We start from the raw sequence: 104,995 nt of genomic DNA on the forward strand, positions 1-104,995 counted from the left end.
CTGATTCTGTATTAGCCTACGCACCTGCCGGTGTACTGGATACGATAACCATTGCCTATACGCAGAAGGTGAAATTTGAAGATGTCTCTGATACATTAAAAAGGCAAATTCCTTTGCTTGCCCAGAAGGGAGTTAAATTTGTGCCGGCTTCTGTGGAGATGATTTTTCCTGTGGACATTTATACGGAGAAAACTGTGGAAGTTCCTTTGCGGGGTGTTAATTTTCCGGCAGGTAAGGTGTTACGTGCATTTCCATCAAAAGTGAATGTAACTTTCCAGGTTGGTTTGAGTCATTTTCGCCAAATAACAGCGAGTGATTTTCATATCAATGTTTCTTACGAAGAGCTTCTGAAATTAGGTTCGGATAAGTACACGGTGAAATTAAGATCAGTACCGAAAGGCGTAAACCAGATACGTGTCAGTCCGGAGCAGGTAGATTTCCTTATCGAGCAAGTATCTCCTGATTATGGCAATTAAGATAGGTATAACTGGTGGAATCGGTAGTGGAAAAAGTGTAGTTTCCCGACTGCTGGAAGTGATGGGTATCCCTGTTTATATCTCGGATATTGAATCTAAGCGCCTGACTGTTTCGGACTCTTTGATTCGCCGGGAACTGATAGCTTTACTGGGAGAAGATATTTATACCGATGGAGAGTTGAATAAAACCTTGCTTGCTTCCTATATATTTGGTAACCCCGAACATATCCGTACTGTAAACGGTATTATTCATCCACGGGTGCGGGATGATTTTCATCAATGGGTAAAGCGATACGATGCATATCCGATAGTAGGGATGGAGTCTGCAATTCTGATTGAAGCCGGATTTGCAGGTGAAGTAGATGCTGTAATTATGGTATATGCACCCGAGGAAATCCGTATAGCCCGTGCCATGCAGCGTGATACTGCTCCGCGGGAATTGGTGGAACGTCGTGTTCGTAGCCAGATGAGTGATGAAGATAAGCGTATCCAGGCTGATTTTGTAATTGTAAACGACGGTGAAACTCCGTTAATTCCGCAGGTTTTAGAACTAATAACTTCTCTATCTAAAAATATTGCTTACCTTTGCCCACCGAAAAAATAAAATATTACTAATAAAAAATAGAACATACTATGTTGAAGACTATTTTGTCTATCTCCGGTAAACCGGGATTGTATAAACTCATTTCACAAGGTAGAAATATGTTGATTGTAGAATCACTTACAGACAAGAAACGTTTCCCTGCTTATGGTAACGAGAAAATAATATCTTTGGGCGATATTGCCATGTATACGGATACGGACGATGTGCCTTTGAAAGATGTATTACTTGCCATGAAAGAGAAAGAAAACGGTGCAGCTGTAGTGATGGATCTGAAAAAAGCCACTGCTGATGACCTTCGCGCTTATTTGGGAGAGGTTCTGCCTACTTTCGATCGCGACCGTGTATATGTGACGGATATCAAAAAACTTATTTCCTGGTACAACCTGTTAGTTGCTTGCGGAATGACTGATTTCGAAGAGGCTGCAGAAGTTGAAGCTGCGGAAGAAAAAACAGAAGAATAAATTTAAAAATAAGCTATTCTTTTCATAGAAAAGCGGATTATGCGGGACATCCCGGATAATTCGCTTTTTTTTATGCTGTAGTTTTAATTTTGACTACTTTTTTTATACCTTTGTTGCCATCCTGAAATGCAGGGTAGGTAGTGGCCTCCCTTTACAATAATTGAAGGATAATTATAGATAAAAGCGTTTAATATTATCTTGTACTTGAAATCTGGACAATTTCACGCTATTCAAGGATAATAGACAACAAACGTTCATGCTCTGTTGTATATGCACATGTATATATAGTTCGGAGCGTGGGTTGTTGTATATTATTTGAATAGTGGCAGTCCAGAGCCCCAGGTACAATAATAACAACAGTTCCCACGCTTTTTTATTATGAATTTACTGCCTTGAGGGGGAACTTGAGGTTGGCAATGATAAGATGGAAGAGCATAAGAGCGTAACAGTACAGGTAGATAAAACTGCTGGTAAGATATATGTAGGTGGAGTGTTGCCTAACGCTACGCTTTGTTTATACCATATCCGGGGAAAGGTGATCGATGTAAAGCAGGCGAAAGAAGAAAATATTTCTTTCGATTTGCCATGCGCAGGAGATTATGTGTTGGTTGTGACGCATCCCTTATCTACACCAGTTGTTAAGCAGCTCGCTATAAAATAAGAAAAGGCTGTCTTGTTAGTTCTGAAGTACATTTCATCCAGAAACAAGACAGCCTTTTTTATCTCCGTTTTTTAGGTTTAATTTCTAAATACCAACTCTTCACCACTGGCATCTACTGTAATCGGCTTGCTACGATCTACTTCTTGAGATAATAGTTTCTTCGACAAGTCATTCAGCAAGTAATGTTGGATAGCCCGTTTTACGGGACGAGCACCAAACTCCGGATCATATCCTACCTTCGTCAGGAATTCTATGGCTCCTTCCGTCAATATCAATTCCACGCCATTTTGGGCAAGCATCTTTTGTACACCTTTTATCTGGAGTACCACAATCTGCTTGATTTCGCTTTCAGTCAGCGGCAGGAACATGATTGTTTCATCGATACGGTTCAGGAATTCCGGGCGAATAGTTTTCTTCAACATATTCATCACTTCCTTCTTTGTTTCCTCAATTACCTGTTCCTTGTTGGCACCATTCAGCTTTTCCATCTGACTTTGGATATAAGCACTACCCATGTTAGATGTCATGATAATGATGGTATTCTTGAAATTTACCATACGTCCTTTGTTATCCGTCAGGCGTCCGTCGTCCAATACTTGAAGTAAGATATTGAATACATCCGGATGTGCTTTCTCTATTTCGTCGAACAGTACGACTGAATAGGGCTTACGGCGGATAGCTTCGGTCAACTGGCCACCTTCATCGTAACCTACATATCCCGGAGGCGCTCCGACCAGACGAGAAACACTATGCTTTTCCTGATATTCACTCATATCGATACGCGTCATCATGGACTCATCATCGAAGAGGAACTCGGCAAGAGCCTTGGCAAGTTCCGTCTTACCAACACCGGTAGTACCGAGGAAGATAAATGAACCAATCGGGCGTTTCGGATCTTGCAGACCGGCACGGCTACGGCGTACAGCATCAGCGACAGCTTCGATAGCTTCGTCCTGCCCAATCACACGTTGGTGGAGTTCATCTTCCAGATGCAACAATTTGTCTTTTTCACTTTGCAACATCTTGCTGACCGGAATACCTGTCCAACGGGATACAACATCTGCAATATCCTCAGCGTCTACTTCTTCCTTAATCATGGCTTTATCGCCTTGCATCATGTGAAGTTCTTTTTGAGTATCTTCGATTTCCTTGTTCAAAGCTTGTAGCTTACCGTAACGGATTTCGGCTACTTTGCCGTAGTCACCTTCACGTTCCGCCTTATCAGCTTCAAATTTCAGGTTTTCGATTTCAACCTTATTCTGTTGTATCCTGTTGACCAATGTCTTTTCACTTTGCCATTTCGCTTTGTGCGATTTTTCCTGTTCTTTCAGTTCGGCAAGTTCCTTGCCGATTTGTTCCAGTTTCGGTTTATCGTTTTCACGTTTAATGGCTTCGCGCTCAATCTCCAGCTGTTTGATCTTGCGGGAAATTTCATCCAACTCTTCCGGTACGGAATCTACTTCCATACGCAACTTAGCAGCGGCTTCGTCCATCAGGTCGATAGCCTTATCCGGTAAGAAACGATCTGTGATATAGCGGTTACTCAACTCCACGGCGGCAATGATGGCATCGTCTTTAATCCGTACATGGTGGTGATTTTCATAACGCTCCTTCAGACCACGCAGGATGGAGATGGTACTCAGCGTATCCGGCTCATTAACATACACTATCTGAAAGCGGCGTTCCAATGCTTTGTCCTTTTCAAAGTACTTCTGATACTCATCGAGGGTAGTTGCACCGATACTTCTCAGTTCGCCACGAGCCAGTGCAGGTTTCAGGATGTTGGCGGCATCCATAGCACCTTCACCTTTTCCGGCACCAACCAAAGTGTGGATTTCATCAATAAAGAGAATTATGTCTCCTTCTGATTTCTTCACCTCATTAATAACAGCTTTTAAACGTTCCTCGAACTCACCTTTATATTTAGCACCGGCAACCAATGCTCCCATATCCAGTGAATAAACTTGTTTATTCTTCAGGTTTTCAGGTACATCGCCGCGCAGAATACGGTGGGCAAGTCCTTCTACAATGGCAGTCTTACCGGTACCCGGTTCACCTATTAATATAGGGTTGTTTTTGGTACGACGGCTCAGAATCTGCAATACACGCCGGATTTCTTCATCACGACCGATAACAGGGTCGAGCTTACCGCTTCGGGCGGCTTCGTTCAGGTTGATAGCATACTTTTCAAGTGACTGATAGGTGTCTTCGCTGGATTGTGAAGTCACTTTTTCTCCTTTACGCAACTCGGTGATGGCATTACGAAGTTCACGTTCCGTCATTCCTGCATCTTTCAGGATGGTGGAAACGGTACTTTTTACAGTGAGCAATGCCAGCAGCAGATGCTCCAGTGAAACAAACTCGTCACCCATTTCTTTGGAATATTGGGTCGCTTTCTGGAATACCTCATTTGTTTCGCGACTCAAGTAAGGTTCTCCGCCCGAAACTTTGGGTAAAGAGTCAGTTTGTTTGTCAAGTACAAGTGCAATCTGTTGACCATTCATGCCCAGCTTCTGGAAGATGAAGTTAGTGACGTTTTCGCCTACCTTCATTACTCCCTGCATTACATGAACCGGTTCGATGGCTTGCTGTCCACGGCTTTTGGCCAGGTTCAGTGCTTCTTGCACAGCCTCTTGCGATTTAATGGTAAAATTGTTAAAGTTCATATCTTATATCTCCTTTCTATTTTTCATTTTCAATAACACCTAAACGGGCGCAAAAGATTTGCCAATAGCCTATTTATGACAAAATTACAGTTAATAGGTGAATAATAGTGACAAAATGTCTACGTGTGTTGTCTATATAACTTTTGCCGAAACTAAGATGATATAGTGGCAAGGTTACTTCAAAATTGTACAGAAAGGAAATAATTTATTATTTTAAACAACTTATTTGTCTTAATTTCTTGATACTGAAAGGGTGTTTGCTAAACAACTGATTATCAGATGTATTATAATGATGATATCTCAGTATACGACTGAGGTAGTCTCAGTATCATACTGAAGTACCCTAAGTATCATACTGAGATACCCTAAGTATGCGACTGATCTCACAAATATATTGTTGTGTAAATATTTATCATCCGTATGTGGTGCCAATGTACAAGATCATCGTCTTGCCCATGCTGGGAAAGAAAGGAAGTTAACTTGCCGACTTCTCCTCGTATCGTTTAATTTTTGAATAAATTTTATGCAGGGCTAAAAGGATTATCGTATCTTTATCCCTCAAAAAATAGAATAGAATATATTATGGCAGAAGATGTAAAGTTCGCAGAGAATGTGATACTGGTGGATGTAGCATATTTCAATGATGTGGTTAAGGACTTAAAGAGATACTTTGAATTACAGTTGGGACGCCCCTTGCAGAATATCTATGTGGAAGAATGGGCTTCTTATCTGGCACTCGATTCTGGTGTTCGTGATAAAGAAAACAATATCGGAGTACTTTTTGTACATGATGGGCAGACTGATAAATTGCTTCATTGTGATCCTGCAGATTTGAATAAAGATCTAAATGGGGTAGGGTTTACAAATCAGTTAGGTGAGTTTTCATTCACTTCTGTATCTTCTGAGGGACTTGTTTCCCGGGCGAACCTCTATCTTGATCTGCTGAATATTGCACTTGATTCTGCTGATGTGAAGCGTCTTATGCTGGTTCCGTTTATAGATGATTACGGTGCTAAACTTATGGAGGTTCTTGAGGAGCATCTAAGGGAAGCTGATCCGGAAAAATCAAAAGAAGTTTTCCTTTTCAATATGGATGAACCTACTCGTCCTCTTGGTTGTAAATGGGATTTATTGGGTTATTCCATGATGCGTGCGTTAGGCATTAAAGCCGAAGAATTGGAATAGTCCTGTTATTAATCACCTATTATTAATCCTTAATCACTAACTCCGTGTCTGATTTTCGATTAAAAGTATTTCAATCTGTGGCGAAGAATCTGAGTTTCACGAAGGCTTCGCAAGAGTTGTTTGTCAGTCAGCCTGCCATTACAAAGCATATACAAGAGTTGGAGAGTACCTATCAGGCGCGTCTGTTTGATAGGCAAGGTAGTAAAATCAGCTTGACGGAAGCTGGTAAGTTGCTGCTGGAGCATTGTGGGCGTATCCTGGAAGATTATAAGCGACTGGAATATGAAATGCATCTGCTGCATAACGAATATACGGGAGAACTGCGTTTGGGGGCCAGTACTACAATTGCTCAATACGTCTTGCCGCCATTACTTGCCAGTTTCATTAAGAAATTCCCCCAAGTAAACCTTTCGCTGATGAATGGTAATTCACGCGAGATAGAAGCTGCTTTACAGGAGCACCGCATTGATCTGGGACTGGTGGAAGGCGTTTTTCGCTTACCCAATTTGAAATACACAACTTTTCTTGAAGATGAACTGGTGGCTGTGATACGCACGGGAAGTAAACTGCAGGTCGGCGAAGAAATTACTCCCGAAGAACTGCTTCATATTCCTTTGGTGCTTCGTGAAAGGGGATCGGGTACATTGGATGTTTTTGAGAGGGCATTATTGCAACATAATATAAAGTTATCGTCTCTTCAGGTTTTAATGTATCTGGGCAGTACGGAAAGTATTAAACTTTTTTTGGAACATACTGATTGTATGGGGATTGTTTCCATTCGCTCCATTACCCGTGAACTCTATGCCGGACAGTTGCGTGTTGTCGAAATAAGAGATATGGCTATGCTTCGTGAATTTAGTTTTGCACAACCCCAGGGACAGGAGAGTGGGCTCTCCCAAGTCTTTATGCAGTTTGCTACACACCATAACAACAAGTTATAGCACATAAATAGATACAATTGGTGTATATAGGTAAAGAAGCCTACCTTTGCACCCGAAAACAGAAATAATATAAATATTGATATACAAGAAAAATTATGGCTTCAATTCAAACTGCGAGTGTAAGTACTCTGGCGTATCTTCAACGGAAGAACAAAATTACTTATGTGTCTTTAGTAGTGCTTTTATCAGCTTTCTTATTATTGGATTATATTCCCGGTTATTCTACTTGGGTGACACCTCCTGTCGCCTTGTTTCTGGGATTAATTTTTGCTTTGTCGAGTGGGCAGGCACATCCAAAGTTCAATAAGAAAGTATCTAAATATCTTTTGCAATATTCAGTGGTAGGACTGGGTTTCGGAATGAATCTCCAGGCATCTCTGGCTTCCGGCAAAGAAGGAATGGAGTTCACTATTATTTCAGTAGTGGGTACCATGCTGATCGGTTGGTTTATCGGTCGTAAATTTTTAAAAGTAGATCGTGATACTTCCTATCTTATCAGTTCCGGTACGGCTATTTGTGGCGGTAGTGCCATTGCCGCAGTAGGCCCTGTGCTGAGAGCGAAAGATACAGAGATGTCCGTAGCATTAGGAACTATCTTTATTCTGAATGCTATTGCACTGTTTATCTTTCCGGTTATTGGCCATGCCCTGGATATGAGCCAGCAGGAATTTGGAACATGGGCAGCAATTGCTATACATGATACGAGTTCTGTAGTGGGTGCCGGTGCTGCTTATGGCGAAGAAGCGCTGCAAATAGCTACTACTATTAAATTGACACGTGCTTTGTGGATTATTCCTCTGGCATTGATTACTTCTTTCGTCTTTAAGAGTAAGGGACAGAAAATCAGTATTCCCTGGTTTATTTTCTTCTTCATTCTGGCTATGGTATTCAATACGTATGTGCTGAGTTCCTCGGAAGCCGGAATTATGATAGGAGAGGGGATCAACAGTTTGGCCAGAAAGACATTGACCATTACTCTGTTCTTTATCGGAGCTTCCCTTTCACGTGATGTATTAAAGGCAGTGGGCATCAAACCGCTTATTCAGGGTGTGTTGCTGTGGATTACAATCAGCGTAAGTACTCTGGCATATATTTATTGGTTCTAAAGAAACCACTTGTTAATAAGGTGTGCGGCAAAAGTTTTTTTCTTTTGCCGCATTTTTTTTATAAAATTCATTTCCTTTGTAACAAAGTTCCGTTCCTTTACGTCTAACAAATAGATACAAAAAATAACAGGATTGAGATACAGAAAAAGCCCATGGATGCTGAAAGTTTTAAAAATGAGTTTCTGCCTTACCACCGCAAGCTGTACTGTGTAGCCTATCGGCTACTGGAGAATGCGGCCGATGCGGAGGATCTGGTTCAGGAAGCCTATCTGAAGCTATGGGACAAGCGAGAAGGATTGACGGTTATCAGCAATCCGGAAGCGTTCAGTGTCACTTTGGTAAAGAATATGTGCTTTGATTTGCTTCGTTCAGGAAAATATGTCTTATCCAGGCAAACGGTAGAATTGACTGCTGCGCAGGATGTTTCTCAAAGTGATAACCTGGAAGTGCGCGATGAAGTACGGCAAGTAAAAGATATCATTGCCCACTTGCCCGAACAGCAGCAACGGATTGTGAACCTGCGTGACGTCAAAGGATGCTCTTACGAAGAGATAGAACAAGTGACCGGGTTGAATTCTACAAATGTCCGTGTACTGCTGTCCCGGGCAAGGAAAAGAATACGTGAGGAATTTAATAAATGGAATAACTATGAAAGTCGAGGAAATTGAAAGGCTGCTCGCCGAGTTTTACGAGGGGAACACTACCGAGAGCCAGGAAGAGGCGTTGAGAGATTATTTCAGAACAACGGAAGTACCTGAACATCTGCAGAAGGATAAAGAAATTTTTCTTAGCCTTTACCAGGATGCAAATAGAGATGTGGAAGTTCCTGAGGGGCTGGGGGATAAACTAAGCCTGCTGATTGATGAAAAGGCTGAGGAGGAGCAACGGTTCTTCAGTCCTAACAAGTCCAAACGCAACTGGCGCTGGATTGGAAGTGTTGCAGCTACCATATTGGTGATTATAGGTATAGGGTATGGGGTCGAAAATCTCGGAAGAGGGGTGTGTCCGCCTACACCGCAAGATACATTCTCTGATCCGGAAGAAGCTTATCAGGTGCTGCAAGCTACTTTGATGGAAGTTTCTACCAATTTGAACCAAGGCATTGCTCAGGTGAAGGAGACGCAGGTTGATATGAAGAAAGTAAATCAGGAAATAAAAAAAGAAATACAAAGATAAATGATTATGAAACTCAACAAGATTTTATTGGCAGGTGTGTTGCTGATGTTACCCCTGCTCTGCCAGGCGCAGAAAAATATATTCAACACCTACAATGATATGAAGGGCGTCTCCTCCGTTTATATCTCAAAGGCGATGATTGAAATGAATCCTAACCTGTTTACGAAAGATATCTATATAGGAAAGGTATCCGGTAAATTGGATTGTGTGCAGATTCTTTCTACGATGGATAGCAATATCAAGAAAGACATGCGTAAGGATTTGCGTGCATTGGTGCAGTCCTCTAAATATGAGTTGCTGATGAAGCAGAAAGGCACCGTATCCAGTTCCGAATTTTATATCAATAGGAAAGGGGATAAAGTAAAAGAGCTGATTATGATTATTGATGGTGCTGCCAACTTGAAGTTTGTTTATCTGGAAGGCGAAATGACTTTAAAGGATATTCAGAATATCATGATGTATCAGAATACAAGTATGAATGAGGGAGGGAATGTATATCGTATCGTAGATGGTACTCTTGATTTGGCCGATTTGGGCGTTTTGGATGGTCTGCAAGGATTAGAAAGCTTGCAAGGATTAGAGGGTTTACAAGGCTTGGAAGGTTTAAAGAGTCTGGAAAGCTTAAAAAGTCTGGAAAGCCTGAAAGGATTGAAAAGTTTGAAAGACTTAGGTAAGTTGAAAGATAGCGAATATTTAAAGAAACAGATGGATGCTGATACTTGGAAACGATTTGAGGAAAGCATGGAGATGCTTGAAAAGCGTTTGGAAGACCTGGAATGAGGCCATCTGCTGATAGGTGTAAATAGTTTGTTGAAAAGGGGGAGCCGATTCCGGTTCCCCCTTTATTGTGAGATTACTTGTCCTTTCTAAGTGCCTCGAAAATCAATCCTTCCAGTTCTTCTGCCAGTTCCGGATTATCGGCAACCACTTGTTTGGCTGCATCACGTCCCTGTGCCAGTTTCGTTTCATTATAGCTGAACCAGGAACCGCTTTTCTTGATGATACCCAAATCTGCACCCAGATCAATGATTTCACCGGCGCGGGAAATACCTTCACCGAACATGATATCAAATTCTGCTCTACGGAAAGGAGGTGCCACTTTATTCTTCACTACTTTTACTTTAGTTTGCTTACCTAATACTTCGTCACCATTCTTGATAGCTTGGCTTCCGCGAATATCCAGACGTACTGAAGCGTAGAACTTCAAGGCATTACCACCGGTAGTTGTTTCAGGATTACCAAACATAACACCAATCTTTTCACGCAACTGATTGATGAAGATACATGTGGTACGTGTCTTGCTTACGGCTGCTGTCAGTTTACGCAATGCCTGAGACATCAGACGTGCCTGCAAACCAACCTTATTGTCACCCATGTCACCTTCGATTTCTGCTTTTGGAGTCAGAGCAGCTACAGAGTCCACGACGATAATATCGATTGCAGAAGAACGGATCAGTTGTTCTGCGATTTCCAGAGCTTGTTCTCCATTGTCCGGTTGAGAAATCAATAGATTGTCTACATCTACACCCAACTTGGCAGCATAAAAACGGTCGAATGCATGTTCTGCATCAATAAATGCGGCAATGCCACCTGCTTTTTGTGCTTCGGCAATGGCATGGATAGCCAGAGTCGTTTTACCGGAAGATTCCGGACCGTAAATTTCAATGATACGTCCGCGGGGATAGCCGCCAACGCCAAGTGCTACATTCAGTCCGATAGAGCCCGAGGGGATTACTTCTACTTGTTCGACGCTTTCGTCTCCCATTTTCATGATAGAACCCTTGCCGAAGCTCTTTTCTATCTTGTCCATAGCTGCCTGCAAAGCTTTCAGCTTTTCGCTTGGTGCTATTTTATTTTCGTTCTCAAAATTAAGTTCGTCTTTCTTTGCCATCTTTATGTTTACGATTTTACGAATTACGATTCAAATTAGTTTATTTACAATTCTACTATTTTACGGTATTTATTTAGCGATTTACGATTTTAGTTTACCTCACAATATCTAACTTCAATCGTAAATCTTCAAATCGTACCTTACAGGATTTGTGCGGCGTGGTCTTTGGTTTTTACTTCCTTCGGCGTGATAATTCGCTCTATCACCCCTTCTTCATTAATAATGAAGGTGGTGCGGAAAGTACCCATATACTTACGTCCATACATACTTTTTTCTCCCCATACTCCGAATTGCTCTACGAGTTTCTTGTCCGTATCTGCAATCAGTGGAAAGGGTAGATTGTTTTTCTCTATAAATTTCTGGTGCGACTTTTCATTATCCACGCTTACACCAATTACCTCGTAACCGGCTTTGCGTAGTTCAGAATAGTTATCACGCAGGTTGCAGGCCTGTGCCGTACATCCCGAAGTCATATCTTTAGGATAGAAATAAAGAACTATCTTTTTTCCTTTATAGTCGCTGAGGCGGATTTCTTCGCCTTTTTCATTGATGCCCAGTACTTCGGGCGCTTTATCTCCGACTTGCATAGTGCATTTAAATTAAAAATAAAAAAATAAGAATGAAGATTTATACTTCCAAATCTTTATCAAACACCTCATGCCACGGCAATCCTTGTTTGTTTAATTGTTCCATGAACGGGTCCGGATTAAACTCTTCCACGTTCCATACTCCCGGTTTTTTCCATAATCCTTTGAGGAACATCATGGCACCTATCATGGCAGGAACACCTGTTGTATAGCTTACCCCTTGCATACCGGTTTCCTTATAGGCTTCCTGGTGGCTGCAATTATTATAAACGTAGTAAGTACGTTCTTTACCATCTTTCAGACCACGGATACGGCAACCGATGGAAGTTTCCCCTTCGTAATTTTCACCCAGGTCTTGCGGGTTGGGCAATACGGCTTTCAGGAATTGCAACGGAACAATCTTCACTCCGTTATAATCCACTTCGTCGATGCGTGCCATACCAATATTTTGGATTACTCGCAGGTGGGTCAGATATTCCTGACCGAAAGTCATCCAGAAACGTGCACGTTTAATGGTTGGGAAGTTTTTCACCAAAGATTCCAGTTCTTCGTGATATAAAAGATAAGAGTCACGTGGTCCGATATTCGGGTACGTCAGATCTTTATGGATTTCCAGAGGTTGAGTAGTTACCCATTCTCCATTTTCGTAATAACGTCCGTTCTGTGTGATCTCACGGATGTTGATTTCCGGATTGAAATTCGTGGCAAATGCCTTGTGATGATTGCCCGCATTACAGTCTACAATATCCAGATACTGCATTTCATCAAAATAATGCTTGGCGGCATAGGCAGTATAAATGCCACTTACACCCGGGTCGAAACCGCAACCCAGGATAGCGGTCAGTCCGGCATCCTCAAAACGTTTCTTGTATGCCCATTGCCAACTGTATTCAAAGTGAGCCACATCTTTCGGTTCATAGTTGGCAGTGTCCAGGTAATTGACTCCGCTTTTGAGGCATGCTTCCATAATGGTAAGATCCTGATAAGGGAGTGCTACGTTTATGACGATTTCGGGTTTGAAGCTATTAAAGAGAGCTACCAGTTCATCCACATTGTCGGCATCCACCTGTGCGGTCCGGATGTTAGGGTTACCGATTGCTTTTACGATAGCGTCGCATTTGGACTTTGTGCGGCTGGCAATCATAATCTCAGTGAATACATCCGGATTTTGAGCCACCTTGTGCGCAACGACGGTACCTACACCGCCTGCACCGATAATAAGAACTTTACCCATTTCTTTTAATAACAAATTACGAGTTACAAATTATAAACTAAAGGACGGAATCTTTCCGTCTCCATTTCATTATAAAAAGTACGTTTCCCTCATCAGGGAACCTCTTTTTTATTGGTGAGCAAATATAGGATTTAATTCGCAGATAAACATTAAAATCCCACTAAATACTTTTCAGAAAAAGCTTCTATTTCTAAACAAATGGCTTGTATTTGGGTTATTTTACATATATTTTCTTACTACGAATATAGGCTATACCCCGGCATCCTGCAAATAAATTTGCTTATACGCCCGGTTTGCACTATATTTGCCCCGTAAAATTAACTTAAACAACGAATAACAATGAAGAAAGTTTTAGTTTCTCTCTGTATGGCAGGGGTTTTGGTAGCTCTGTCATCTTGTCGCTCGTCCAAGGATGCTGCGACATTATCTTCCATCAGTGGTGAATGGAATATTATTGAAATAAATGGTGCTGCTGTAGTGCCTGCTCCTAATCAGGAATTCCCTTTTATCGGTTTTGATACAACTACCGGAAAAGTATTCGGTAACAGTGGTTGCAACCGTATGATGGGTTCGTTTGATGTGAATGCTAAACCCGGTACGATTGATCTCGGTGCCATGGCAAGTACACGCATGGCTTGTCCGGATATGACTCTGGAACAAAATGTATTGTCAGCTTTAGGACAAGTGAAGAAATATAAAAAGTTGGGCAAGGAGAACATAGCCTTGTGCGGTTCGTCCAATCGTCCTATTATTGTATTACAAAAGAAAGCCCCTACAGTGAAATTATCAGATTTGAGTGGTAAGTGGATGATTTCTGAAGCCGGTGGCCAGGCCATTCCCGAAGGTATGGAGAAGCAACCGTTCATTGAATTTAATCTTTCGGAGAAGAGAATACACGGTAATGCCGGTTGTAATCTTATTAACGGTGGATTTGTTGCAGATAATGAGAATTCCTCTGCTATCTCTTTCCCGCAGCTTATCAGTACGATGATGGCTTGTCCGGATATGGAAGTAGAAGGCCGCGTGATGAAAGCGCTGAATGAAGTAAAGTCTTTCGGTAAACTGGCAGGCGGTGGTATCGGGCTTTATGATGCAGACAATACGCTGGTGATGGTGTTGGTGAAGAAGTAATCCGTAAAAACTGAATATAGAAAAACGGGATGTCAATATCTAATTGACATCCCGTTTTTTAGTTTTAATGAGAAACAACTTTTAAACCGATGATCGAACCGATCAACGTTACAATGAAAAGTAATCTCCATACGGTAGCAGGCTCTTTGAATATCAGTATGCCTGCTAATACAGTTCCCACTGCACCTATTCCTGTCCATACGGCATAAGCCGTACCAATAGGCAGGGCTTGGGTTGCTTTTATCAGTAAAAACATACTGATACTCATAGATATTAAGAAACCGGTGAACCACCAGTACATTTCACTGCCTGTTGTTTCTTTTACCTTGCCCATGCACGATGTAAATGCTACTTCGAACAACCCGGCTACAATCAAATATATCCAACTCATAACTTTTATTTTTTGTGTGCAAAGTTCATGAATTGTTTTGATTTGTTATTTAACAAATGATAAAAAGTGATTTACCTGAATTTGGCCCGGATACGGCTTAAGCTGACTTGGGTGATGCCGAGATAAGAAGCTATATAGCCTAATTGTACTCTTTGCAGCAGATCAGGAGTGTGATTCATCAGGTCCCTATAACGTTCCAGAGATGTTTTGAATTGTCTGCCGATAAATCTTTCCTCTGTTTTTAGCAGTTCCTGTTCTGCAAATTCTCTTCCCCAATTAGCAATGTGTATGTCTTTGCCGAATAGTTCATGCAAGGATTGTTTCTTCATCTCGTATAGTTCACATTCCTCCAGAAGCTCTATATTCTCATAGCCTCTTTGGTTGGATACATAACTTTTCATTGAAACTACTGTGTCGCCTTCGCGTCCGAACCAGAATGTAATCTCGTTGTCAGCTAACTCAGTATAGGCGCGGACAATTCCTTTCTTGATGAAGTACACCTTGGTTTCCACTTTATCTGCTTTAAATAAAATGTGTCCTTTGGGATAAGTAACCTCAGAAATAATCTCTTTCAACGTATTCTTTGACGCTTCCGGGAGTTTGCCTATATGATCAATAATCTGATTTATATCCATATGAGTACTGTTTTATATCTTTTTTTTATGGTGTCCGATTCATACCTGAAACATATCAAGTCCGTACCCGAGCCGTGTCAAGTCCGTACCTGCTCCGTATCTTCTCCGTATAAAGGTACCTCTGAGTGGAGAATGTACGGAGCAGGTACGGACTTGACACGGTTCAGGTATGGAGTTGGTAGGGTGAAGAAGTGGTTAAACCTATAATGGTTTTATGGGTTTATCTTCTTCTTTTTAACCCTGCCCGTATTCTACTCAATGACTGTGGAGTAATGTATAGATACGATGCCAGATGTTTCAGCGGAACATATTGCAATAATTCCGGGTTCTCTTCCATCAAGGTTAGATAACGCTCTGTGGCACTTGGAGTACCATATGCCAATGTATAGCTGTCAATGAATAGAATTTCCTGTTCAAAGATTTTTCGACCTAAGTTGGATAACTCTATGGAACTATTGAAGAGCTCTTCTAAATCCGGTTTGGCAATACAGTAAGCAGTACTTTCATTCACAGATTCGATGTTTACCTGTGAAATTTCATTATTGACATATCCCCAGGATGAAAAGGCTATTTCACCTGTTCCGGCAAACCAGAGAGAACTTTCTGTTCCGTCTATCATATAATAAGCACGCCAAATACCTTTCTTGAGAATGTAGAAGTTGGTATTTCGTTCTCCATCTTTCACTATTAATTCTCCTTTACCGAAATGATATTCTGTCATGTGTGACAAAAGTTCATGCAGGCTTTTTTCCGGAAGTCTGTATCTTTGGCAGAATTTCTTTATCATCGTTTCCATGTGGCAAAGATACTATATTTTTTTTGCGCTCCCTTTTCGCTTTTATATAAATAATAAGAATGAAAAGGGTAGTTAGTAACTCTGCCAAGGGAGTTGCCAGCCAAATGCCCGGGTTACCAAAGAGCAGGGGAAGTCCAAAGAAGCAAGCCGTTAGTAGAACGAACCCACGTAATAAGGTAATGATAGTGGCATAACGTGCCCGCTCCACACTTTGAAAATATCCGATAGATACGATATTGATGGCAAAGAAAATGAAGCCGGTAGCATACAAAGGAAGTCCTTTGCTGGCTATCTCATAAGCCGGGTAACTGCGGTCGATGAACATGGAAACAATCTCTGAACTGAACAGGGCGGTTATGAATGCAAAAATAGCACCGCAACCGATGGCTGTTTTTAGTGCCAGCAAATAGGCACGGCGGACGCGGGCTGTTTGATGTAGTCCGTGGTTATAGCTGATAATGGGTTGGGCGGATTGTGCAATGGCATTATACACCATAAATATAATAGGAAAGAAGTAACACGCGATACTGAACGCTGCTACGCCTTCTTCTTGCAAATAATGGATAAATACTATATTTCCGACGAACATCATGCAGGCAATAGCTACTTCGCACAGGAATGCAGAAGATCCCAGACGGCACATGTATCCTATGTTACGGCGGGTCAGCTGCATGCTTTTACGAGTGAGTTTCACAGGGTAAAAGCGCAAGGCACATTTACGACGGGAGAGGTAGATGATTATCATCAATGCACCCACCGTAGTACCAATAGCACTGGCAATAGCTGCACCGAACATACCCCATCCAAAAGGGAAGATGAAGAGGTAATCAAGAATGATGTTCAGAACGGCAGCCACTACGTTGCACATCATGGCAAAGTTGGGTGACCCATCGAGGCGCAGGAAAAACATTCCCGAATTAAGCAGAGCGGTAAACACCGAGAATGGAACAAACCACAACATATACTCTACAGCCAGTGGAGTCAGACGCTCGGAACCACCTAAAAGGTGCACTACTTGTGGAGCAAATGAGCAAAATAGTGTAGAGGTACATATCAGTAATAGTGAAGATACTGCTATGGACTGCGTGATGTTGATGCGGGCAGCTTTTACTTTTCCGTGTGATAAATGAATAGATGCCACAACGGATGCCCCTACACCAAACATTAATCCGACGCCGGTGGAGAATAACCAGAGTGGAGCTACTATATTTACTGCTGCCAGGGCATCACTGCCAATACCTTTTCCAACGAATATCCCGTCCGTAATGACAAATAATGCAGAAAAGATCATCCCCAGTACGGTAGGGAGTAATAGTTTGCGGAACAGTGCCGCGATGTCTGTGTTTTTAAAATCAATGCTATCTCTTTCCATTCTATTTTAACTTTTTTCGCCGACAAAAGTAGTGCTTTTACCTGAAGGAGCGATTAACAAATGGTAATTTTCGACAGAAAAAAGGATATATATTCTGCCAAACTGACAGCCTTTCTGCCAACCTGTAAAATTACAACCTCTCTGAACATTTTGGCACGACGTTTGTCTTTTTATTGGCGTCTGCTGCTGAGGCAGGCGACTGAAACTTGAATAATAACAAATAAAATATTAAAGATCATGGGAAAAATTATTGGTATTGACTTAGGAACTACAAACTCTTGCGTTTCTGTATTCGAAGGAAACGAACCTGTAGTAATTGCAAATAGTGAAGGAAAACGTACTACTCCGTCTATCGTAGCATTCGTTGACGGTGGTGAGCGTAAAGTGGGTGACCCTGCAAAACGTCAGGCTATCACGAACCCGACAAGAACCGTATCCTCAATCAAACGTTTCATGGGTGAAAGTTGGGATCAGGTTCAGAAAGAAATTGCCCGTATGCCTTATAAGGTTGTTAAGGGTGACAACAACATGCCGCGTGTAGATATTGACGGACGTCTTTATACTCCGCAAGAAATTTCAGCTATGATTCTTCAGAAAATGAAGAAAACTGCTGAAGATTATTTGGGACAAGAAGTTACGGAAGCTGTAATTACCGTTCCGGCTTACTTCTCCGATTCTCAGCGTCAGGCAACAAAAGAAGCCGGTCAGATTGCCGGTCTGGAAGTGAAACGTATCGTGAACGAACCGACAGCTGCTGCTTTGGCTTACGGTATCGATAAAGCGAACAAAGATATGAAGGTTGCCGTATTCGACCTTGGTGGTGGTACATTCGATATCTCTATCCTTGAATTCGGTGGCGGTGTATTCGAAGTATTGTCAACAAACGGTGATACTCACTTGGGTGGTGACGACTTTGATCAGGTAATTATCACTTGGTTGGTAGATGAATTCAAGAATGACGAAGGTGCCGACCTGACTCAGGACCCGATGGCTATGCAACGTCTGAAAGAAGCTGCTGAAAAGGCTAAGATTGAATTGTCTTCTTCTACAAGTACTGAAATTAACTTGCCGTACATTATGCCGGTAGGTGGTGTACCTAAGCACTTGGTTAAGACTTTAACTCGTGCTAAGTTCGAAGCTTTGGCTCACACTTTGATTCAGGCTTGTCTGGAACCGTGTAAGAAGGCTATGTCTGATGCTGGTTTGAGCAACTCTGATATTGACGAAGTAATTCTTGTGGGTGGTTCTTCACGTATACCGGCTGTACAGAAGTTGGTTGAAGATTTCTTCGGTAAAGCTCCTTCTAAAGGTGTAAATCCGGATGAAGTAGTAGCCGTAGGTGCTGCTGTACAGGGTGCTGTGCTGACGGACGAAATCAAGGGTGTGGTATTGCTGGATGTTACTCCGCTGTCTATGGGTATCGAAACTCTGGGTGGTGTAATGACCAAGTTGATCGATGCAAACACTACTATTCCGTGCAAGAAGAGTGAAACATTCTCTACTGCTGCTGATAACCAGAGCGAAGTAACGATCCATGTATTGCAAGGAGAGCGTCCGATGGCTGCTCAGAATAAGTCAATCGGTCAGTTTAACCTGTCAGGTATTGCTCCGGCTCGTCGTGGTGTTCCTCAGATTGAGGTAACGTTCGATATCGATGCTAACGGTATCTTGAAGGTATCTGCTAAGGATAAGGCTACAGGTAAAGAGCAAGCTATCCGTATCGAAGCTTCCAGCGGTTTGAGCAAAGAAGAAATTGAAAAGATGAAGGCTGAAGCTGAAGCTAATGCAGAAGCTGATAAGAAAGAACGTGAAAAGATTGACAAGCTGAATCAGGCTGACTCAATGATCTTCACTACTGAAAATCAGTTGAAAGAATTGGGTGACAAGCTGCCGGCTGACAAGAAAGCTCCGATTGAAGCTGCTTTGCAGAAACTGAAAGATGCTCATAAGGCACAGGATCTGGCTGCTGTTGATACTGCTATGGCAGAGCTGAATACTGCATTCCAGGCTGCAAGTGCTGAAATGTATGCACAGAGCGGTGCTCAAGGTGGTGCTCAGACCGGTCCTGATATGAATGCCGGACAAGCTGGTGGTGCTCAGGATAGTGCTAAGCATGGTGACAACGTGCAAGATGCAGACTTCGAGGAAGTTAAGTAAGTTCGGTAGATAAACGAATAATATATAATAAGAAAAGAGTTGTAAGTTAACTACTTACAGCTCTTTTTTTTGTCTGTGTGCGATTGAAGGGTTGTGAGTGGTTTATTGGAGTTTGGTATTTGTTATATTTTCAAAGTATACGCGATATTTTAAGCCTACAATTTCGGATAGCTTTAAAAACTAAGTATCTTTGCAAAGTGCGTTCGGAAAGATAACCTTATAAAGAAAAAAACATGAAGAAATCACTCAATCACTCTGGGAAGTTGACGGCATTGGTATTTGCTTCCTTCCTATGTTTTATGCGACCCTGTCTATCTGCATATGCAGTGGAAGAAAACTACACCGGAATAACGCAACAAGAAGCTTTAATTGTAGACGTTGTGAAAATCAATCCAACTACAGTTGACATCTTGTTTTCCAATCACCAGCGTATGACGCTCGACTTTTATGGAGAAAATATTTTCAGAGTGTTCCAGGATAATTCAGGTGGGATGCTCCGTGATCCGAAAGCAAAGCCTGAAGCTAAAATTCTCGTGGACCAACCACGTAGAGGTGTATCTCAATTGGATATTAAAAATAATGGTGACATTTTCTCGATTACCAGCGGAAAAATAAAAGTAGAGTTTGATAAGAGCACCGCATTGATGAAAGTCATAAACCTCAAAACTGGAGCTACTGTGCTGGAAGAGGCTGAGCCTGTTCTTTTTGATAAAGAAAGAGTTACCTTGAAACTGAAAGAAGACCTTCAGGAATATTTTTATGGGGGTGGTGTACAAAACGGCCGTTTCTCACACAAAGGCAGGACCATTTCTATTGAAAACCAAAATAGCTGGACAGATGGGGGAGTAGCATCTCCCAATCCATATTATTGGTCAACAAATGGTTACGGCCTGATGTGGTACACTTTTAAAAGAGGGGTTTACGATTTTGGTAGAGAAGAAAAGGGTATTGTGAAATTGTTCCATCAAACAAACTATCTCGATATCTTCATTATGGTTAATGATGGTGCCGTATCTTTGCTGAACGATTATTACCAGTTGACAGGTAACCCCGTACTAATGCCGAAATTTGGTTTCTATCAAGGGCACCTGAATGCCTATAATCGTGACTATTGGAAAGAGGACGAAAATGGCATTCTGTTTGAGGATGGGAAGCGTTACAAAGAAAGTCAAAAAGATAATAGTGGCATTAAAGAATCGTTGAATGGAGAGAAAGATAATTATCAGTTTTCGGCGCGTGCTGTAATAGACCGCTACAAGAATCATGATATGCCGCTGGGGTGGCTGTTGCCTAATGATGGTTATGGAGCCGGTTATGGTCAGACGGAAACGCTGGACGGTAACATTCAAAACCTAAAGAACCTGACAGACTATGCTCGTAAGAATGGTGTGGAAATCGGTTTATGGACACAGTCCGATCTCCATCCAAAAGAAGGTATCAGTGCTTTGTTGCAGCGTGACATTGTAAAGGAAGTGAGGGATGCAGGCGTGCGTGTACTGAAAACCGATGTTGCCTGGGTAGGTGCCGGATATTCCTTTGGATTGAATGGTATCACAGACGTGGCACAGATTATGACTTACTATGGTAATGATGCCCGTCCCTTTATTATTTCCCTTGATGGCTGGGCGGGTACGCAGCGTTATGCCGGTATATGGTCGGGCGACCAGACAGGAGGAGTCTGGGAATATATTCGTTTCCACATTCCTACTTATATAGGTTCAGGTTTGTCGGGTAATCCTAATATCTGTTCTGATATGGACGGTATCTTCGGAGGAAAGAATCCGGTAGTCAATACCAGAGACTTCCAGTGGAAAACCTTCACGCCCATGCAGTTGAATATGGACGGGTGGGGAGCCAATGAAAAGTATCCTCATGCTTTGGGCGAACCGGTCACTTCTATCAATCGATGGTATTTGAAACTGAAATCAGAGATCATGCCTTATGCTTACAGTATTGCCAAAGAATCGGTGGATGGCCTGCCTATGATACGGGCTATGTTTTTGCAATATCCCAATCCCTACACATTGGGTAAGGCTACGCAATATCAGTTCCTCTATGGACCCTATTTCCTGGTGGCACCTATTTATCAGGCTACCAAGGCGGATGAGCAAGGCAATGATATTCGTAATGGTATTTATCTCCCTGAAGGAGAATGGGTAGATTACTTCTCCGGTGAAGTATATCAGGGAGGACGTGTTATTAATAATTATGCTTCACCACTCTGGAAATTACCTGTATTTGTGAAGAATGGAGCCATTATTCCTATGACACTCCCTAATAATAATGTCAGCGAAGTAGACAAAAAACTGCGTATATATGAACTCTACCCCTATGGGCAGAGCGCATTCACTGAGTATGACGATGATGGAGTAACTGAAGAATACCGCTTAGGTAAGGGGGTAAGTACATTGATCGAATCTAATGTCAACGCTAAAGGTGAGGCTATAGTTACTATTCATCCGGCTCAGGGTGATTTTAATGGTTTTATAAAAGAAAAGGCTACCGAGTTCAGGATCAATGTTACTGAAAAGCCTCAGAAGATTTCGGCAACTATTGGCAAGAACAAGATTAAACTTACAGAAACAAGTAGTATGGATGAGTATTTTCAGAAAGAAAATGTTTACTTCTACAATGCCCAGCCCAATCTGAATAAGTTTGCCACCAAGGGCAGCGAGTTTGAGAAAGAAGTTATCACAAAGAATCCACAGCTTCTCGTCAAGTTGGCTGCTTCTGATATTACGGTAGCTCCGACACTATTGAAAATAGACGGGTTTGTATTTAAACCGGCGAATAACGATCTGGTAACCTCGGGTTCGCTGGTTGCTCCAAAGGCACAGGTAACTGATGAAAATACGGCTGCCTACACCTTGAAGCCTACTTGGGATACAGTACAAAATGCAGACTATTACGAAATAGAACTTAATGGTACGGCCTATAGCACTATTAAAGATACAGAACTGTTATTTGATGGCCTGAATGTGGAGACTACTTATGATTTTAAGATACGCGCTGTGAATAAAGATGGATATTCCGATTGGTCAACATTCAGTGCTACCACCCAAAAAGATCCATTGGAGTTTGCCATACATGGTATTGTGGGTGAGACTACTGCTGATAACCAGGGCCGTTCGCTTCGCCGTCTGTTCGATTTTGAAGAAGGAGAGTTATGGCATACCAAATACAATGAAAAAGCAGTTCCCTTCGACTTGGTTATGGACTTGAAGTCTATCAATCAGGTTGAAAAGTTCCACTACCTGCCTCGTGAGAATGCAGGAAACGGAACGTTGCTGAAAGGTACCGTTTATTGTAGTATGGATAAGGAGAATTGGACTGAAGCAGGAACCTTCGACTGGAAGCGTGATAATGAAGTGAAAGTATTCACCTTCGCTGAAGCTCCTACCGCTCGTTATATCAAGATGAGTATTACCGAAGCTGTAGGCAATTATGGTTCGGGACAAGAGATTTATGTCTTCCGGGTACCTGAAACGGAAAGTTACCTGCCCGGCGACATCAACAATGATAAGTTGGTTGATGAAAACGACTTGACCTCTTACATCAACTATACAGGGTTGAGGCGTGGCGATGCCGACTTTGAAGGATATATCAGCAATGGCGACCTGAATCGTAACGGTCTGATAGATGCCTACGATATCTCTGTTGTTGCTACGCAACTGGATGGTGGTGCTGACGCCGTAAGAGGCGAGAAGGTGGAAGGAAAGCTTGATATTAGCACACCGAAACAAACTTATGCCAAGGATGAACTCGTTGAGGTATTGGTGAAAGGTACTGGTCTACGTTTTGTAAATGCCCTTAGTTTTGCATTAGCTTACGATCCTGCCGACTATGAATTTGTAGGTATACAACCATTGGGTATGAAAAACATGGAAAACCTGACAAATGACAGGCTTCATACCAATGGCACCAAGTCATTGTACCCCACGTTTGTAAACATCGGGGAACATGAGCCGCTTGAAGGTGACAGCGACCTGTTTGTCATTAAGCTTAAGGCCAAACGGAGAGTCACCTTCAAACTGACAGCAACAGATGGATACCTGGTAGACAAGTTGCTGAACGTACATACGTTTTAAGAAGAAACGAATGATAGGATAGAAGAAGGTGTATCAAGGAGTGCTTGGTACACCTTCTCTCAAATAACCATATTCTCTTGCTGCATCAAAACAGGGACATTCTTCCAGCCACGACTCAGGTTCTATCAGTGAATTATCATCAAGTATTTGGGGTAAATCACGGTGTCCACAAATATGGCACATGGGAAAGTCGGTGAGCAGCGTCCTTATCAGGACGATCATGGAGTGTTTTTGCCATTCAGTACGTGTATCTTTAGGGACTCCACGTTGATTAAGTCCACCTTCGTAACATATAGCAATGCTATCAAGATTGTGCCCTCGGGCGTGAGCTCCGGGTTTTCGGACTGGACGTGTGCTTTTAATATTTCCATCCCTTCGGATGTAATAATGATAACCAATACCATTGAGCCCACGTTGCCGATGTGATTTCTCTAACTCCATTTCCGTAAAAGTTTCATTCTCCTTTGTTGCGGAACAATGAATAACTATCAGATGAACTGTTCTCATAGCTGTTAAATGTTTTGTAAGGTGAATAATCTACTTATTGATCGCATGTGAACAATAGTAGAGGATCAAAGTTCATGTTAGCAGTCACTTATTTCTTCTTTTTGTGTTCTTTTATAATAAAACGGATTCGTGTGATACTGTCAGAAATATTTTGTATTGGAAATATTTTCCTTCTTTTTTTCTTCCAAAATCTATAGGGTTTTTCTTTGCTGAACGATCTTATAAGTAGAAAACAAGAATTGTTCACCTTTAAAATCATACGAAGATGAAAAAGTTAGTTGGAATTACAGTTGGGTGGTTGATGGCATTTTTGCTATTGGGTATTTCACCTTTGTGGGCACAAGAAGAGGCCGAGAGCTATTTCACTATCACAGGAGTGGTGAAAAATAAGGATAATAAGAGAAAACTGGAAAATGTGAATGTATCTGTTCCCGGTACGAACATCGGAACCGTTACGAATGCAGATGGGGTATTCTCTTTGAAGATAAAGGATACGGAGACTATTCAGGGATTGGAAGTTTCACATATCGGATACTTGAATTCCCAGGTTTCCCTGAAAGATAACAAAGATATATCTGACCTTACCATTTGGATGCTGCCGGCTCCTAATCTGCTGAGTGAGATTGTAATCTTTGGTAATAATGCCCGTGCACTTGTGGAAGAAGCCATAAAGAAGATTCCGGTGAACTATTCGCCCGATAAGAGTTTACTGACCGCATTTTATCGGGAGACAGTGCAGAAAAGACGCCGTTACATTAGTGTATCGGAAGCGGTGATAGATGTTGCTAAAACAGCATATAGTGACCGTGAACCCTCCAATGACAAAGTACAGATACAGAAAGGACGTCGTTTGCTAAGTCAAAAGACAAGTGATACGCTGGCTGTCAAAGTAGTGGGCGGACCTACTCTCTCCGTATATCTGGATGTTGTGAAGAATGGGGATGCACTGCTGAGTCAGGAGAATCTGAATTACTATGATTTCCATATTGAGGAACCTGTGAATCTGGATAACCGTATGCAATATGTAGTTAGTTTCCGTCCCAGAGTCAGTTTAATGTATGCCTTGTTCTATGGGAAGCTCTATATCGATTTTGAGAACTTGGCATTCACCCGTGCAGAGTTCTCTTTGGATATGCAGAACAGAGTGAAGGCGGTAGAAGCTATTCTCCATAAGAAACCCCTTGGGTTACGATTCAGGCCACAGGAAGTCTCCTATCTGGTGACATATAAAGAGCAGAATGGAAAAACCTATCTGAATTATATACGGAATGAAATCCGCTTTAAGTGCGATTGGAAAAAGCGTTTATTCTCTTCCGGCTATACAGTATTCTCCGAAATGGTGGTGACGGATAGAAAGAATGATTTCGCAGCTATTCCATACAAGAAGGCTTTTAAAGAAAAACAGGTGTTCTATGATATGGTAGACGTATATTGGAACGAGGACTTCTGGAAGGCATACAATATTATTGAACCCACAGAGTCTCTGGAACATGCAGTGAGCAAATTGAAAAAACAATCCCGTTAGATTTCAGATAGTTTTTCTTATATTTGGAGATCAACAATAATTCCCGGATATGCTGAATGAACTCTTCATACTGACAAAAATAAAAGAGGGCGATATAAAGGCGTTCGAGGAGATCTTCCGCCGTTACTATTCCCCTCTTTGCTGGTATGCCGTAGGCATTACGGGGGAGATGGAAGCTGCCGAGGAAATAGTGGAGGAACTGTTCTACGTGTTTTGGAAGGACCGGGAACATTTACAGATTTTCCAGTCTGTAAAGAGCTATCTGTATAAAGCTGTTCGCAACGAAGCTCTACAATATTGCCAGCATAAGGAAGTCAAAGAGCGGTATCGCGAGTATGTATTGGCAGGTAATGTCCTGGAACAGGATTCTGATCCCCACAGGCAATTGGAATATGAAGAGTTGCAGGGACTGATTCGCCATACTCTTGATAAACTGCCGGTGCGCAGGCTGCAGATATTCGAAATGCATCGTATGGAAGGAAAAAAATATGCGGAGATTGCTTCTTCATTATCTCTGTCCATTAAGACAGTAGAGGCCGAAATGACGAAAGCGCTCCGTACCTTACGAAACGAAATAGATAATTATATTTTTACGAAATGACTGAAGTGAATAAAAATAGGACAAAGACGGATGAGGCATGGGAACGGTTGTATGCCCGTTTGGATAAAGACCGCCTGCTCGTAGAGGTAGGGCAGGGACGGGTAGTGCGTCGCAAACTACTTTTGAAATGGGGAACACTGGCGGCTGCCGTAATTGCCGGTTTTGTCTATCTGGCATCTTTTTTATGGTTCGCGCCGGGAGGTGAGGTGGAAAATCTTAATCTGGTGACGCAGGAAAACCGTGAAGCATCCATGCTGGTTACTACGCTCGAAGATGGCTCTGTGGTATATCTGGCGCAAGAGAGTACCTTGCAGTATCCCGAACATTTTGCTACGGACAAGCGGGAAGTGAATTTGCAGGGAGAAGCGTTCTTTGATGTAGCGAAGAATCACGAACAAACCTTTCTGATCGAGACGGGGAAGGTACGGATAGAAGTGCTGGGTACGGCTTTCAATGTACGCAGCCATGAGGATGACTCTTTCCAGCTATCCGTGCAGCGGGGCAGGGTGAAGGTCTCGTTGAAGCAGGGAGGACAGAGTGTGCTGGTAAATGCCGGGGAAACCGTAACCTTGCAGGCCCGGCAATTACAATTGAGTGAAACAGGAGATTCCGATGAGTTCAGACAGTATACAAAGAATATACGCTTCAAAGATGAATGTCTGGAAGATATTCTGCGGGTGGTGAATGCTGAAGCTCCTACTTTGCAGATACAGGCGGCATCGTCGGTCTTGAATAAACGAAAACTGACTATTGAATTTGAAAACAACTCCCCCGAAACAGTGGCAGAGCTCATTTGCTGGGCGTTGAGCCTGAAATGTTCACGCGAAGGCGATAAACTGATTTTATCCGAATGATAACTTAATAATATAAATCATGAAACTTCATCGTTTCTTCATTCTCCTCTTTGGGCTACTCTTCATAACCTGTGGTATGAGAGCGGATGGGGGAGATGTGCTGGAACGTATAATCCGACTGCCCGGAATGAAAGGAACCGTATATTCCTTGTTGGGTAAAGTTTCGGAGCAATCCGGTTACCTTTTCGTTTACGACAGTAAGGTGGTGAATAATGATATTGAGGTAAAGACAAAAAGGAAAAACTGCACGGTCCGGCAAGCTATTTATGAAATTATAGGCGATAGGTCATTAGAACTTAAAGTGATAGGGCATCACATCCTAATTCTGCCTCCTGCGGAGAAGATTGTGAGGAAGAAAACTGTTTCGGAAGAACTACCTCCACCACTGGCTTATTTTACCATAACCGGTACTTTGCGGGATAAAGAAACGGGAGACCCTGTTGTAAATGCATCGGTCATTCTTCAAGGAACTTCAATAGGTAATATTACAAATAAGAATGGGGAGTTCAGGCTACATTTGCCTGACTCCCTGAAAAGTGGCAATCTTTCTTTTTCCCATTTAGGGTATGTTGCACAAAATATTGAAGCAACTATGCTGATTGGACGGGATAATGTACTGAGTCTGGAACCCAAAATAGTTCCTTTACAAGAAGTGTTGATTCGGTTGGTAGAACCCAGGAAGTTATTGCGGGAAATGGTGGGGCGACGTAAAGAAAACTATTCGTTGGCTCCCGTTTATTTGACTACCTTCTATCGGGAAGGCGTCCAGTTGAAGAACAAATTCCAAAGTCTGACAGAAGCTGTTTTCAAGGTTTATAAAGCTCCTTTGCAGGAGATTAATACATCCGATCAGGTAAAACTATTAAAGATGAGTCGGATTGATAACCGGGAGAGTACGGACAGTCTGGTAGCTAAGATGAGAGCCGGTATTCAGGCTTGTCTGCAATTGGATTTTATTAAAGACTTGCCGGATTTTCTGTCGGTTGATGCAAGAGATAATCAGTACGTATATACTTCGGGTGACATAACCTTTATTGACGACCGATGTGTCAATGTGGTTTATTTTGAGCAAAAGCCGGATGTCAAGGGGCCTCTCTATTGTGGAGCGTTGTATATTGATTCGGAGAATGGGGCTTTGGTACAGGCTCGCATTGAGATACAGCCCAAGTACATCAAAGATGCTACGCGGATCTTTGTTGTACGGCAGGCGCAGAAGGTGAACCTGACTACACAGAAGGTGGTATATACCATTTCGTATAAACCGTGGAATGGTACTTACTATATCCATCACATTCGTGGTGACTTGTATTTCAAAATGAAGAGAAAACGTGTTTTTTTCAGTAATCCGACTTTGCATACTTGGTTTGAAATGGTGACTTGCCTGGTGGATAAAGAGAATGTGACCCGTTTTCCTCGTGCTGAAAGACTGCCTACACGTACTGTACTTGCAGATGAAGAATTCAGGTATGACGAACATTTCTGGGAAGATTTCAATATCATTCCACTGGAAGAAGAACTCAGTAAAATTATAGAGAAGGTTGCGTTAAAGATAGAAAAAATAGGTCCTCAGGAGGAATAGGATAAGCCGGATAATTGTAATTTTGCAGCCGGAATCAATAAGTATTAGTAGAAAGATGGAATTGCCTAAAGACCCGATGATGCTTTTCAGCTTCATCAATATGAAATTGCGTGACTGTTATTCTTCATTGGATGAACTCTGCGATGATATGAATGTAAATAAGGAGATGATTGTAGGAAAATTGCAGTCTGCAGGATTTGAATATAGTGTCGAGCATAATAAGTTCTGGTAATTTTATAGCCATTATTTCTTTTTCCGGTGTTCCTTTTTCAGATAGAAATTGAAGCCGGCATATATTTGCAACGTACCGAATCCGTTGTTTAAGGAGAAGTTATCCCGATAATAGTCGTATGTCCTGCCCAGGAAAGAAGCGCCTGCAAAGTACTTACTATTATTGTATACCACACCTACCCGCAATATGAAATCAATATTGAAGTTCTTGTACCAGTCGTTACCTTCTTCCGCATCCTTTTCTATACGTGACGTTTTGTAGGCAATTGCCGGACAGAGCGACAGGCAAGCCAGGCAGTTGCGCGCAAATACCCAGTTGTAGGCGTATCCAAAATTGAGACTGATATTAGTGTATTTGATATGCCTGACTTTCATTCCGGGATTCATTGTTTCCTGAATAAGCTCAGGTAATTTAGTATAATCGAACTTTAGATTGTGGGTGGATACGGAAAGACCAGCTATCAGTGAACCCGCATTTCGTCGTTGGTTGGTAGACTGACTGAAGGCTGCCGGATATGAGAAGTGCCGATTGTTGAAGATATAATATAAGTTGAATCCTTTCATATTTACTTTCAGCCCATTGAAGTCTTCTGAATAGTTGGAAGGAATGCGGTCGGAAAAGCCCGTAACTTGGTGTATTTTGTAATCGTTGCCTGTACGCCGATAGAAAAGATCCACTCCAAATTTCGAACTATAGAGACTTAGGTCGAATTCTGTTCCTCTGTTTTTCCCACTTTTTTTCCCAAGGAGTCCATCTGTATCGACAGACCATCCTAAAAATATCCAGCGCCAGCCGAAGTAAGCTCCTATTTTGTTGCGAGGGTTGGGGGTGAACCGGAGCCGTTGAGGTTCGGGAACAGCGGTACCTACGGAGTAATACTCGTAATTTGTGAAATGGTCGAGCATCAAGGCATAGTTGTAGCGATTAGGGCTTATATAAGTTGTATCGAAATCATTGAAGTTGAGGAACTTTTTCATTGCTTTAATAAAAGTTCCCTGATGCTTCCCGATGGTAAGACTATCGTGTGCAATGGAATTAGTCCCTTCGTTTTGGGCAAACAAAGAGAACGGCAATAATATCCACAGACAGAAGATAAATCTCTTCAGCATCAATCCTGTTTTTTTATTAATAGTTCAAGTTTCTATGCTATAAACAAAGCAAAAGAAAAAAGTGCACTTGTTCTATTTGCGAATTTAACAGTTCTTTTGCATATATCCAATAATATGTCTTGTTTGTTTCATTGCCATATTGATTTTGTTCCTTTTTCCGAATCCAGAATTCGTCAAATAAATCTTCTAAAAATAATTATCATATTTCTGTGAACAAACAAATCTCGAGATTCGTTGATTGGCATAATTGAAAAATCATGATACTCATATAGTAATAGATAACCATGAAAAAAAGTATCCAATACGGTGCGACTTTCATCTCTGTCAGATGGAAAGTATTAGGGAAATATCTTCTTTTCTCTCTTTTGGTATTTACTTCCTGTATAAAGGAAGATCCTGAAGCATGTCCACCTTTGCAGGTGAATATTACCGTAAAGGATAAAAATTATTTTAACGTTGATAATCTGCCGATACAGGTACGTAGGAGTGAAACACTTCCTTTCCGTGAATATATCCCTACACTTCATTATATTCTGCGCGACGCTGAAACCGGAAGTGTAGTAGAAGAACAGGGACTGTTTAGTGTCACTGATTCTGAAACAACCCACACCATTACCTTTTGCGAATGTTTGCCGACGGGGAAATATGTATTGACCATATGGGGAGGAATGCCGGATAATACTTCGCTGACTGACGCTTCATTGACTCATATTATACACCCCAATGGAAAAGAAGGTAGTGATGTCTTCCTAACTACTGATACCCTTGTATATGATTACCAAAACAGTCATTATACGGTGGATATGGAACGTGTCACTGGAAAGCTTTTGATAGAGATCACTGATTTACCTGCAAACAGCTGGTATATGGATGAACGTATAGACAAGATTTATGAAAGAATAAATCACCTGTTCAGCTATCTGGGTCCTATCAGTGTGGTTAAAACAGCTACTTGGAAGTCAACTTCGCAGATTGTGATAAGCACAATTCTTGCTCCTTCTACAGAAAGTGCCAAGTCTGTGTTGCATTTGGATTTTTATAATCCTCTGATGTTGAGCGTACCCCTTCTTACCCCCAAAGATGTAAACATCACCTTGAAGCGTAATGAATTGACTACCTTGAAATATGCATATAGTGAGGAAAGAAAAGATTTCTTTATCTATATGCTGATGGGAGATACGTGGGAAAAGATTTATGACCTGAATATTAATTGATATTGTTTTTTCTCGAATGTTTAACTCAAAAACTTAACTAAAATGAAAAAGTATGTTTTAATGTCTGCTGTCGGCATGATGATGCTCGCAGCTTGTAGTAATGACGAATTGGTTGTTACGGACGAGCAGGACCCTCCGTCCCTGTCCGAAATCACATTGTCTCTAAACAGTGGAGGAGATGGATTGAATACCCGCGCCAATCGTCCCGTAAATAGTTCTGAGGCTGCCAATAACGTTGATAAAGTACAGATTTATATTTATAGTCCAAGCGGAACAGATGTAACTGCGGCAGCTTTGAGTGCCGGAACCGCCAATCCGCTTACTTGGACAGCCGGCCCTTCGAATGCTACAACTCCCGGTACCGGTGACCATAAGGCAAGTCAAACCATTAAACTGAACAAACTGACGACTGATGGCACTTATACTGTTGTTGTGTATGGTTATAATGACATTGCCGACTATACAGTGACAGGAGGTGGCAGTGCTGCGGATACTTTTACCGCTACCCTTCCGGGAGCAACCGTATCCGAACTGTTTGCCGGTAGAGCTACCTTTGAAGTGGAAAATGGTAACCTTAAAGCCGGAACTACCAGTGAAGTGGAATTGAAACGTCAAGTGGCAGGTTTACTGGGATATTTTAAGAACATTCCGGTGAAGTATCCTGACCCTAATGCTTCGGGAGCCATTACTACTGTGAAGTACATACGTGTCTATGCGTCTTCTGCATCCAGCGCATTTACCTTTCCAAGCGCCATGTCGGTGAATGCTACCGGAAACGCTACGAAAACGAAAGTACTGGAATATGACCTTTCTATACTGTCCGATTATACTGCTCAAGTCAGTGCTGCCGGTTCTGATCTGACCAAGAAATTTGTGATTACTGCCGGAACAGGTTCCGTTGCTACGGTAGACAATTCGCTGGTAAGTGGTAAGTTCCTCATTCCTTTCAGTGCCGTTACAAGTACTCCGACCTTTACCATTCAGCTGGAAGCCAATGAAGCAAGTGGAATTAGCCCTGTGTTGAAATCATGGAAAGTGGTGAACAGTGCTGTCGGCTCCGGAGATAAATCGGTATATGATGTTCAGCGCAACTATTTCTACTCCATAGGTACAAAGAATCTTTCTGCCACAACAGACGGAGGTACAAGTGATCCGGGAACTACGGGAGATGATGACCAGCCTATCGACTTGTCTCAGGAAACGGTAATCACTGTTACAGTAAACGATGCCTGGGATGTGATTTATAATTTAGAACTCGAATAGTAGATTCGGACCTTGGATATATAGCGAGGGTGTTGCAAAAACACCCTCTTAAAAAATACCTCACACATCCTAAAATGATACAGAGATGAAAACCATTCATACACTTCTGACTTCTGCTCTTCTCCTTTGTCTTTCAGCCTGCCAGGATGAAAAGTTCTTGTCCATTCCCGATGATACAACCTTGTCGAGAGCGGTTGCGGCAGCTGCTGCCGAAACATCCGCCCTAACCTCTACCGATGGTGGACAGACATGGACAGCCAGCCGGAGAGTTCCTTTGGTGGGCGATGGACGTATTGTGGACGATATGTCGAATGCCTTGGTAGAAATACTTACCAATAATCAGGGAATCAGTAATATTTTGGATACTGACATCACGAACTCCGCTTCGTTCAGCGGTGTGGTTACGGCCAATTTGATTGGGAATCAGATAGCTTCCGTACGTGATGTAAACCGCACTTACGCCGGTGGGCAGACAGCAGGATTTGTATATAAAATCAGCAACACTTCTTTGCTGAATGTCAATGTACTGAAAGGTTTCTGGCTGAAAACCTTCCTGAAAGGAGTGGAGCAGGAAATGAAGGGAAGCGATGTGCAGGAAGTGCAAACATTGGAACTGAATCTGCTGAGCGCCGCTAACAATGACGGTCAGCAAGCCATTTCCATTACTACCCAACTGGCCAAACCCTTTGATGAAATCAAGATCGGTATGTATGGCATTTCTGCCGACGTATTGAATGCCCTCAGTCTTTATTACGCTTTTGTAGGCGAAAATCCTATTCAACCCGCCATCACGGGAAGCAGCTATTTCACCGGTGGTGTGGAGGTTCACAACGATGCTCTCTTCGATACCGGATGGACCAATATGCTAAACAGCGCCCAACTTATCAATACGAATCTGACCGATGGCCCATCTTTCGGACTGATAGGAGCACTTACTCAGCCGCACGTCACTATCAATTTCAAAAAAGAAATTCCCATAGGAGCGGAGGTCGGCTATTTCCTTTCTTATAACGGTTTGTTAACCATCAGTGCATTGGGAACTACCATACTGACCACCTATAATGCCGCCAACCAGCAACAGGAACAGGTTACCATCAGCAGCCTGTTGGGAATTTCGGCCATTGCCGGAGGAGGAAGCCAGGTGAGTATGATCCTGAAGAAACCTTGTACTCAGATAAAAATACAATTTGCAGGTGTAAACCTGAATGTACTGAGTGCCACTACCATCAATTACGCTTATGTCCGCAATCAGGTGTTGGTAGACGCCTCCGCTTATTTTTCGTTGGCAAACGCCACTGTCACGGGCAATTCCTATCAACTGAAAACCCCTGTCACGGGAAGCGTGTCGTATGCCATTACGGAATCTCCTACAGGCTCTTCTCCCGTCATCAGTAACAATAAGATTACAGGCATGACCGTGAACGGGACATATAAAGTGATGGGTACCTATGTTGGAACCGATGGGAAAGTATATACCCAAACCGCCGTAATCACCCGTAATGCCAGCAGTATCAGCGAAACTGATGCATGCAATACCATGATTACCAATGCCGGCAATGGCGCCGCTGTGTATGCCCCTTCGGGAGGCGGATGTCTGCTTTGTGTAGGCGAGGGCACCAACTTCACGGGAAAGAATAATCTGATAGATAGTAACTCCGACAATTTTATCACTTACAATAATCTGGCAAGTATTGCCGCCAACACCTCTATCGTAGGAATCAGGACAGCTTCGGATAAGCCTGTCAATGCGTCGAAGAGTCAAATCCGTACAGGTTTCGTCATTCAGACTTCTACCAGGCTGTTGAGCGCTGATGTGCTGAAATTCTTTATAATCCGCTTGTATCGCAGCGGTGTGAAGGTGTTTGAGAATGCTGTGGATAATAGTAATGTCGTCTCAGCCGGGCTGATAGGCGACAGCGGGAATAAAATACGTATAAGTGTAAACACCAATCAGGAATTTGATGCCATTGAATTGTGGACGGGCGGTCTGCTCAACCTCAATCTCAACGCTTTCCGCATTTATTATGCTTTCTGGGAGAGTGCCAGTGCCAGTTGCTACAGCGCCAGTATCGCAAATGCCTGTTTGCAACTGATGACGTCCACCACTTATGGAGCCCGCATCAATTATGCTGCCACCCGTAGCACTGGTGTAGCCAACGTTGGAACCTCGTTCAATAATCTGGGCAATCTCATAGACTCGGACATCAACAGTTATGCGCTTGTAACCACCACTAATGTACTGGGTGCAGTTACCGTAGCGGTAAAGTTCAATCAGATACAACAGAAACAACCGGTAGGATTCATCGTTGTAGATCCTACAGGCGTGACTGGAGCAGAACTTATTTCCTGGACTACAGTTAGTGTATATAACGCAGGTGTGGAAGTGGGACGTACCGGGACAGGTGGACTGCTGGGACTGGACGTCATAGGTAGCGGAGGCAAGCAGTTTGTTGAAACCACGCCTGTAACCACGCCGTTTGATGAAGTGCGTATCACCTTTGCCGGAGTGGCGGATGCTTTGAAGAGCATTCAGTTGGCAGGTGTCTATACTCGTCCCGACAGTAATGGTGACGGTATTCCCGATTGTGCCGAAACGACTACCGATCCCGGTGGTTCGATAGACGTGATCAGCGTGACAGAGCATATTTGCCAGGGAGCGCCCATCCAGATACAGATACAAGGCGGAACGAACGGTAACAGCTATTTGCTGCGCTGTTACAATGTGGCTAAGAATAATGAAATAACGGAGCGCACGGCAACGCTGGCAGGACAGACATTTATTCTTTCCGCCATACCCGTGGGCGATTATTATATTGCTATCTATGACCCCACAGGTACGAATCTTTATTATAATGGCATCCATTCTACCGTGCATCCGTTGCGTACTACCTGGAAAATGAATGCAACATCAAGCAATTGGAACGATTGGAATAACTGGAGTGACGGCAGTCCATGGCAATGCACGGATGTCATAGTTCCGTCCGACTGTGTTCTCTATCCCGTTCTTCTTCAAGGTAGTGCAAATTATTGCAATAATCTCCATTTCGCTCCGAATGCTGAAATAGTGAATACGCATTACCTCAATTACGCTCAGGCATGGGTGGAAATGGCCTTGCAGGCAGGGCGTTACTATATGCTTTCTGCTCCCTTGAAAGCCACATATACCGGGGATATGTTTATTCCTGCCACTATGAACGGTACTCAAAATAATGATTTCTTTGTGACATTGAACGAAACGACTTCACCCGAAAACCGCTTTAATCCGCGCATCTACCAACGATTGTGGAGCCATGATGCACCGGGACAGAAGATTAGCGGCGGTACGCTTACTGCTGTTACCGTAATACCGGATAAGACGAACTGGACACCACCGTTCAATGCTCTGAATCAGGTTTATCCTGCGGGGAGTGGCTTTTCGCTTTTTGCGGACCGTGAGGCGGTAAGCAATACAGTACTTGCCTTCCGTTTCCCGAAGGTGCATACCCGCTACAATTATTATAATGCGGCAGGACAAGGAACGGCTTACAGCGAAACCGTCACCCGTTCGCTGCCCGGACGCTTCATTTACGAGAACAGCAGTGGCAGTCTTACCTTTCCTTATGTGGTGACTGTGACTAATAAGGTTGCCGGAAATACCTTTTTGGTAGGGAATCCGTTCATGGCTCATATCCGGATCGATCAGTTCTTTGCGGATAATCCTACGGTGACTTCAATAAAGGTGTACGATGGCAACAGCAATAACTCCGTCATCAGGGCGGATGGAACGCTGCTTACCAATGGAGATGATTTCCGTTTTATAGCTCCGATGCAGTCGTTCTTTGTTACGGTGAATAGTGCTTCTACTACGTTGGCGGTGAAGTTTACCGAGTCCGTACTGACACAGGCAGTCGGCAATGCGGGATTGATGAGAAGTACCCGTTCCGTGACTTCCACCCGTTCGGATTTGCCGCGTCCGACATTGTTCCTCATGGCAAGTGCTGGCAATGCTTCTGCCCATAGCCTGTTGCGCCTGCATCCGTCTGCTTCGACGGCTTTTCGTTCAGGCGAAGACTCGGAATTATTATTGGATGATGACATGCCTCCTGTGATTGCTGTCTTCAGCGTGGCCGGAGAGAAAATGCTTGATATTCAGCAGCTGAGTGATGCCAATCGTATTCCGGTAGGATTTAGTTTGCGTAATCCCGCCCGGGTGACTCTGAAACTGACACATGGACAGGGAGACGCATGGCGGAACTGGTCATTTGTGGATATGGAAACCGGAAAACGATATGCGCTGTCGCAACCGGAAACCAGCATAGACGTGGGAATCTTGTCTACTAATGTCGGTCGATTTTATCTGGAAAAGAATAAATAATATCCTTAACTGATATGCATAATGAAAAATCTACGAATTAAAAAATATGTATGTGGCACTTTTCTGGCATCGGCATTGCTAATGGTAGGATGCCAGACAGACGAAGCCGTTGATGAATGGGGGGAACCCGGTCAGCAGCCTGGTGATGCAGGCGATGTCACACTTTTATTAAGTGTGGCAGGCGAACTGGCTACCCGTACTATTCTTCCGGGATCGGAAAATGTACAGCATGTGACGTATGTGCAACTGTATATTTTCGATGGAACAGATGAAAATGCTCTGTGTGTCGCTTCTGAGAATATTGGTTGGTCGGCCTACTTTGGCAATAATCCGCCCACAGTAACTTCTACCATGAGATACCGGGTGAAGTATGAAGGGCTTGCCAATGGGAAACCTTATACTTTCCTTGCAGTTGGACTTGACAACCAGTCTGGTGCTACTTATGGATATCCCGCTGCCATACAGATAGGCAGTTCCGTATTGTCCGGTGCGGTCGCTGTCCTTTCCGGCAGTGAGGCAAGTACGTGGACCTCCATCCGGCAATCCGAACTATTTGCCGGAGCAACAGTGTTGACTCCCAGCAGTTACGGTACTCAGGGGAATGTAGACCTTTGGCGTCGGGTGGCAGGTGTGATGGGGTGGTTCACGAATGTACCGGCACAAATAAGTGGCACGAATGTTTCGGCTATCCGTATTTCTCTGTATGCACAGCAGAATAAGCAAGTGCCGTTATTTCAGCGTAGCCAGACACCTATATTTAAAGATTACATAAGTAGTCCGCTAACTTCCGTTTCCAACGGGCGTGTATTGGTGGAAATCCCGGTACCTGTAGGGACGGCTGCTTCTACTGTACTGTCTGAAGGCTCGTATGTGTTGCCTGCTCCTGCTCCTGCGCCGGTAGATGCGAATGACTACACATTGAGAGTAGAGCTTGTGGACGGAAGTGGCAATATATTGCGCACTTTGCGTGTCATGCTGTCCGATAATGACGACACCAACTCTTCCACCGGAAATGGTACGGGAATCATTGATCCGGAAGGTGCATATCGCTTTCCGATTGTTGCCAATCGATTCTATGGCATAGGGACGGGGGAGGACCCTATTGATTTAGGAATGACTTCTACCCGCAGTGGGATAATCGCAAAACTGCTTGTGCCTGTAGAAGTAATAATAGAGAAAAATAGTTTTTCACTAAAGGAGTAAAGCTTATTTTGATTAAAAGGTTTGAAATAGCCAATTCTTATTTGATTCATAATCTTGTAACTTTGGATCGAATAAAAAACATATGTTAATTATTAACACTGTGAATCTTTAATGGTTAATATGGGTGTAGAGTTTATTAAAACATGTTGTAATATGTTGTAGATCACCCTGAAAATTTGGAGATATCCCAGAAATCCGTATCTTTGCAATGTGTTTTTCATAGTATTAGATTTAAGGTTAACAAAAGATTGGCTGTCTGGGATAGATAGCCTTTTTTTATGGCTATAAGTGAACTACATATCGGGTACCTTTATCTTTTCCGGATTTTCTTCCCGATACCTTTTGAAATCATTCTCTATCAAGTCTCTCAAATCTTTAAGAAACTCTTCGCTACACTCTTCTTTTGCCAGGGAATAATAGTATTCCAAAGTTTGTAATGCGAACTTATCTTTCCCAATCAGAGCAAATGCAGGAATCTCATTTTTAACTGCATTGCGCACTAATACTGCTTGATCTCTCATAATAAACTATTTTTTTATGTAGAATATATTATTCGGTGTCACTTTTGAGGAGTGAATACATCTTCATATCCAGAATCTGGCCATTCTTCACAGCATTGCTTCTGAGTACTCCTTCACATTTAAATCCACTCTTTTCAAGAATCCGGCAAGAAGCGATATTATAGCTAAACGGCTCTGCAAAAATACGGAGGATATCGGTGTTATTAAATACGTATTGGCAGGTTTGTTTGATTGCACACGTTCCCAGACCTTTTCCCCAGAAAGATTCTGCTATATAATACCCCATTTCAGCAGTCCGTGAATGAATGTTGTCTTTACGAAACACACCGATGCTTCCCACTACTTTATTATCAGTAGTGATAGCAAAGGCAAAAACACTATTCTTATCAGCCTTTAGCATTTCATTGATATAGAATTTTGCATCATCCTCAGTATAAGGATAAGGCAGGCCATCCCGAAGATTGTCCTGGATGTTTTTGTTATTTAAAGCTGCTGCAAGTTCGGTGGCATCTTTCATTTCCCATTTTCTGATTTTACATTCCATATCCTTCTTTTTTTTAATTAGCCTGAAACAGGAGAGTTGACGGCAAAGATAAGAAACTTTATTTTTAACCACTTCTTTAATAAATGCAAAAAGTGAACTTGCCGATTTAACTTCATCCTTTTTTCAGTTTCTAACTTAATAAAGCTAAGAAATTGAATGGATGATAAACGAGGATAAAATCCGGCAGGTATATGCTTCCGACCCGAAAAAGGGTTTTAAAATGCTGATGGATAACTTCCAGGTACCTATATATAATTATATACGGCGTTTGGTAGTATCACATGAGGATGCAGAAGATGTTCTTCAGGAAGTCTTTATCCGGGTATACCGTAATCTGGAACAGTTTCGTGGTGAAAGCTCGCTGAATACCTGGATATACAGGATTGCAACCAATGAAAGTTTGCGTTTACTGAATACAAGAAAGGACGAAGAATCGATTTCTGCGGAAGAAGTACAAGAAGAACTGATTGGTAAACTGAAGGCTTCCGATTACATTGATTATGAAAATGAATTGGCAATCAAGTTTCAGGAAGCCATACTGAGTCTACCAGAGAAACAGCGATTGATATTCAACCTGCGCTATTACGACGAGCTTGATTATGGAGAAATCAGCCGGATACTGGATAGCAAGGTCGATACTCTCAAAGTGAATTATCACTATGCGAAAGAAAAAATAAAAGAATACATCTTAAATAGATAGGACGATGAATAAAGAATTTGATTTTGACGATATAGGTAAAAAGACACCTTACCGCACTCCTGATAATTTCTTTGAGGATATGCAGCAAAAGGTAATGGAATGTACTTACGGCGGGCAACGTAGGAAACGCCGTTTACAGATAATGTTCTCTACTGCTGTAGCGGCAGCTGCAATACTGGCAGGAGTATTGTTTGTTCCGTCTTATTTCTGGACGGGAGATGTACCTGCAGGAACTTCGGATATGCTGGCTGTAGATAGAAGCAGCAGCGATCCGGCTGATAAATGGATTCATGAACTGTCGGATGAGGAGTTGGAAGAGCTCGTCGACTTCTCTGATAATGACATATTTTTAAATTAGGTATTAATAAAAAAAACAAGAAAATTATGAAGGCTAAGTTTATTTATGTAATGATGGCTGCTCTTTTGATTGGTAGCCAAACAATTTCTGCTCAGAATAAGGATAATAAGGATCAGAAACAACGCCCTACTCCCGAGCAGATGATGCAGAGACAAGCTAATCAGATGGTAAAAACATTGATGTTGGATGATGCTACGGCTGCTAAATTTACTCCTGTTTACGAGGGTTACTTGAAAGCACTGCGTGAGTGCCGGATGATGAACCGCCACGAACGAAACAGAGGAAACAATGCAGAGGCTAAACAAACGGCAAAACCTGTACTGACGGATGCGGAAATAGAAAAACAAATTAAGGATCAGTTTGCACAAAGCCGTAAGATTCTGGATGTTCGTGAGAAGTATTATAATGAGTTCCGTAAGATTCTGTCTCCTAAACAGATTATGAAGATCTATCAGACAGAAAAAAATAATGCGAATAAATTCAGAAAAGAATTTGATAGAAGAAAAGGTCAGAAGCACGGACAAGGAAAGCGCCCGATGCATGGAAGGCCTGCTCCTGCTACTAAATAATACATTTTCATTAAACTACTTGATAGACACGAATGGGGTACAGGCATACATATTTGACTTTCCGAAACATATTATTTTATGTTGTTTTATTGTGGTCAGGTATGACTGCTAATGCTCAGTCCGGCAAAGGGAGCTTTGCCGGACGTGTTATTGATAAAGATACAAAGCAACCGATAGGATATGCAGCGGTGCGTTTGCTAACTTTACCGGATAGTGTTTTTGTAGCCGGTGTGGCAACGACGGATGACGGTAAATTCAAAATGCCGGTTGTCTGGCCAAAAGATAAGAAGTTGTTTTTGGAAATTTCTTTCATTGGCTATATTACTTTTTCTAAACCTATTCCCGCTTCATTCAGAGGTTCTTCGCAGAATCTGGGTGATATTGCGTTACTTCCTGATGGCTTTTTATTGAATGAAACGGTTGTAGTGGGTAAAGCGCCATTAGCGGTTACCGAACAGGATACAACGGTTTTTAATGCTTCAGCCTATCGTACTCCCGAAGGTTCCATGCTGGAAGATCTTGTGAAACAATTGCCCGGTGGGGAAATTGATGGCGATGGAAAGTTGTTGATCCATGGAAAGGAAGTTGAAAAAATACTGGTAGACGGTAAAGAGTTCTTTACGGATGATCTGAAGGCTGCTTTGAAGAATCTTCCGGTAGAAATGGTGGAGAAACTGAAAGCTTATGAGCGTAAATCTGACCTGGCTCGCCTGACGGGAATTGATGACGGAGATGAAGAAATGATACTTGACCTGGCGGTGAAGAAGGACATGAAGAAGGGATGGATGGATAACTTCATGGCAGGTACAGGCAATAAAGGACGGTATGAGCTTGCCAATACTTTGAACCGTTTTCGGGATAATTCCCAACTTACTATTATCGGTAATTTGAATAATACGAACAATCAAGGTTTCTCGGAATTGCAGCGAGAGTCCTCGGCTGCCAGTGGGAATATTTTGAATAGGGTAGGGTTGGTTACTTCACATTCCTTAGGCATGAACTTCACTCGTGACTGGGACAGAGTGAAACTTCGCTCTAATATTCAATATGCGGGTACTGATCGTTCGGAGGATAGTCGTACTATAGTAGACAACTTTTTGAGACAAGATAAATCAATCAGTCATAGCACCAACGATAATCATACGAAAAACCACAATCTGACGGCAAATGCTTATCTGGAATGGAAGATAGATTCGGTAACCAACTTGGTATTTCGCCCACAGTATCGCTATGTGGCAAGTGACAGGAGGAATGGAAGTTACCAACAGAGTTGGTCGGATGAAAGCTTATTGAATGAGAGAACTGCCTCTAATCTTTATGATAATTCCCAGTATAATCTGACTTTCATGTTACAGGTCAACCGTAAGTTCAGCCGTAAAGGGCGAAACCTGGCTTTGAAGGTGGATTATGGAACGAATGCTTCTTCGGTCGATAGGGAAAATTTTTCTACTACACATTATTTCAAGAATGATACGGAGAAAGTAGTCAACCAGCGTGTGGATGATGAAGGTGATGGTTATAATTACCGCCTGCAACTGGTGTATGTAGAACCGTTGCCTAACCGTTATTTTCTTCAGTTTCGTTATAGTTATCAATACCGGGTGACTCATTCGGACCGTTTCGTCTATAACTGGGATGAGGCGATGGAGGATTTTGTAGCCGATTACGATTCCTTGGCAAGTAATAGTTTTGAGAGTCAATATAGTACCCATCTTTTCAATATGGCTGTCCGTACTTCCCGGAAAAAGTATAACTACAATATTGGTGTTGATCTGGAACCTCAAAAACTGGACAGCCGTTCTTTTCTGGATGATGTTTTCAAACATCAAATGAGTAAAACGGTTCTTAACTTCTCGCCAACATTGAACTTTCGCTATAAGTTTTCCAAACGTACCCAGTTACAAGCCATTTATAGAGGAAAGGGAAGACAACCCAGCGTTCGTGATCTGCAGCCGATTGCCGATATGACGAATCCGTTGAATATCCGTATCGGTAATCCATCTCTGAAGCCTTCTTATACCAATACGTTTACATTGAATTATAATTCATACAATGTCAAGCATCAGCGCAACATGGTGGTATCCCTTTTTGTGGAGAATGTACTTAATAGTGTAACAAACCAGGTCACATACGACAGTGAAACAGGAGGTAGAACTACCACACCCGTTAATTTGAATGGAAACTGGCGAGCATCAGGCTCTCTTTCATTGAGTGGACCTTTCAACAATCGCAACTGGCTGTTCCGCACCTATTCTTATCTGCAATATAGGAATCAGAATGGGTACACCACTCAGAATAAAAAAGAACCGATGAAAAGTTCCGTTCAGCATCTTACGGCGCGTGAACGTTTGCAACTTACTTTCCGTACCCGGCAACTCGAACTGAGTGCACGGGGAGAAGTATTATATAATAATTCATATAACAATGTGAAAGATATGCGTACGGAAACATTCGATTATCAATTAGGAGGAGATTTACAGTATTATCTTCCCTGGGGATTTGAGTATAGTAATGATCTCACGTATTTTCTTCGCACCGGATATGGATACGATAGTAGTGGGCGGAAGAATCTGATATGGAATTGTCAACTATCGAAAGCTTTCTTGAAAAAGAAACAATTACTGCTGCGTTTTAAGTTTTATGATATTCTACGTCAGGAGATTTCCATGGTGCGTACTATTTCGGCTACTGCTATACGTGATGCGGATTATAATGTTTTGGGACGTTATTTTATGGTACATGCTATCCTGCGATTGAATATGATGGGGAAAAAGTAAAAAATGCAAAGTCTTGAAACTTCAACAGGGTTAATTTGTTGTAGATACTCAAATTAATAAAAGAAAACTCTGGGGAATGTTTCAAAGGTTCAAAAACTTTAGAAAACTGAGGAAGTGGTATGTCGTGAAGCTGAAACTGGTTGACGCACGCCTGTATTTCGTCAGCATCTTCGTAGGATTGCTGACGGGGCTGGTGGCTGTTCCCTATCATTATTGCCTCTATTATTTCTTTAACCTGCGAAGTGAATTCTTTGCTTCCCGCCCGGAGTGGTACTGGCATATTCCTCTTTTTCTTTTCTTTTGGGCGATACTGATATTCGTATCCTGGCTGGTGATGAAAATGCCACTTATCACCGGGGGAGGTATTCCTCAAACACGTGCTGCTATTAATGGACGCATTACCTATAAACACCCTTTTATAGAGTTGGTTTCTAAATTCTTCGGTGGTATTCTTTCGGTTTCAGCCGGATTATCACTGGGACGTGAAGGACCTTCTGTGCAAATAGGTTCGTATATCGGATGCCTTGTAGCGCGTTGGACACATATTTTGAGAGGTGAACGAAAACAATTGCTTGCTGCCGGTGCTGGTGCCGGTCTTGCCGCTGCGTTTGCAGCACCGCTGGCTTCTTCATTGCTTGTCATCGAATCCATCGAACGTTTTGATGCTCCGAAAACGGCTATTACTACCTTACTGGCAGGTGTAGTGGCAGGGGCGGTGGCGAGTATGGTTTTTCCTATAAATTCCTACCATCTGATACAAGTGGCCGAACCCGGTTTTTCTTTTGGAGTTCAGGTGAAGTACTTCTTATTGCTTGCAGTGATTATTTCTGTTTGCGGAAAGTTATATTCCATGATGATGGTGTCCTTTAAGCGAGTTTATGCTACGGTGAAATCTTCGGTATATATGAAGATGTTCTATCTGCTGCTGGTTGCTTACATTATTTCCTTTATGCAGGTTAACCTGACGGGTGGGGGAGAACAGTTTCTTTTGGAGCAGGCACAGTCCGGCAGTCATGCACAGATTATGTGGGTAACGGCAATGATGCTGTTACATTTCGGCTTTTCCGTAATCTGTGTTTCATCTGGTTTACCGGGTGGAAGTTTTATCCCTACACTGGTCACCGGTGGATTACTGGGGCAGATTGTCGGTTTACTGGGAGTGGAATATGGAGTTATTGAACCGGAGAATGTCAGTTATGTGATGTTGATTTCCATGTCGGCTTTTCTGGTGGCTGTGATACGTACCCCTTTGACAGCTATTGTACTGATAACCGAGATAACAGGACATTTTGAGGTATTTTACCCGTCGGTAGTAGTAGGCGGATTAACTTATTATTTAACGGAACTTCTTCAGATAAAACCTTTTAATGTGACGCTTTATGAGGATATGATCAATACTCCTGCTTTCCAGGAACAAAAAAGATATAAACTATCCATTGAAGTGATGACAGGTTCGTATCTGGACGGTAAACTTGTGGACGAGCTTTCTTTACCCGAAAACTGTGCTATTATCAATATACATCGGGATGGTAAAGATGCAAAGCCCCCCGGAATACGGTTGATTCCGGGGGACCAGGTTGATATTGAACTGGATGCACAGGACATTGAAAAGCTCTATGAGCCACTCGTTAGTCTGGCAAACATTTATTGATGAGGCGTCTTACGCCAGACTGCCTATTTCGTCCAGATTCTTCTGAATATCCTGATCTGTCAGTTCATAATTAACAAGATCGCCGGAGAGGTATTTATCGTACGAAGTCATGTCAATCAGTCCGTGACCTGAGAGATTGAACAGGATCACTTTTTCTTCGCCTGTTTCCTTGCATTTGTTTGCTTCGCGGATGGCGGCAGCAATAGCGTGACAAGATTCCGGTGCGGGAATGATACCTTCAACCTGGGCAAACAGACAACCGGCTTCGAATGATTCCAGTTGTTTGATGTCTACAGCTTCCATTAGACCATCTTTCAATAGTTGCGAAACGATAACACCTGCACCGTGGTAACGCAATCCACCTGCATGAATATTGGCAGGAGCAAAGTTATGTCCCAATGTATACATAGGTAGCAATGGGGTATATCCGGCTTCATCACCGAAATCATATTGGAACTTACCACGTGTCAACTTCGGGCAAGAAGCCGGTTCGGCAGCGATGAAACGTGTTTGTTTACCTTCCAGGATCTTATGGCGCATGAATGGGAATGCGATACCGCCAAAATTGGAACCACCACCGAAGCAAGCGATTACCATATCAGGATATTCTCCTGCCATTTCCATTTGTTTTTCGGCTTCCAAGCCGATTACAGTCTGGTGCAAAGCTACATGGCTCAAAACGGATCCTAATGTATATTTGCAATTCGGTGTAGTTTGTGCCAGTTCGATGGCTTCCGAAATAGCTGTTCCTAAAGAACCCTGATAGTTGGGGTGAGCTGTCAGAATGTCTTTTCCGGCGCGGGTAGACATAGATGGAGACGGTGTAACCTGTGCGCCGAACGTCTGCATGATGCTACGGCGGTAAGGTTTCTGTTCGTAGCTGATTTTTACTTGGTAAACAGCAGCTTCCAAGCCAAACAAGCGGGCAGCATAGGCCAGTGAAGCACCCCATTGACCGGCACCGGTTTCTGTGGTAACGTTGGTTACTCCTTCTTTTTTGCAATAGTAAGCTTGGGGAATGGCAGAGTTTAACTTGTGTGATCCCATTGGACTGACACTCTCATTCTTGAAGTAGATGTGTGCCGGAGTGCCCAATGCTTCCTCCAGTCCATAGGCACGGACGAGCGGAGTACTGCGATAATATTTGTACATTTCGCGTACTTCTTCGGGAATCTCAATCCACTTATCGGTCTGGTTAAGTTCTTGCTTACACAGTTCCTGAGCGAAGATAGGATATAAATCTTCTGCTTTCAGTGGTTGTTTGGTACCGGGATGAAGCGGAGGCATCGGTTTATTTACCATATCTGCCTGTATATTATACCAATAGTGTGGAATTTCTTCTTCCGGAAGGAAAAATCTTTTTGTCTTGTTGCTCATAGTGGTTAATTCTATTAAATTTTTACGAGGCCAAATGTAACTATTATTTTTAAAACAATTTCTTTTTTCTTTTGTTTTTTGTCTATACGCATTGTTTTGTTTATGTTTGCCTGATATTTAATTTGGTGTCTCCATGAAGATTTATCATAAATTCTTGTTATATCAGAATAAATGGATTCATCCGTACACTCGGATCATTCTTGGAGGGGTGACTTATATAGCCTACCTGGCTTCTATTCTGTTAATTGTAGGTGTAGTATATGAACACGGCTTTACTATTTCCGAACACGAGGCTTCTCAACTGCAAACTCTCTATCGGTTTGTGTGGGGTGTTTTCCTGACGGAAGTGACTTTGCGTCTCTTGTTGGAATACAGAGATACAAAGCGTGCATTTAAGAAACTGGCCTGGATACTGATCGCCTTACTCTATCTTACTCTGATTCCGGTTATTTTTCATCGACCGGAGGAAGAAGGAGCTATTTTGTACTTTTGGGAATTCTTGAACGGAAAACCTTATCACATTGTACTTTTGCTCATTTTTTCTTTCTTTAATCTGTCCAATGGCTTGGTCAGGTTATTAGGACGGAGAACGAATCCTTCTTTAATCCTGGCTGGTAGTTTCTTTATAATTATTCTTATAGGAACGGGCCTGTTAATGCTGCCCCGCTGTACGATGAATGGAATTTCTTGGGTGGATTCTTTGTTTATTTCCACCAGTGCAGTGTGTGTCACAGGACTGACTTCGGTGGATGTGGCTTCCACCTTTACTACATCTGGTTTTGTGGTGATTATCCTACTAATACAGATTGGCGGTTTGGGGGTAATGACACTGACCAGTTTTTTTGCGATGTTCTTTATGGGTAATACATCATTCTATAACCAGTTGGTGGTTCGTGATATGGTTAGTTCCAATTCATTGAATTCATTGCTTTCTACTTTACTGTATATATTAGGCTTCACACTGGCTATAGAAGGGACGGGAATGCTTGCCATTTGGAGTGATATTCATGGTACAATGGGAATGACTTTTGAGGAGGAAGTAGCCTTTTCTGCTTTCCATGCCATATCAGCATTTTGTAATGCGGGTTTTTCCACATTACCGGGTAATCTGGGTAATCCATTGGTGATGACGGGGCATAATCCTTTCCTTATTTATATATCCTTGCTGATTATTCTGGGTGGTATCGGTTTCCCGATATTGGTGAATTTTAAAGATATCGTACTCCATCATTTACGTCGTATATGGAAGTTCTTGCATACATGGGAGTGGGACAGACATCGTTTTTACCATCTGTATAACCTGAATACGAGGATTGTACTGATTATGACTTTTCTGTTGCTGGTGCTTGGTACAGTTTTTATTGCTATTTTTGAGTGGAACCATGCCTTTGCCGGCATGTCGGTTGCTGATAAATGGACACAGGCATTTTTTAATGCAACTTGTCCGCGTACTGCCGGGTTTACCAGTGTGGATTTAACTTCGTTGGGAGTACAGAGTGTATTGATCTATATTTTCCTGATGTGGGTTGGTGGTGCAGCACAATCTACGGCCGGTGGTGTCAAGGTGAATGCCTTTGCGGTAGTTGTGTTGAATCTGGTTGCTGTGTTGCGCGGTACGGAAAAGGTAGAGGTGTTCGGCCGTGAGTTGTCATACGATTCAATCCGTCGTTCCAATGCTACAGTGGTGATGTCTCTTGGTGTTTTATTTGTTTTTGTTTTTATTCTGACGATGTGGGAACCTCAGGCATCTGTTATGGCACTTTTGTTTGAATGTGTGTCGGCACTGAGTACGGTAGGTTCCAGTTTAAATCTGACTCCGACCTTGGGTGATAATAGTAAGCTACTTGTTGCTTTCTTGATGTTTATCGGACGTGTGGGTTTGATTACGTTGATGTTGGGTATCATTAAGCAAAAGAAACATACGAAGTATCAGTATCCAAGTGGACAGATTATTATAAATTAGTAATTAGTAGTAAAATAAATAGTATGAAGTATATTATTATCGGTTTAGGAAATTACGGACACATGCTTGCCGAGGAATTGTCGGCATTGGGGCACGAGGTGATTGGTGCGGATGTGAGTGCAAGCCGCGTAGATAGTATAAAAGAGAAAATAGCTACAGCTTTTGTATTGGATGCAACTGACGAGCAGGCGCTTGCTGTTCTTCCTTTAAGTGGAGTGGATGTGGTAGTAGTGGCTATTGGTGAGAATTTTGGCGCTTCCATTCGTGTAGTGGCTTTGCTGAAACAACAGAAAGTGGAGCATATCTATGCGCGGGCTATTGATAATGTCCATCGTTCCGTACTTGAGGCTTTTGATTTGGAACGGATTTTAACTCCGGAGGAAGATGCTGCTCGTGGTTTGGTACATCTGTTGGAATTTGGTGCCAATATGGAAACATTCAGGGTGGACTCAAATTACTATGTAGTGAAATTTACTGTGCCGGAAAAAATGATAGGATACTATGCCAATGAATTGAATCTGGATAAAGAATTTGGTTTGAAGTTATTAGCATTGAAGCGTGCCAAGACTTTAAAGAACTGTCTGGGCATCTCATTTACAGAACATGATGTGATGAATGAATTACCTGAAAATGATCAAGTACAAGCTGGTGACGAACTGGTTTGTTACGGACGGTACAAGGACTTCCAGAAGTTTTGGAAAGCGATGTAACTACGCTTTCCTATAGGATTTTCTGTCATCTAATATATCATTCATATTTTCTTGTGCCCACAATATCAAGGAATTGATATGGGGCAATAAAGACATGGCTCTGTCTGTAAGTGAGTATTCCACTTTCGGAGGAACCTGTGCATAAATTTGTCTCTTCACGAGTCCATCTTCTTCCAGAGTGCGTAGAGTGACCGTCAGCATCTTTTGTGATATATCCGGTATTGTCTTTTGTAATTCATTGAATCGCATGACGGGTGCCTGTGTTAGTGTGAAAAGTGTCAGTATCGACCATTTATCACTGATTCGTGATAGTATCATTCGGATAGGACAATCGATATAAGAGCTATTTTGTATATCTATTCTATTCATATCTTGCTGATTTATAAAACACTCTACAAAAGTAACTAATATGCCAATTATATGCAAATATACACCTGTGATTCTTTTATTACTTTTCCTTGCATGAGCATACGATTTGATATAGTGAATTGAAAACAGCTTTACTCTGAATTTGGTTGATAATAAACTAAATTTAGAATAAGGCTGTTTTATGTATTATATTAAAATGATTTTTATTAAATCTTTTGGTTGGATAAAATTATTATGCTACCTTCGCATTTGGAATATTTTAAACAGTATTCAATGTTAACCTTGGGCATAGACTTTCATTAGGTTCGTACTCGAGCACTAAATTAAAGATACACAGTTGGTAAAAGCTTGTGCAATAAGTAGAGATTCAGATCCAGACCTTTATAAATTATGATATGTATATAAAGACTAACACGGAAGAAACGACATCTTTCAATCAGCTATATAAAGATTACCAAACATCGTTTGTCAACTTTGCTTACACCTATGTCCGTGATTGGAATGTAGCGGAAGACATTACAGCAGAAGCTATTATCTATTATTGGGAAAATCGGAATTCTCTTTCCGGTGTTGCCAATATTCCAGCATATATACTTACTGCTATAAAACATAGGAGCCTCAATTATCTCCGGCATTTACAGATACATGAAGAATGCTCTGAAGTAATCAAGAAATATCATGAATGGGAACTCAATACACGCATTGCTTCATTGGAGGCTTGCGAACCCTATGAACTGCTTGCCAAAGAGGTACAGGAGCTTATTCAGAAAACTTTGGATGAATTGCCGGAGCGTACCCGTAAGATATTTATAATGAGCCGCTACGAAAACAAATCTTATAAAGAAATTGCTGCGCTAATGAACATGACTACTAAAGGAGTTGATTTTCATATTAGCAAGGCATTAAAGCTGTTCCAGACTAATCTAAAAGACTATTATCCAATATTTCTTTTATTTTTTGCAAAATTCCACTAGGAATTATTATCCATGAAGTGCCTTATATACAAAGGGAAGGTATTTTAATATGGATAGAGAATTGCTTTATAATTTTTTTAAAGGTAATGCTACTTTAGAAGAGGGCATGAAAATAAAAGCTTGGGTAGAGGCGTCGGAAGAGAATGAACGTACTTTTTATAAAGAACGTGAGCTTTTCAATACCCTTTTATTGCACAATCCGCTTCCTGAGAAAAAATCCTCTGTATTTAAACTTTCTATTTTTAAAAAGATAAAGTCAGACGGACTGAAAATTGCTGTTGTCGTTATTCTGACATTGGCATTCAGCTATTTGTATCAAGGATATAAAAACCGTCGGGCTGATGTCATTATGAGTACGATATCTGTTCCTGAGGGGCAGCGTACTCATCTCACATTACCTGATGGAACCACTGTTTGGCTGAATGCTCGGACTACGATACAGTATCCTTCTTCTTTTAATAAGAAAAAGCGCGTGGTCATACTGCAAGGTGAAGCTTACTTTGACGTAAAGAGGAATGAAGATAAGCCATTTGTGGTACAGACCAGTGTCTGTGATGTAGAAGTTTTAGGAACAAAATTTAATGTGAATGCATATCCTGAACTGAAGAAGTTTGAAGCTACCCTTATGCATGGTAGCGTGAAAGTTATTCCGAAAGCTAATCCTTCACAGGTTGTCATTTTGAAGCCTGAACATAAATTGTCACTGGAAAATGGAAAACTCAACATTACAAGAGTGGAAAATTTCGATCCCTATCGTTGGAAAGAAGGGCTTATTTGCTTTACGGATGAATCATTTCTTAATATAATGAAAGATTTTGAAAAATATTACGGGGTAAAGATAGTGATGGAGAATGAAAAAGTAGGTGAGTCTCACTTTACGGGAAAATTCAGGCTATCGGATGGTATTGATTATGCTCTTCGGATTTTGCAGGGAAACCTAAAATTCCAGTATGAGAAGGACAATGAAAAACAAATAATCCATATAAGATAAAATATCAGTATTAACCCTTAAAACAATGAATGCCTATGATGAATGACCTATGTTAACCTAAAAATGCCGATAAGTGTTCCTGCACCTACCGGCATCGAAATCAACACAATTTTCCTGAAAAAACTGTATTAACTTAAAAATCTATACAAAGGTATGAAAAATAACACTTTGTCGGGGGGATATTATCCTAAAAATCCCCGAATAAAACATTTTTTTAGAATTATGAGAATCACTTTATTCTTGTTGGTGGCATGTGTCTTTTCTGCATATGCCGGGAATTCATATTCCCAGAACACGAAGGTCAGCCTTGATGTGAGTAATGTCAAGTTGAACAAAGTATTGGATGCAATAGAGAGCCAAACAGATTACCTCTTTATATATAATAGTCAAATAAACATAAATAAGCTGGTGAGTATCAAAGCACACGAACAGGCAGTTTCAAAGGTATTAGATAAAATATTGAGGGACACTGGTATCAAATACAAATTGGAGGGCTCCCATATTATTTTGGAAAGAAAAGAGGTACGCGATACCCCCGCTGCTATTTCGCAACAGCAAACAAAAAAAATTAGCGGAACCGTTGTCGATAAGACAGGAGAGACTATTATTGGAGCGAATGTTAAAGTACAAGGTACTGACAGAGGTACAATTACTGATATTGATGGTAATTTTAGTTTGGATATTTCTCCAAAAGAGGTCCTTATTATCTCGTTTATAGGATATCAGGAGAAGAAAATAACAATTGATAATCAGACTCATATCAATGTAACTCTGGAAGAAGATAGTAAACTGCTGGATGAGGTAATAGTCATTGGCTATGGTACTACTTCTACACGCAAAATGGCGTCTGCCGTAACAGCCGTGAAAGGGGAAAAGTTGCAGGATCTTCCCTTCAGTAGTGTAACCGCTTCTTTGGCTGGGCGTGCTACGGGAGTCATTGTTGAATCGTCTGGTGGCGAACCAGGTTCCACACCTTCTATCTCTATTCGTGGTGGTGGTGCACCGATCTATGTAATTGACGGCGTTATTTCCGATTCATGGGATTTTAATACACTGAATCCTAATGATATTGAAAGTTTATCTATATTGAAAGATGCGGCATCTCTGGCTGTTTATGGTTCGCGTGCTGCCAATGGTATCGTAATGGTGAAAACCAAACAGGGCGGAAAGGGTAAGACTGCTGTTACTTATACGTTTAATGCAGAATTTAGTCAACCGACCAAATTATTGGAGAAAACTCGTTCTTATGACTATGCTTACAATCAGAGAGCGGCAGCCCTAAATGATGGCATTGCAGAAGAGAATATTACTTTTACTCCGGAAATATTGGAGATTATCAAAAATCAGACTGATCCTTATACATATGCTAATACTGACTGGTTAGGAGAAGGACTCAAAAATTTTGCTCCCCAATATAAGCACACGCTTTCTTTGAGTGGAAGCGGAGAGAAAGTTAATTATTACCTTTCTTTGGGGATGCTAGACCAAGGAAGTATTTATACTTCGAACGCATTGAATTATAACCGTTATACGGTTCGCAGTAATGTAAACACCACTTTTGACAAAATAGGTTTAAAAGTAACTCTGAACCTGAATGGTGCATATGAAAAGAAAGAATATCCTTCATTTTCTGCTGCGAAAATATGGGAAAATCTTTATAATCAATCGCCTCTTAATCCGGCTTATAATCCAGATGGCACCTATGCAGCTGTTACCGACCATCCGTTAGTACAAATGGACGACCGCTCCGGTTATGATAGGAATTATGGTAAGTTTATCAATACACAGGTGGCGGCAGACTGGACTTTACCTTGGATGAAGGAAGTGATTATCGGTGCTATGTTTAATTATCGTCTGAATGACTCTCATACCAAGAAGTTTAGTACTAAAGCTCCCCAATATTATCAGGACGGCACTATTTATCCGATTGGTAATCCGACATTGGATGAAGCCGGTTACTGGGGAGACTCCTACAACTTTGAGTTGAGTGCCGCTTATGTAAAGACATTTGCGGAGAAACATACTGTGGATGCAAAATTCGTGTATACGGTTTCTGAAAATAACGGGTGGAATATGAGTGCTTACAGAGGAGAATACTTATCAACGGTAGTCGACCAGTTATTTGCCGGTGCTGCAGATACGCAGCAGAATAGTGGTAACTCGGAAGAAGGTGGGCGTATGGGATTCGTTGGTCGTTTGAAGTACGATTATCTGAATCGCTATATTGTGGAGGGAAGTTTCCGTTACGACGGTTCGGACAACTTTGCGCCGGGACACCGTTGGGGATTTTTCCCTTCGGGCGCTATAGCATGGGCTGTAAGTGAAGAACCTTTCTTTAAGGAATGGAATCAGCATGTGATTGATTTGATTAAGATACGTGCTTCTTATGGGCAGACCGGTACAGAAGCTGGTGTTAATCGCTTTGGCTATCTTTCCACTTATAATATGGATGAAAAGAAGATTGTAATCGGAGGTAAACTGCAATCTGGATTTAGTGAAGGAGAACTGGTTTCTCCTGAATTGTTGAGTTGGTATCAGGTTAATTCCCTAAACTACGGATTAGATATGGCTTTCTTCAAGAATCGCTTAAAAGGAACTTTCGATTATTTCTATTATGTGACTAAAGGTGGTCTGATGAGTCCGGGCGATCGCTATGTTACTCCATTAGGAAAGAAGTTACCACAAATTAAGTCGGAAAGTGAACAACGTCGTGAAGGTGTGGAACTGACCATGCGCTGGTCGGATACAACTCCGCGCAAATTCTCTTATGAAGTAGGATTTAATATGACTTATTTCAATACCCTTTGGAAGGTGAAATCTGATGAAGCCTTGACTTCATTGATGAATCCATATAAACGTCAGACTAATCAAACTGATTATTATGGTATTGGTTATCTGGATACGGGGTTATACCAATATATAGAAGATATTCTGAATTCACCGCGCAGATTGGCTTCCAACCAGACTAAATTGGGAGATATAGGTTATGTAGATGTCAATGGCGATGGCAAAATTGATGGTGAAGACCAGGTACGCATCGGTATGCCGACAAAACCTCATTTTACGTATGGCATTGATTTTTCTTTCAGTTATGAAGGTTTTAATTTGTCAGGTCTGTTCTACGGTACTGGCGAACGTTACATGACGCTTGGAGACCGCTACCAGAAAGGCGAAAGTAAATATCTTTATTACCAGAATCAGTTGAACTATTGGAGACCGGATAATACGAATGCTGACTTCCCGAGAATTTCTGTAAGTTCCGGTGCAAATGGGAGCAACAATCAGGTCAGTTCTACTTATTGGATGAGAGATGGATCTTATATCCGGTTAAAGAATTTGCAGTTGAGTTATGATTTTAAATACAAACTTCTGAAAAAATGTGACTGGTTGCAGATGTGCCGCGTGAATCTGAGTGGTAGTAACTTGTTTACAATCTCTGGAATAAGCAAGTTTTTCGATCCGGAAACTTCATCTACCAGTGGTGACGGATATCCTGTACAGCGGGTTTATGCAATAGGTTTAACGATTGGCTTTTAATGAGGAGGAACGAATATGAAAAAATTGAAGAATATAGTAATAATGATAATCCTTGCTGTGGCTGCTTTTGCGTGTACAGATGTACTGGATAAAGGCCCACTGGACAAATACTCGGAAAACGATGTATGGAAGAGTACTGACCTTACCCAGGCATTTATCTATACTGCATTGAAAAATGCCACTGATATGATGATTTGGAAGGATAACTGGACCGACAATGAGGCTATTCTGGAAGATGGGCGTAATATTAATTTTGAATTGATAGACCGTTATCATGATGCGGGGTGGAATGTATATGGGGACATCCGTCGTTGCAACATGGTATTGACCCGTGTGCCGGATGCACCTTTCACAGAAGTTGAAAAAGCAAATTTCATAGCCCAGGCAAAGACGATACGTGCCATGATTTACTTCACACGTGCCCGCCTATTCGGTAAACTGATGCTGGTAAAAGATTTGATTGATACGGATGCTGATATGACTTTTTCACGTACAACAACTATAAAAGAGACCTATGACTTCATTATAAAGGATCTTCAGGAAGCTGTTTCCGATCTGCATGTAGATGAACCTACAGGTGCCGTTAGTCGTGGAGTGGGCTATGCATTATTGGGAGAAGTTGCATTGCATGGTGCTGCCTATATCGAAAACGGTCAAGATGATTACTATAAAATAGCAGCGAAAGCATGTGAAGACTTGTTTGCATTGAATAAGTATTCTTTGGACAAAGACTATGCAGGAATGTTCAATAACTATGACCATTCGTTATCTTCAAGTGAAATCATTCTGGCACAATGGAGAAGTCAGGAGAATACAACTTTCTCGGATACATGGATGCAAAGATTAGTTCCCAATATCGACCCAAGTAAACTGACTCATGAAACACAGGAAAAATATCCTTTGGTAGAGGAATGTGCAGGGTGGCCTCAGAGGTTCCCTTCTGTTAGTCTGGTGAATGATTATCTGGTGATTGATGAAGACGGACAAGCCAAAGAATGGGATCAGACTTCTTATTATAAAGATTTCCTAACTAATGGAGGAACAGTGAATGATGCCATCTATAAGAATCGTGACAAACGTTTCTATGCTTCTATTATTTATGACGGGTGTTCTTACTTTGCCAATACAGTATGGCTCCGTGAAGGTGGAAATCTTTATTATTCTTCCAAATCTACGGAAGTTTGGGGAATGCCGGTGTCGGGATATGTTTACCGGAAATGTGTTTATGAAGCCAAGCGTTTGTTGAATTCGGAAAAGACCGGATACCATTATACATTGTTACGTTTGGGCCGTTCGTATCTGAACTATGCCGAAGTCAAATTGCGTCAAGGAGATAAAGAAAAAGCTATCGAATATATCAATAAGACGCGGGTGGATCATGGTGGTTTGCCGGAACTGTCGAAGTCCATATCATTGGAAGAAGCATGGAAAGAATATAAACGTGAACGTCGTGTGGATTTAGTAAGTGAGGGCGACCGTTATTGGACTGTACTCCGTTGGGGAAAGGCAGAGGGGCTGGAAGTTGTTCCGGAATTAACCGTTACGCAGAAATTCATGAAGATAGCTCCTGACGGGAAATCTTTCGAAATAACAGAGCTTCCGATTTATGTAAGTGATAATGAACGTACTTTTACCTCAAAACGCTATTTGTTCCCAGTTCCACAGGGAGAGCGTGACCAGAATTCTAATTTGGACCAGAATGAAGGCTGGTAAAAGATAAAGTAAACCTTTTAAAATATTACGAATATGAAGAAATTTATAAATATAATTCTGCTGATATTCCTGATGGGTGCAGTTTCTTCGTGCTTGAAGTCAGGATTGGACGAGTTGCCCACTTATGAGGATGCTGAAATAACCAACTTGAATTTTGAATATCGTTGGTGGGATGAGACTAATAATCAGATGGCTGTTAAGACACTTACTATCGAAAAAAACATATCAACCGATGATAACCTGATTACTTGCAAACTGACAGTTCCCGATGCAAGCGGTAGTTTTACTGATGCTATCCGGCAGGGAGTTTCGTTAAGTAATCTGATAGGTTATATGGATCTTTCTACTGCAGCCAGAATCAAACCATTGAATGGAGCACCTAAACTGGGAGAACCCGCTGACTTTTCTGCTAAGGAATTCAGGTATCAGGTGACAGCCGCTAATGGTACAAAAAGAGAGTGGACAATAAAGATTACAGATTTTGTGAAATGAGAGTAACTGTATAAAGTTGCTCAATTTGATGTTTGAAATGGGGAGGGAAGATATTTGGAAAGAATATCTTCCTTCATCTTTTATTTCATTATATTAGTAACCCGAAATGATAGAATTATTATGAATAAACTATATTTTGTTGCAATATTCCTTTTGGGGATATTATCTATGATAGGTATGTCTGTATCTGCTGAAAATGCTACCCAAAAAGTTTTTCAGGGATCTCCCGTTATAAATTCTCCGGTAATTGTGGGGAATTATCCTTCCACACCTTTCCTCTTTTATATTCCTACTTCCGGTGAGCGCCCCATGAAATGGAGTGCCGTGAAACTGCCCAAAGGCTTGAATTTGGATACCGAGACTGGTATCATCAGCGGAACGGTAACTGCGAAGGGAGATTATACAGTTACCCTTAAAGCAAAAAACACACAAGGCGTTTGCGAGAGAAAACTTATCATACGCATTGGCGATGAGTTGCTGCTGACTCCTCCTATGGGATGGAACAGTTGGAACACTTTCGGACGTCATCTTACCGAAGAACTGGTGTTACAAACGGCAGATGCAATGATAGCGAATGGAATGCGTGATTTAGGATATTCCTATATCAATATCGACGATTTCTGGCAATTGCCGGAACGAGGTATTGACGGGCATTTGCAGATTGACAGGACAAAATTCCCACGCGGGATAAAATATGTGGCCGATTATCTGCATGAACGGGGATTCAAATTGGGCATTTACTCGGATGCGGCCGATAGAACCTGTGGCGGTGTGTGTGGTAGTTATGGATATGAAGAGGTGGATGCGAAAGATTTTGCTTCCTGGGGCGTGGATTTACTGAAGTATGACTATTGCAATGCACCTGCCGGAAGGGTAGAGGCTATGGAGAGGTACGCGAAGATGGGAAAAGCCTTGCGGGCTACGAACCGTTCCATCGTGTTTTCAATTTGTGAGTGGGGGCAACGTGAACCCTGGAAGTGGGCAAAGCAGGTGGGAGGACAACTGTGGAGAGTCTCCGGGGACATTGGTGATGTTTGGTACCGGGATGCTAACCATATAGGAGGGTTGCGTGGTATTTTGAACATTCTTGAAATCAATGCTCCATTGGGTGAATATGCCGGTCCTGCGGGTTGGAATGATCCGGATATGCTGGTAGTCGGCATTGGCGGAAAAAGTATGAGTATCGGTTATGAGTCTGAAGGATGCAATCAGGAACAATATAACTCCCATTTCATCTTGTGGTGTATGATGGCTTCTCCGTTGCTTTGCGGGAATGATGTGAGGAATATGAATGACAGCACCCTGCATGTTTTGCTGGATGCTGGTCTGATTGCTATCAATCAAGACGTGCTGGGTAGGCAGGCTGAACGCAGTATCCGTTCGGATTATTATGATATTTGGGTGAAACCGTTGGCTGACGGACGCAAGGCTATAGCTTGCTTCAACCGAATGAGTTCACCACAAACCGTAGTTTTGAATGATAAAACAGTGGCGGGTTTGGCATTTGAACAGATATATTCCTTGGATAACCGTTTGATGCAGAATAACGGCGATTCGAAGGAGTTGATCGTGAAACTGGCTCCTTATCAATGCAAAGCTTATATCTTTGGTAAAACAAAATAGAAGAAATTATTTTATAAACACAAATCTGATCCATTTATGAAAGCACTATTTAAACTTGTCGGTTTACTGGCTATGGCAGGAATTTGGAGTTCCTGTGGTAACAACAAGGAAATAGCTAATTATCAGGTAATTCCTTTACCTCAAGAGGTGACAATGACCTCCGACGGAGAGTTCGCTATAAATAATGGGACTCAAATTCTTTATCCCGAGAATAATGAGAAAATGCAACGTAATGCTCAGTTCCTTGCTGGCTATCTAAAAGAGGCTACAGGTACTGATTATGTCGTTGAAGCTGGAGTTGAAGGTAAAGGAAACATTCTTCTCTGTTTGGGGCTGGAGGGCGAAAGGCCTGAAGCCTATCGGTTGGGTGTCACATCCGAAGGAATAACGATCACCGGTGCGAGCGAAGCCGGTGTATTTTATGGTATCCAGACATTGCGTAAATCCATTACTCCGGTTAAGAACAGTACTCCTGTTCTGGCTTCTGTAGACATAAAAGATTATCCACGTTTCAGTTATCGTGGGGTTCATTTGGATGTAAGCCGTCACTTCTTTGCAATAGATGAAGTGAAAAGCTTCATCGATATGATGGCACTTCATAATATGAATCGCTTGCACTGGCACTTAAGCGATGATCAGGGATGGCGTTTGGAAATAAAGAAGTATCCATTGTTGACGGAAATAGGTTCTAAACGTAAAGAAACTGTTATCGGACGAAACTCTGGTGAGTATGATGGTAAGCCTTACGGTGGATTTTATACCCAAGAACAGGCTCGTGAGATTGTAGCCTATGCAGCTGAACGCTATATCACTGTCATTCCCGAAATAGACCTTCCGGGACATATGCAAGCTGCATTGGCAGCTTATCCCAATCTGGGATGTACCGGTGGTCCGTATGAAGTGTGGACACAGTGGGGGGTATCGGATAATGTACTTTGTGCCGGAACCGATAGTGTGTTGACTTTCATTGATGACGTATTGTCTGAAGTGATGGATATTTTCCCATCGCAGTATATACATGTAGGGGGAGATGAATGTCCGAAAGCCAAATGGGTGACTTGTCCCAAATGTCAGGCACGTATCAAAACTCTGGGAATCAAAAGTGATGCTCGACACAGCAAGGAAGAATATTTGCAAAGCTTTATTATTAACCACGCTGAAAAATTTGTGAATAGCCATGGACGCCGCATTATCGGTTGGGATGAAATTTTGGAAGGCGGACTGGCTCCGGACGCTACTGTCATGTCATGGAGAGGTGAAGGAGGCGGTATTGAAGCTGCCCGGCAGAAACATGATGTTATCATGACCCCGAACACCTATCTTTATTTTGATTATTATCAGACGAAAGATACTGAGAATGAGCCGCTGGCTATCGGAGGGTATCTGCCGATTGAACGTGTCTATAGTTACGAACCAATGCCGGCGTCATTGACTTCTGAGGAGCAAAAATATATAATTGGTGTACAAGCTAATCATTGGGCGGAATATATACCTACTTATTCGCAGTTACAATATATGGCATTACCACGCTGGGCCGCTCTGGCGGAAGTGCAATGGACCAATCCGGAGAAGAAAAACTATGAAGACTTTCTCAGTCGTTTGCCACGTCTGATTAATATTTATGCACTTGAGGGCTATAATTATGCGACCCATGTATTCGATGTGAAGGCTGACTTCGTAGCAAATTCTGCTGATGGTACGGTTGATGTGGTAATGACAACCATTGATCATGCCCCAATTCATTACACACTCGACGGAACGGAACCGACAGTTGCTTCTCCTGTTGCCGATAGCATTCTCGTCATAAAGCAAAGCTGTACACTTAATGCGCTTGCTATCCGAACTACAGGAAATAGCCGTATGCTTACTGAAAAAATAGCCTTTAGTAAATCTACTTCCAAGCCAACCAAAGCAAATCAACCGATAAACAGACAGTATCAATTTAATGGAGTTACCACTTTGACGGATGGATTGAAAGGAAATGGTAACTATAAAACCGGAAGATGGATTGCTTTCTACCGCAATGACATGGATGTGACAATAGATTTGCAACAACCTACGGAAATATCTACCGTATCCTTTACAACTTGCGTAGAAAAAGGAGACTGGGTATTTGATGCGCGCGGATTTACAGTAGAAGTATCTGATGATGGGGAGAATTTTACGAAGGTGGCTTCCGAAGAATATCCTGTCATGAAAGCGGATGATCGTAATGGTTTATATGAACATAAGCTGACGTTTACCCCGGTCAAGACGCGCTATGTACGGGTAATGGTTCCTTCAGAAAAGTCCATTCCTCAGTGGCATGGTGGAAGAGGTAATCCGGCTTTCTTGTTTGTAGATGAAATAACGATTGACTGAGAAAGAGAAGCATATGAGAATAAACCATTTGATTCTTAATATATTATTGGGGAGTATTGTATTCTGTGCGACTGGAATTCAAGCTTTTGCACAATCAGTGATTCCTGTTCCGTTGAAAGCGGAACAAAAAGAGGGAATATTCCGTATTACAGAAACTACCCAATTGTATACTAACCTTAAAGGAGAGGAGAGAAGAACTTTAGAAGACTATCTGACTACTCTTTCCCGTCCGTTTAATATCGGTATAAATGAGGAAGAAGATATACGTGAGAATGTAATCATTCTACGAAAAGTAAAAGTGGCTGGGCATAGTACTCTAAAATATCCTGAAAGCTATTCTCTGAAAGTAACCCCCCATCAGATATTGATTCAGGCAAGTACGGATGCTGGGCTTTTCTATGGCTTGCAGACATTGATACAATTAACCGAATCTGCAGGTACAGCAGGGTGGACTGTACAGTCCACCTATATAGAAGATGCTCCTCGTTTTGACTATCGTGGTTTCATGATGGACGTTTCCAGGCATTTCCGCTCCAAGGAATTTGTAAAGAAACAAATAGACGTACTGGCACGGTATAAATTAAACCGTTTACATTTGCATTTGGCAGATGGTGCCGGTTGGCGGATTGAAATCAAGAAATATCCCCGGCTTACGGAATTTGCGGCTTGGCGACCTCAGGCTACTTGGAAAGAGTGGTGGTTTGGTGAGAACAACCGCAAATATTGCGAACAGAATGATCCTCGTGCTCATGGAGGATTTTTTACTCAGGATGATATTCGGGAATTATTGAAGTATGCCGCAGAACGGCATATTGTCATTATTCCTGAAATTGAGATGCCTGCACATTCTGAGGAGGTTTTGGCTGCTTATCCTGAATTATCATGTGCAGGTGAACCTTATAAGAATGACGATTTTTGTGTGGGTAATGAACAGACTTTTACTTTCCTTGAAGAAGTATTGACTGAAATTATGGAGTTGTTTCCATCCGAATATATTCATGTCGGAGGAGATGAGGCTGGTAAGAGAGCCTGGAAAACATGCCCTAAATGCCAGCAACGTATGAAAGAAAACAACCTTAAGGATGTTAATGAGTTGCAAAGTTATCTTATTCACCGGATTGAAGTGTTTCTTAATGCTCACGGGAGAAAACTTCTGGGTTGGGATGAGATAATGGAAGGTGGTTTGGCTCCCAATGCCACAGTTATGTCGTGGCGGGGAGAAGAAGGAGGGCTTAATGCGGTCAGAATGGGACATCGCGCTATTATGACTCCCGGTGATTATTGCTATTTGGATAAATATCAGGATGCTCCTTTTTCGCAACCGGAAGCTATAGGCGGATACCTACCTCTTTCGCAGATCTATTCTTACAATCCTGTTCCTGAAGCATTGATTTCTGATGAAGCAAAACTGATTTATGGAGTACAAGCTAATTTGTGGGCCGAATACATTCCTACTGATGAATATTATGAGTATATGCTTTATCCCCGCCTTCTTGCTTTAGCGGAAGTGGCATGGAGTGCCCCCCAACGTAAATCTTACCCAGATTTCCATACACGTGCACTGAGTGCTGTGGAATGGCTGCGTAAACAGGGATATCATCCGTTTGATTTAAAAAATGAAATAGGCCATCGTCCGGAAGCTACGCATCCCATCAGGCATTTGGCATTCGGCAAATCGGTAAAGTATAATGCACCTTATAATGCATCTTATTCTGCTCAGGGAGATAAGACCCTTACCGACGGTATCCGTGGTGACTGGACCTATTCAGATGGTGCTTGGCAAGGCTTTATTTCGCGAAATCGCTTGGACGTGACGATAGACCTGGAGACTGAAACGGAGATTAATTCTATTAGTGCCGACTTCATGCAGATGGTGGGGCCGGAGGTTTTTCTTCCTGTTGAGGTCATTATTTCCGCATCTTCTGATGGTACTGATTTTACTGAATTAGCGCGTATTACGCATGAAATAGTGAAATCGGATACTATTGAGAGAATGGGTTGGCAGGGAGATAAGCGTGCGCGATATGTACGTGTTCAGGCTCACGCCGGTAAAGAATTTGGTGGCTGGATATTTACGGATGAAATTGTGGTAGAAGCCAATCCGGAAGTACGTACAGAATATACTTTTGAGAAGGGCTGGAAATTTACCCGTGAAGATAATATTGGCAAATTCAGCGGCAAAGAGTATGATGATACGCGGTGGCAATCGGTCACAGTTCCGCATGACTGGGCTATTTATGGACCTTTTAGTGTGAACAATGACAAGCAGAAAGTGGCTATTACCCAAGACGGCCAGAAGGAGGCGTTGGAACATGCCGGACGTACGGGAGGATTGCCTTTTGTGGGCGTAGGCTGGTATCGTCTGAAGTTTGATGTACCGGATTTTTCTGCCGGTAAGACGGCGACGTTGATATTTGATGGTGCTATGAGCCATGCCCGTATATATATTAATGGGCAGGAAGTCGGTTATTGGCCTTATGGTTACAATTCCTTTTATCTGGATGTTACTCCTTATTTAAGGCCGGATGAGAATATACTGGCAGTTCGTTTGGAAAATGAAACGGAATCATCGCGTTGGTATCCGGGAGCCGGCTTGTATCGTAATGTCCATTTGGTAATTAATGAGGATGCACATATTCCGGTGTGGGGAACACAACTCACGACTCCTGTGATAGATAAGGGGTATGCCAAAGTAAACCTGAAAACCAGTCTGGTTGTTCCAGCTGGCAAGGCGTTTACTGATTATCGTATTGTGACGGAACTAAAGGATGCAAGCGGTAAGGTAGTGGCTACAGGTGAGAAACCGGGTACAAAATATGATAACGAGGTTTTTGAACAAGAGCTTCTTGTAGACAATCCGTCACTGTGGTCGCCCGATTCTCCTGTACTTTATTCGGCAGTATCCAGAATTTATGAAGGGAATCAGCTGAAGGATAAGTATATTACTTCGTTCGGTATCCGTAGTATTGAGATTATTCCAGATAAGGGGTTCTATCTGAACGGGCAGCGCCTTGCATTTAAAGGTGTATGCAATCATCATGACTTAGGTCCTTTGGGAGGCATAGCCAATGAGGCAGGCATACGCCGTCAGATACGTATTTTGAAAAATATGGGTTGTAATGCTATCCGCACTTCCCACAATATGCCTGCGCCGGAACTGATACGTGCCTGTGATGAACTGGGCATGATGGTGATGGCGGAATCATTTGATGAATGGGAAAGTGCGAAAGTGCAGAATGGCTATCATAAAATATTTGATGAATGGGCAGAAAAGGATCTGGTGAACCTGGTCCGTCATTTCCGTAACAATCCGAGTGTCGTAATGTGGTGCATTGGCAATGAAGTTCCCGATCAGTGGAATGGTAATCGTGGTCCCAAACTTTCTCGTTTCTTGCAGGATATTTGTCATCGGGAAGATCCTACACGTCCGGTTACTCAGGGGATGGATGCACCAGATGCAGTCGTTAATAATAATATGGCAGCTGTAATGGATGTTCCCGGCTTCAACTATCGTCCTCATAAATATCAGGAAAACTACAAGAAATTGCCGCAACAGATCATTTTAGGTAGTGAAACGGCTTCTACACTCAGCTCACGTGGGGTTTATAAATTGCCGGTTGTACGGCGTGCCATGCAGAAGTACGATGATCATCAGTCTTCATCTTACGATGTAGAACATTGCAGTTGGTCCAACCTTCCGGAAGATGACTTCATACAGCACGAAGATTTGCCTTATTGTATTGGCGAATTCGTTTGGACCGGTTTCGATTATCTGGGTGAACCTACTCCTTATTATACAGATTGGCCCAGCCACTCTTCTTTGTTCGGCATTGTAGACCTTGCCGGATTACCTAAAGACCGTTATTATCTTTATCGTAGTCATTGGAATAAGGAAGAAGAAACTCTTCATATATTGCCACATTGGAACTGGGAGGGGCATGAAGGAGAAGTAGTGCCGATATTTGTCTATACCAATTATCCTTCGGCAGAGCTGTTTATCAATGGTAAAAGTCAGGGCAGGCGTACCAAAGATTTGTCTGTTACGATTGAGAATAGTTCAGATTCGGCTTCTACGGTTGATCTGAAACGCCAGCAGCGGTATCGATTGATGTGGATGGACACGAAGTATGAGCCGGGTGTTGTAAAAGTCATTGCTTATGATAAAGAAGGTAAGCGTATGGCTGAAAAAGAGATGTATACGGCTGGTAAGCCCCATCATATTGAATTGATACCGGACCGTTCGCAAATTAAAGCTGATGGCAAAGATTTGTCTTTTATAACTGTACGGGTAGTAGATAAAGATGGAAATCTTTGTCCTCTGGCAGAGAATGAAATAAGTTTCAGAGTGAAAGGTGCCGGGACATACCAGGCAGGAGCCAACGGTAATCCGGCTTCACTTGAATCTTTTCAGGTTCCCAAGATGAAAGTTTTCAGTGGAATGATGACTGCTATCGTTTCTTCTACCGATAAACCGGGAAGAATAACGCTGGAAGCAACCGGAAAGGGATTGGTGAAAGGAATACTGAATATTGAAAGTAAGTAAATGAAATGAGGATATATCGTTGTAGGCGGTATATCCTCATATTTTATATCCTATTATTCTATAATGGGATTTTTTAGTGTAGTCCGCTCAGCCACTCTACCATCTTCGGATCACGATGAGAGAAGAAGCAACTGGTATGGGTATCCAGCGCTGCTATCTTTTCCATATCTTCTTTCGTCAGTTCAAAATCGAATACATTGAAGTTTTCAATGATTCGTTCTTTACGGATAGATTTCGGGATAACGACAATATTTCTTTGTATCAACCATCGCAATATAACTTGTGCAATGGATTTACCGTATTTGCCTGCAATGGCCGCTAATGTTTCATTCTGGAACATATTGTTTTTTCCTTCGGCAAATGGAGCCCATGATTCAATCTGAACGCCTTTATCTTGCATGAATGCCTCTGCTTCGATCTGTTGATAGAAAGGATTAGTCTCTACTTGATTGACGGCAGGTGTGATTTCGTTGTGAAGGATTAGGTCTACCAAGCGGTCGGGCATGAAGTTGCTGACGCCGATGGAACGAATACTACCTTCCTTGTATAATTCTTCCATAGCACGCCAGGCACCGTAATAGTCATTGAACGGCTGATGAATAAGGTACAGGTCCAGATAATCGAGTTGCAAACGTTTCATGGATGCTTCGAAGGCTTTCTTTGCTTTGTCATAACCGGCATCTGATATCCAGAGTTTGGTGGTGATAAACAAGTCTTCACGGGGGACGCCACTGCGTTTGATGGCTCTTCCTACAGCTTCTTCATTACCATAAGCGGCAGCCGTATCTATAGAACGGTAACCTGCTTCAATAGCGTCATATACACATTGTTCACACAAGACTTGATCTTCGATTTGATATACACCAAAACCGAGAATTGGCATTTCGATGCCATTATTTAATTTTACTTTCTGCATAATAACTTTCTCTTTATTGATTTTATATTAAAACACTTTACTTCCTTAATATCCTCGGACATTGCAGATTATTGTATTATTTTAAGCCCTTTGGTTATTTGCCTACTCTTTTTGCTAACTCTGCCGGATAGCGGTCGCCTGACACTGGAATAGAATTAAGCATATCATTGATCCTTGTCAACTCTTCCAGGCGTTTCAGTTTGGTGGTTCCTATTGTTTTTGATGTTGCAAAGGTAAGTGGTGAGATGAAGTTTGTAAATAGACAGATTACTGCATTACACACCATTATTACGGTTTTAAAGTATTGATTGAATACTTGATAATGAACAGTATACACAGGTTACAGTTTCTTATACCAATATTACAGATTTTGCAGTGCAGGTGATGGAATGATGAAAGAAAACTATTATTTTTGTCATCAGATTAAATTATCAGATTATGGGTACAATCGTAAAATTGAATACTGTTCAGGAGTATAATATGGCAATGGGAGTGGAGACATTGCATCCGCTTGTTAGTGTGGTGGACTTCTCAACGTTGAAGTCCTTAAAGCATGGACGTAAGAATTTTGGTTTCTACTGTGTTTTTCTGAAACAGCTCAAGTGTGGAGAATTGTCTTATGGGCGAAGTACGTACGATTATCAGGAAGGTACACTGGTATTTGTGGCTCCGGGTCAAGTGGCGGGAGTTGATGATGATGGCGAAACACTGAATCCTCAAGGGTGGGTGTTGGCTTTTCATCCTGATTTGCTACGGGGTACTTCATTAGGACGTAAAATGAAAGATTACAGCTTCTTCTCTTATGAAGCCAATGAGGCTTTGCATATGTCTGAACGTGAACGGCAGATTATCCTTAATTGTTTCGTTGAAATACAAGAAGAATTGGAGCGTGCCATAGATAAGCATAGTAAAGATATTATAGCCTCTACGATTGAGCTTCTGCTGAACCATTGCCAGCGTTTCTATGACCGTCAGTTTATTACGCGTGAAAACATAAATAAAGATATTCTGGTGCGTTTTGAAAACCTGCTCAGTGATTACTTTGAATCAGACCAACCGCAAACTGTCGGTTTACCATCCGTGCAATATGCTGCAGACCGATTGCATCTTTCTCCTAATTATTTTGGAGATCTGATAAAGAAAGAAACAGGAAAATCAGCTCAGGAATCCATTCAGCTCTTTGTGATAGAGAAAGCAAAAGAACGGCTTTATGATGAGAATAAGACTGTCAGCGAAGTTGCCTATGAACTGGGCTTCAAGTATCCGCATCATTTAAGCCGTCTGTTTAAAAAGGTGGTGGGGATGACACCAAACGAGTACAGAGCGTAGTTATTTAATTTTGTACCCCAACAGCGAACTGAACTTCCTGCAAATACCCGGGAATAACCCCATTAGCCTTCCGCCGAGTCCCCATCTTTTTGGGAAGAATCTCTGGTAGAGGGCCTGGTCGATAAGTTGCAGGCGTGGTTCCCAGTTTTCCACCTCATGCCCGTCTTTCAGGCCGGAGCGGATTTGGGCTTCGTGTCCCCGGAGTGAGTCGGGTTTAATATACTTGGAGTTTGCCATCATAGGCCCGCATACATCGAACCATACCTCACCACCACTGAATCGGTCGGCCAATCGGGTGAGTAATTGTCGTACCTGCTTTTCATAGAAATACATCAGTACACCTTCGATAACAATGATAAACTCTCCTTCGGGATGCTTTTTACGAAGATCATCCATCCATTGGGTTTCTAACAAAGAACCGGCTATGTAATGATCTCCCTCAGGTGCCGGTAGTAAATCATGTCGCAAGTCGATTACTTCGGGTAAATCCATTTCATAGAATATGGCTTTGTCGTGTTCTTCAATACGTTGATAGCGGGTATCCAGTCCGCAACCTACATTCACTACAATTGGATTCCTTCGTGTGGCAATGAAGCGTCGGATAGCATTATCAAAGTATAATCCACGTACGACACATCCTATGGCACTCAATTTGGCACTATCAAATTTGGAGTAGTCATATTCGATACTTTCTACCAGTTGTTCGGCTTGCCGATCACGCAAAATGGCATCTTTCCGGCGACTTTCTTTGGCTCTCATGTAAAGAGGTATCAGCAGTGTCTCAGCTACTACACTCTTAAATTCATATTTCTTTTTCATTTTTATTGGGGAATTATTGGAATTAATACGATCTGGCAAAAAAGAACAATATTCAAATTCATTCAAAAAAAAGAGAGAACTTATACTTTGATAAATTCTCTCTTTTTGCTGTTCCTCACATTTTCTTCCGGGGTCCATAGGCTACTTCTATTTTTTTGCCAAAGTTACAGTTCTTGAGTAAAGCAGACAATACCTAAAAGTAGGGAAATTGTGTTTTGACTTATACCTATCAAGAATGAAGCAAATTATCAATATTATCAGCTGTTTGTCCTAATTTATCAACGCGTAAAGGGCGTTCTGTAATAGCTTGAATATTAATGCGTTATAATGAACCTATCTCAGTATACGACTAAGGCACCCTAAGTATGATACTGAGGTACCCTAAGTATCATACTGAGATACCCTCAATATACGACTCTGCTTTTGAATTGTACTTTTTGTAAGTAACTTTTAAAGTAAGTCGCAGAATTATCATATAAGTCAAAATAGAGTAGTCATTCGCTTTTATACCTTACTTTTTCGTTTTGATTCTTTGGTTCTGCCAAGTCTCAAAAAAAATATCTTTCTTTGTAGAAAAGAAGAAATGGTTTATGCTCTCATTTGATACTTATATAAGTCGTAAACTGCCGCTGGTCGGTCTGATTAGTGCAGTCTTTATCATATACCCTAATATAGCCTGTCTGCCCTGGGATATAAAATTTCTGGAAGGAGCAAGTTGTACGGGTTTTTATTGGTATTTTGTTTATCGTTTCTTTTTCTTCTGGGGACTGATTTGTCTGTTGTTACGTTATAATTTGCGACAACTGTCGACAGCGCAGTTTAAGGAACGTTTTGGCCGTAACTTCTTATATTCATTGGCTGCCTATGCAGGCTTTGCGTCTATTTCCTATTGGATTCACTCTTATGGTATCCGTACTGATTTTCTGGGTAGTACATTGATCTCCCAATTCTTTATTCTGTGTTCTCTGTGTACGTTGATCGGGCATATTTCCATGTTATACTCCACGCAGCGTGAAAAAGAGCGTGAGATAGAACGTCTACGTATAGAGAATCTGCAAAGCCGATGTGATGCGTTGGCTAATCAGATCAATCCGCATTTTTTCTTTAACTCCTTGAATGGAGTGCAATCGCTTATTCGGAAGAAGGATGATGAAAAAACGTTGATGTATGTGCATGAATTATCTGATATCTTCCGTTATATTCTTCAAAGTGATAAGAGAGGACTGGTTACTTTGAGGGAAGAACTGGAATTTATTCAATCTTTCCGTTATGTGATGGAAGTACGCTTTGCCAATAAACTGGTTTTCTCGATCCTGGTGGATGAGGCTATGCAGGATGAACTGACGTTGCCTGTGCTATCACTGCTTCCGTTGGTAGAGAATGTGACCGTTCATAATATGATAGACAGTGAGCATAAAATGGAAATTACCATCAGGCTGAACGAGCAAAAAGAACTGGTGGTGAGTAATCCCATTTATCCTAAATTGTCTCCTCCTGATACGAACGGAACCGGGCTGAAAAATCTGGAAAGCCGTTTTACCTTGTTGATGAACAGACAAATACGGATAGAATGTGATGAAAATACATTCAGAGTATATCTTCCTTTAAATAAACAGAACTGACATCAAAATTGCATAGAGATATGAGAGTGTTGATTGTAGAAGACGAGACTGCCGCTTATGAGAATCTGGTGGATATTCTTGGCGAAGTCTCTTATGATATTCAAATAGCCGGTAATACGGAAAGTGTGACCCAAACCATTCATTGGCTGCAATCGAATCCTGCACCGGATTTGATATTTATGGATATTCATTTATCGGACGGTTCGGCATTTACCATTTTTGATAAAATGGAGTTGGAAACTCCTATTATTTTCACGACGGCTTATGACAGATATGCCATAGAAGCTTTCAAGGTGAATAGCATTGATTATTTGCTAAAGCCTGTCAAGGTGGAAGATGTAAAACATGCGCTGGATAAATACAAAAAACTGACGCACCAGGATGTGATTCACTACTTATCCAAATTGACTCAACTGGTGCCGACTCCTAAATATAAAGACAAGTTATTAATTCCATATAAAGATAAGCTGTTGCCTATTGGCCTGAAAGAAGTTTCATGCTTTTATACAGCGGATAAAAACACCTGTATCTACTTGAAAGACGGGAATATGTATCCATACTCCAAAACACTGGAACAGATAATGGCTTCTCTGAATCCGGCAGATTTCATCCGGGCGAATAAGCAATTCATCCTGGCAAGGAATAGTGTGACGGATATAACCATCTGGTTTGATAATCGCTTGCTGGTAACACTGGATGTAGAAACTCCCGAACGTATCTATATCAGTAAGAATAAAGCATCCGAGTTCAAGTCCTGGATAGTGAATAACACGTAAGTTAGAATACGTTAATCAGTAATTATGGTATTTACAACCGTAATTTATCTACGGTTTCTATCAGTAACGATCCCTATATTTGCAATCGGGAACTATTATAAAATTAAAGAGTTATTTTAAAGATGAAAAAAGAGAGATTTGTACTTGCATTCTTTACAGGCTGCCTGATTAGTGCGGTAAGCCTACAAGCACAAACCGGCAATGACAGCACAAAGGTAGCAAGAAGTTATGCGATCAATGAAGTAGTAGTAACAGGTACGCGAAGTGAAACGGATGTGCGCCATTTACCCATGACCGTATCGGTAGTGGGGCGTCCGCAACTTGAAGCGAGCCAGCAGACTTCCGTACTTCCGGTGTTGAATTCACAAGTGCCGGGCTTTTTCTCCACTTCACGTGGTGTAATGGGATATGGTGTAGCTACCGGTGCATCAGGGCAAATGTCTTTAAGAGGCATTGGAGGGCCCGCACAGGCCGGTCTTCCCACTACAGGATTATTGGTTTTGATTGACGGACATCCTCAGTATATGGGACTGATGGGACACCCCATTGCCGACGCGTATCAGACTATGATGGCAGAACGTGTGGAAGTGCTCCGTGGTCCCGCATCCGTGCTTTATGGTTCTAACGCCATGGGTGGGGTTATTAACATTGTTACCCGTAAGATGCAGGAAGACGGAATACGTACAAACATCAACATTGGTGCCGGGTCCTATGGAAGCGTACAGACCGAAGCCACTAACCGCATAAGGAAAGGGCGCTTCAGTAGTACGGTGACTGCCTCTTATAACCGTACAGACGGGCATCGCGCTGACATGGCTTTTGAACAGTACGGCGGGTATGCCAAATTAGGCTATGACTTTACGGATAACTGGAAAGTTTGGGGCGATGTAAATGTCACTCGTTTTAATGCTACTAATCCGGGATCGGTAATGAAACCATATATAGACAATGATCAGCGTATTACACGTGGCATGACTTCTTTTGCATTGGAGAATCATTACGAAAAGACTTCCGGTGCATTGAGTTTTTTCTATAATTGGGGTGATCACTGGATAAATGACGGATATCAGCCAGGAGGAGAACCGCTTCAGTATCGTTTCAACTCTAACGATCAGATGCTTGGAGTATCATGGTATCAGAGTGTACAACTTTTCCAAGGCAACAGACTGACTGTAGGAGCTGATTATTTTCACTTTGGTGGTGAGGCATGGAACCAATTCTTTGATGGGCATCGTGAAACTTCAGCGAATAAGTCGTTGAATGAAGTAGCAGGTTATGTAGATTTTCGTCAGGATATTGCTGCGTGGCTTACGCTGGATGCCGGAGCACGAGTAGATTATCATTCGCAAACGGGTACAGAGTTCATTCCGCAAGTAGGTTTGGCTTTCCATCTTCCGGAGAATGTAGAAATCAAGGCAATGGCAAGTAAAGGATTCCGTAATCCTACCATTCGCGAAATGTATATGTTCCCTCCGCAGAATCCGGATTTGAAACCTGAGAAACTTTGGAATTATGAGCTTTCTTTCTCACAACGTCTTATGGATAATCGTTTGTCCTATGGGCTCAATGTGTTCTATATCAATGGTGAAAATCTCATTATACGTCTTCCAAATCCTAATGGTAGCGGTATGTTGAACCAGAATTCCGGCGAGATTGAAAACTGGGGAGCGGAAGCTAATGTAGGGTACCAGTTTAATCCGGTGTGGAGCGTGATGGCAAATTACAGCTGGCTTCACATGGAAAATCCGGTATTGGCTTCTCCGGAGCATAAACTGTATGGAGGAGTAAACTTCAGAAAAGGACGTTGGAGTGCATCTACCGGCATCCAGTATATGAAGGGACTTTATACTGATCTGGATGCTGCGACAAAAGAGAACTTTGTGTTATGGGATATGCAGGGAAGCTTTAAGGCAACCAATTATTTGTCATTCTATCTGCGTGGTGAGAACTTGTTGGCACAACGTTATGAGATCAATGCAGGCTATCCTATGCCGAAAGCGACTTTTATGGGTGGAGTAAATATCAATTTTTAATAAGAATATTATATGAAAACAACAACTATCAGACTTTATTCACTGGATTACAGCAATGTGAAGACATATTTTGCTGCAGCCCTTTTCATTCTGGGTAATTTGGTTTTGCCACAACTTTGCCATCTTATTCCACAGGGTGGTCTTACTTTGTTGCCGATTTATTTCTTTACGCTTATTGCTGCTTATAAATACGGTTGGAAAGTCGGATTGCTGACAGCCGTCTTTTCACCGGTTTTGAACCATCTGCTTTTCGGTATGCCTCCTGCAGGAGTATTGCCGGCCATTCTTTTAAAATCCGTTTTACTGGCAGTGGTTGCCGGATATGCTGCCAATCGTTTTAAACGTATCTCTATTCCTGTTTTAGCATTAGTAGTACTGGCTTATCAGTTTATCGGGACGCTGGGCGAGTGGGCAATGGTAGGTAACCTTGCGCTTGCTTTCCAGGATTTCCGCATCGGCATACCGGGAATGGGATTACAGATTCTCGGCGGTTATTTGTTTATCAAGTATTTGGTTTATAAATGATATTCCATAAAATAAAAGTATGTTACGAAAAATCAGACTAACGTTTGCCATATTCTTTTTCGTGCTGATCACGCTTTTGTTCCTCGATTTTACGGGAACGTTGCATGCTTGGTTCGGTTGGATGGCTAAAATTCAGTTTTTGCCCGCTTTGTTGGCATTGAATGTCGGGGTTGTGATAATCCTGATAGCATTGACACTGCTCTTTGGGCGTGTGTATTGTTCTGTAATCTGTCCGTTGGGCGTGTTTCAGGATGTAGTTTCATGGTTGGGTAAAAAGCGAAAAAAGAATCGCTATTCGTATTCACCTGCACTTAATTGGTTGCGTTACGGAGTGCTGGGAGTATTTATTCTGGCTCTGATAGGAGGAGTTGGTTCGTTGGTTGCCTTACTGGCACCTTATAGTTCGTACGGACGAATCGCTTCTAATCTGTTTGCTCCGGTTTATCAGTGGGGAAACAACCTGCTTGCTCTTTTGGCCGAACGGGCAGATAGCTATATGTTTTATTCTGTAGACGTCTGGATGAAGGTTATGGGAACTTTTGTGATAGCTGTTCTGACATTTGTTATTCTGGCTGTGCTGGCCTGGCGCAACGGGCGTACATATTGCAATACAATTTGTCCGGTAGGAACAGTATTGGGATTCTTTTCACGTTTTTCTTTGCTGAAACCGGTAATCGATACGAGTAAATGTAATGGTTGCGGTTTGTGCGCACGTAATTGTAAGGCGGCATGCATTGATTCTAAAAATCATAAAATAGATTATAGCCGTTGTGTGGCTTGTATGGATTGCATCGGTAAATGTAAGAAAGGAGCTATCCGTTATGAGCGTCCTCATAAGGAAGTGCAGAAACCGTTAGCGGCTGAAAAAGTGACGGGTGTTTCACCGGAGCAGGTGGACAATGCACGCCGTGCTTTCTTTTCTGCCGGTGCCGTATTTGCTGCAAGTACATTGCTGAAGGCACAGGAGAAAAAAGTGGATGGTGGATTGGCTGTCATTGAGGATAAGAAAATACCGGAACGGATGACACCTATTGTACCGGCAGGTTCGTTGAGTATTCGTAATTTTGCGCAGCATTGTACGGCTTGCCAGCTTTGTGTATCAGTGTGCCCTAACCAGGTTTTACGCCCATCCGGTAATCTGATGACGTTGATGCAGCCGGAGATGTCATACGAACGTGGTTATTGTCGTCCGGAATGTGCGAAGTGTGCCGAAGTATGTCCGACGGATGCGATTCATCTTACCAGTCTGGCTGATAAATCATCTATCCAAATCGGTCATGCCGTATGGATCAGGAAGAATTGTGTACCGTTGACTGATGGAGTAAATTGTGGAAATTGTGCCCGTCATTGCCCGGTAGCGGCGATAGAAATGGTTCCGTCTGAGGTAGATAATCCGGATTCTCCAAAGATTCCGGTTGTCAATGTAGAGCGTTGTATTGGTTGTGGTGCCTGTGAAAATCTTTGTCCGGCACGCCCTTTCAGTGCTATCTATGTGGAGGGACATGAGAGACATAGGGTGATATAAAGGTGGTAATGTGATAGGGTGATAAAGTGATAAATGTAAGAAGAATAGATATGGAAGAACATAATAAAAATATAAACCGTAGGGATTTTCTGAAAATTGTGGGCATCAGTGCCGCTACGACAACGGCTGCTGCGACTCTTTATAGTTGCAAACAGAAGGATGGGGTGATTCCGGGAGGTAGTGCATCGACTCCGGTGCCTACTGATAAGATGACTTACCGCACTTCTGTGGCTCAGAAAGACCGTGTTTCACTTCTGGGTTATGGCTGTATGCGTTGGCCGACTGTTTCTTCACCGGATGGGAAAGGAGATATAATTGATCAGGATGCAGTGAACGAATTAGTAGATTATGCCATTGCGCACGGCGTGAATTATTTCGATACATCTCCGGTGTATGTACAGGGGTGGTCGGAAAAATCTACTGGTATTGCATTAAAACGTCATCCGCGCGAGAAACTGTTTATTGCTACAAAGTTATCCAACTTTAGTAATTATAGCCGTGAAAACTCCATAGCTATGTATCGTAAGTCTTTCGAAGATTTGCAGACAGATTATATCGATTACTATTTGTTGCACTCTATCGGTAATGGTGGAATAGAAGCATTCAAAGCGCGATATATAGACAATGGTATGATGGAGTTTCTGTTGAAGGAACGGGAGGCAGGGCGTATCCGTAATCTGGGATTTTCTTTCCACGGCACAGTGGATACTTATGACTATGCACTTTCTATGCATGATGAGGTGAAATGGGACTTTGTACAGATACAGCTCAATTATGTGGACTGGAAACATTCTTCGGGACGTAATGTAAATGCGGACTACCTATATGATGAATTGGTAAAACGAAATATTCCGGCAATCATTATGGAGCCATTGCTGGGTGGAAGATTGTCTAATGTACCTACTCATATTATGACACGCCTAAAGCAGCGTCGTCCGGAAGATAGTGTGGCCTCTTGGGCTTTCCGTTTTGCAGGCTCACCGGAACTGGTGTTGACGGTGTTGAGTGGTATGACGTATATGGAGCATCTTCAGGATAATATCCGTACCTATTCTCCGCTGATTCCTTTGACAGATGATGATAAGGAGTTTTTGGAAGAAACGGCACAGTTGATGTTGAAGTACCCTACTGTACCGTGCAATGACTGTAAATACTGTATGCCTTGTCCATATGGCATCGACATTCCTGCTGTGCTTATACATTATAATAAATGTGTGAATGAGGGGAATGTGCCGAAGAGCCAACAAGATGAGAATTACAGAAAGGCACGCCAAGCTTTTCTTGTTGGTTATGACCGTAGTGTGCCACGCCTGCGACAGGCAAATCATTGCATTGGTTGCGATCAATGTTCGCCTCATTGCCCGCAGAGTATTAATATTCCCAGAGAGTTGCGCCGTATCGATGGGTTCGTGGAGCAACTGAAACAAGGAACATTGTAGTTTAGAATCTGTTATTAAGAATGAGCAACAATAAAAAACGTATGTGGCTTTGGATTGTGTTGGCGGTTATAGGCATAGTATGCGTTTCCGTATTTATTTTTATTAATCAGCCGAGTTTCGGCAGGTTGCCTCAGGGAGCGCGTTTAGAGCGAATCAAAGGCTCACCTCATTACCGTGACGGTCAGTTCAATAATCTGCATCCGACACAGATGATGACCTCGGATGAAGGACGCTTTGGTGCTATGCTTTCTTTTTTGTTCCGCAAAACAGAGAATCTGCGTCCGGAGAGTGAAGTTCCGGTTATCAAAACGGATTTGCATAAACTGGGGCGTGATGAAAATATACTGGTCTGGTTTGGACATTCTTCTTACTTTATTCAGGTAGATGGAAAGCGATTCCTGGTTGATCCTGTTTTTTGTATGGCTTCGCCTGTATCTTTTGTCAACAAACCATTTAAGGGAACTGATGTCTATAAACCGGAAGATATGCCGGATATCGATTATCTGGTGATTTCGCATGATCATTGGGATCATCTGGATTACCGGACAGTGAAAAGTCTGAAAGATCGGGTAGGAAAAGTGATTTGCGGACTGGGTGTCGGCGAACATTTCGAATATTGGGGATATGATAAAGACCGGTTGATAGAATTGGACTGGTATGAAGATGCCGTTTTAGAAAATGGTTTTGCGGTCCATTGTCTTCCGACACGCCATTTCTCCGGTCGTGGTTTGAAAGCCAATCAGACATTGTGGGCATCCTTCCTGATAGAAACCCCGTCACAGAAAATATATATGGCCGGTGACGGTGGTTATGACTCTCACTTTGAGGAAATAGGGAAGCGCTTTCCGGATATAGACCTTGCGATTCTGGAAAATGGCCAGTATAATGAAGGTTGGAACCTTATCCATCTAATGCCTTCTGATATGGCAAAGGCAGCTAAAGATCTGAAAGCAAAAAAAATAATGACTGTACATCATTCAAAGTACGCATTGGCAAAGCATCCCTGGGATGAGCCTTTGGCGAATGAGAAGAAGATGCAGGAACAAGACTCGCTGAATATGGTGATTCCTGAGATAGGAGAAGTAATGCCGTTATAGAATTTTCATCTCTGTAATAATAGTGGGTGGCTGATATGATTATCATATATAGATAATGATATCAGCACTTTTTTTGGAAAAAACACAAAAAAATAGATTAGGTTTTTCTTTTCTTTCCGTCTTTATCATAGAACGAAATGCGAATTTATGCAGAAACAAGATCCCATAGAGGAAATCAAAGACCATCCGTTGGTGTCCTATTTTCAGTCTCAGGAAAAAGAAGTTCCCGAGGCTGAGATTGATTTGCGATGGAATGAGCTGGCACAACAATTGAAGTATGAGTCTGCTCCCCAACGACGCAAATTGTGGCGTATATATGCGGAGGTAGCTTGTGCGGTTGCTTTGTTGGCTGGTGTTTTATGGGGTGGAAGACTCTATATGGATAGTCAATCTCACTCTATGGAGCAGGCCATTGCTTTGCTCGATGAATGTTCTATCGATACGGCTAGTCAGATACTTCTTATTACTCATGCTGAACAGCGTATAGAAGCTGGTAAGGAGGCTCGTATCACCTACTCACAACAGGGTGAGGTTTCAGTGAACCAGCGTCAGGTGGAAGCGGCTCCACAGAAGACGGAATATAACCATCTGATTGTCCCTAAAGGGAAATTTTCACAACTATTGTTGGCTGACGGTACTTCGCTCCATGTTAATGCAGGTACTAAGGTAATTTATCCCAGTGTATTTACCGGTAAATATCGTGAAATCTATGTGGATGGTGAAATTTATATCGATGTCAAGAAGAATACCAAACAACCATTCATCGTCAAGACCCCCTATTTTGATATCCGTGTGACAGGCACAACCTTTAATGTCAATGCCTATAAATCCATGAATGAATCAGAAGTAGTACTGGTACACGGGTCTATAGTAGTGACCGACCATACTGAGCACGAGACAGTGGTGAAGCCTAACGAACTGCTCCGCTTGACTGAGGGTATAGCTCGTTCAAAACAGCAAGTGGATGCCAGTGAATATATAGCTTGGACCCAAGGAAATTTCCCTTTACAAGGACGTAGTATAGAGAGTATTTTGCAACGATTATCATTCTATTACGGTTGTGAAATTACCTGTGACCCCTCTGTCAACGCCTTGTCCCTGCAAGGTACTATCGATATGAGTGTTTCTCTCCCCAAAGTGCTTGAACGTATAGCCAAAATACATCCTATCGGTATTCGTAAGACTGCCGGAGGTTACCATTTGTTCATAACCCTAAATACTAATTCTTAAAAACATAAATAGCCTATGAGAAAGGAAATATGAAATACACACAAATTTGATAGGAAAGCCCGGTGGGCTTGTCTTGTTATTCTAACCTTATTACATTTAATATTAACCCTTATGGCAGCATTACTTCATAAAAAAGCCCGGACAACCCCACATCGTCCGAGCTCGTAAAGAGTGACGCTTAGCTATAAGCATCTAATCAATTATGCAAAAATATGGAATTTTTTCTAAGGAAACAACTGATTTCAGCAATGTTAGCATTTCTTGCATTGCTTTTTCCGCTGGCTCTTTCTGCTACGGAACAATATAATAAAGATTTTTCATTTGAGTTGCGCGATGTCACCGTCAAGGATGTATTCCGCTACATCGAGAAGAACAGTGAATATGTTTTCCTCTATTCCTCTGATAAGAACTTGTCGAAGAAAATCAGCATTAATGTGCAGGGCAAGAATGTCAAGGAGATTCTGGACGAGGTATTAGAACATACCGGACTAGTCTATGAGATAGATGGGAAGCAAATTATCGTAAAGGAGCGGAAGCAGGCGGTAGCTCCAAAGCTGGAGTCTACGCAGCAACAGAAAAAAAAGAAAACTATCAGCGGAATTATTTCTGATGAGTCTACTAAAGAACCTATTATTGGGGCGACTATTGTAGTGCAAGGATCTGCAAAAGGTACAACTTCGGATGTAAATGGCAATTTTGTTTTGGAATGTTCTGAAGCAGACATATTGGTTATTTCTTATATTGGTTATAAGGACCAAGTATTGCTTGTTCAAAGTAGTGATATTTATGCTGTTTCATTAAAAGAGGCTTCAGAGCAATTGGAAGAAGTTGTCGTAACAGCTTTTGGCGTTGGACAGAAAAAGGAAACCTTAGTTGGTTCCATCCAGCAAGTACGCCCTGATGATTTGAAAGTACCATCATCAAGTCTGAGTTCATCCTTTGCTGGTCGTATGGCTGGTGTTATTGCTGTACAACGGAGTGGACAACCTGGTGCAGATGGTGCAGACTTTTGGATTCGTGGAAAATCAACTTTTAGTGGTTCTACTGGTGCCCTGATAGTTTTGGATGGAGTCGAAATCAGTTCTTCCGAACTAAATGCTTTGGACCCGGAGGTTATAGAAGGTTTTTCAATTCTGAAAGATGCTACAGCTACTGCTATGTATGGTACTCGTGGTGCAAATGGAGTGATGATTGTGACCACCAAATCGGGAGAAGACTTGTTAAAACCGATTATTAACTTCCGCTTGGAAGGATCTGTATCCCAAATGACGGCGATTCCGGAAATGGTTGGTGGTGTAGATTACATGAAATTATATAATGAGGCACTAACAACTCGTGGCGTTACTAATGGGTTATATAGTATGGATAAAATACAAGGGACAGAGCAGAGATTGAATCCTTTGGTATTTCCGGATATAAATTGGTTTGATGAAATCTTTAATAGAACTTCGTTTTCTCAACGGTTTAATTTTAATATTCGTGGAGGAAAGAAAGCGGTAACATATTTCATGAGTGCTGCGATAAAACATGATGCGGGCAATATGAAACCCTTAAGCAAGGATTATTATTCATATAATAATAATATTAATGTGATACGCTATGATTTTGTAAATAATTTAGATATTAAGGCTACACCCACAACAAAAGTATCTTTAGGCTTAAATGTTAGTTTGCGCGATTGGAAAGGTCCGGACGTGGCCGCGGATGATCTGTTTTCTATGTCTCGTGAAGCTTCTCCTGTTGATTTTCCAGTTGTTTTTCCTGCTCGTTCCAGTAATGAATTGTATCCGTTATGGGGAGGAAAGTCTGGTGGAGTTTATAATAATGGTTTTCGTAATCCTGTTGCTGAGTATGTGAAAGGGTATCAAACCGAGTTTGCAAGTACACTTAATGCAAATTTACGCCTTGAGCAAAAATTAGATATGATTACGGATGGATTGAAGTTTAATGTTTTGGCCTCTTTTAAGAATTGGTCTAATACTTCAGTTGGCCGTACAGCCGGATATAATCAATTTGAAGTAAGTGATTATAATTCGGGAAATGGTGAGTATGTATTAAATAGGGTTGGTGCAGAGATGAATACCGCATTGAATACTACGGGTGGATCTACAGGAGACCGCCGTATCTTTCTTCAGGCGTATCTGGACTATAGTCGTAAATTTGGTATGCATGATATAAATGCTATGGTTCTTTACAATCAAGATCAATATGATCAAAATGCGCCAGGTGATTTGCTGTCTTCTTTGCCACGGCGTAAGCAGGGTATAGCTGGTCGTTTTTCTTATGCCTTTGATAATCGGTATTTAGCAGAAGTGAATTTTGGTTATAATGGATCTGAAAATTTTGCTAAAGGAAATCGATTTGGATTTTTCCCTTCTGTGGCAGTAGGGTACAATATCTCACAGGAAAAATTCTGGAAACCTTTATCTGAGGTAATTTCACATTTGAAGTTGCGCGCTTCTTATGGTTTAGTAGGAAATGATGGAATTGGAGAACGTTATGCTTATTTAGAAGATATTATTTTAAATAGTGAATCTTGGCAATATACTACAGGTGTCAATCAAAACATTACTTTATGGGGGCCAATGTGGAATCGTTTCTATAATCCGAACTTAACATGGGAAGTTGGAGAAAAGTTAAATATCGGATTTGATATGCAATTATTTAATGATTTTAATCTAACTGTTGATGCTTTTAGGGAAGTACGAAGTAAGATCTTTTTGAAAAAAGAAAATACAGTTCCTGTCTTTGTAGGTTCTGGTGCTACTAAAATATATGACAATATGGGAAAAATGAAGAATATTGGATTGGATTTCTCTATTGATTATAATAAGCAAATTACCAATGATTTCTTTTTGTCATTTAAAGGGACTTTTACTTATGCTCATAATACAATTTTGGAAAGAGATGAACCTCCTTTCCGGCTTTATCCAAATCTTTCAGGTGTCGGTCATTCGTATGGAGTACCTTTAATATATGTATCGGAAGGTTTATTTAAAGACCAGGAAGATCTTGATAATCACGCCCAACAGACTTTGGGCTATCAGCCTTGGGTGGGTGACATAAAGTATCAGGATATGCCTGATGTAAATGGAGAATATAATGGTATTATAGATGGCAATGACAGGGTTTATATGGGAAACCCGGATGTTCCAGAGATTGTTTATGGTTTTGGTTCATCAATGAAGTATAAGAATTGGGATTTTTCTTTCTTTTTTCAAGGAGTAGCTAAAACGTCTATTTTAATGTCTGGTTTTCATCCATTTGGAAATGAGGCTGTTCGTGGAGTGATGAAATTTATAGTAGATGATTATTGGAGTGAAAGTAATCCGAATCTAAATGCTGCTTATCCTCGTCTAACACGTGTAACGAATGCTAATAATGAAGCTGCATCCTCATTCTGGTTGCGTAACGGTGCTTTCTTAAAGCTGAAAAATGCAGAAGTTGGGTATACTTTTAAGATGTTTCGTGCTTATATTAATGGGGCTAATTTGCTGACTTTCTCTCCATTTAAATATTGGGATCCGGAAATGGGTGGAGGAAGTGGAATGAAATATCCTACCCAGCGAGTGTTTAATCTTGGTATTCAATTTACTTTTAAATGATATTCTATGAAGAAAAATATTACAATATTGCTAACGATAGGTCTGTTGTTATCAGCTTGCAATTATTTGGATATTGTACCAGACGAACGTCCCTTGGATGTAAATACATATCAGTCTCCTGAGGCTGCAAGGACTTATTTGTATTCTTGTTATTCGAAAATGTATAATCCCAGGCTGGGACAAGTACCTGATAAATTTGCAGCGGCAGAAATTATGAATCCTAGAGAAGGGGGAATTTGGGAAAGTTTTCCGAAAGGGACTTATTCTCCAAGCGATCCTCAACTTCTTAATGATTACTATAATAGTATATGGGAGGGTATTCATCGTTGTTATGAATTTTTAAGTATAGTGGATAGGACACCTGGTCTAAATTCGGAAGATTTACAATATTATAAAGCGGAGGCAACACTATTGATAGCCTATTATCATTGGCTTTCTTTTCGAGCCTTTGGACCATCTGTTGTTATTGATAAGCTGATGGACCCCTTAACTCCTGTGAACGAATTACCGGAGCGTTCAAGTGTAGATGAAGTGGTGGATTTTATTGATAGAAAAATAGCGGAAGCAGAAACCATCGGTTTGGCAGAACGGCATGATGGTGATAATTATGGGCGTTTAACTAAAGCTGTAGCACAAGCTTTGCGTGCAAAGGTTTATTTGTATGCAGCTTCTCCATTATTTAATGGTAATAGTGAGTTCTATTCGGATTTTAAGAGTCCCATTGACAATCGGCATTTGATTTCTCAAACTTTTGATATTGAAAAATGGAAAAAAGCAGAGAGTATAACTCGTTCAGCTATACAATATTTGGAGTCCTTAGGTTTTCGTCTATATACGTATACTGACGCAGGAGTGCCATCTGCTCAGAGACCTGGTCCTGTTGATAAGTTCCAAAGGGCTGTGCGTTATACTTTTATGGACAATGTTGGAGGTACTAATCCTGAAGTGATAATGGTTGATACTCGTCAAGAAGATTGGTATTCTATACAAAATCAGAGTGGTATTTATCAAAGAGACCCTAATGGATGTAAAAATTGTTGGAGTGTTATAAATCCAGTCTTGGAGTTTGTGGAAATGTTTTATACTAAAAATGGTTTACCGATAGATGAAGATATGGAATTTGATTATGAAGGAAGGTATGAAATAGTTGATATGCCGATAAATTATGATAATAATAATTATTCTTCAGAATCTAATGGTCGAACTTTGAAATTGAATCTTGATAGAGAACCGCGTTTTTTCTCTTGGATTGCATTTCATAATGGAAATTATGAAATAGCCAAATATAATGGCGTGATAACAAATTCAGATCCGAGTAAAAAAGTCGTTAAAGCTCAATTCCGCTTTGGTGATCCTAATGGAAAGTATCCAGGGCAGACTAATGAATACACAATAACAGGGTATTTGAATAAGAAGTTTTTTCATCCGGCTTATGAAAGTGCACCAATACAATATCCTTATCCGGTTATCCGAATGGCTGAACTGTATTTGAATCTGGCTGAAATTTTAATAGAATTAGATTTGAATGAAGGAGGAAGTGAACGATTATCTGAGGCTAAAATGTTAATCGATAAAATTAGAGGACGTGCAGGGGTTCCAACAATAGATGAATCCTGGAAGAAATCAAAACATCCAGCAAAGGCAATGACAGCTGAAGGATTGCGCGAAATTGTAAGGCAGGAACGTCAAATAGAATTCTATTTGGAAAATCAACGTTTCTGGGATTTACGTCGTTGGAAAATGGCCGATAATATTTTGAATACGAGGCATAAAGGTATGAATGCAGATGGTGATACAGATGAGGCTTTCTTCAAAGTTGTAGAGATTCCCTATGATCGTACTTTTAGAAGAGCTCAATATTTGATGCCTATACCGATGGATGAAACGAATAAAGTTCCTCAGGTAGTTCAAAATCCGTATTATTAAGATACATTGGAGATTGACAAAGATTGTTTATTGGTATATTGATTAACGAATAGAGCAGTCTTATTTTTTTAGAAGTTTATTTTAGAGGTAAAGTTCGAATGGATTAGTGGTTGTTTATTACTATCGAACTTTACCTTCTAATTAGATTTGCTAATACCTTATGTTTATTTATTTTAATACGGATAATGTGATGAAGTTACTTCAGAATATTTATTGGATATTAGTGTTTTTGTTTTATGGAGAGTTATGTGCGCAGAAAGCAGATATGATCGTTATTCATTGTAATAAGAAAGGTGCTGATATTCAGCCTACAATGTATGGCCACTTTTTTGAAGACATAAATTTTGCTGCGGATGGTGGCCTGTATGCAGAACTCATAAAAAACCGTTCGTTTGAGTTTCCACAAAATCTAATGGGATGGAAAGTTTTTGGAAATGTCTCTTTACTCAATGATGGACCTTTTAGGAATAACCCGCATTATGTTCGCTTGGGAAACTCAGGACATGCTCATAAACATACCGGTATTGAAAATGAGGGATTTTTTGGCATTGGAATCAAAGCTAATGAGACCTATCATTTTTCAGTTTGGGCTAGAGGTGAGGGACAAAAAATCAGGATTGAGTTGATTGATAATTCTGCTATGGAAGATAGTCAAGTCATTACAGCCCGGGAATTATCTATATGTTCTAAGGATTGGAAGAAGTATGAGTTGTCTTTAATTCCTACGCGGACATTAGCTCATGCTCATTTGCGTGTGTTTTTGATTTCGCAAGGCTGTGTTGATTTGGAACACCTGTCCCTTTTTCCTAAAGACACATGGAAGGGGCGCGAGAATGGATTACGCAAAGATCTGGTTCAAGCATTAGCTGATACAAAACCTGGTATATTTCGTTTTCCAGGTGGATGTATTGTAGAAGGAACGGATTTGGGAACCCGGTATAATTGGAAGAACTCAGTTGGTCCGGTTGAGAATCGACCTCTTAATGAGAATCGTTGGCATTATACTCGAGTAAATCGTTTTTTTCCTGATTATTTTCAGACCTATGGAATGGGTTTTTATGAATTGTTTCTGTTATCAGAGGATCTTGGGGCTGAACCTTTACCTATTCTTAATTGTGGTTTGTCTTGTCAGTATCAGAATGTTGAATCTGAAGCTCACGTAAGTATTTGTGACCTTAATCCTTATATTCAGGATGCGTTAGATCTTATAGAGTTTGCCAACGGTGATGTTTATACGAAGTGGGGAAAATTGCGTGTCGAAATGGGACATCCTGATTCTTTCAATTTGAAATATATAGGGATTGGGAATGAACAGTGGGGGCCTGAATATCCTGCGCGTTTGAAGTGTTTTGTAGAGGAAATCCGTAAAAGATATCCTTTAATTAAGATTGTGGGATCTTCTGGTCCTGGTTCTGAGGGAGAAGATTTTGATTTTCTATGGTCTGAAATGAGAAAATTGAAAGTAGATCTTGTGGATGAACACTTCTATCGTCCTGAAAACTGGTTTCTACAATCTGGTAATCGGTACGACCATTACGAGCGTAAGGGGCCAAAAGTTTTTGCAGGTGAATATGCTTGTCATGGATGGGATAGGCATCGATCCTATAATCATTTTTATGCTTCTCTTCTTGAAGCAGCTTTTCTTACAGGAGTGGAACGTAATGCTGATATAGTTCATATGGCAACCTATGCCCCGTTGCTGGCACATGTTGATGGCTGGCAATGGCGACCTGATCTTATCTGGTTTGATAATCTTCGTTCGGTACGTTCTTGTAGTTGGTATGTTCAATATCTGTTTGGGAATAACAAGGGAACTCATGTGATTCCGCTAATGATGAATGAGAAAGAAGTTTGTGGTCAACCGGGACAAAATGGTTTGTTTGCAAGTGCAGTATGGGATGAACTGTCTCGGGTTTATATTGTAAAGATTATTAATACGTCTGAGGAAAGTCGAAATATTTCTTTGAATTTTTCAGGGATGAGGAAAACTTCTTTCCAGCCTAAAGGGAAATGTACCCTCTTTCATTCAAGCAATATTGATGCGGAGAATACATTGGATAATCCTTATCAGGTTGTTCCTGTAGAAAAAGACATAAATGTGTCAGGAACAATTTTTAATACTGATATTGAAGCTATGACTTTTGCAATTTATAAATTATTCATAAATTGATAATATCTGTTTTATTTCTTTTCTCTCCTTTAATTAAAAGTAATGTAGTGATAAGCTTATATCTAAAAAGTTTAATTTATTAATCAATTTGAGTTTATGAAAAAGATTAATCTCATTTTTCTTTTTTTATTCATAATTTGTATGCAATCATTTTCGAATTTTTCTTGCATAGAATTAGGAAAGGATATGCATCCATATCTAAGTATTGATGGACAAAAAACAGTTTGTGCCCCTCATGAAGGCTTGTGGTCGGTAGCTACTGGTTGGGCTGATGATTGGCCTTGTGCATGGAAACACGCTAATCCTCAATCTGTTGTCCGAGAAAATGATTGGATCATTTTGTCAGGTGAAATGTTGTTTCCGGAAGGGAAATTATTGCTGAGAGATAGTTATAGAATGTTGGAGAATGGTCTGGTTCAGTGTAAAAGACGATATGAATGGCAAGGCAAGGAAACTTTACGCCATGTGACTTTTGCCATCCGCTGGCAGGTGGCAGGGCGTAGTTTGTCTCCATTTTTACCGGGTATATTGTATTATGGTAATAAAATGGGGGCTAAAGTGAATCCAGATATTATTCCGGTATATGATGTTACAAAGGAAAAAGAGTTTGCTATTTTTGAGGAACACCGCTATCCCATGCCATTTGCCATGCTGGAGGATTCAGATAAATTGCTGGGGGTAGCCCTGCATGTGACTCCCAGTCCGGTGCGAGGAGCTGTATTACAGGATCAATGGTGGTCTTTGGGACTTGAAAATATCAATAGAGATACAACCGAATTGGTAATGTATTCCGGGCCGATCGGTTACAATGGTCAACGTAGTGTTGCAAAAGCCCGGCAGTTTCAGCCGATGAAGTACACTAACACTTATTTGGATTTGGAGCCTAGTCGGATTATTGAAAAAGAATTCTTTATTGATTTGTATAAGATTGAGGAAAGAGGAACAGGGTTCCAACATCCTGTTTATACATCGTTAGATCTACATCGTCCTTATTTTGCAGATATTTTTTCGGATTTTGAAAGCATTGTAAAACGCAAGTGTGAGTTCGCTAAAAAGCGTTGGTTGGAAGAAGGGAATGTTTGTGGTTTTAATATGTATGACAATTCCCTTGCAAAAGATATCATAATGGGATGGTGTGGTCAGGCAGAAGGTCCCGGTTATGCTTTTCAGGTTTTGGAGCCTATGTTACAAGATCCGGTGATACATTCGATGGTACAACGTTCGATGGATTTTCTTTCTCGGACAAAAGTGGATTCATTAACCGGTATTTTTCCTGTAGGCTATAGTCTGAAGGAGAATAAATATTATGGAGGTGATCATGTATCTTGCGGTCAGGCTATGTATAGCTTTGCCAAAGCTATTGAACAGGCTAAGAGAAACCGTAATTATCAATATGAAGAATGGAGCGATTTTTTGCGAAAAGCATGTGATGCACAGGCACGAAGAATATTAGATTCTCAATGGACTTCCACTTCGACAGCCGAATGTTTTTATATTGCTCCTTTAGCTTTAGCTTCGAAATTATTAAAAAACAAGGTTTATGCAAAGGCAGCTATAAAAATAGCGGAAGACAGTTACGAGAAGTATCATGATTTGACTAAAGGTTGTTATTGGGGAGGAACTTTGGATGCTTCGTGTGAAGACAAAGAAGGGGCTTGGGCTGCATTCCAGGGATATCTGGCTTTGTATGAGATTTTGGGAAAATCGGATTATTTATTAAAAGCAAAACATGCAATGGATGTCTGCCTGTCTTATGTGATGGTTTGGCGTGTTCCGTTGCCGGCTGGAAGATTGGCTGATTATAATTTTAAGACAGAAGGGTGGACGATTGTTTCTCCTCAAAATCAGCATTTAGATATTTATGGAGTGGCTTTTGCGCCTGAAATTTTCAAGATGGGTGTGTATTTGAAGGATGACCGTTTGAAGAAACTCTCTAAGGTGATGTATCGTTCCTGTTTCCAATTGGTTGATGAGTATGGAAGCCAAGGAGAGCAGGTAACTCATACAAATTTCGCTCAACATGGGGACATGAGCAATGTTTTCAAGCTTCGTGGAGGTTATTCTGAGAGATGGACCGTTTTTTGGATAACTGCTCATTTTTTGACAGGTGCTGCCAAGTTTGTGGAAATGGGAGCTGATCTAAAATGATAGATTGTTTCTAGTGTATTATGAATTAAAAGTTCTATTTAGAATAATAAATTATGAAAAAGTTTTTGATTTTGTTGACTTTGTTTTTACAGTTATGCTTCGTTGGCGTTTTTGCTCAATGTAAGTTTAAAATTTATGATAAGGATATTACTCGGAAACCTGTTAGTGAATTCTTATATGGAGGAATGTGGGAAGTCAGTTGTGGCAGGAGTGAGTTATTATGGGGAGAATTATTAAATGATCGTGGATTTGAGTCATTCAAATCATTAGATGATAACGGTTGGCTTAGGATAACTCGAGGGAAACCTCAAAATGAGGATTGGTGGCATTCCGGATATATTGAACCGCAATGGTATGTATTTGGGGAATCTCAAGGTAAACAACCTGTTAGGAAAGTTCATTCTGGTTATTGGCCGGCTAGTCATGGCAAGTATTTTGTAATGTTGGACAACCGGAAGGAAAAGGAATCAATGTATTTGATGCAGGATAGCTTTTACATTAAAAAGGATGCCTCCTATGATTTTTCAGCTTTGATGTGCGATGGTACATTTTTCAGTGCATATAAGGAATGTGCAAAAAAAGTACATGTAAAGGTGTTGTTGACAACACTTGGAAATCCCAATGACATAATTGCTTCACAGGAGGTAACAATCAGTACCAATCATCTGAGTTTGTATAATGCAGTAATAAAAACTTCAGGCTATGAAGGATGGGCCAGTTTTGCAATAGAAGTCCCCTCAGGTTTTCAAGTAGCATTTGATTTGCTTTCGATGAAAGATCGTAGTGATGTAAAAGGATGGAAACGTGATGCGGTAGATTTGTTACGTGATGAACTTAAGATAAAGATGATACGTTATCCGGGCGGATGTTATGCATCTTTCTATGACTGGAGGGATGGAGTTGGACCGAAAGAATACCGTCCGGTGTCTTATGATACGTTTTGGGGGTATAATATCATTAATGATTGCGGAACTGTGGAAATAGCTGATTTGTGTCATGCAATCGGTGCCGAGCCCATGTTTTGTGTACCTGTAATGCTTTATAATGATGTGTTTAGTGCAGCTGAATGGGTTGATTTTTGCAATAATCCCAAGAATGAACGTCGAATAGCTTATGGAGTGGAAGAACCCTTGAATGTCAAATATTGGGAGCTGGACAATGAGATGTATAGGAGATTGGATGCAATTACTTATGCTGAGCGCTGCGTGGAATTCTCAAAGGCAATGAAGGCTGTTGACCCCTCAATCAAGATCATTATGGGTAATTATTGGATTTTCAATAGTCGTTTCGCTGAGATGCTTGAGGTGGCCGGTAAATATGTGGATGTAATAACTAACCGGGGAGGAGTAGTTGAAGAAATGAAGAATGATCTTAGGATATTAGAGGAGTATAACAAACGCAATGGTACGGACATCGTATTGTGTCATACGGAATTCCGTGCTCCGCTGACTAGAGAATCCAAACGTGTGGATGATGGACTTAATCAGACTTCAAACGATACTCAAGAGAGCCTTTTCAACAATTCTGTGAGATGGAGCTTTGCCATGAGTGTTTTGAACCAGTTCGTAGAATATCAGAATATGGGTGGAGATTTTCTAACGGCTATTTATACACAGATGAACGATGGTTGGGGAGAATCTGTCATTAATGTTGCTCGTGAAGGAGCATTTTTGTCGGCTTCAGGAGTTGTTATCAAGCTTTTGAACCAATTGGATATTGTATATCCTCAATATATTGAGTCTGATGACCCTACCGGTAACATTGTTATTCAGGCAGCGTGGAACAAAGAACGTAACAAGTTGTCGTTGTTACTGGCCAATTATGATTCGAAGGATTTGGAATGTAAGGTGGATTTGAAAGAATTGGGTGTGAAATTTAAGCGTACTTCAAAGACTTATGAAATAGCTCCAGGGGCGGTATCAGTATTCAATACATCAGAAAATCCAGATAGGGTGAAAATAGCATATGGTGAGTCCAAGGTTTCAAATAATATTAAAGTGAGGCTGAAACATAATTCTGTTTTTGCTTATGAATTAGTGGTTGAGTAAATTATTAGGCAACTTTTTTGATATAGGAGCTACCTTTGGTTTCTTATTCCTCCCTCAACTCCTTCTGTAATCTCCGTATCGTTTTCGATACAGAATTCATGGAAGATTGGGGGAGGATATCCAGTATCTCACCGATTTCTTTGTGCGAGAGTCCTTTTATGTAGAAGAGGTAGAGTATTTGCTTCTGCTGGGTTGGCAGAGCATTGATTGCTTTCAACAAGGACTGGCATTGGCGCATTTCTTTATCGTCTTTGGCAAAGAAGTTTCTGAATGATTCTTCGTCGTCAGTGAGTGAGAATGCTATATTATCTATGGAAAAGGTGTCGTGACGACTGGTATAATGGTCGTATACCGTGTTGCGCATAGCACGGAGAAGATAGATTCTTAAATCATCAATATTGTGTAGGTTACCTCGTCTGCAAAGTTTTACGAAGATATTTTGGATGAAGTCTTCAACTTGCTTGGAGTCGTTGATAAACTTCAGTCCATAGTTATAAAGCAGGTTGTAATGCTTTTTGTATGAAATTTCCAATACCTTCAGGAAGTCATCTTCGTTTTCAACACTATCTCTTTCCTTTAATATCATAGTCTTTCGTATCAGAGCTTTATTTTTTCATAATTGCCTGCTAAGATAACAAAAAAGGAAGAATAAAACATAGAAAAAGTGAAAAGAGTTTGGAAGAGTGACAGGTTGAGATGATTCGTACGGAGAAATCAATATTCTTGTTCCCTGTAATATTATATGATTATTTTGTGGCTTTTTTTATTATAAGCCATTTGTTTAATTCATTTTAATTTTATTAGAATATTCCAAATTTTTATTACATTTGTACCATTATAATGCAAGCTTTTAAAAAATGAAAAACTTTTTATGTATGTTGATACTTACATCTTTATGTACAGTATCTATGGTAGCACAAGACACTATTTCAGTTATTTATGAATCCCCAAAAGATGCTTTTGTACAAAAACTGATGGATTTTCAAGGCATTTTGGGTTTTGATGTTACAGTTAAGACTTCTCAAAAGGGATTGCCTTATAAATTATGTATGGTGAGATGTACTAATGGGAAAGCAGAGAGAAAAGTCTTGAATGAGGAAATACCTTGTAAGATGGATAGTGTATCTCACTTTTATTTTTTTGCACAAGCTGAATCTGCAGATAGTGTTCATATTGGTTGCCAGTATAGGGTAGGAACAAACTTGCATATTCCTATCGTAACCAAGAATTATATTTTAATGGAAACCTTGCCGACTAAAACTTATACGGTGTCTGATCGTATTCCATTAATGGCTTATACTACAGGGCATCGGTGTGAAATGAATTTTAATGGAAAAATAGTTGAAGCTATCGATTATTGTGGGGTTCGTTATTCTAAAACTCATCCTTCAGAATGGTATGAGAAATTCAATATACAGGATTATATCTATTTTGAACTTGAATTTCAACCAAAGTAGATAGGATCTTTTTATGAGAGCTATTGTATAAAATGAAAAAATATGAAACAAGAAGTCTTATTCCTGCTTTTAAATGAATATGCCGACTGGGAAGGTGCTTTCCTTGCCATATCTCTGAATACCGGGGTAATACCGGGCAGTGAAGTGAAATATGTACCGAAGGTAGTTGCCCCTACATTGGATGTAGTGCGTTCTGTTGGCGGCTTTCGTACTTTGCCTGATTATAATTTTCAAACGATGCCTGCTGACTATGCGGCATTGGTATTGATTGGTGGCATGCACTGGCAATCGCCTGAAGCGGAACTGGTGGTGCCAATTGTGCAGGATGCATTACAGCGTGGCAAGATAGTTGGAGCTATTTGCAATGCTTCTGCCTTTATGGGAGCGCATGGCTTCCTGAATGATGTAAAGCATACCAGTAATACGCTTCCATATCTGAAGCAATTTGCAGGTAGTGCATATACCAATGAAGCCGGATACCAGGAAAAGCAGGCAGTCAGCGATAAGAATATCGTAACTGCCAACGGAACCGGACATTTGGAGTTTACCCGTGAATTATTACTTCTTTTGGATGCTGATACTCCGGAAAAGATTGATGCTGCTTATGATTATTATAAAAATGGCTTTGTGAGGTAACATTTGTCCTGTAATTAATCATATTCCTCAATCACATTACGGAATATATCTACTCCGACGATTTCTCTCGTTGAGACATCTGTGACCCATAGCCGGTTGTTATGAACCAACAACTTCTGTCCGCCTTTGAATGTATAGCCCGGCACTGATTTGAGAGTCAGGAAGAATTTCTTTTTCTCTCTGTCATAGCACCGGATACTACCGTCGGATGCTGAGATGTACATCAGATTTTTGTATAGGGCTATTCCTCTGGGATTAAATTCCAGAGGAAGCGTCTGACTGGTAGTCATTGTGATATTGCTTCCCTTTTGGATAAGGGTAGTATCGATCACATGTATTTTCCGGTTGCCGTATTGTCCGTAATCGGCGAGAAATACCAATCCGGTTGTATCCACTGCCATCTGGTGCGGATAAAATCCGTTGTTTACATCGAAACCATCCAGACTTCCACGTGAGTAGTAATTTATATTCTGATATTTTTCTGCACTCACATCACTTTGTAAGGTTACTTGCAGGCCATTTTTCATGCGCACTATTATGTAATCGTCCACAATAGCCATTGCATGGGTGTGAAACAACTGCGTATTTCCATGCCCCCAGTTACGGTTCCCAATTCGGGTGATAAATTTCAGTGTATGTATATCGAATACATCGATGCACGAGCCTATATTGGCGAGATAAAGCCTCTCATTAGCTACGGAAATGGCTTCTACATAATTGTTGAATGTTTGCGTTGTACCATTGTAGGTCCATGTATTTAATGAACCTATTTTCTGATGAGCGGACAGGCTATATAATTCCACACTGAAATGTCCGTTTTGAGTATTGGCTACGAAGAGAGTGTCACCGTATATATATGTACAACCGGGCATGAATTCACCGGAAGCATATCCGAGTTTTTCTGCATTAATCACCTCTCCGGCTTTGTAAGAGTAGTAATAATGTATGGATGAAGGCTGTTCCGGTTCCACTTCCCTGATTACGTCTTCTATTTTTGTCTTTTCGCATGAGAGCAGGCATAAACCTGCTAATAGTATATATATTATCTTCATTTCTTTCTTCTTATTTCAATTCATTTAATGGAATGCTTGTCACTGTACCTGTTCCGCGGTTTATCACAAAAAGAGTCTGGCGTGCCAGGGCTATTTTCTCCGGATTGCTAAAAGACTTTCCGTTTATGGTAGAATAGTCTTTTAAGATGCTTCCATCCTGAGGATTTATTTCTACAAGACATTCTGTCTTTTGATTTAAAGTCACAAACATACGACCGTCCCAGGATACCACATCATAAGCTTGCGTTGGCAACTTCAGGGTGCGGACCGGATTTAATACTTTCTGCTCACGCATGGTAGTAAGATCATAGGCATAGATTTCCTTTTTACCAATGTGGGTGGTATAAAGTATATTGTCCTTGTCTATTGTCATTCCGTATGTTCCCATCACTTCACCTACATTGTTGAAACGGCAATAGTTCGGTATGCGCATACAATTATCCGCTGTGACATCTTTTTCCATAAAGACGCAAACACGTCTTTTATCACGGATGAATACACAACCGTCTTTTACTAAAGCTTCGAAAGCATGTACGGTTTGATAGCTGCCTTCACCCCATTGGCCGTTTCCGATACATGTTATAAATTCAAGTGTCGTGGCATCAAAAACATCTGTCCGGCTACTTGTATTGGTTACATATATTTTGCCGTGGGCGGCTGTAATGCCATTGGGCTCACTGGCAAATGTTTCGGATGTGCCGTTGCGTATCCAGTTTCTGATACGTCCACAATGGGTTACTTGCCCGTTCTTTTCTTGGAAGACTTCTACACTATAGTTTCCGGTAGCATTATTGACTATGTAAATGCGATCCTGATAGGCGGTAACATCCTTAGGCTTGAAGGTTGTTTCTGTAGCTTCGGGTACGTCCGACCATTTTAATGACACCGATAATGGGGTACCGTCTGCAATGTTTTCGTTGTCTTCTACCGGATGAAAACCGAGGCCGCCGTCTATTGCATCCAGTTCCGGATCTTCTATGACGAATGTGGAACCTACATATTTAGAACTGCCGTATAGAGTAGTCGCATTTTTACGGGTATGCATAAAACGCCGTGAGTAAACAGGGAGACGTTTCTCCTGACCTAACTTCAGATAGACAGCACGTCCCAGGGTGATCCATCCGGGGCCTGTCTGCTCATAGGTCATGTTACCGTCGTGTCCATATCCGAGGCAATGCCCTATTTCGTGGAAGACGGTGTGTATGTTGTATTCATCATCGGGATAATGTTGTAGGAAACACCATTCTGCCAGACCTAAAGTACTGCCTCCACCCAAACCGTTTACACCACTGACGTGTCCGAGAAGGTATGCGCCGTGGTTTAGTACTTTCTGCTTCAATTGATCGACATTGATGACTGTCTTATTATTATCGCTATGTAGCTTTCCTCTGTATTTCTCCAGTTCGTCTGCGAATTCCTGTGAAGAGAATGCGTATGCCAGGTTTAACATCAGAGCCACGCCTTCCCGACAATGGGCTGGGCGTATCGGATAAGCCCAGCTTCCTTGGCGGCTATAGGCAGAGAAAGAAACTTTATACTGAGGTATTACACTGATCATTTTCTTATAAAGCGGATCTTCACAGTCGATGCGTAAAGTCAAATCTGCTGCACTGATATGGGGATTAGCTTTGATCACGATTGTTTTTCCGGAAGCAGTGGTATATTCCTTGTCTCCGGAAATCATGGGAAGCGCTTTATGAAACTCAATGAAGCCGGGCACCGTTTCAAAATCAGCCAGCAGAAATTCTTCATCGTAACCGACAATGCTTGCCCAAACTTTCATATTCTTAATCGGGCGCGGGCAGAAAAAGCGGACGAAGAGTTCCTGTTTTTCGTTGATAGACACTTGTAGTGGGGCATTGACACGGAAACTTCTTTGGTTGGCATCGAACAGAATATCCTCTGATTCCCCATCCTGTAACATTAATATGGAAACTTCCGGAGTGTAATCTTCCGCCTTGACTTTTATGACTCCTTGTGTACGTTCGGGAACTGGAGGATCAATATAGTTGATGATTGTCTCTTCAGAACAACTGGCTAAGAGACTGAGAATGATTAATAAAGCTGTTAGTTTAATATTTGTCATTATGTATGTGTTTTTTTATGAGCCGGCAAAGATAGTTATTTATTCGTTTTTTGCATTCATAATCTATGCTTGTCGTATCGTTTATATCTCAGATTTTACCTTTTTATAGGTTTGTAAGAGATATAGCTTCTTGGGGCAGTATAGATCATAGAAGAATTTAGTACCTTTGCCTGCGAATACTAATGCGTTCCACCATGGAGAACATTACGTCCCCTTATAAGGAACATTGCGTCCCTCCATAAGGGGACGCAATGTTCCTTATAAGGGGACGAATAAACTTCCGTTGTCTTAGTCTTTAGTCCTTACGGAAAAGCGCCTTAGCCTTCACTGGTAACTTAATTAATCAATTAAAGAAAGAAGATTATGAGCGCTTATTATGACCTTTTTGAAAGTCCCGACGTACAGAATACGGGTAAACCTCAACCTTTGTATGCCCGTTTTATCCCCAAAGGTACTATGGGGCAGGAAGAATTTATTGACCGTGTCCATCGTTTCACGGGTATTAGCCATAGTTTGCTTCAGGGAGCAATGCAAGCTTTTACGGATGAACTGCGTGATGCCCTGGCTAATGGTTGGACGGTAGAATTTGGTGATCTCGGCTATTTCACTCCTTCGCTGAGCAGTCGTAGAGTGATGGATAAGAAAGAAATTCGTTCGGCATCCGTATCCTTGCGTGGATTGAATTTCCGCCTTAGTAAACAGTTCTTTCGGGAATTGAATGAGAAAATTACGTTTGAACGCAGACCTGCTCAGGAAGCATCGTCCGATGTTTCCGGTACTTTATCTAAAGAAGAATGTTTGAAGCTTTTGCAGGAATATTTGCAAAAATATCCTTGCATTAATCGTACGCAATATTCCCAACTGAGCGGACGCAGCCGCAAACGGGCGATTGTGGAATTGAATGCTTTCATACAGGAAGGTGTTTTGGCAAAGCATGGGATGGGGAAAGCTGTAGTATATATTATGGGGTGAGAAAAATATTGTTTCATCCAGAGTAAATATTCTTTGTTTTTATTTTGTCTTCTTGTTTTTTATTACTACATTGCCACGACATTAATCAATTTCCTCTAAGCATCTACTTTCCCGAAGTTTATTAATGTTTGTGGCCCTACTATCAATTTACGATAGACTACTATGAGGTTCTATTACCTATGAATTTATAACACAAATCAATAATGCTATGAGTAAGATAATCTATTTACTTGCTATGACTATTATAGTATCTTGTAGTAGTACGAGAATCTTAGAAGGTATAGCTATTTATGAATGTGAACGGGTTGGAGAATCTTTTCCCTCCTATATAGTATTAAAAGGTGGTCCATTAAGGCAATGTGATTTCATTGAGTTCGGTTATGGTACTATTGCTACTTATGCAGTTGAAAAAGACACCTTATATGTTTTTCCTAAATTTAGATATTCTTCTGATTCTATCTATTATCTAGATACTTTGAATGATAAATCTCAAAAGTTTCTGATAAAACAGGATCGATTGATACAAATAACAGATTATTCACTGGAGGAAATTAATGATAGTGCTGATTATTATGTTAATGAGTTTTTAAAGAGCCTCCCTCCAATCGAATACATGAAACTAGAAATAAAAAAATAGATGATAACATAATATGTAAACACTTTGCATAATGAATTATTGATAATATTACATTGTATAGAGTAATATACTAGAATGGTTCATGTATTATTCTAATTTGTAGAAGCATATGAGAAATATTTTTTTGATTATTATTATCAGCTGTTTACTTAGTGGTTGTAAATCTTCGATTGTGATACCTCAAAAGGAAACTTATCAAACCGAAGATTTTATAAATGTGGCCATATCTGATTTTGTATCCAAGTGTTCTTTGTTTAAAAAGGACTCAGTATTTAAGGTTTCAGTTGAAGATACGTTAGTAGAACTATCTTTCCAATCAGAACAATCGAGATGGGTTTTGGATACTGTGTATCAAAATGTTTTGGTTGTAAATGTTTTTGGTTTAATCAATAAAGAATGGTATTTTTCAGATGCTGTAATAGGAAGTAAGGGTAAACTTCCATCGAGGTATGCTATAGTAAAGGGTAAACTTTTCTTTTGGGAAGATGACAATTATCCACTTACAGAAGAGACACTTTCTGTTTTTAAGAAATATAATATACTGACTGAGATGATGGAAAGAGGAGCACTTCCTGATAACCCAATTAATGATGCAGCAAAAGCTGCAGATTATTATTTTTGTAGGAATGATGTCTCCAATTATAAAAGGGTAGTAACGCATGTGGCTACAGGATATTATGAACCTCCTAAATTGAAATGTAAATGATATTGGCCCTAGTATAAATAAATTATGCAATAATTATCTAAAATATACCTGTAAACTTGATTAATATAATAAGAAATTTAATAGTTCTATTGTATTCTATTTTGAAAAGTCTATTGCTCCCAATCTGGGAATAATAGAATTTGAATCTGGAAGAATTGTTAGAATTAACAAAATCCTCATTATATGATTTACAAGGTAACAAATCTAAATGGTTTATGTATTATTCTAATTTTTAGAAGCATATGAGAAATATTTTTTTGATTATTATTATCAGCTGTTTACTTAGTGGTTGTAAATCTTTGATTGTGATACCTCAAAAGGAAGCTTATCAAACCGAGGATTTTATAAATGTGGTCATATCCGATTTTGTGGCTAAATGTTCTTTATTTAAAAAGGATTCAGTATTTGAGGTCTCGGTCGAAGATACGTTGGTGAAATTATCTTTCCAATCAGAACAATCGAGATGGGTTTTGGATACTGTGTATCAAAATATTTTAGTTGTGGATATATGTGGAATGGAAGATGATAAAGAGTGGTACTATCCGGATGCTGTCATAGGAAGTAAGGGTAAACTTCCATCGCGGTATGTTATAATAGAGGGTAAACTTTTCTTTTGGGATGATGATAATTATCCGCTTACAGAGGAGGCACTTTCTGTTTTTAAAAGATATAATATACTGACTGAGATGCTGGAAGAGGGAATGATTCCTGAATTTACAATTAATGATGCTGCAAAGGCTGCGCACTATTATTTTTGCAGAGGTGATGCTTCTAATTATAAAAGGGTGGTAACTAATATTGCTACAGGCTATTATGATCCTCCTAAATTGAAATGTAAATGTATTGGGTCTAGTATAAATAAATTATGCAATAATTATCCAAAATATACCCGTAAACTTGATTAATATAATAAGAAATTTAATAGTTCTATTTGTAATATTTAATTAATGCTGCTAATGTTGTTTTATAGAAAGATAATCAATATAAAGTCATATTATGTAATCTATTCACAAAGAAGTAAATTTACATTTAAGGTTATAAGTGAAATTGATAATAACATTTATTGCAATGTCGTAGTTGCTATGGGTAATTTAAAAGATTTGGCAACAAATGAAGTTTCACGAACTGATAAGACTGATTATTGTGGTAATATGGTTTATGAGAATGAAATTTTAAGCAAGATACTTACTGATGATGGTTATATCACTCTTAATGGTACGGCACCTACTTACCATTATTATCTGAAAGATCATCAGGGTAATAATCGTGTAGTGACTTACTGGAATAGGAGTCAATGGATTGCGGAACAAGTTAATCATTACTATCCTTTTGGTGGATTGTTTGCTGAGGGTACAACTACGAGTAGCAAATGAAAAAGCAATGAAGTATGGAGATAAAACAGCAAATTCAGTTAGTATTGCTATCAGTAATATTAGTAGTAGAACAGTTAATGGGATAATCGATTATGATGAAAATAAGTAAAAAAATTTGGATTAGTATTGCATTGGTGTTTGGAATGGTTTGGCATATGGGAAATTTCTATGCAGCACTTGATTATGTAATTCTAATATATGGTGATCTTTATTTTATTACTGATGTGTCATTGGTTTATATGAGATTGAAGGATGTCCATTTCAATTTTCGCAAAGCAGCGACCACTAGAGAATGGACTAGATTTCTTATATCAAGTGTTGTTATTTGGTTACTCTTTTTCTCTCTACGATCAGAGTTCGCTTTTTTATTAGCAATACTTTTTCCTTTGATTTTATTGCCAGGACTACTTATATATGATATATGTGCAACTTATATAAGAAAGCTTTTTAATTAGTATCATTTGATAGATGCAATAACAGTTAAAAGATGTATTCATCACTTACTTGTTTTATAAGTGATGAAAACATCCAGAGAAGGTGCTAACAATAAAGGATATAGGTTATGTATACAAAAAGAAGTTTTATTTGTAAAATCATTTTTTTATGGCATTGCTCTTCTGGTAGAGAAGTAAAATGAAAATAGAGGCTTTTTATAAAAAACCAGAGACTAGTGTATAGGCTTTACTAATTTTAATAATTATCTTTGTTTTTATTTATTCTTATGAAATATATAAATATTATAAATAGTATAGCGGTATATGCTTCATTGATATTTGCAGTCAAAATGATGTTTTTTGACGATTTTATCAATTTGGGAGTGATAGATCAATACTATGGTGTAGTTTTCTTTATATTACTATTAGTATTGATAAGTTGTAGAATCATAAATAAAAGAAAGAATGGAAATAAAGAAACTGATATATAAATTTTATTATTATTCGAACATAATAGTAAATCGAGTTTTCTGGAATTATTTTATGATTATGGTTTTATATCGTTTTGTAATCAGTAAAGATATTCCTATTTTATTGTCTTATTTATTTTTCCTTTTACTTGGATTGTATTGGGGCTATAAATTGGCAAGAGCAGCCTATGACTATTTGAAAATGCATCCAGAAGATAAATGACTTCCCGCTGGCATATCTTTTTAGTTTGAGTTGAAACTAATATCTTTATTGGCTAACGTTTTGGTATAAGAATATTCTTATATTAAGAGTAATAATCAAGGGAATATAAGGTTCATATGGGTGTGGGATGATTTTATTTCCTTTTAATTACCCCTAGGTCACCGTTAAAGCACCACTCCACTTTTACAGCATAGTATCTTTGCAACGTGATCACAAACAAAGAACATTTATTAATCATTTAAATTAAAAAATTATGTCTATTCGCTATGTTGTAAGTAAAAGAGTGTTTGGTTTTGATGAAAAAAAAGCAGAAAAGTTTGTTGCAGAGTCGCGTACTCTTGGAATGATTGAGTTTGATGAATTATGTGAAGAGGTGACAAAAGTGGGATTGGTGCCAAGAGGTGCAGTGAAATTTGTGTTGGATGCATTGATTGATACTTTGAAATTGAATATTAACAAGGGATTCTCTGTACAATTAGGAGATTTTGGTTGTTTCCGTCCCGGAATCCAGGCTAAAAGTCAGGATAAGTTAGAAGATGTAACGGCAAGTACAATTTGCCGCAGGAAGATAATCTTTACTCCGGGTACTATTTTCCTGGATATGCTGAAGAGCGCCAGTCTGACGCGTATGGCTTCAGGAAACACTGCGATTTCCGGAGGTACAACCCCTGATCCTGACCAAGGTGGTGACGGAGGCATCGAAGATGATCCGTTAGGATAAATAGTATTGAATTATTTGCCTGAATACTTGACTTCGCCTTTTGAATGTTGTATCTTTACAAGCAATAAACCTAAACATTATGATGATAGAAGATGATTTTGTGTTTCAGATCCGGACGTACAAGAAAAAAGAATTAGCTCACCTGTATTGTCCTGATATAACTGAACGTTGTGCTATCCGGACATTGACTCGCTGGATAAGGAGAAATAAAGAACTTTATGCAGCATTGCTTCACACAGGCTATACGCCTAGGGCACGTACGTTTTTCCCTAAGCAGGTTTCAATCATTGTTCGCTATTTGGATGAGCCTTAAACTTTGAAGGCCTGAGACTTATAAAAAACAAACAGAAATATTGTTTTATGTTAAAGCGAAAAGTTCCATTAAACTTTTCGCTTTTATTTTTGTCTTATAAACAACAGGATTCAATAGGTAATATAAAAGAATAAAGAAGGTATTAGTTCAAAAAACGGGCGGAGCATTATCCGTCCGTTTTTCATTTATTCCGGCTTTCCCTTGTATTTTTGCCTCTCTTTTCGTTCCTTTGTTCCGTTAATTGTAAACAAATGGCAGAATGAAAAATGTATTTTACTTCTGGATATGTATGGCCGTGTGGCTGTTGTCAGCTTGTTCTTCTCAGAAAAAAGGAGATGGGGAAGATGTGCAGGTATTGATGAAAGACAGTGTGGATGCCAACGGTTTGCAACGTATGCAGGTGTCTGATAGTAAAATGAGTTTTACTTATAATGGTAAGGAGTATCACTCGAATGTGATTCGCCGCCCGGATGACAGTTTGCCTGTTGTAACGAATGAACAGGGAGAAAAATTTGTAGATAACCGTATTACACTACGTATAACTTCCGGTGGTAAGTCTATTGTGAATAAAGAATTCACCAAGGAGAGTTTTGCCTCATTGGTGGGTGCTAAATTCTTGAAACACTCTATTCTTGAAGGATTGGTGTACGATAAAAACACATCGAAAGGCATGGTTTATGCAGCAAGCATCTGCTATCCGCAGTCCGATCTTTATATTCCGTTATCAATAACTGTATCTGCTGATGGCAAGATTTCTATAGCAAAAGAAGAATTACTGGAAGAAGTGTACGAAACGGACAGTATTTGATAAGATATTCCAGAATGTTTCCCAATTTATGAGTTTCCTTTGCCGGTATGAAAATCCTGATTGTAGAAGACGAACCGGATTTGCGGGAAACAATCCGCATTTCCCTTTTGAAAGAACACTTCGTAGTGGAAACTGCTGCCGATTATTTTTCGGCACTGGACAAAGTGAATGACTACGATTATGACTGCATCTTACTGGACATCATGTTGCCCGGTGGAAGTGGTCTGGATTTGTTGTGCGAACTTAAACGACTCCATCGTAGTGACAGTGTATTAATCATTTCAGCAAAAGATTCCTTGGATGACAAAGTAGAAGGATTGGAATTGGGAGCTGATGATTATCTGACCAAACCTTTCCATCTGGCGGAACTGAATGCGCGGGTAAAATCTGTTATTCGTCGGAGGCAGGCAAAAGGGGATGTTTCCATTACGGTGGGGAATCTGTTGCTTTATCCTGATAAACGGCAAGTGGAGGTCGGGGGAGTGCCTTTGCAACTTAACCGGAAAGAATTCGATTTACTTTATTACTTTATAGTCAACCCTAATCGTGTAATTAATAAAATGAGCCTTGCAGAGTCTGTATGGGGCGATAATATTGACCAGGCAGATTCTTTGGACTTTATTTATTCTCAGGTGAAAAATCTCCGCCGGAAATTGAAACAGGCTGATGCTACCGTGGAACTGAAAGCGGTATATGGTTTTGGCTATAAACTTTCCGAGTCATGAAACTTCTCCATTATACCTACCGAAAGCTCTCGTTACTGCTACTTCTGCTGATGGCTACATGGGGTGTGTTGTTTTATTATGCCATTATTGATGAAGTGATGGATGAAACGGATGACACGCTTGAAAACTATAGTGAGATATTGATTAATAATGCCTTGATGGACCCGTCTGTTCTTGAAACAGAGGGGACGCTGATGTCTTTTTATAAATTCCGGCCTATATCCGAAGAAGAGGCAGAAGACTATGATGAAGAGTTCTATGACTCTACTGTCTATATCGAAAGCGAAGATGAGGATGAACCGGTGCGGGTGCTGAAAACAGTTTTCCGTATGCCGGACGGACAGTATTATGAATTGGAACTGATGATTTCCATTCTGGAACGTGATGATATGGTGGAAGCCATTCTTTGGTATCTGGGAGCACTGTTTTTACTTTTCCTGATTTGTACGTCTATCGGTACGCGCCTGATATTGCAACGTGTGTTCCGCCCATTGCAGCGCTTGCTGGACTGGTTGCAACAAATTCAACCGGGGAAAGAGCTTCCGGTGCTGGATAATCCTACGAAGATACGGGAATTCCAGCAGTTGGGAGAGGCAGCCGTGGATATGGGAAATCGTAGTTATAAAGCTTATGAAGAGCAGAAGCAGTTTATAGAAAATGCTTCGCATGAGTTGCAGACACCACTTGCCATTGTGCGTGGCAAGGTAGAACTGCTTGCTGAGAATGAGTCGATGACCGAGCAACAGTTGAAAGAACTGGATGAAATATACACTACATTGGGTAGGGCGGTCAGGCTGAATAAGTCTTTATTGTTGTTGTCCCGTATTGAGAATGGGCAATATACCGAAACGGAAGATGTTTCTGTAGATGAAGTTTTGGATGAACTATTGCCCGATTTGATGGATATATATGAAGGGAAAAAGATACATCTGGTACGTATAAAGGGAGAAGAACCTTTCGTGATCCGGTGTAACTTGTCTCTGGCACAGATTCTGGTTTCCAATTTGGTGAAAAACTCCTTAGTACACAACCATGCGGGGGGAGAGTTGCATATTGAAACGACGCCTTCTTCATTGATTATTAAAAATAGTGGCGAACATCCATTGGATGGAGAAAAGCTATTCCGGCGTTTCTATCGCAGTATCGACGGAAAGAAAGATTCTACCGGTCTGGGACTTGCCATTGCCCGTTCTATTGCTGTTTCTGCTTCTCTCAGTCTGACTTATAAGTGGCAGGAAGGAATACATCTGTTTTTGCTTGTTAAAGAATCTGAAAAGAAAAGCTAAAGGCGAATATTCCCAAATCTTTCCCGATTCGCTGTCGTTATTTGCAGTGTGAATAAAAACAAGAAATAAATTTCTGATTCTCCGCAAACACACCTAATATTTTTAGTATATTAGCG

The 104,995-nt window shown here is 40.9% G+C and carries 83 protein-coding genes (1 of these 83 running past the window's edge); 63 read left to right on the forward strand and 20 right to left on the reverse strand.

Annotated elements, in window-relative coordinates:
• The 4 genes from DWW10_RS04445 to DWW10_RS04460 all read left to right on the forward strand — a co-directional run.
• Positions 1-476 carry the 3' portion of a CdaR family protein gene (locus tag DWW10_RS04445; RefSeq protein ID WP_022391533.1) on the forward strand. The gene continues 541 nt to the left of window position 1, outside the view, so the window shows 476 of its 1,017 coding nt (coding positions 542-1,017); the start codon falls outside the window, past its left edge; its stop codon occupies positions 474-476.
• Complete coding sequence (gene coaE, locus DWW10_RS04450; RefSeq protein WP_022391534.1) at positions 466-1,080, forward strand: dephospho-CoA kinase; 615 nt, start codon at positions 466-468, stop codon at positions 1,078-1,080. Before DWW10_RS04445 ends, coaE begins: the two co-directional genes overlap by 11 nt.
• 29 nt (positions 1,081-1,109) lie before the next feature.
• Positions 1,110-1,541: a DUF5606 family protein gene (locus DWW10_RS04455; protein WP_022391535.1), complete on the forward strand. Its 432-nt coding sequence runs from the start codon at positions 1,110-1,112 to the stop codon at positions 1,539-1,541.
• A 424-nt stretch (positions 1,542-1,965) separates the two neighbouring features.
• Positions 1,966-2,202 carry a hypothetical protein gene (locus DWW10_RS04460; RefSeq protein ID WP_118220915.1) on the forward strand — a complete coding sequence of 79 codons (237 nt, stop codon included), beginning with the start codon at positions 1,966-1,968 and terminating at the stop codon, positions 2,200-2,202.
• 77 nt (positions 2,203-2,279) lie between these two features.
• On the opposite strand, the gene clpB is transcribed toward DWW10_RS04460, so the two are convergent.
• A complete protein-coding gene (gene clpB, locus DWW10_RS04465; RefSeq protein ID WP_022391536.1) occupies positions 2,280-4,868 on the reverse strand; it encodes an ATP-dependent chaperone ClpB in 2,589 nt (862 codons plus the stop codon).
• 582 nt (positions 4,869-5,450) lie between these two features.
• On the opposite strand from clpB, the gene DWW10_RS04470 reads away from it, so the two are divergent.
• The 6 genes from DWW10_RS04470 to DWW10_RS04495 all read left to right on the forward strand — a co-directional run bounded on the left by DWW10_RS04470 (position 5,451) and on the right by DWW10_RS04495 (position 10,056).
• Complete coding sequence (locus DWW10_RS04470) at positions 5,451-6,053, forward strand: DUF6621 family protein (RefSeq protein WP_022391537.1); 603 nt, start codon at positions 5,451-5,453, stop codon at positions 6,051-6,053.
• A gap of 44 nt (positions 6,054-6,097) precedes the next feature.
• Positions 6,098-6,994, forward strand: coding sequence for a LysR family transcriptional regulator (locus tag DWW10_RS04475; RefSeq protein WP_022391538.1), 897 nt, complete (start codon positions 6,098-6,100; stop codon positions 6,992-6,994).
• 95 nt (positions 6,995-7,089) lie between these two features.
• Complete coding sequence (locus DWW10_RS04480; RefSeq protein ID WP_118420925.1) at positions 7,090-8,100, forward strand: YeiH family protein; 1,011 nt, start codon at positions 7,090-7,092, stop codon at positions 8,098-8,100.
• Positions 8,101-8,252: 152 nt separating this feature from the next.
• Positions 8,253-8,768: an RNA polymerase sigma factor gene (locus DWW10_RS04485; protein WP_007665649.1), complete on the forward strand. Its 516-nt coding sequence runs from the start codon at positions 8,253-8,255 to the stop codon at positions 8,766-8,768.
• Positions 8,749-9,276: a hypothetical protein gene (locus DWW10_RS04490; protein WP_022391541.1), complete on the forward strand. Its 528-nt coding sequence runs from the start codon at positions 8,749-8,751 to the stop codon at positions 9,274-9,276. Before DWW10_RS04485 ends, DWW10_RS04490 begins: the two co-directional genes overlap by 20 nt.
• A gap of 6 nt (positions 9,277-9,282) precedes the next feature.
• Positions 9,283-10,056, forward strand: coding sequence for a DUF4252 domain-containing protein (locus DWW10_RS04495; RefSeq protein ID WP_022391542.1), 774 nt, complete (start codon positions 9,283-9,285; stop codon positions 10,054-10,056).
• Between the two features lie 73 nt (positions 10,057-10,129).
• Here DWW10_RS04495 and recA read toward each other — a convergent pair whose 3' ends face one another.
• The 3 genes from recA to DWW10_RS04510 form a co-directional block, all read right to left on the reverse strand.
• On the reverse strand, positions 10,130-11,167 hold the full coding sequence (gene recA, locus DWW10_RS04500; RefSeq protein ID WP_022391543.1) for a recombinase RecA: 1,038 nt from the start codon (positions 11,165-11,167) through the stop codon (positions 10,130-10,132).
• A 140-nt stretch (positions 11,168-11,307) separates the two neighbouring features.
• Positions 11,308-11,754: a thioredoxin-dependent thiol peroxidase gene (bcp, locus tag DWW10_RS04505; protein ID WP_007215901.1), complete on the reverse strand. Its 447-nt coding sequence runs from the start codon at positions 11,752-11,754 to the stop codon at positions 11,308-11,310.
• 40 nt (positions 11,755-11,794) lie between these two features.
• A complete protein-coding gene (locus tag DWW10_RS04510; RefSeq protein WP_022391544.1) occupies positions 11,795-12,988 on the reverse strand; it encodes a saccharopine dehydrogenase family protein in 1,194 nt (397 codons plus the stop codon).
• Positions 12,989-13,327: 339 nt separating this feature from the next.
• On the opposite strand from DWW10_RS04510, the gene DWW10_RS04515 reads away from it, so the two are divergent.
• Positions 13,328-14,119, forward strand: coding sequence for an META domain-containing protein (locus DWW10_RS04515; RefSeq protein WP_022391545.1), 792 nt, complete (start codon positions 13,328-13,330; stop codon positions 14,117-14,119).
• 64 nt (positions 14,120-14,183) lie between these two features.
• Here the strand turns inward: DWW10_RS04515 and DWW10_RS04520 are convergent, their stop codons facing one another.
• The 4 genes from DWW10_RS04520 to DWW10_RS04540 all read right to left on the reverse strand — a co-directional run bounded on the left by DWW10_RS04520 (position 14,184) and on the right by DWW10_RS04540 (position 17,313).
• Entirely contained in the window at positions 14,184-14,510 is a 327-nt protein-coding gene (locus DWW10_RS04520) for a DMT family transporter (protein WP_007665635.1), read from the reverse strand.
• Between the two features lie 71 nt (positions 14,511-14,581).
• Positions 14,582-15,145 carry a Crp/Fnr family transcriptional regulator gene (locus DWW10_RS04525; RefSeq protein ID WP_007665632.1) on the reverse strand — a complete coding sequence of 188 codons (564 nt, stop codon included), beginning with the start codon at positions 15,143-15,145 and terminating at the stop codon, positions 14,582-14,584.
• Positions 15,146-15,365: 220 nt separating this feature from the next.
• On the reverse strand, positions 15,366-15,941 hold the full coding sequence (locus DWW10_RS04535; RefSeq protein ID WP_022391546.1) for a Crp/Fnr family transcriptional regulator: 576 nt from the start codon (positions 15,939-15,941) through the stop codon (positions 15,366-15,368).
• Positions 15,880-17,313: an MATE family efflux transporter gene (locus tag DWW10_RS04540; RefSeq protein WP_022391547.1), complete on the reverse strand. Its 1,434-nt coding sequence runs from the start codon at positions 17,311-17,313 to the stop codon at positions 15,880-15,882. The genes DWW10_RS04535 and DWW10_RS04540 overlap by 62 nt, the downstream gene beginning before the upstream one ends.
• 237 nt (positions 17,314-17,550) lie before the next feature.
• Here DWW10_RS04540 and dnaK point away from each other — a divergent pair, with 237 nt between their 5' ends.
• Both dnaK and DWW10_RS04550 read left to right on the forward strand, forming a co-directional pair.
• Complete coding sequence (gene dnaK / locus DWW10_RS04545) at positions 17,551-19,470, forward strand: molecular chaperone DnaK (RefSeq protein WP_022391548.1); 1,920 nt, start codon at positions 17,551-17,553, stop codon at positions 19,468-19,470.
• A 233-nt stretch (positions 19,471-19,703) separates the two neighbouring features.
• A complete protein-coding gene (locus tag DWW10_RS04550; RefSeq protein WP_022391549.1) occupies positions 19,704-23,558 on the forward strand; it encodes a TIM-barrel domain-containing protein in 3,855 nt (1,284 codons plus the stop codon).
• Between the two features lie 33 nt (positions 23,559-23,591).
• Here DWW10_RS04550 and DWW10_RS04555 read toward each other — a convergent pair whose 3' ends face one another.
• The gene (locus tag DWW10_RS04555; RefSeq protein WP_022391550.1) at positions 23,592-24,065 is read right to left on the reverse strand and encodes an N-acetylmuramoyl-L-alanine amidase; all 474 of its coding nucleotides are present in this window, start codon (positions 24,063-24,065) and stop codon (positions 23,592-23,594) included.
• A 265-nt stretch (positions 24,066-24,330) separates the two neighbouring features.
• Here DWW10_RS04555 and DWW10_RS04560 point away from each other — a divergent pair, with 265 nt between their 5' ends.
• Genes DWW10_RS04560 through DWW10_RS04580 form a run of 5 tightly spaced genes read left to right on the forward strand, consistent with a single transcriptional unit; the run spans position 24,331 to position 28,856 of the window.
• Positions 24,331-25,590: a carboxypeptidase-like regulatory domain-containing protein gene (locus DWW10_RS04560; RefSeq protein ID WP_022391551.1), complete on the forward strand. Its 1,260-nt coding sequence runs from the start codon at positions 24,331-24,333 to the stop codon at positions 25,588-25,590.
• A gap of 49 nt (positions 25,591-25,639) precedes the next feature.
• The gene (locus DWW10_RS04565) at positions 25,640-26,191 is read left to right on the forward strand and encodes an RNA polymerase sigma-70 factor (protein ID WP_022391552.1); all 552 of its coding nucleotides are present in this window, start codon (positions 25,640-25,642) and stop codon (positions 26,189-26,191) included.
• Entirely contained in the window at positions 26,188-27,045 is an 858-nt protein-coding gene (locus DWW10_RS04570; protein ID WP_022391553.1) for a FecR family protein, read from the forward strand. Before DWW10_RS04565 ends, DWW10_RS04570 begins: the two co-directional genes overlap by 4 nt.
• A gap of 19 nt (positions 27,046-27,064) precedes the next feature.
• Positions 27,065-28,624, forward strand: coding sequence for a carboxypeptidase-like regulatory domain-containing protein (locus DWW10_RS04575; protein WP_022391554.1), 1,560 nt, complete (start codon positions 27,065-27,067; stop codon positions 28,622-28,624).
• A 55-nt stretch (positions 28,625-28,679) separates the two neighbouring features.
• Positions 28,680-28,856, forward strand: a complete 177-nt coding sequence (locus tag DWW10_RS04580; protein ID WP_022391555.1) for a DUF4250 domain-containing protein — start codon at positions 28,680-28,682, stop codon at positions 28,854-28,856.
• 11 nt (positions 28,857-28,867) lie between these two features.
• Here the strand turns inward: DWW10_RS04580 and DWW10_RS04585 are convergent, their stop codons facing one another.
• The gene (locus DWW10_RS04585; RefSeq protein WP_022391556.1) at positions 28,868-29,965 is read right to left on the reverse strand and encodes a DUF4421 domain-containing protein; all 1,098 of its coding nucleotides are present in this window, start codon (positions 29,963-29,965) and stop codon (positions 28,868-28,870) included.
• A gap of 284 nt (positions 29,966-30,249) precedes the next feature.
• Between DWW10_RS04585 and DWW10_RS04590 the strand changes: the two genes are divergently transcribed.
• The 4 genes from DWW10_RS04590 (at position 30,250) to DWW10_RS04605 (ending at position 37,999) form a co-directional block, all read left to right on the forward strand.
• Complete coding sequence (locus DWW10_RS04590) at positions 30,250-31,179, forward strand: hypothetical protein (RefSeq protein ID WP_259320409.1); 930 nt, start codon at positions 30,250-30,252, stop codon at positions 31,177-31,179.
• Positions 31,180-31,221: 42 nt separating this feature from the next.
• Positions 31,222-32,442 carry a hypothetical protein gene (locus DWW10_RS04595; protein ID WP_022391558.1) on the forward strand — a complete coding sequence of 407 codons (1,221 nt, stop codon included), beginning with the start codon at positions 31,222-31,224 and terminating at the stop codon, positions 32,440-32,442.
• A gap of 85 nt (positions 32,443-32,527) precedes the next feature.
• Positions 32,528-36,796: a hypothetical protein gene (locus DWW10_RS04600; RefSeq protein ID WP_022391559.1), complete on the forward strand. Its 4,269-nt coding sequence runs from the start codon at positions 32,528-32,530 to the stop codon at positions 36,794-36,796.
• 21 nt (positions 36,797-36,817) lie between these two features.
• Positions 36,818-37,999: a FimB/Mfa2 family fimbrial subunit gene (locus tag DWW10_RS04605; RefSeq protein WP_022391560.1), complete on the forward strand. Its 1,182-nt coding sequence runs from the start codon at positions 36,818-36,820 to the stop codon at positions 37,997-37,999.
• A gap of 293 nt (positions 38,000-38,292) precedes the next feature.
• Here DWW10_RS04605 and DWW10_RS04610 read toward each other — a convergent pair whose 3' ends face one another.
• Complete coding sequence (locus DWW10_RS04610; protein ID WP_007665603.1) at positions 38,293-38,520, reverse strand: hypothetical protein; 228 nt, start codon at positions 38,518-38,520, stop codon at positions 38,293-38,295.
• A 28-nt stretch (positions 38,521-38,548) separates the two neighbouring features.
• On the reverse strand, positions 38,549-39,064 hold the full coding sequence (locus DWW10_RS04615; protein ID WP_022393361.1) for a GNAT family N-acetyltransferase: 516 nt from the start codon (positions 39,062-39,064) through the stop codon (positions 38,549-38,551).
• A 160-nt stretch (positions 39,065-39,224) separates the two neighbouring features.
• On the opposite strand from DWW10_RS04615, the gene DWW10_RS04620 reads away from it, so the two are divergent.
• The 5 genes from DWW10_RS04620 to DWW10_RS04640 all read left to right on the forward strand — a co-directional run bounded on the left by DWW10_RS04620 (position 39,225) and on the right by DWW10_RS04640 (position 45,119).
• A complete protein-coding gene (locus tag DWW10_RS04620) occupies positions 39,225-39,764 on the forward strand; it encodes an RNA polymerase sigma factor (protein ID WP_022393360.1) in 540 nt (179 codons plus the stop codon).
• A 4-nt stretch (positions 39,765-39,768) separates the two neighbouring features.
• Entirely contained in the window at positions 39,769-40,122 is a 354-nt protein-coding gene (locus DWW10_RS04625) for a hypothetical protein (protein WP_022393359.1), read from the forward strand.
• A gap of 26 nt (positions 40,123-40,148) precedes the next feature.
• Positions 40,149-40,691 (forward strand): hypothetical protein, encoded by a 543-nt coding sequence (locus tag DWW10_RS04630; protein WP_022393358.1) that lies wholly within the window; start codon positions 40,149-40,151, stop codon positions 40,689-40,691.
• A 101-nt stretch (positions 40,692-40,792) separates the two neighbouring features.
• Positions 40,793-43,468 (forward strand): outer membrane beta-barrel protein, encoded by a 2,676-nt coding sequence (locus tag DWW10_RS04635; protein ID WP_259320410.1) that lies wholly within the window; start codon positions 40,793-40,795, stop codon positions 43,466-43,468.
• Positions 43,469-43,544: 76 nt separating this feature from the next.
• A complete protein-coding gene (locus tag DWW10_RS04640) occupies positions 43,545-45,119 on the forward strand; it encodes a ClC family H(+)/Cl(-) exchange transporter (RefSeq protein ID WP_022393356.1) in 1,575 nt (524 codons plus the stop codon).
• Between the two features lie 9 nt (positions 45,120-45,128).
• On the opposite strand, the gene DWW10_RS04645 is transcribed toward DWW10_RS04640, so the two are convergent.
• Positions 45,129-46,496 (reverse strand): TrpB-like pyridoxal phosphate-dependent enzyme, encoded by a 1,368-nt coding sequence (locus tag DWW10_RS04645; protein WP_022393355.1) that lies wholly within the window; start codon positions 46,494-46,496, stop codon positions 45,129-45,131.
• 133 nt (positions 46,497-46,629) lie between these two features.
• Here DWW10_RS04645 and DWW10_RS04650 point away from each other — a divergent pair, with 133 nt between their 5' ends.
• Both DWW10_RS04650 and DWW10_RS04655 read left to right on the forward strand, forming a co-directional pair.
• A complete protein-coding gene (locus DWW10_RS04650) occupies positions 46,630-48,459 on the forward strand; it encodes a TrkH family potassium uptake protein (protein ID WP_022393354.1) in 1,830 nt (609 codons plus the stop codon).
• A 23-nt stretch (positions 48,460-48,482) separates the two neighbouring features.
• Positions 48,483-49,169, forward strand: a complete 687-nt coding sequence (locus DWW10_RS04655) for a potassium channel family protein (protein ID WP_022393353.1) — start codon at positions 48,483-48,485, stop codon at positions 49,167-49,169.
• Here the strand turns inward: DWW10_RS04655 and DWW10_RS04660 are convergent, their stop codons facing one another.
• A complete protein-coding gene (locus tag DWW10_RS04660) occupies positions 49,170-49,538 on the reverse strand; it encodes a winged helix-turn-helix transcriptional regulator (protein ID WP_022393352.1) in 369 nt (122 codons plus the stop codon).
• A 395-nt stretch (positions 49,539-49,933) separates the two neighbouring features.
• Here DWW10_RS04660 and DWW10_RS04665 point away from each other — a divergent pair, with 395 nt between their 5' ends.
• From DWW10_RS04665 to DWW10_RS26655, 8 genes are all read left to right on the forward strand, one after another.
• Positions 49,934-50,512, forward strand: a complete 579-nt coding sequence (locus DWW10_RS04665; RefSeq protein ID WP_022393351.1) for an RNA polymerase sigma-70 factor — start codon at positions 49,934-49,936, stop codon at positions 50,510-50,512.
• 49 nt (positions 50,513-50,561) lie between these two features.
• Positions 50,562-51,503 (forward strand): FecR family protein, encoded by a 942-nt coding sequence (locus DWW10_RS04670; protein WP_022393350.1) that lies wholly within the window; start codon positions 50,562-50,564, stop codon positions 51,501-51,503.
• Between the two features lie 153 nt (positions 51,504-51,656).
• Positions 51,657-55,040 (forward strand): TonB-dependent receptor, encoded by a 3,384-nt coding sequence (locus tag DWW10_RS04675; protein ID WP_022393349.1) that lies wholly within the window; start codon positions 51,657-51,659, stop codon positions 55,038-55,040.
• 15 nt (positions 55,041-55,055) lie between these two features.
• Positions 55,056-56,753, forward strand: a complete 1,698-nt coding sequence (locus DWW10_RS04680) for a RagB/SusD family nutrient uptake outer membrane protein (protein ID WP_022393348.1) — start codon at positions 55,056-55,058, stop codon at positions 56,751-56,753.
• 33 nt (positions 56,754-56,786) lie between these two features.
• Entirely contained in the window at positions 56,787-57,245 is a 459-nt protein-coding gene (locus tag DWW10_RS04685; protein ID WP_022393347.1) for a DUF5018-related domain-containing protein, read from the forward strand.
• 120 nt (positions 57,246-57,365) lie between these two features.
• Complete coding sequence (locus tag DWW10_RS04690; protein WP_022393346.1) at positions 57,366-58,868, forward strand: putative Ig domain-containing protein; 1,503 nt, start codon at positions 57,366-57,368, stop codon at positions 58,866-58,868.
• A gap of 36 nt (positions 58,869-58,904) precedes the next feature.
• Positions 58,905-61,229, forward strand: a complete 2,325-nt coding sequence (locus tag DWW10_RS04695) for a glycoside hydrolase family 20 protein (protein WP_022393345.1) — start codon at positions 58,905-58,907, stop codon at positions 61,227-61,229.
• A gap of 28 nt (positions 61,230-61,257) precedes the next feature.
• A complete protein-coding gene (locus DWW10_RS26655; RefSeq protein ID WP_409012350.1) occupies positions 61,258-65,772 on the forward strand; it encodes a family 20 glycosylhydrolase in 4,515 nt (1,504 codons plus the stop codon).
• A gap of 73 nt (positions 65,773-65,845) precedes the next feature.
• Here DWW10_RS26655 and DWW10_RS04705 read toward each other — a convergent pair whose 3' ends face one another.
• Both DWW10_RS04705 and DWW10_RS04710 read right to left on the reverse strand, forming a co-directional pair.
• Complete coding sequence (locus DWW10_RS04705; RefSeq protein ID WP_022393343.1) at positions 65,846-66,688, reverse strand: aldo/keto reductase; 843 nt, start codon at positions 66,686-66,688, stop codon at positions 65,846-65,848.
• A 94-nt stretch (positions 66,689-66,782) separates the two neighbouring features.
• Entirely contained in the window at positions 66,783-66,974 is a 192-nt protein-coding gene (locus tag DWW10_RS04710; protein WP_022393342.1) for a hypothetical protein, read from the reverse strand.
• Positions 66,975-67,126: 152 nt separating this feature from the next.
• Between DWW10_RS04710 and DWW10_RS04715 the strand changes: the two genes are divergently transcribed.
• Positions 67,127-68,017, forward strand: coding sequence for a helix-turn-helix domain-containing protein (locus DWW10_RS04715; RefSeq protein WP_118420928.1), 891 nt, complete (start codon positions 67,127-67,129; stop codon positions 68,015-68,017).
• Here the strand turns inward: DWW10_RS04715 and DWW10_RS04720 are convergent, their stop codons facing one another.
• On the reverse strand, positions 68,018-68,836 hold the full coding sequence (locus DWW10_RS04720) for a class I SAM-dependent methyltransferase (RefSeq protein ID WP_182021348.1): 819 nt from the start codon (positions 68,834-68,836) through the stop codon (positions 68,018-68,020).
• Between the two features lie 590 nt (positions 68,837-69,426).
• On the opposite strand from DWW10_RS04720, the gene DWW10_RS04725 reads away from it, so the two are divergent.
• From DWW10_RS04725 to DWW10_RS04785, 13 genes are all read left to right on the forward strand, one after another.
• The gene (locus DWW10_RS04725; protein WP_022393339.1) at positions 69,427-70,458 is read left to right on the forward strand and encodes a sensor histidine kinase; all 1,032 of its coding nucleotides are present in this window, start codon (positions 69,427-69,429) and stop codon (positions 70,456-70,458) included.
• 20 nt (positions 70,459-70,478) lie between these two features.
• Positions 70,479-71,234 carry a LytR/AlgR family response regulator transcription factor gene (locus DWW10_RS04730; protein ID WP_022393338.1) on the forward strand — a complete coding sequence of 252 codons (756 nt, stop codon included), beginning with the start codon at positions 70,479-70,481 and terminating at the stop codon, positions 71,232-71,234.
• A gap of 122 nt (positions 71,235-71,356) precedes the next feature.
• Positions 71,357-73,267, forward strand: a complete 1,911-nt coding sequence (locus DWW10_RS04735) for a TonB-dependent receptor (protein ID WP_022393337.1) — start codon at positions 71,357-71,359, stop codon at positions 73,265-73,267.
• A 12-nt stretch (positions 73,268-73,279) separates the two neighbouring features.
• Entirely contained in the window at positions 73,280-73,792 is a 513-nt protein-coding gene (locus DWW10_RS04740) for a hypothetical protein (RefSeq protein WP_022393336.1), read from the forward strand.
• 19 nt (positions 73,793-73,811) lie between these two features.
• Positions 73,812-75,317, forward strand: coding sequence for a 4Fe-4S binding protein (locus DWW10_RS04745; protein WP_022393335.1), 1,506 nt, complete (start codon positions 73,812-73,814; stop codon positions 75,315-75,317).
• Between the two features lie 50 nt (positions 75,318-75,367).
• Positions 75,368-76,756 (forward strand): aldo/keto reductase, encoded by a 1,389-nt coding sequence (locus DWW10_RS04750; protein WP_118420929.1) that lies wholly within the window; start codon positions 75,368-75,370, stop codon positions 76,754-76,756.
• Positions 76,757-76,776: 20 nt separating this feature from the next.
• On the forward strand, positions 76,777-77,853 hold the full coding sequence (locus DWW10_RS04755) for an MBL fold metallo-hydrolase (protein ID WP_118420930.1): 1,077 nt from the start codon (positions 76,777-76,779) through the stop codon (positions 77,851-77,853).
• Positions 77,854-78,000: 147 nt separating this feature from the next.
• Positions 78,001-79,083, forward strand: coding sequence for a FecR family protein (locus DWW10_RS04760; protein ID WP_022393332.1), 1,083 nt, complete (start codon positions 78,001-78,003; stop codon positions 79,081-79,083).
• A gap of 212 nt (positions 79,084-79,295) precedes the next feature.
• Positions 79,296-82,688, forward strand: a complete 3,393-nt coding sequence (locus DWW10_RS04765) for a TonB-dependent receptor (RefSeq protein ID WP_118420931.1) — start codon at positions 79,296-79,298, stop codon at positions 82,686-82,688.
• Between the two features lie 6 nt (positions 82,689-82,694).
• The gene (locus tag DWW10_RS04770; RefSeq protein WP_022393330.1) at positions 82,695-84,614 is read left to right on the forward strand and encodes a RagB/SusD family nutrient uptake outer membrane protein; all 1,920 of its coding nucleotides are present in this window, start codon (positions 82,695-82,697) and stop codon (positions 84,612-84,614) included.
• 190 nt (positions 84,615-84,804) lie between these two features.
• Complete coding sequence (locus DWW10_RS04775; RefSeq protein ID WP_118421020.1) at positions 84,805-86,784, forward strand: alpha-L-arabinofuranosidase C-terminal domain-containing protein; 1,980 nt, start codon at positions 84,805-84,807, stop codon at positions 86,782-86,784.
• 186 nt (positions 86,785-86,970) lie between these two features.
• Complete coding sequence (locus DWW10_RS04780) at positions 86,971-88,932, forward strand: hypothetical protein (RefSeq protein WP_147350459.1); 1,962 nt, start codon at positions 86,971-86,973, stop codon at positions 88,930-88,932.
• 53 nt (positions 88,933-88,985) lie between these two features.
• Positions 88,986-90,980 (forward strand): hypothetical protein, encoded by a 1,995-nt coding sequence (locus tag DWW10_RS04785; protein WP_022393327.1) that lies wholly within the window; start codon positions 88,986-88,988, stop codon positions 90,978-90,980.
• Between the two features lie 43 nt (positions 90,981-91,023).
• Here the strand turns inward: DWW10_RS04785 and DWW10_RS04790 are convergent, their stop codons facing one another.
• Positions 91,024-91,566: an RNA polymerase sigma factor gene (locus DWW10_RS04790; protein WP_022393326.1), complete on the reverse strand. Its 543-nt coding sequence runs from the start codon at positions 91,564-91,566 to the stop codon at positions 91,024-91,026.
• A 289-nt stretch (positions 91,567-91,855) separates the two neighbouring features.
• Here DWW10_RS04790 and DWW10_RS04795 point away from each other — a divergent pair, with 289 nt between their 5' ends.
• Entirely contained in the window at positions 91,856-92,437 is a 582-nt protein-coding gene (locus tag DWW10_RS04795) for a hypothetical protein (protein ID WP_022393325.1), read from the forward strand.
• Between the two features lie 42 nt (positions 92,438-92,479).
• Positions 92,480-93,073: a type 1 glutamine amidotransferase family protein gene (locus DWW10_RS04800; protein ID WP_022393324.1), complete on the forward strand. Its 594-nt coding sequence runs from the start codon at positions 92,480-92,482 to the stop codon at positions 93,071-93,073.
• Positions 93,074-93,087: 14 nt separating this feature from the next.
• Here the strand turns inward: DWW10_RS04800 and DWW10_RS04805 are convergent, their stop codons facing one another.
• Entirely contained in the window at positions 93,088-94,125 is a 1,038-nt protein-coding gene (locus DWW10_RS04805) for a YncE family protein (protein ID WP_022393323.1), read from the reverse strand.
• Positions 94,126-94,135: 10 nt separating this feature from the next.
• Positions 94,136-96,211 carry an NHL repeat-containing protein gene (locus tag DWW10_RS04810; protein ID WP_022393322.1) on the reverse strand — a complete coding sequence of 692 codons (2,076 nt, stop codon included), beginning with the start codon at positions 96,209-96,211 and terminating at the stop codon, positions 94,136-94,138.
• Between the two features lie 363 nt (positions 96,212-96,574).
• Here DWW10_RS04810 and DWW10_RS04815 point away from each other — a divergent pair, with 363 nt between their 5' ends.
• The 10 genes from DWW10_RS04815 to DWW10_RS04875 all read left to right on the forward strand — a co-directional run bounded on the left by DWW10_RS04815 (position 96,575) and on the right by DWW10_RS04875 (position 104,879).
• Complete coding sequence (locus tag DWW10_RS04815; RefSeq protein WP_022393321.1) at positions 96,575-97,183, forward strand: HU family DNA-binding protein; 609 nt, start codon at positions 96,575-96,577, stop codon at positions 97,181-97,183.
• A gap of 208 nt (positions 97,184-97,391) precedes the next feature.
• Positions 97,392-97,820: a hypothetical protein gene (locus DWW10_RS04820; protein ID WP_118420932.1), complete on the forward strand. Its 429-nt coding sequence runs from the start codon at positions 97,392-97,394 to the stop codon at positions 97,818-97,820.
• Positions 97,821-97,929: 109 nt separating this feature from the next.
• Positions 97,930-98,526 (forward strand): hypothetical protein, encoded by a 597-nt coding sequence (locus DWW10_RS04825; RefSeq protein ID WP_118420933.1) that lies wholly within the window; start codon positions 97,930-97,932, stop codon positions 98,524-98,526.
• A gap of 242 nt (positions 98,527-98,768) precedes the next feature.
• On the forward strand, positions 98,769-99,431 hold the full coding sequence (locus DWW10_RS04830) for a hypothetical protein (RefSeq protein ID WP_022393319.1): 663 nt from the start codon (positions 98,769-98,771) through the stop codon (positions 99,429-99,431).
• A gap of 177 nt (positions 99,432-99,608) precedes the next feature.
• Complete coding sequence (locus DWW10_RS04835; protein WP_147350460.1) at positions 99,609-99,899, forward strand: hypothetical protein; 291 nt, start codon at positions 99,609-99,611, stop codon at positions 99,897-99,899.
• Between the two features lie 1,380 nt (positions 99,900-101,279).
• On the forward strand, positions 101,280-101,747 hold the full coding sequence (locus tag DWW10_RS04855; protein ID WP_022393315.1) for an HU family DNA-binding protein: 468 nt from the start codon (positions 101,280-101,282) through the stop codon (positions 101,745-101,747).
• A 79-nt stretch (positions 101,748-101,826) separates the two neighbouring features.
• Positions 101,827-102,060: a DUF4248 domain-containing protein gene (locus tag DWW10_RS04860; RefSeq protein WP_022393314.1), complete on the forward strand. Its 234-nt coding sequence runs from the start codon at positions 101,827-101,829 to the stop codon at positions 102,058-102,060.
• 259 nt (positions 102,061-102,319) lie between these two features.
• Positions 102,320-102,868, forward strand: a complete 549-nt coding sequence (locus DWW10_RS04865; protein WP_022393313.1) for a DUF4738 domain-containing protein — start codon at positions 102,320-102,322, stop codon at positions 102,866-102,868.
• Between the two features lie 47 nt (positions 102,869-102,915).
• A complete protein-coding gene (locus DWW10_RS04870; protein ID WP_022393312.1) occupies positions 102,916-103,593 on the forward strand; it encodes a response regulator transcription factor in 678 nt (225 codons plus the stop codon).
• Positions 103,590-104,879 (forward strand): sensor histidine kinase, encoded by a 1,290-nt coding sequence (locus tag DWW10_RS04875; protein WP_022393311.1) that lies wholly within the window; start codon positions 103,590-103,592, stop codon positions 104,877-104,879. Before DWW10_RS04870 ends, DWW10_RS04875 begins: the two co-directional genes overlap by 4 nt.
• Positions 104,880-104,995 lie beyond the last annotated feature (116 nt).

The organism is Bacteroides intestinalis, from assembly GCF_003464595.1.
GTDB lineage: Bacteria > Bacteroidota > Bacteroidia > Bacteroidales > Bacteroidaceae > Bacteroides > Bacteroides intestinalis_A.

What these genes read in the sequence shown, in the direction of transcription:
- coaE (WP_022391534.1), top strand. Translation starts at nt 466, where the DNA reads ATGGCAATTAAGATAGGTATAACTGGTGGAATCGGTAGTGGAAAAAGT.
- DWW10_RS04455 (WP_022391535.1), top strand. Translation starts at nt 1,110, where the DNA reads ATGTTGAAGACTATTTTGTCTATCTCCGGTAAACCGGGATTGTATAAA.
- DWW10_RS04460 (WP_118220915.1), top strand. Translation starts at nt 1,966, where the DNA reads ATGGAAGAGCATAAGAGCGTAACAGTACAGGTAGATAAAACTGCTGGT.
- clpB (WP_022391536.1), bottom strand. Translation starts at nt 4,868, where the DNA reads ATGAACTTTAACAATTTTACCATTAAATCGCAAGAGGCTGTGCAAGAA.
- DWW10_RS04470 (WP_022391537.1), top strand. Translation starts at nt 5,451, where the DNA reads ATGGCAGAAGATGTAAAGTTCGCAGAGAATGTGATACTGGTGGATGTA.
- DWW10_RS04480 (WP_118420925.1), top strand. Translation starts at nt 7,090, where the DNA reads ATGGCTTCAATTCAAACTGCGAGTGTAAGTACTCTGGCGTATCTTCAA.
- DWW10_RS04485 (WP_007665649.1), top strand. Translation starts at nt 8,253, where the DNA reads ATGGATGCTGAAAGTTTTAAAAATGAGTTTCTGCCTTACCACCGCAAG.
- DWW10_RS04490 (WP_022391541.1), top strand. Translation starts at nt 8,749, where the DNA reads ATGAAAGTCGAGGAAATTGAAAGGCTGCTCGCCGAGTTTTACGAGGGG.
- DWW10_RS04495 (WP_022391542.1), top strand. Translation starts at nt 9,283, where the DNA reads ATGAAACTCAACAAGATTTTATTGGCAGGTGTGTTGCTGATGTTACCC.
- recA (WP_022391543.1), bottom strand. Translation starts at nt 11,167, where the DNA reads ATGGCAAAGAAAGACGAACTTAATTTTGAGAACGAAAATAAAATAGCA.
- bcp (WP_007215901.1), bottom strand. Translation starts at nt 11,754, where the DNA reads ATGCAAGTCGGAGATAAAGCGCCCGAAGTACTGGGCATCAATGAAAAA.
- DWW10_RS04510 (WP_022391544.1), bottom strand. Translation starts at nt 12,988, where the DNA reads ATGGGTAAAGTTCTTATTATCGGTGCAGGCGGTGTAGGTACCGTCGTT.
- DWW10_RS04515 (WP_022391545.1), top strand. Translation starts at nt 13,328, where the DNA reads ATGAAGAAAGTTTTAGTTTCTCTCTGTATGGCAGGGGTTTTGGTAGCT.
- DWW10_RS04520 (WP_007665635.1), bottom strand. Translation starts at nt 14,510, where the DNA reads ATGAGTTGGATATATTTGATTGTAGCCGGGTTGTTCGAAGTAGCATTT.
- DWW10_RS04525 (WP_007665632.1), bottom strand. Translation starts at nt 15,145, where the DNA reads ATGGATATAAATCAGATTATTGATCATATAGGCAAACTCCCGGAAGCG.
- DWW10_RS04535 (WP_022391546.1), bottom strand. Translation starts at nt 15,941, where the DNA reads ATGGAAACGATGATAAAGAAATTCTGCCAAAGATACAGACTTCCGGAA.
- DWW10_RS04540 (WP_022391547.1), bottom strand. Translation starts at nt 17,313, where the DNA reads ATGGAAAGAGATAGCATTGATTTTAAAAACACAGACATCGCGGCACTG.
- dnaK (WP_022391548.1), top strand. Translation starts at nt 17,551, where the DNA reads ATGGGAAAAATTATTGGTATTGACTTAGGAACTACAAACTCTTGCGTT.
- DWW10_RS04550 (WP_022391549.1), top strand. Translation starts at nt 19,704, where the DNA reads ATGAAGAAATCACTCAATCACTCTGGGAAGTTGACGGCATTGGTATTT.
- DWW10_RS04555 (WP_022391550.1), bottom strand. Translation starts at nt 24,065, where the DNA reads ATGAGAACAGTTCATCTGATAGTTATTCATTGTTCCGCAACAAAGGAG.
- DWW10_RS04560 (WP_022391551.1), top strand. Translation starts at nt 24,331, where the DNA reads ATGAAAAAGTTAGTTGGAATTACAGTTGGGTGGTTGATGGCATTTTTG.
- DWW10_RS04565 (WP_022391552.1), top strand. Translation starts at nt 25,640, where the DNA reads ATGCTGAATGAACTCTTCATACTGACAAAAATAAAAGAGGGCGATATA.
- DWW10_RS04570 (WP_022391553.1), top strand. Translation starts at nt 26,188, where the DNA reads ATGACTGAAGTGAATAAAAATAGGACAAAGACGGATGAGGCATGGGAA.
- DWW10_RS04575 (WP_022391554.1), top strand. Translation starts at nt 27,065, where the DNA reads ATGAAACTTCATCGTTTCTTCATTCTCCTCTTTGGGCTACTCTTCATA.
- DWW10_RS04580 (WP_022391555.1), top strand. Translation starts at nt 28,680, where the DNA reads ATGGAATTGCCTAAAGACCCGATGATGCTTTTCAGCTTCATCAATATG.
- DWW10_RS04585 (WP_022391556.1), bottom strand. Translation starts at nt 29,965, where the DNA reads ATGCTGAAGAGATTTATCTTCTGTCTGTGGATATTATTGCCGTTCTCT.
- DWW10_RS04590 (WP_259320409.1), top strand. Translation starts at nt 30,250, where the DNA reads ATGAAAAAAAGTATCCAATACGGTGCGACTTTCATCTCTGTCAGATGG.
- DWW10_RS04595 (WP_022391558.1), top strand. Translation starts at nt 31,222, where the DNA reads ATGAAAAAGTATGTTTTAATGTCTGCTGTCGGCATGATGATGCTCGCA.
- DWW10_RS04600 (WP_022391559.1), top strand. Translation starts at nt 32,528, where the DNA reads ATGAAAACCATTCATACACTTCTGACTTCTGCTCTTCTCCTTTGTCTT.
- DWW10_RS04605 (WP_022391560.1), top strand. Translation starts at nt 36,818, where the DNA reads ATGAAAAATCTACGAATTAAAAAATATGTATGTGGCACTTTTCTGGCA.
- DWW10_RS04610 (WP_007665603.1), bottom strand. Translation starts at nt 38,520, where the DNA reads ATGAGAGATCAAGCAGTATTAGTGCGCAATGCAGTTAAAAATGAGATT.
- DWW10_RS04615 (WP_022393361.1), bottom strand. Translation starts at nt 39,064, where the DNA reads ATGGAATGTAAAATCAGAAAATGGGAAATGAAAGATGCCACCGAACTT.
- DWW10_RS04620 (WP_022393360.1), top strand. Translation starts at nt 39,225, where the DNA reads ATGATAAACGAGGATAAAATCCGGCAGGTATATGCTTCCGACCCGAAA.
- DWW10_RS04625 (WP_022393359.1), top strand. Translation starts at nt 39,769, where the DNA reads ATGAATAAAGAATTTGATTTTGACGATATAGGTAAAAAGACACCTTAC.
- DWW10_RS04630 (WP_022393358.1), top strand. Translation starts at nt 40,149, where the DNA reads ATGAAGGCTAAGTTTATTTATGTAATGATGGCTGCTCTTTTGATTGGT.
- DWW10_RS04635 (WP_259320410.1), top strand. Translation starts at nt 40,793, where the DNA reads ATGACTGCTAATGCTCAGTCCGGCAAAGGGAGCTTTGCCGGACGTGTT.
- DWW10_RS04640 (WP_022393356.1), top strand. Translation starts at nt 43,545, where the DNA reads ATGTTTCAAAGGTTCAAAAACTTTAGAAAACTGAGGAAGTGGTATGTC.
- DWW10_RS04645 (WP_022393355.1), bottom strand. Translation starts at nt 46,496, where the DNA reads ATGAGCAACAAGACAAAAAGATTTTTCCTTCCGGAAGAAGAAATTCCA.
- DWW10_RS04650 (WP_022393354.1), top strand. Translation starts at nt 46,630, where the DNA reads ATGAAGATTTATCATAAATTCTTGTTATATCAGAATAAATGGATTCAT.
- DWW10_RS04655 (WP_022393353.1), top strand. Translation starts at nt 48,483, where the DNA reads ATGAAGTATATTATTATCGGTTTAGGAAATTACGGACACATGCTTGCC.
- DWW10_RS04660 (WP_022393352.1), bottom strand. Translation starts at nt 49,538, where the DNA reads ATGAATAGAATAGATATACAAAATAGCTCTTATATCGATTGTCCTATC.
- DWW10_RS04665 (WP_022393351.1), top strand. Translation starts at nt 49,934, where the DNA reads ATGTATATAAAGACTAACACGGAAGAAACGACATCTTTCAATCAGCTA.
- DWW10_RS04670 (WP_022393350.1), top strand. Translation starts at nt 50,562, where the DNA reads ATGGATAGAGAATTGCTTTATAATTTTTTTAAAGGTAATGCTACTTTA.
- DWW10_RS04675 (WP_022393349.1), top strand. Translation starts at nt 51,657, where the DNA reads ATGAAAAATAACACTTTGTCGGGGGGATATTATCCTAAAAATCCCCGA.
- DWW10_RS04680 (WP_022393348.1), top strand. Translation starts at nt 55,056, where the DNA reads ATGAAAAAATTGAAGAATATAGTAATAATGATAATCCTTGCTGTGGCT.
- DWW10_RS04685 (WP_022393347.1), top strand. Translation starts at nt 56,787, where the DNA reads ATGAAGAAATTTATAAATATAATTCTGCTGATATTCCTGATGGGTGCA.
- DWW10_RS04690 (WP_022393346.1), top strand. Translation starts at nt 57,366, where the DNA reads ATGAATAAACTATATTTTGTTGCAATATTCCTTTTGGGGATATTATCT.
- DWW10_RS04695 (WP_022393345.1), top strand. Translation starts at nt 58,905, where the DNA reads ATGAAAGCACTATTTAAACTTGTCGGTTTACTGGCTATGGCAGGAATT.
- DWW10_RS04705 (WP_022393343.1), bottom strand. Translation starts at nt 66,688, where the DNA reads ATGCAGAAAGTAAAATTAAATAATGGCATCGAAATGCCAATTCTCGGT.
- DWW10_RS04710 (WP_022393342.1), bottom strand. Translation starts at nt 66,974, where the DNA reads ATGGTGTGTAATGCAGTAATCTGTCTATTTACAAACTTCATCTCACCA.
- DWW10_RS04715 (WP_118420928.1), top strand. Translation starts at nt 67,127, where the DNA reads ATGGGTACAATCGTAAAATTGAATACTGTTCAGGAGTATAATATGGCA.
- DWW10_RS04720 (WP_182021348.1), bottom strand. Translation starts at nt 68,836, where the DNA reads ATGAAAAAGAAATATGAATTTAAGAGTGTAGTAGCTGAGACACTGCTG.
- DWW10_RS04725 (WP_022393339.1), top strand. Translation starts at nt 69,427, where the DNA reads ATGCTCTCATTTGATACTTATATAAGTCGTAAACTGCCGCTGGTCGGT.
- DWW10_RS04730 (WP_022393338.1), top strand. Translation starts at nt 70,479, where the DNA reads ATGAGAGTGTTGATTGTAGAAGACGAGACTGCCGCTTATGAGAATCTG.
- DWW10_RS04735 (WP_022393337.1), top strand. Translation starts at nt 71,357, where the DNA reads ATGAAAAAAGAGAGATTTGTACTTGCATTCTTTACAGGCTGCCTGATT.
- DWW10_RS04740 (WP_022393336.1), top strand. Translation starts at nt 73,280, where the DNA reads ATGAAAACAACAACTATCAGACTTTATTCACTGGATTACAGCAATGTG.
- DWW10_RS04745 (WP_022393335.1), top strand. Translation starts at nt 73,812, where the DNA reads ATGTTACGAAAAATCAGACTAACGTTTGCCATATTCTTTTTCGTGCTG.
- DWW10_RS04750 (WP_118420929.1), top strand. Translation starts at nt 75,368, where the DNA reads ATGGAAGAACATAATAAAAATATAAACCGTAGGGATTTTCTGAAAATT.
- DWW10_RS04755 (WP_118420930.1), top strand. Translation starts at nt 76,777, where the DNA reads ATGAGCAACAATAAAAAACGTATGTGGCTTTGGATTGTGTTGGCGGTT.
- DWW10_RS04760 (WP_022393332.1), top strand. Translation starts at nt 78,001, where the DNA reads ATGCAGAAACAAGATCCCATAGAGGAAATCAAAGACCATCCGTTGGTG.
- DWW10_RS04765 (WP_118420931.1), top strand. Translation starts at nt 79,296, where the DNA reads ATGGAATTTTTTCTAAGGAAACAACTGATTTCAGCAATGTTAGCATTT.
- DWW10_RS04770 (WP_022393330.1), top strand. Translation starts at nt 82,695, where the DNA reads ATGAAGAAAAATATTACAATATTGCTAACGATAGGTCTGTTGTTATCA.
- DWW10_RS04775 (WP_118421020.1), top strand. Translation starts at nt 84,805, where the DNA reads ATGAAGTTACTTCAGAATATTTATTGGATATTAGTGTTTTTGTTTTAT.
- DWW10_RS04780 (WP_147350459.1), top strand. Translation starts at nt 86,971, where the DNA reads ATGCATCCATATCTAAGTATTGATGGACAAAAAACAGTTTGTGCCCCT.
- DWW10_RS04785 (WP_022393327.1), top strand. Translation starts at nt 88,986, where the DNA reads ATGAAAAAGTTTTTGATTTTGTTGACTTTGTTTTTACAGTTATGCTTC.
- DWW10_RS04790 (WP_022393326.1), bottom strand. Translation starts at nt 91,566, where the DNA reads ATGATATTAAAGGAAAGAGATAGTGTTGAAAACGAAGATGACTTCCTG.
- DWW10_RS04795 (WP_022393325.1), top strand. Translation starts at nt 91,856, where the DNA reads ATGTTGATACTTACATCTTTATGTACAGTATCTATGGTAGCACAAGAC.
- DWW10_RS04800 (WP_022393324.1), top strand. Translation starts at nt 92,480, where the DNA reads ATGAAACAAGAAGTCTTATTCCTGCTTTTAAATGAATATGCCGACTGG.
- DWW10_RS04805 (WP_022393323.1), bottom strand. Translation starts at nt 94,125, where the DNA reads ATGAAGATAATATATATACTATTAGCAGGTTTATGCCTGCTCTCATGC.
- DWW10_RS04810 (WP_022393322.1), bottom strand. Translation starts at nt 96,211, where the DNA reads ATGACAAATATTAAACTAACAGCTTTATTAATCATTCTCAGTCTCTTA.
- DWW10_RS04815 (WP_022393321.1), top strand. Translation starts at nt 96,575, where the DNA reads ATGAGCGCTTATTATGACCTTTTTGAAAGTCCCGACGTACAGAATACG.
- DWW10_RS04820 (WP_118420932.1), top strand. Translation starts at nt 97,392, where the DNA reads ATGAGTAAGATAATCTATTTACTTGCTATGACTATTATAGTATCTTGT.
- DWW10_RS04825 (WP_118420933.1), top strand. Translation starts at nt 97,930, where the DNA reads ATGAGAAATATTTTTTTGATTATTATTATCAGCTGTTTACTTAGTGGT.
- DWW10_RS04830 (WP_022393319.1), top strand. Translation starts at nt 98,769, where the DNA reads ATGAGAAATATTTTTTTGATTATTATTATCAGCTGTTTACTTAGTGGT.
- DWW10_RS04835 (WP_147350460.1), top strand. Translation starts at nt 99,609, where the DNA reads ATGGGTAATTTAAAAGATTTGGCAACAAATGAAGTTTCACGAACTGAT.
- DWW10_RS04855 (WP_022393315.1), top strand. Translation starts at nt 101,280, where the DNA reads ATGTCTATTCGCTATGTTGTAAGTAAAAGAGTGTTTGGTTTTGATGAA.
- DWW10_RS04860 (WP_022393314.1), top strand. Translation starts at nt 101,827, where the DNA reads ATGATGATAGAAGATGATTTTGTGTTTCAGATCCGGACGTACAAGAAA.
- DWW10_RS04865 (WP_022393313.1), top strand. Translation starts at nt 102,320, where the DNA reads ATGAAAAATGTATTTTACTTCTGGATATGTATGGCCGTGTGGCTGTTG.
- DWW10_RS04870 (WP_022393312.1), top strand. Translation starts at nt 102,916, where the DNA reads ATGAAAATCCTGATTGTAGAAGACGAACCGGATTTGCGGGAAACAATC.
- DWW10_RS04875 (WP_022393311.1), top strand. Translation starts at nt 103,590, where the DNA reads ATGAAACTTCTCCATTATACCTACCGAAAGCTCTCGTTACTGCTACTT.